A 111,817-nucleotide genomic window follows, 5' to 3' on the forward strand; every position below is an offset into this window, starting at 1 on the left:
TCGAATCCCTCTCTCTCCGCCACTATTTTAATAAGCAAGGCCCGTTGGTCAAGGGGTTAAGACACCTCCCTTTCACGGAGGTAACAGGGGTTCGAATCCCCTACGGGTCACCACTAACATTAAATGCTTCAGGGGATGAGAATCCCGTCGAAAAAATAGTTGCTTCTTATATCGGGTTTTGTTATGATAGAAGTCACTTTTACTCCGGAGGCTTAGCTCAGCTGGGAGAGCATCTGCCTTACAAGCAGAGGGTCAGCGGTTCGATCCCGTTAGCCTCCACCATAATTCATCCCCAAAAAGTGAAGCTCATGCTTCGCAGAAAATTCCGATTACTTTTCGGGGAACCCATACATGCAATCCTTTTAATGACGCGGGGTGGAGCAGTTCGGTAGCTCGTCGGGCTCATAACCCGAAGGTCGTAGGTTCAAATCCTGCCCCCGCAACCAATTACTATCGCTCATGCGATAATGCCTCGTGGAACTGTGGTGTAGAGGCCTAACATGCCTGCCTGTCACGCAGGAGATCGCGGGTTCGAATCCCGTCAGTTCCGCCATTTTTTACAAGCTTCAGGGATGAGATGAGTAACCGATTTGGGTGTTCGTCATAGTTCGCGAAGAGCTTTAAGGCTCGGTAGCTCAGTCGGTAGAGCAGAGGACTGAAAATCCTCGTGTCGGCGGTTCGATTCCGTCCCGAGCCACCATGTACGTTTTATAACTTTATATGCCGGTGTAGCTCAATTGGTAGAGCAACTGACTTGTAATCAGTAGGTTGGGGGTTCAAGTCCTCTCGCCGGCACCATTCTGGAGGATTAGTGAAGTGGCTAAACACGGCAGACTGTAAATCTGCTCTCTTCGAGTTCGGTGGTTCGAATCCATCATCCTCCACCAGTTTTTAGGGGCATAGTTTAAAGGTAGAACAGCGGTCTCCAAAACCGTTAGTGTGGGTTCAATTCCTGCTGCCCCTGCCAATCGATTCATAGGTATGAAATATGGCGGTCGTGGCGAAGTGGTTAACGCACCGGATTGTGGCTCCGGCACTCGGGGGTTCAATTCCCCTCGATCGCCCCATATTACAAAATCATATTGGGGATTAGCCAAGCGGTAAGGCAACGGACTTTGACTCCGTCATGCATAGGTTCGAATCCTATATCCCCAGCCATTGATTTTATGTTTGCGGACGTGGCTCAGCGGTAGAGCATCGCCTTGCCAAGGCGAGGGTCGCGGGTTCGATTCCCGTCGTCCGCTCCATTTTTATTTCTGGCGCCATAGCCAAGTGGTAAGGCACAGCTCTGCAAAAGCTTTATCCCCAGTTCGAATCTGGGTGGCGCCTCCATAACACAATTTTGTGCCCTTAGCTCAGCTGGATAGAGCGTTTGACTACGAATCAAAAGGTCAGGAGTTCGAATCTCTTAGGGCACGCCATAGTGTAAGCCGGTGTGGCGGAATTGGCAGACGCGCGCGACTCAAAATCGTGAGGGAAACCGTGGGGGTTCGAGTCCCTTCACCGGCATTATCAAAAGGAATGTAGACAGCTTATGTCTGCATTCCTTTTTCGTTATACCCATATCTTGAAACGCTGAATATCTTCGCAGCTGACTTCTATTCGCTATATAACCTCTCATGTTATTTTTCACACAACTCCTATATCGTGTATCTTACGTTGCTAGCCATTTGTTCATAAAACTCCTTCTTTTACCTCAGTAATCATTCACATCCTCAAACCTGAATCATTCAGAACCATTCAACTAGAGAGCCAGCGATTCAAGGCGTTAAGAATCTTGAGAGGGGAGGCGTTTATGCACTTGCAAAGAAGGTTGAGTAGGGTATCTAGGATAGAGTTAAGACGTAAGTCTGTAGGTTGCCCCGCCTTAGGTCTAGGTTGAAAAACCGTCCACAGGCCGTTTTGAGAAAACTCATTATTACCTAAAATAGAGTCATAAGGTTGAACAAACGAAACAACGATCAAACAATAGAAAGGCGGTGTATATATGAGGAATTCAAGAGGCAATGGAATGAGTATTTTGTTGATTGGTTTAGGGATCCTGGTTCTTCTGGGAGTGTTCGGTCCTCTGCTTGGCTGGTTATTCAGTCTTCTAATCCCAGTACTGATCATCGCGTTGGGGTACTATGGTATACGCAGAGGAAACACCTTGATGGGATGGGTCGTTCTTGGTATCGGTTTGGTCTGGTTGATGAGTAAGCTGTCCTGGGTGCTGGCTCCGATCCTTGGAATTATCTTAATCGTCTATGGGGTGTCCCGAATGAAGAATGGCAGACACCGCTACTAATAATGAACACAACCTAAACAACATACATGACAGCGAATCATGATAGATGAGGAGGGCTAAACCAATATGAGTGTTTTTCGACGGATAAGAGATATTACCGTAGCAACATTGAACGAAAAGCTTGAGCAGAGCCAGGATCCGGTTCGATTGATCGACCAGTTCCTGCATTCAACGAGACAAGACATCGCAGAAGCCGAGAAACTGCAGCAGCAATGCCAAGTACACTCCAGGCAGCTGAAACAGCAGGTGGATCAAGCAGAGAACATGCGAGATAAGCGTGAAGAGCAGGCTCTGCTTGCACTAAAAGCCGGCGAAGATCATCTTGCCAAGTTGGCTCTGCAGGAAAAGCTAATCTATGAGGAAAAGATTGAACAATACCAAGGTCTGTTAACCTCAAGCCTCGAGTCGCTAAAAGAGATTGAAGAGCAGCTCGGTGAGCTGCGGATGGAGTACCAGACAGTATACAGTAAGCGCCAGTATTACGTTGCCCGAGTGGAGACGCTTCGCCTTCAGCAAAAAATGAATGAGCGTACAGGCTCCTATGGTGGAGGTCCTGATGTACCTAAGATGTTCAATCGTCTTGAAGACCGCATCAGCGACTGGGAACTGGAAGCGAGAAGCCTTCGCGATCTACGCCGCATGGGGCAGGAATACATGGATCAGGCTGGAGAGTCTGTCTCCACCGTATTGGAAAAAGAACTTGCCCGTCTGAAGCAAAAGCTGAATAACAACAGCGGAAAGGAGTAACCATGACTAAATTGTACCGTTCCAACCGCGATAAGATGTTTACAGGATTGATCGGCGGTATATCCGATTATTTTGGAATCGAATCTACCCTGCTTCGAGTCATATTTGTAGTCAGTGTCTTTTTCTCAGGCGGTACATTGCTTTTGATCTATCTGATTGCATCCCTGGTGGTTCCCAAAGAACCGTATTATCACGATCCATATGCTCCAACAGGAAGACATGGCGGATATCGTCCCCACGATCATCGGGGTCCAGGACCAGGTTATAACAGCTACAACGATGGTTATGGACGTCAAAATTATTCGAACGACCAAGGACATTTTGGTCCGAAATATGACCGGCCGAATGAATCCAGAAGCAATGGGTCAGCGGACTCCGATCTGGATGCCATGATGAAGGATATCGAGAAGAAAGCAATGCAAAAAGAAATTGAAGAATTGAAGAAAAAACTTTCGAACTATGAGAAGGGAGATAAATAACATGGGAGTATTTAAAAGAATTAAAGATATGACGAAGGCATCGGTGAATGAGCTGTTGGATAAAGTAGAGGATCCTATCGTAATGCTGAACCAGTATCTGCGCGACATGGAGGCAGAAATTCATGAAGCAGAGGTAACGGTTGCGAAGCAAATGGCGAACGAGCGTCGTATGAAGCAGCGTGTTGATGAGGCTGTGAAAGTGGCTGCTCAACGTGAAGCACAAGCTGAATTGGCTTTGAAAAACGGTCAAGAAGAAGTAGCTCGCAAGCTGCTTGAGGAAAAAATCTATTTCGATCAGAAAGAAACCGAGTATGTGGAACTGCATATGCAATCCGAGGCTCAAGCCAAAGAACTCGTAGCTCAGCTGCATGAAATGAAAGACGAGTTCTACAAAATGCGCAACAAGCGTAATGAGCTTGTAGCTCGAGCTCAAATGGCCAAAGCGAAGAAGCAAATGTCTCAAGTGAGCAGCCTGCATACGATCGAGAGCGGCAGTGCTTCGATGGGCTTCCACCGCATGGAGGAAAAAATCATGCAAATGGAAGCGGAAGCTGATGTGCTCCGCGCTCCATACCGCCCTAACAGTGCCGTATACACAAGTCCGGTAGATGCTGAGAAGCAATTGAAGGTAGATGAGCAGCTGCAAGCGCTCAAGAACAAAATGGGGAATTCTTCGAAATCCGAGTAATTCCTGAACAAGTCAGCAAAATAAGCACAAACCGTATTCGAACACATGGTTCATATGATATGCTATACGAATGAGCTTGTCCGTATAGTGCAGGCAAAGCCATACAGTGGGAATCTCCCGCTGATATGGCTTTTCCGAGCTTTATCTAGGTCATCAAGGAGGTGCGACATGGACAGAAACCGCTGGATAGCAGTTGGTTTAATCAGCTTGGGTATTATTATGCTTTTCGGCCGTTGGTTTGGTTTCTTCACCATCGTCGCCCTGCTGCTTATGTTGGCAGGCGTTCTTCAGATCAGAGAAGGCCGTGTGAAGAAGGGATACATTTTACTCGCCGTTGGTGCCGTTCTGCTGCTGCTGGAGCATCTCATGTTGATTATCGGCATCAGCTTGATATCGCTAGGTATTTTCTATGGCAAATCTAAACGCGCTCATACCACGACAGGATATGTTCAGAAGCAGAATTTTATGTCCAATTTTGATTGGGATCGTGCACCATGGGTGATGCGCAGTTTGAGTGTATGGCATGTGCTTGGAGAGGCGGATATCGATCTGTCCCTTGCGCTTCCCGAGGAGCGCCAAACCGTTCTCATGTTCCATGGACTGCTTGGAGATCTTGATGTGATCGTCCCGGACTATTATGGAGTAGAGGTGGAAGCATCCATCTTGTTTGGCTCGATTCATATGGATGATCGGAAGGAAACTGGCGTATTAAACCGCATGCGGTATCAATCGCCCAATTATGAAACCAGTGAATATAAAGTGAAATTGATCGTCTCTTATTTAGGTGGAGATTTGAATATAAGAATGACATGATTTGTTCTGCTAAACCATTCAGGAGGGTTGCCCCGTGGAAACGGAAAAGAAAGCAAATATGATTACCCGAAGTATGCGTGAGGGGACCCTTCTGGGATTGGTTGTCATGCTAGTTGTCTTGTATTTATTATATACATATGGCTATCTTCAACCGTTCGAGACTTGGAAGAACCGAGTTGAAGCAGGCATTACCCTGGTGTTATTTCCTATCGGTTTAGGCGCGATCTATGGATTCTTCCAGGGATACCGGGTCAAACGCCGGGTGGACCTTGTAAGAGAGACCTTGGTGAACTGGGAAAAGGGCAGCCTTACTGATGTAATGCCGGATATCGGCGAGGATGAAGTGGGGCGGCTTGGAGAGCAGCTCGTAACCATCAGCAAACGTTGGGAAGAGCAGGTGTCTTCCTTGCAGCGTTTATCCACGAACAATGCCCAGCTTGCTGAGCAGGCCAGGGTCACAGCCATTGTGGAAGAGAGACAGAGGCTGGCCCGAGAGCTCCATGACGCGGTATCTCAGCAGCTGTTTGCGATCTCAATGACGGCAACGGCTGTAGGCAGGACGCTGGATAAGGATTTTGACAAAGCACAGCGCCAGGTAGCTCTGATTGAGGAAATGTCGGCTGTTGCGCAATCCGAGATGAGGGCGCTGCTTCTTCATCTGCGGCCGGTTTACTTGGAAGGAAAAGCGCTTGAACAGGGACTACGGGATTTAATTAAGGAATTGCGAATCAAAGTACCGATGGAAATCACGTTTGAGATGGATGATGACATCCATCTGCTTAAAGGGATCGAGAATCATTTGTTCCGTATCATCCAGGAGGCCATGTCGAATACCCTGCGGCATTCGAAGGCGGAGAAAATGGATATCCGTATTCATCGCAGGCAGAACACCGTTCGGGTAATGCTGCGGGATGATGGGGTCGGTTTTGAAATGGATGATAAAAAACAAACGTCCTATGGTCTTTCGACGATGCAGGAACGGGTAACGGAAATTGGTGGTTCGCTGCAGTTCATAACGGCCCCGGGCAAGGGAACGCGAATTGAGATTATCGTGCCGCTTATAAAAGAAGAACGCAAACGGGGGGATGGAGATGGAAACACCGATTAAGGTGCTGCTGGTCGATGATCACGAGATGGTGCGAATCGGGTTGGCAGCCGTGCTTGGTACAGAAGACGGTATTGAGGTCGTAGGGGAAGCGGGCAGCGGCGAGGAAGGCATACGCTTGGCACAGGAATATCATCCGGATGTGGTCCTGATGGACCTCGTGATGGATGGAATGGATGGCATTGAGACCACACGTCTGCTGATGAAACAATTCCCGAATCTTAAAGTGATTGTACTGACCAGTTATCTGGACGATGAGAAGATGTATCCGGTGATAGAAGCTGGGGCGTTCAGCTATTTGCTGAAGACATCCCGGGCTTCCGAAGTAGCAGATGCTATACGTGCAGCCGCACGCGGGCAATCGGTACTGGAATCTCAAGTAGCCTCCAAGATGATGAACCGTTTCCGTCATCCGCAAAATGAAGCACCGGCGCATAACGATTTGACTGACCGGGAGATGGAAGTACTGCGGCTCCTGGCCCAGGGCAAATCCAATCAAGACATTGCTGACGACTTAATTATTGGCATCAAAACTGTAAAGTTCCACGTGACCAATATATTAGGCAAGCTGGGTGTTGAGGATCGGACTCAAGCCGCGATATATGCATACAAGAATGGGCTGGCTGAATAGAAAAGGCTGGCTTCTTTTTTGTATGGAAGTGGCGTAACATTAAAGCATATATTGTGGCAGGTAAAGACTCCCGGTGCGGGAGCCTTTTTTATTTGCGAAACTGCTCTGGAGCCAACAAGGATTATTTGATATGAAGAGGTATAAATCGCGATAGATGAGGTCATCCTTTTACTAGATTGATAGATTCGGATGAGGGGGAGCCCATAATGCGGAACGTTCGTGTACAATTCATGGTGATGATGCTGCTACTGTGCGGGGCAGCGGGTATAATGGTGGGATTTGCCGGAGTAACCGAAAGTCATCGAGACGGTGGGAACGTTCCGCATCCCATGGAAGCATCAGCGGCTTCAGGAAGACTGGCCATCGAAGCGTTTGGAGGATTGGAAGCAGGAGAGGCAAACGAAAGCGATCTGGCCCTGCTTGCAGCGCTTGGATTGGAACATATGGAGTCTTCGGCACTCCTCACGGTAAAAATTCAAGGTGAATTGATAAGTTCTTTATCTAATGATCAAGCTAAGACTGCAGCGCAGCAGCTGGCTCATACAATAGGACTCTCCGGGGTTACAGCATCCCAGCTACAAGGTAATGAAGTTTTTCAAGCTGAGGGTAAACTCTCTGAGATATCGGTCCAATTCAATTGGGCGATCTCGAAGCGAGGAAATAGTTACGTTAGGGTCATGCTTGTGGGAGAAGCGGCCAGGAACACCGGGGAAATGACGAGCCTAAGAGAGAGCATTCAAAAACAAATGGAAGAAGCAGGCATAGCGAATACCTGGAATGCGTCCATTCAAGGTTATGCATCGACGTCAACAGATGTTCAGGCAACGATGACAGAGGTAGAGGAGAGCGCTGCCCAGATGCTTTCTCTTCGTATGGTGGAAAAATATGAAGATGTGGGGACACTAAGCCGATCTTATGAAGCTCCTTCATTAGGTACTTTTGTGAAGAGCGGCAATACACCTATTCATATGCAGATGGCTGTGCATGAAGATTCGGTGAAGAAAAGGAGTAGAATTACGATCGGATTTCCCGTCATTACAATAGAATATTGAAAATGATATTTGAAACTCCGATGAAAAAATATGAATTGAGATAGCATACTTGAAATGAATATGCTAAAATGTCATCACATCGAAGTAAGTTTGGATGCATAAAAATACACTATAATTTATAGAAAGAATGAGGAGCCATGGCTGAAAATCAAAATCTAGATACATTGAAAGCACCGGGCGCTGTATTTTTCATCTTTGGAGCGACTGGTGATTTGGCAAGACGTAAGTTGTTTCCGGCGATCTACAGTCTATATCGGGAAGGAAAACTGGATGAGGATTTTGCGGTAATCGGCGTGGCGCGACGTCCGCGTACCCAGGAAGAGTTTAGGGAGGACGTTTATCGTTCAATTCAGGAATTCTGCCGATATAGTTCGGAGCAGGATAGTGAATGGAATACATTTGCACAACATTTTGAATATAAATCTCTAGACATCAACAATATTGACGGATTCCGTGAGCTTCGTGAACAAACGGAACAATTGGAGTCGAAATTTAATATACCGGGTAACCGCTTGTTCTACCTTGCGCTGGCTCCGGAATTGTTCGGCAGCGTATCCTTTAACCTGATGAAGGGCGGTATGCTTGAGGGAGAAGGCTGGAACCGACTGGTGATCGAGAAGCCGTTCGGCTATGACCTTGAATCAGCTGCCAAGCTGAACGAAGAGATCCGCAAAGTGTTCAAGGAAGAGGAAATCTACCGGATCGACCATTATCTTGGTAAAGAAATGGTGCAGAACATCGAAGTCATCCGCTTTGCCAATGCTTTCTTTGAGCCGCTGTGGAATAACAAGCATATTGCGAACATTCAAATTACGCTTGGTGAGACGGTTGGTGTCGAGGAACGCGGAGGATACTATGATCATGCGGGCGCACTAAGAGATATGGGACAAAACCATATCCTGCAGCTGCTAACCATGATAGCGATGGAGCCGCCTAGCCGTTTGCTCGCAGAAGATATTCGCGACGAGAAGGTCAAAGTGCTTCGCTCCCTGCGTCCATATGCTTCCAATGAAGAAGTGAAGAACAACGTCGTTCGCGGCCAATATACAAAGGGTTCAGCGGGTGGAAAAGATCTGCCGGCGTATCGCGAAGAGGACAAGGTCAATCCGGAGTCCAATACGGAGACGTATTTTGCAGCAAGAGTGTTCGTGGATAATTTCCGCTGGGCGGGTGTACCATTCTATATCCGTACAGGGAAACGTCTTCCGGTTAAGACAACCGAGGTGGTTGTCGAGTTTAAGCGGATGCCAACCAATGTCTATTTGGGCCAAAAGCACTCTCTGGAACCTAACCTGCTCGTTATTCGCGTAAATCCGATGGAAGGCATTTATGTGAAGATTAACGCGAAGAAGCCAGGATCAGAGTCTGAGATCGCACCCGTAGCGATGGACTTCTGCCAAAGCTGCATCGTGGGCATTAACTCTCCGGAAGCTTATGAGCGCTTATTACATGATGCTGCACGCGGCGATTCCACTTACTTCACCCGCTGGGACGAAGTGGCATCGGCATGGTCCTTCGTGGATCGGATTGCAAATGCTTGGAAAGAAAACCAAGGCGAGCTGGAATCATATCCTGCTGGTTCTTGGGGACCAGACAAGGCAGATGAGCTTCTGAAAGAAGACGGATTCCACTGGTGGCCAGTAAACGGTCAGCTTGAGGATAATGTAGTCTGGTTGAAAAAATAACCTTAGAATCTAATAATTACATGACAAAAAATCATCCCCTTGCACACAGAGCCTGGGGATGATTTGCGTATAAATTGTGGTACAATGATATACATGACTTTAGTTACGAAGGGATTTGTGAAATGGCAAAGCTAATAGATGAACTGCAGCATGAAGTGGATAAGCGTCGTACGTTTGCGATTATTTCCCACCCTGACGCTGGTAAAACAACACTGACTGAGAAGCTGCTCTTGTTCGGGGGCGCCATTCGTCTGGCTGGATCGGTTAAAGCTCGTAAAGCGAGCAAGCATGCAACGAGTGACTGGATGGAGATTGAGAAGCAACGGGGAATCTCGGTTACCTCGTCGGTTATGCAATTTGATTATTTAGGGCATCGAATTAACATATTGGATACGCCTGGTCACCAAGACTTCAGTGAGGATACCTATCGAACATTAACGGCCGCTGACAGTGCCGTCATGTTGATTGACGTAGCCAAAGGGGTTGAGGCCCAGACCATTAAGCTGTTTCAGGTTTGTGCCAAGCGAGGCATTCCGATTTTTACTTTTATTAATAAACTCGACCGTGAAGGGCGCAGTCCGTTTGATCTTATGGAGGAGCTTGAGCAGGTTCTCGGTATTCGTTCCGTGCCGATGAATTGGCCAATCGGTTCCGGCCGTGACCTGTGCGGTGTATATGATCGGGTTAAGAATCAGGTTGAATTATTCCAAGGGGATGACCATTCCAAGATTAAAGTGCAGAAGGTCGAAGGCTATGAGGATCCAATCATTCGCGAGATGGCTGGAGAGTACCTGCATGATCAGTTGTGCCAGGACTTGGAGCTGCTGGACGTTGCCGGTGATCCATTCGATCTGGAAAAAGTACTGAAGGGGCAGTTAACGCCTGTATTCTTCGGCAGTGCAATCAATAACTTCGGTGTTCAAACCTTCCTGGAGAATTTCCTTCAGCTTGCGCCGAAGCCGGAGCCCCGTGTCAGTAAGGCTGGTATGGTGGAACCCACCAACGAGAAGTTTTCGGGGTATGTTTTTAAGATCCAAGCGAATATGAATCCGGCCCACCGGGACCGCATCGCTTTCTTGCGGATTGTATCGGGCAAGTTCGAACGCGGAATGAGCGTGAAGCATGTACGGGTAGGCAAGGAAATTAAGCTGTCGCAGCCGCAGCAGTTCTTGGCGCAGGACCGTGATATTGTACAGGAGGCTTATCCTGGCGATATTATCGGTCTGTTTGACCCGGGGATTTTCCGGATCGGAGACTCCCTGAGCCAGGGAGGCGAAGTTATATTCGACGAACTGCCTACTTTCTCTCCTGAGATCTTTGCCAAAGTGACAGTGAAGAACGCGCTCAAGCATAAACAGTATCAAAAAGGGATTGACCAATTGACAGAAGAAGGAACCATTCAGGTATTCCGTACGGTGAGCTTTGATGAGTCGATTCTGGGCGTTGTCGGTCAGCTCCAATTCGAAGTGTTTGAGTACCGGATGAAGGGGGAGTACGGGGTCGATGTCCAGCTTCAACGGATGCCGTATCAGTTTGCCCGCTGGATCGTGGACGATAATATTGACCCATCTAAGTTCCGGATTAACTCTACCCTGGTGAAAGACAAGAAGGATAATTATGTGGTTCTGTTCGAGAATGAGTATGCGATGAGAACGGCCATGGAGAAGAATCCGACCGCCAAGTTTCTGGAGACCGCTCCATAAGATACAGATATATAAGAGAACAATCCCCTAGCTGTAACAGCTTAGGGGATTGTTCTTGTTGACTGTGGGATTATCCCTGAAGGTTGCCTGGCGTAACGGTTTTCAAGTGAGAATGAAGGGATGAGACAAGGCTGGTCTGCTGAACAACATCCATGTCTTTCCACATCATTTCAAACATTACACCGAGTCCCGGCAGGGCGGCTTCAGGCCCGTCAACGGAACCCTCGATCATGGAGCGCAGCTCTTCCTCGTCCTGATTATGGACTTTATGAATGACGGCTTGCCTTAGATCTAACAATATGGACATCGAAATATTCCTCCTTGTTATGAAAGGGTCATTGTGTAATGTACCCGTTCAAGAGCAGTTACATTCAAGTATTCGGAGCAGTATGATATACTGTTATCATTCATATCAGGATAGACCTAGGCTCGTGGAGGGATATAAATATGGCTAAGAAGCAGTACGCAGTAATCGGTATGGGGCGTTTTGGCACCAGTGTTGCCAAGGAACTGAGCGGTATGGGATTTGACGTATTGGCTGTAGACGCGAGCGAACAGCGTGTTCAAGAAATTGCGAGTATGGTTACGCATGCCGTATCGGCAGATTCAACGGATGAAGAGGCCCTTCGCGCGCTCGGTATTCGGAATTTCGATGTGGTTGTCGTGGCGATCGGGGAAGACATCCAATCCAGCATTCTGACGACGCTGATTTTGAAGGATCTCGGAGTACCGGCTATTATTGTGAAGGCGAAGAATGAGCTGCACGGAAAAGTGCTTAATAAAATCGGTGCCGACAAGGTGATTTTTCCAGAACGCGACATGGGGCTGCGGGTTGCCCACCATCTGGTATCACCGAATATTTTGGATTATATCGATTTGTCGGATGACTACAGCATCATGGAGATGCTGGCTACTGGCGATTTGATCGGCCATAACCTGATAGAGCTTGATATTCGGGCGCGGTTTGGCTGTAACGTCATGGCGATTCGAAGCGACTCGGACATGAATATTTCGCCGAGCCCCGATGACCGTATTGAGGAAGGCGATGTTCTCATTATTGTGGGACATAAGAATGACTTAACGAAGCTGGAGCTTGCTTATCCAAAATAAGACTTTCGACCGTGAGCGCTTGCTATGGACGTAATCGGTTTTGTATATATGCTAAGAAACGGATGGGTTAACAGATGGAGATATTATCAACGCAGAATGCCAGAGTGAAGGGCTGGGCACAGCTGCAGGAGAAAAAACACCGGGACAAGCAGAACAAATACGTGGTAGAAGGTGTTCATCTCGTGCAGGAAGCCCTGTCGTCTGGAGCGGACATTGAGTGCGTAGCTTATGATGTAGAGAAGGGCATTCCCCAAGAGATCCGTCATATCTCGGATACAGGGCAAGGTGTCGAATGGATTGGCGTATCCCATGCCGTCATATCGAAGGTGAGCGATACACCGTCACCGCAGCAAGTGTTCGCCGTTGTCCGCAAGGAAGCACGGCAATGGCAGGATCTGATCCTGCGTGAGAGCGGCCTGGTGATTGTTCTGGACGGGCTTCAGGATCCAGGGAATGTTGGTACCATCATACGAAGTGCAGATGCCGTAGGCGCTGCTGGCGTCGTTCTGGGTCGCGGCTGCGCGGATTTGTACAACCCCAAAACGCTGCGCTCTACGATGGGCTCACTGTTTCATCTACCAGTGCTGGAAGGTGATTTGCTGAGCATTTTGCCGGAAGCCAGGGAACAGGGAGCGAGGTTGGTCACAACCTTGCTAGAAGGTAAACGTTCTTGCTTTGAGTATGATTTTACTGGGACAAGCTGGATCGTAATTGGCAGCGAAGGACGGGGAGTTTCACCCGAGGTAGCGCTACTTGTGGACGATGCGATCCGCATTCCTATGCCGGGACAGGCCGAATCACTGAACGCGGCCATGGCAGCTTCCGTGTTAATGTATGAGGCATTGCGGCAAAGAGAGTATGCCGATCGATAAAGATGTGTATGAATCTGCAAGGCAGGAAAAGATTAGCTCGGCTGATCCGATTCCGGCCTTTTTTATTTAGTTTTGTATCAGATTGGCCACAATATCAAGAGTGTTTGAAAGGAGTTCATCCCAAGTGTACGAGCCAAAAACAAAAGAAACAGATCAGAGCGTGATAGAGTTTATAGAGCAGGTGGATTCTCCAAAAAAGCGGGAGGACGCCTATCGATTGCTGGGGATTTTCGAAGAAACGAGCGGTTATGAAGCCAAGATGTGGGGACCGAGTATCATCGGATTTGGCACTTATCATTATCGCTACGCTTCCGGGCACGAAGGAGATGCCCCCTATGTAGGCTTTTCTCCGCGAAAGGCGAAAATCAGCCTGTATTTTGCACCTGGTGACGAGCAGCGTGCGAACCTGCTGCAGAATTTTGGCAAGCATACGGCTGGGAAGGGCTGCGTTTATATCAACAAAGTTGCGGATATTGATACTGAAGTGCTGAGGGAGCTGATTCGCGAATCGATCACTTTTTTGAAGGAGACTTATCCGGATCAGCCCTAAATATGGAATCAAGGAATAAACGGTAAGATGGCTATCTGCTTAGTAAAGACTTAGATGGTAAGCGGCACGTAGCATGTGGCTAATGGAAATGGGAAATATTGGCGTTTGACGTGTAATTGGACTGGCGTCTATAATTCAATATGAAACCAAATGGTTTCCTAATTTCAAACATAAGTGAGGTATGCTCTTAATATGAACAATCCATTGAGCGGCAAGCTGCCGGATATTCGTCATACAATTATGCTTAAAGCGCCCATCGAGAAGGTGTGGAAAGCCGTAGCAACAGCAGAAGGAATATCAGCCTGGTTCATGCCAAACAATTTTGAACCTGTGGAAGGCTTTGAATTCACCTTGAATGCAGGCCCTTTTGGGAATTCACCATGCAAGGTCACCTTGATTGACAAGCCTAACCGTTTATCCTTTAAATGGGGTAAGGATTGGAGCCTTACGTTCGAACTGGTGCAGCAGGGAAATGATACGGAATTCACACTTATACACAGCGGATGGACAGCGGATCAAGTGACCGAGTTCGGGGAAGCGCATGATATCGTAAGAGGCCATATGGACAACGGCTGGGCGGGCATCGTTCAGAAACTTGCCAGATACGTTGGAGAATAATTGATGTCGCAAGCCGTTCCGAAGCATGATGTGTATCAAGCTATTGCCGACCCCACACGCCGTAAGCTGCTTGGTTTGTTAAGTGATGGGGAAATGCCAGTGAAAGAAATTACGGGGCATTTTTCGATGACACGCACGGCCGTATCCAAACATCTCCGTATTCTGGAGGAAGCGGGACTTGTACGGGACCGCAAGGTTGGACGCGAGACCCGATATCGTCTGGATGCGGAACCGCTCAAGGAATTAAAGGATTGGCTAGCTTACTTCGACCGCTTCTGGGAGAATAAATTGTCGATGCTGCGATATTATGTGGAAGAACAACAAGAAGATCCTACAAGCAGCGACGAGTAAATACTTGATTGCAGCATGAGAGGATGAATACGAAAAAGAAGAACCAGGATGGGTCCCATTCTGGTTCTTCTTTTTTTCCATATGTCTGCATACGTTCTATACAGGAGAGCTTGTCATTCAAATCTGCTCCTCGGGGCAAAAATAGGAGGGACCAAGCATGAGGCGAAAGAGATGGGGAAGCAGACGTTTATCTTTTCCGTCCCTGTCATGGCCCAGACCAAGAAGAGCTTATAAGCCACCGTCACGCAGACACAGAGGATTCCGTCCCATACGGCCTGTAGCACACAGCCGGGGAAGCCCTAGAGCTGAGCAGCGGCGCAGTACGAAAAAATGGTGGCTGATTGGCGCTTTGCTGCTATTGTTCGGGATTTTTAAGTTTTTTACCTATATTGAACAGAATCTGCGTCCGCCGATCATGCATTTAGCTCAAATCAGAGTGAAGCAGATTGCTACCGAAGCCATTAATAACGCGATCACGTCGCAGGTAACGCAGGGGAAAGATTTTGATAACCTGGTTAATTGGAAGACGGATCGATCAGGCAAGGTAACGGGGTTCATGCTCAATTATGCCGAGCATTTGAAAATCACGTCCCATACAACGGAGGTTGTACAGAACACGCTCAATGATATTCATAAGCGCAAGGAGCATATCCCGCTTGGACAGGTGTTACAGAGCCCGATCATCGCTTCGTTCGGTCCGCAGATTCCGTTAAAGATCGAGCCACAGGGAGCTGTAAAGGTTCAGTTGGATACCAGACAGCAGGGTGCAGGCATTAACATGATTCTGGTAGAGGTATACGTTCACATTGTAACTGAGGTAGCGGTAGTCGTACCATTTGACATGGAACCACAGACTGTGGAAACCGATATTCCGATTTCATATCTGCTCGTGGTTGGCGATGTGCCGATGTACTATTATGATGGTCAGGGGAAAGCCGTAGGCGAGAATAAGGCAACTGCACCGAGCATAGCCATTCCGCCGCCTGCAACGAGTGAGAACCAACATAACATTCAGCCGGAAGATCCGTCAGGTTCAACTTCCCAGCCGAACCCTCCGGAGGGAACCATTCCTGTTGTCCCTTCACCTGGTGGTAATAACTTACCAGGAGGGCATGAGGGAACGGGTATAGTGGATTAACGATAAGAAAGCGCGCCTCTGACTAAAGAAGCGCGTTTATTTCTTTGCGCGTTTCTCTTCAATCTCCCAGTGCTTCAGCAGCGGAAAAGGGTCGAAGGCCCATTCGGTCAACCCGGTATCCCGGTAGATGCCGTAATGGAGATGCGGCGGGAACTTGCCTTGGGTTCCAGGCTTGCCGTAACCTGAACTGCCGACCCAGCCGAGGGTTTGGCCCGGCTTCACGACATCTCCGAGTGCGATCCCTTTGTCAAAGCCCTGCAGATGGGCGTAATAGTGGTAATGATTGTTCAGATCACGGATACCAATGCGCCATCCGCCGTATTTATTCCAGCCTTTAATTTCGACAACGCCGTAACAGGTGCTACGTACAGGGACGCCGTAAGGGGCAAACAAATCGGTTCCCTCGTGTACTCTTCTTCCTCCCCAGTTTCGACCCATCCCGAATGTGCTTCGGTATGAATAGTTGCTTTTGACCGGGAGAGGAAATGCATGGTCAAACAAGTCCAGCTTCCCAAATGTCTCGTACAGTTTGGCGTACTGCATGACCCTCTGTACGGCCCGAGTATTCTGATAGTAAGACCATAGCCCGATGCTGAAATCATCAGTCGCATGTCTATAGGGGGCAAGTCTTGTTGCGACGGTATAGAGCAGGTCGGTATCATTGTTAGAATCTGCCTTGCCATCTCCATCCCCATCCAAACCGATGCCGGAGAACACATTAATTGATGTAGGATCTGTATCTTCTTGATCGGGATTTAATGGGCCGGCCCATCTTGCCTTAGGAATGAAAATGCCCAGTATCCGTTCCGGGTGCTTGCGATCCTTGGGATGTACACGGGTGAGCGTTCGTTCATACTGATCAATCGCAGCCAGACGATACCATGGGATCTGGGTAAGGGTGGAAACTTGCTCGTACAGCGATTTTCGATTTGCAAAAATGGTATCAGGCTCAGCCGTTCCCGCTACACTAACCTCCTTGGTAACAGTGTCAGAGGCAGGAGGGACGGAGGCTGCCACCGGCCCGCACAGACCGAAGGCAGCGGTGATGCCAGCCGTCACTCCAGCAATCCAGCGATATATGGCGCTTCGATTCGATAGTCTGTTAATCTTCAAGCGTCCTTCTCCTCCTTCTAGATTGTCATATTTAAAGGATGGACAGTCATGCCTACACTGTAGGGTGATTCCAATGAAGGATTTTTATCCATGCCGCAACTAGATCAATCCCATATCGATGCGAAACAAGTAATATGATGGCTTTCATGATATAATATTGGACAGCAAATGATGGGTAATGTCTTGAGCTATATCAATACATTCGAAAGAAGGTTCGTACTTTGACTAAAACTAAACAGCCAAAACCAGACTGGATTCGAATCAAGCTGACTACGGGCGATAATTATAAAGAAATTAAAAGCATGATGCGATCCAAGACGCTTCATACGGTGTGTGAAGAGGCTCGCTGTCCCAATATTTATGAATGCTGGGCGAACCGAACAGCAACCTTTATGATTCTGGGCGATATTTGCACTCGCGCTTGCCGTTTCTGCGCAGTGAATACAGGGCTTCCAACGGAGCTTGATCTCCAGGAGCCGGAACGCGTAGCGGAAGCAGCGGAACAGATGAACCTGCGTCACTGTGTCGTAACAAGCGTGGCACGGGATGATCTTAAAGATGGTGGTGCCTACATATTCGCTGAGACCGTCAAAGCCATTCGCAGACGATTACCGCTCTGTTCGGTGGAGGTGTTGATTCCCGATTTCATGGGAAGCGAAGAATCGCTCCAAATCGTCATGGATGTGAAGCCGGATATTCTAAACCATAATATCGAAACCGTGGAAAGAATGTCGGATCGGGTACGTGCAAAAGCCAAGTATAGTCGCTCATTGCAGCTGCTGAAGAATGCGAAGGCCATGCAGCCTGACATTCCGACCAAGTCCAGCATCATGCTTGGCGTGGGTGAGCAGTGGGATGAAATATTGAAAACGATGGATGACTTGCGTGCGGTGGACTGCGATATTATGACGATCGGCCAATATTTACAGCCTTCGCCGAAACATCTGAATGTGGAAAAATACTATACACCGGAAGAATTTGCGCTCCTCAAAGAAGAAGGCATGAAGCGCGGATTCAGTCATGTGGAGTCCGGACCTCTCGTGCGCAGCTCCTATCATGCACACGAGCAAGTAAAATCAGCTGAACGTAACAAGGAAGAGACCGTAAAGTCTTAACCTACGAAAAAGGCAGGGGAAGCTTTCAATGATCATTATCGGGAACAAAAGTTATGAGTTGTTAAAGGACCATCGAGACGGCTGGAATCAGGAAGCTTTCCGGGAGCGGTACAGTGAAGTGCTGGATCGTTATGATTACATCGTGGGTGATTGGGGATATAGCCAGCTTCGCCTAAAGGGCTTCTATCGTGACAACCATCCGAAGGCTGCCAAGGATTCCACCTTCTCGAGCATGTCCGATTACATTAATGAATATTGCAATTTTGGTTGTGCCCATTTTGTTCTCCAAAAGATTAAGGAGCACAAAGACGCAAAAGAACGGGACCCTAAGGAATCAGCGGAAACGCGCGAAAGCTCATCCAAGGAAGAGCCGAAGGGGAATAAAGAGAAGGCTCCCGATGTTCCTAAGCCAGGCAAAGAACGTGAGCGGCGTGAGGCGAAGGAGACAAGACGCGAGCCTCGAGAGACTAAAGAACCCAAAGAGAAGGACGCAAAGCCTGCCAAGGAGGCTGAGGCTCCTTCTTCAGAGCCGACTCAATAAAAAAGAACGATCTCCTGCTACAGGAGATCGTTCTTTTTTATAGGAATTAGCCAAGGAATGCATCACGGACACGATTCCAGAAAGGGAACGGCCGATAACGTGCAAAACTGACCTGCTGCTCCGCCACTTGGCAGCGTACGGAAACGAGGTCATCAATTGAGATATTCACGTGATCGATCGTAAGGAGCAAGCGCTGTTCTTTACGAGAAAATATATCACAATGATGATGCTTGGGCAGAAGCAGCGGAGAGCCCAGCGTACGGAATATCCGGTTGTTAATGGAGGCGATTTCCGCGATCTGCAGAGCATCGATCGAAGGATGAACCATCGCCCCGCCAACACTCTTGTTATAGGCTGTGCTGCCTGACGGCGTCGACACACAAATGCCGTCTCCCCTAAACATCTCAAAGGTTACATCATTGATGTCAATTTGCGCGACCACAGTACCGTCAACGCCTTTAAGCGTAAATTCATTTAAGGCAATATAAGAGGACGTTCCTGATTTCTTATGGATTTCCAGTTGAACCAGGGGATACTTAACGAGTCGCGGCTTCATGCCGCCCTGTCCACTTTCTCCGCTCATATGATCGATAAGTTCCGTTAGTTCATCTGCCTTCCAGTCAGCATAGAATCCCAGGTGGCCCGTATGAACACCGACAAAAGCGAGATCAGGTATCCGATCGATAAAAGTGTGGAAGGCGTGCAGCATCGTACCGTCTCCCCCGATTGAGACCACAATCTCCGGAGATTCTGCATCCAGCACAAACCCTCGCTGTTCCGCCAGCTTGTGAAACTGCTGGGTCAGCTCGACAGACAATGGGTCACCGCGGTCCAGAACATAATATCTCAAGTTGATAAGCTCCTTTGTAAGGTTATATAAAGATGATAATCAATCTTGGAGAAGAACACAATGTTCACCTTGGGAATTTGCGGAATTTCTGCTGCAAACGTCTAATAAACGGAATGAATAATGCCATACCAATCATAAAACCGATCAGCATGCAGAAGACCGCCATAATATGGGTATACCCGTTAAGTGCGGATTTCGAAACAATCGATTGGGCCATGGTCGAAACTGATGATCCCATCGTGCTGTTCCACAGCAGTAATACCGCTGCAGCTGCAATAAAACCATGTATAAATCTAGCGATGAGAAAAGGAAAATACCTGAGATTGGTTGAGTTCAGAATACTAATGATTTGAGCATGGACCGATAATCCGCCCCAGGACAATATAAAAGCAGCCGCAGCTGTTTTGAATGGCAGCGGGATTTCTGATCCGGCTTCACCGGCATATTGCGCCCCAAGAGTTACTTCGAATAAGCCGCCCACGGTGGCAGTGGATAGGGATTCAGGCATCCCGAACAGGGATAATAACAAACGGATCGCTTCGGTCAGCGCTGGCATGACGCCGGCACGGGTCCAAAGTTCCAGAAAAACAGAGAAGAACACCACCAATCCGCCGACGACAATGATCAGCTGAAGTGATGAATGTATCGATTGTCTGAGCAGTGTGCCAAGGTCCCGCCCATCCTGTTCCCGGGCAGCATGCATAGCATGGAGAGCGGATTTGATCCGGCCTGCCTTGGTCTGGGACAGCTGAAGCATATCGGTTGATTGTTTGGAATCGCGTCCGCCATGAAATCGCATCAGCAGCCCCACAAGAAAGCCACCGCCATAATGAGCCAAAGCGAGTATCAATCCGATCCGGGGATCATGGAAAAAGCCGATGGAGACAGCGCCGATTAAAAATATGGGGTCAGAGGAGGTAGTAAAGGCAACAAGTCGCTCGCCTTCTTCCCGATTTACCATCTTTTGTTCCCACAACTTCGCGGTTAATTTGGCACCTACGGGGTAACCTGAAATATATCCCATCGCGGCAACGAACCCGCCTGCACCAGGGATACGGAATAGCGGTCTCATCAGCGGATCCAGAAGTGTACCGATAAGATGCACCACGCCAAATCCAAGCAGAATCTCGGAAATGACGAAGAACGGAAAAAGGGAAGGGAAGAGCACATCCCACCATATTGTCAGGCCGCGAAGCGCCGATTGCAGTGCCGCATCCGGAAATAGAGCCATCAATAGAATCACGCTGAGCAGAGCACTCACAAGCATGAGCCAGCCTATTTTGTTCATAAACATATAACGTAAACGCCTCCTGGCATTGTTGTGAATGATAGAAATCAATCCTTGCTATAAATCTATGCTGGATATAGGACAAACAGTATAAAAAACATTAGAAAGCGGTTACATTTTTACTTTATTTTCGGGGATATTGTGCTATAATAAAAAACATCAAAGCACATCTTTCGTATTATGTTTGGATGGAGTGATGATCATGAGCATTGTCGCAGGTATCCTTGTGTGCGCCTTCGTTTATGTCATACGTGCTTCCCTCGTCCAGAGTGAAGAGGACTGGCGCAGTTATTAATAGTTCTAAAAAGGTGCTAACATGAGCTTAGCGCCTTTTTTTGCTGTTTTTTGCTATAATGGATAGGTACATCGATCATACAAAACAGATGGGAGACTATACGGATATGAATCCGAAATTAAGCATCTATGATAACCTCGGAGGTGCCGAGGGTATACGTTCGCTCGTCGAAGCCTTTTATCCGCGGGTGCAGCAAAACGAACTGCTTTCCCCGTTGTTTCCGGAAGATATTATGCCTGTGATGGAAAAGCAATATATGTTCCTAAGTCAGTTTTTTGGGGGACCTGCCTTGTTCTCAGAAGCGTATGGACACCCGATGATGCGAGCAAGGCATATGAAGTTCCCGATTACGAATCTCCATGCTGAAGAATGGCTTGGATGTATGGCAGGTGCTCTGAGTGAGATCGGCGTGGAGGATGAACTACGTGATTTTGTGCTGCAGCGACTGTCCGGTCCCGCCCATCATTTCGTGAACACTCCTTAGTTCTCTAGATCTAGATTTAGACATGCAGTAGATGGAATGAAGGGAAGGCGAGTGGCTTGAAATTGGAACCATTGTATTCGATCAAGGTTGTATGCGCACATTGTGAGCATGAATACCTAACTTCCAGGGTGAGACCCAGCTTTAAAAAAGCATACCGAACAGACACTGACTTTTGCTCGTATTATAAATCGGAGAATCCGGATTTCTATGTCGTGCGGATTTGTCCCGAATGCGGATTTGCATCAACGGAGAATTCGACTTTGAAATTGAGTGAACGACAAAAAGCGCTGTTTTATGAGCAAATTGGATGCCGCTGGGTAAAAAGGGATATGGGCGGCGAACGCACTCTGGAGGATGCTCTGGAGAGTTATAAGCTGGCACTCCTCTGCGCGCAAGTGATTGGGGAACGTGATCGCATTATAGCCAGTCTCCTGCATCATATCGCGTGGCTGTATCGGTATCAGAACAACGAAGAGCAAGAGAAGCGGTTCTTGGGTTATAGTCTGGAGTCATATATCCGGGTATTTGAGCTGGAAGGGGTGGGAGCAAATGATGCCCGTCTGCTGTACCTCATCGGAGAAATACACCGGAGGCTTGGTCAGTTCCAAGAAGCCGTTCAATGGTTCTCCCGAGTCGTCCAGGACGAGAAGATCATGGATGCTGCGATGATCCGTGCTTCCAGAGAGCAATGGAAACTGATCTCCGAGCAGATTCGTGAACAGAAGAATCCGGCGCTTAAGGCGGAGTCCTAACGCAAAATAGCCCGCAGACAGGTCTGCAGGCTGTGGAAATTGCTCTAAGGCAAGGTATCGGAAGAAATCAACGTAGTCGTTGATCCGTGAGCAGGTAGTCGAGATCGCTATCCAATACGGTTACTTTGTTGTGGCAGCAGGGAAAGATCAGCAGCTTTTTCTTTCCTTCTCTTACACTGATCAGCTCCTTGGGTTTCATCGGTAATAGAACATTATCCGTTCCACAGAATGGACAACTTTGTACATAAACGTCGTTTCCAATGACATCATAAGGCCAGGTATTAGAAAAAGGGATCATGAGTTCTCCGAATCAGAGGCATCGTCACTCTTCGTTGCTGCTTCGGCTTCCTGATTTTTGGCTAGCTCGGCAATCTTCTGCATTAAGATATGCTGCGGCATATGCATCAGCTGTTCCAATGGAACGCCCAACTGCTTGGACAGTGTAATCGCCGTCTCGGGTGATATTTGCAAAGGTCTCATGGGCATTTAGCTCCTTCAGCAATAATTTTTGTTATATATAGTTATACACTTTTCTCTAGGTCCATACAAACAGGAGAAAACACAAACATAATTAATCTTGAAAGGTGATGAATGATCGATGGCACTTCAACAGACTTGGAATTTGGAATCGATATTTCCCGGAGGCTCCTCTTCACCGCAGCTCAAGACCTTTATTGAGACGCTGGAGAAAGATGTACAACAGCTTGAGCAAGACGTAAAAGCCCTGGACATTCCGCAAACAATCCAGGACGCATCCAGTCTTGAACAGTTTCTTGGGCATTTTCAGAGTGCGTATGCCCGAATTCGGGAAGTCTCCGCATTTGTAAGCTGTTTAACCGCGCAGAACGTAAACGACAAAAAGGCGGTTCAATGGTCAGGACGGGTCACTTCACTATCTGCGATCCTGCAGGCGGTCAAGAATCAATTTGATAATATCCTGCGGGGCATGAACGATGAGCTATGGGCTGCTTGGACTGCCTCGGATCAGGTATCCGACCTGGATTTCGTATTGAACGAAAGCCGTAATCTAGCGCAAGAAAAGATGAGTCCTGAACTCGAAAGCCTGGCCTTGTCACTGGGTGTGGATGGTTATCACGGATGGGGAAAAATGTACGACACGATCGTAAAAAACATCCAAATCCCTTATGAGGAAGAGGGGAAGACAACTCTGCTGTCCGCAGGACAAGCATTCAATAAAATGCATGATCCCCGCAGGGAAGTGCGCCAAGCGATGTTTGAAAAGTGGGAACAGGCTTGGGGCCATTCGGCCGATTATTGTGCGGACACGCTCAACCACTTATCAGGCTATCGCTTAAAGCTGTATGAGAACCGCGGGTGGGATGATGTACTGAAGGAACCGCTTGCGATCGGCCGGATGAGCCAGCAGACGCTGGATACTATGTGGGCTGTCATTCAGGATACCAAGCCGGTGCTTGTGGAATATCTGAACCGTAAAGCGAAGCTGCTTGGACTGGAGGGGCTTTCTTGGACCGATGTCGATGCACCGCTGAGCACTTCGGCAGCCAAAATCTCTTATGATGATGCAGCTGCTAACATTGTGGAGCAATTCCGTAAATTCAGTCCAAGGTTGGCTGACTTCTCACAGATGGCTTTTGACAAGGGCTGGATTGAAGTCGAGGATCGTCCCGGCAAGCGGCCTGGCGGTTTCTGTACATCCTTCCCGGCCAGTGATCAAACCCGGATCTTCATGACATTCGGCGGTACAGCATCCAACGTATCAACCTTGGCGCATGAGCTGGGTCATGCCTACCATCAGCATGTTATGAGGGGCATCCCTGTGCTGAATCAGAAGTACGCCATGAACGTTGCCGAAACGGCATCTACCTTTGCTGAAATGATTGTCTTTGATGCGATGGTTAAAGGCGCGGGCAGTGAGGATGAGAAGCTTGCTTTGCTGGAGGAGAAAATTCAGAACAGCGTGGCTTTCTTTATGAATATCCATGCCCGGTTCTTGTTTGAAACCCGCTTCTATGACAGACGGAAGAATGGGCTGCTCAGCAGTGATGAAATTTCAGAAATGATGGTAGAGGCGCAAAAAGAAGCGTACTGCGACACATTAACCTCCTATCACCCGCATTTCTGGGCATCCAAACTGCATTTTTATATCACGGGCACGCCATTCTATAATTTCCCTTACACCTTCGGCTATATGTTCAGTACAGGCTTGTACGTTCGAGCTCTGGAAGAGGGGCCTGCTTTTGCAGAAAAGTATGACGCTCTTCTTCGTGATACCGGTGTAATGTCGGTGGAAAATTTGGCGAAAAAACATTTGAATGTCGATCTGACGGAGCGCGATTTCTGGCAAAGTGCAGCTAATTCATGCGTCGACGATATTAAACAATTCCTGCAAATGACGGAACACCGAGTCTAAATATCTATCTTTAAGGAGGCCCTTTGGGCTTCCTTTTTTTGTCGCAAAAGAAAGAATACTGACGTAAAGAAGAAGAAGATTTGCTAATTAATTGTGCATTTTTAGTAATAAATACCCATTTATGTTGAATAATGTTGATCCATCGGTCCCTTTCCCCTATAATGAGTCATAAGCCCTAATAATAGGGAAGATTTACTAATAAAGGAGGGAGAAGGGATGGTTAAACTAGATCAATTATCACTGACTAGACAATTGGATATTGTATTTAAAGAGTTGCAGGAAGAGTTGGGAGGTCTAAGTTCAGGGACAGTATTTGTACAAATACGAAATAACGTAATTGGCAAGTTTGGGGTAAGGCATAATCCTTTGGCTGGGCGCAACGGAGTCATCACTCCATGTGGGGAAGGACTAAGTGAAGCCCAACAATTCTCTTTTCGTACGATGGCACTTGAAAGTCTGAAACATAAACGTCATTGGACACATGGTGAGATCAGTTATGAATTTATGCTGCGACACGGCATGGTCGTTGTTGATGCTATACTTGAATCCAACTATAACATGGCCAGTTTGATGATACGGTATCCACGTAATACATATGCCGAAGCTGCTTCGGAATCCATGAATTCATAATTATATAGCATATATAACGAAAGAGGCGATCTTTGGGGAGAAGATCGCCTCTTTCTATTTACGGCTGGAGGGAAGAGTTGCGATTTACAGGTTCGAACGACCCGATAATTGCTGCTCAGCCAATTGCACCAGACGTTTCGTGATGTAACCTCCCAAAGAACCGGTTTCACGGGAAGTGTAGTTTCCATAGTAACCGTCTTGTGGAATCGTTACACCCAATTCTTGTGCAGCTTCCATCTTCAGTTGTTGAAGAGCTGCAGTTGCTTGAGGTACGACAAGATTGTTAGAAGAACGACCTTGAGCCATGTCATGTCACCTCCTTTGATGTTGTATGAGGATATTATGACTGAATGATAGGAATCTCATTCGTTCCTAGAGCAGATTAGTTACTGGTAAAATTAGCCGCTCTGCCAATAAATCAGATCGACATAGAACAGGCCAAGAACGGGCCCTTGATCTCAAAGGGCTACTCTTGGCCTGGCAAGTCTTAAGTATAGGTTTCTCGAACTTGTAAATCGTCGATTTACTCTCGCTCAGAATTCAGTGGCGACTTCTGGATGCTGATCTTGGTGTCCAGATTTACGCTTTGGCCCGGCTCCAAACGGATCAATCCGGTCTCCTCGTCAGAGAGATTCAAATTGGGAGCGTTGGGAAGCCAGGTGTACGGTTCAATACAGAGAAACTGATCTGCAATCCCTTTGGTATAAAGTACCCAGTGCTTGAAATAGGAGCGATCAGCCGTGTAAAGAATTTCATAACCATCATCTCTTTGAAGCCTAGCTTCGGCGGGTTTACCTTCGGGAATTTTTAATATCGTATCCAGATCGGTATCCTTCAAATTGAGTCCGCTATTGAGAAGATCCAGATGGCCGAGGGGTGAAAACTCACCAGTCGGGATAAGCTCATTATTCAAGGTATAAATACCTTCTACAGGCACGTCAAGCGTCCAGCGATGCGGTTCACCATCGAGCAGAAACCACGTATGGTAACCCATACCGAACGGGACGGGACTTGAGCCCAGATTTGTTACACGAAGACTCTGCGACAATCGGGTCCCCTGAAGACGGAAGGTCATCTCAAGCTTTAACGGAACAGGGAATTGGGCAATCCACTTGGGATCATCCGCTGATAAAAATTCTGTTGAAATTGCGCACCCATCCTCATCTTCCTCTATGTCGCTAACACACCAGGCTTGCGATCGGTGAAGACCATGGATATGATTGTCGTTTGCAGTGTTTTGATCAAATTGGTACGAAGTTCCGCCATACTCAAACTGACCTTTAGAAATTCGACCCGGCGGAATGAGCATCGGAATGCCGAAGTGGTAAGGCTTCTGCAAATAGAATGCCAGCTCGCTTTCATCTGGTTTTCGCAGGATTTCACGCTGTTCTTCAGTGTCTTTAATTCCAATGACGTTGTTACCTAGACGAGGAAGGAGAGTCACTTCAAGACGGCCGCTGTTTAAAATATAAGTGTCGTAACCATTCCACTGGCCTTTGGTCACTTGATTCATATCGATGCTCCTTTACTAACAAAAATCATGGTCTGGACGATTAACCACATCATAACAGATTTTTATGGAAAGGGTAAAAGAAAAGCTTCAAAACTGGGTGAACACTTCATATGAATTGGAATTGACAAGGTCGAGCAAGAGTCTTATCATTGCATGTAATAGTGATCTAATATGATGAATTGAAACACGATGACAAGGACAAGTAAGCAAGTGCGGCCATCCTTCAGAAAGCCGGTGGTTGATGCGAACCGGTGGATCCGCTTTGCCGAATGGACCTTTGAGTGCCGTGCTGAACGGGAAATACTGCTATTTCCTTAATATGCCGGCCGGGTATTCTCCGTTACAAGAATGGAAGGCTGCAGCAAGTGATTTTCATGCAAGTTGCAGCGAATAAGGGTGGCACCACGGTCTCACGTCCCTTGCGGATGTGAGGCCTTTTTGTGTTTTGACAGAAACTCCCGCGGGCGGGACAGTAGTGAATTTGAATCATATCAAGGAATATGGAGGGTTAAGTATGAAAACAGTATTATCGGGAATCCAACCAAGCGGAAATTTGACACTTGGGAATTACATTGGAGCTATTAAAAATTTTGTTCAGCTACAAGAGGAACATAACTGTTACTTTATGGTGGTCGATCTGCATGCCATTACCGTACCCCAGGAGCCAAGCGCGCTGCGGGATCGTTCGGAATCGGTAGCAGCACTGTATGTTGCCGCAGGCATTGATCCGAGTCGGGCTCATATCTTCTTGCAGTCTCATGTTCCACAGCATGCCGAGCTAGGATGGATTATGACAACCTTGGTCAACATGGGCGAGCTGGAGCGGATGACACAATTCAAGGATAAGTCCGAAGGCAAGGAATCTGTAGGAGCGGGGCTGTTTGTCTATCCTGCGCTGATGGCCGCTGATATTTTGCTTTATAACGCCAATCTGGTACCGGTGGGAGATGACCAGAAGCAGCATTTGGAGATTACCCGCGATCTGGCGGCACGATTCAATCATCGTTTCGGTAACTATTTCAACATTCCCGAGCCGTTTATTCCCGAAGTAGGCGCTCGGATCATGTCACTGGATGATGCTTCTAAAAAAATGAGCAAGAGTAACCCAGTTGAGGGAAGTTATATAGCGATGCTGGATACGCCTGATCAAATTCGCAAGAAAATCAGCCGAGCGACAACAGACTCCGGGGCAGAGGTCCGTTATGATCCAGCTGCTAAACCAGAGGTAAGCAATCTCATGAGTATTTACTCTGAGTGCGCGGGACTTTCCTTGCAAGAGGTTCAAGCACGTTTTGAGGGGAAAATGTACGGAGCGTTCAAGAAGGAGCTTGGCGAAGTAGTCGTAGCAGCTCTGGAGCCAATACAAAATAGATACTACGAAATTCGCCAAACCGGTGAAATTCATGACATTTTAGCTAAGGGAGCCGAGCAGGCGCAGAAAAAAGCGACTCAGATACTAGATGGTGTGAAGGATAAGATGGGCTTCCTGGCACCTAAATAATCTTGCTCTTTTTATGAAGGTCTGCGTTTGGCTTTGATGATGAAGCCCCACCCGATGTTGAGGATGGAGAGCAGTCCCAGACCGACAGCTAGAAAACCATTGTAGCTTATAGAGATAGCTGAGGCGGCAAGAAGCACGATCGAGGAGACTGCGAACCATAGGGATAACGCTTTACTCATATGAAAAAAACCTCCAAAGATTGAATTGAAAAAATACGTATAACGTTTGAGGATAGAGCCATAATAAGTTTGCAAGCTTGCACTGGAATAACAGACATTCAGTGAAGGGAGAAATTTAATATGGCACGCAGCAGCAACAATCTGGTTGTACCTCAAGCTACGGCAGCATTGCAACGTTTGAAGCTCGAGGCTGCTCAAGAACTGGGCGTAACAATTCCTCAAGACGGTTACTATGGTAACTATACTTCCCGGGAGACAGGCTCCCTGGGCGGCTATATTACAAAACGTTTGGTACAGCAAGCAGAACAGGCTCTCTCGGGCTCTGGACGTACGCTGTAATCTTATTCTCATAATGTTGAAGAAAGCCCGGAGCGCTAGCAATAGCGCTCCGGTTTTGTTTACTTATTAAGATTTGATACAATGGCTAGTACATAGATAAATTGTGCCTTAAACAACGCCATAACGTCAAGATCGGAACCCATCAAATGTCACTGAATTGTCATATAGATGGAACTAATTCCGAAGGATTGCTAAACACTTTTTACTAATGATATGATAAACTTTATAGCGGAGGCAATACTTCCTCCATAATGACAGATATAAGGAGGAACGTTTACACGTGGATAATCACTTGAGATACCAAGCTCCTTCAGAATCCGCAGCATTGGCCTCGGCAGCGCCCGTGCCTCCCGATCAGGCAGGGACTTGGAAAGATTTTATCACGGTGACGAAACCTGGAATTATTCGGTCGAATGTGATAGCAGCTTTTGCCGGATTTTGGTTAGCTTCGCGTTGGGATATTCAATTTGGCTTGATGTTTATGACACTCCTCGGAACCGTGCTCGTCATGGCTTCGTCCTGTGTTTTCAATAACTATTTCGATCGCGAGCTCGATATGAAGATGGAACGTACTCGGGACCGCTCTCTCCCAACTGGACGGTTGACACCTAAGGTTGTTCTTTGGTATGCCGTTATTTTAGGAGTCGTGGGACTAGCCATGTTATTCCTGTTCTCGGGCGTGCTTGCAGGTGTGTTCGGAGTCGTAGGAATGTTCGTGTATGTTGTAGTTTACACCCTATGGCTTAAACGTTCTTCAACTTGGAGTACATCCGTAGGTGCAATTTCAGGAGCTATGCCGCCGGTGATCGGTTATGTAGCAGTCACTGGTAGCGTAGATATGGGAGCAATCTTGTTGTTCGCATTGCTGTTCCTCTGGCAACCGCCTCATTTCTGGGCACTGGGCATCCGTCGGGTCGAAGAATACCGTGCGGCCGGATTTCCGTTGCTGCCGGTGGTTAAGGGAATTAAACGCACAAAGATTCAAATGATTCCTTACTTGGTGCTTCTCATACCTATACCGATTCTAATGTACACATACGGGTATGCAGGTATATTCTTTTTGGTAATCGGACTCCTGTTGGCAATCGGATGGCTTTATATCGCGTTGCAGGGATTCTGGGCCAAGGACGATGAAGCGTGGTCCAAAAAGTTATTCATTTTCTCGATCAACTATTTGACCTTGAGCCTGATCGTTCTAATACTCAACACCACCTTCTGATAGGTGGCAGTGCTTTAGCACTATAAACAATTTGATAGTGTACAGGATTGCCTGAGAATGAAGGGAGAGTATGAAGGGTCATGCAAGCTTTTAAACGCTATAAATGGACATGGGCTCTGCTCGCAATCTGTGTAATTGCAGCCATTTATCTGGTATACAACTCGCTGGGATTCGGAAAGAGTAAGCTCCCTGTTATCCGAGAAGTCGCTGCCTATTCCATGGAGAACGTGGATGGGAAGACGATCACTTCGGAAGATACCAAAGGCAAGGTGAAGCTGATGTATTTCTATTTCACCAGTTGTCCGGATGTGTGCCCTGTTACGACATTGGTCCTCTCGCAAATACAAGAAGAACTGAAAAAAGAGGGGCTCTTCGGCAACGAAGTGAACTTTGTATCCATCTCGTTTGATCCAGAAACCGATACAAAGGATAAAATCAAGGAATTTGGGGACCGATTCTTCGCTGATTATAGCGGTTGGTATTTCCTTCGGGGCGACCAGGAGGAAACACGGAAGCTGATGCAGGATTCTTTCAAAATTCCTTTGCTCGGCAATAACTCTACAAACTTCACGCATGGTAATTCCATTTCCTTGGTTGACCGTGATAATAATATACGGAAGACCTACAACGCAGCGGATCCAGCACAAGTGAAGACAGAGGACATTGTCAAGGACATTAAAACCTTAATCAAGGAATAATCATAGATAAAACCAAAAGGCGTGCTCTATCGTTATAAGATGGAGTACGCCTTTTTTTTGATTTTGGAGTGAAGAGAGGCTATGGGCCATTGATCAAAAGGAGTCAGGAGGAGGGTAAATAATAAATTCTTCTAAACCAGCCTTCTCCAGCTGGGCTATTAAGTATTCGTCTGGAGTTCCTTCGACACCAGCATATCCTCGGCGTGTATAAATCTGCTGGGCATCAGGAAACACATCACGCAGGGCGCCGCGAATTTTCTTGCCGGAGCTGTCATTATCCATAAATAGATAGACTTCCTGGTCCTTGACCTGTTTATACAGGCTCTCAAGCTTGGTGGAGTTTAACGTTCCGAAGGTGCATAGGATGGTTATATCCGAAGTGAGCAAACGGCGAAGTCGGCTTCGGTCGTTCTTCCCTTCTACGATGAGAAATATCGGCATCTTTTTTCACCTCTGTCATGATACGGAAATCCCTGACGGTAATTCCCCGGGAAATGTTGATTTGGCCGTCGAATGATGTAAGTATAGTGTAACTTGTTTTTGGAGAATCATGCAAAGGAGAAATAACGGCCATCCATGCGGAAGGCCGTAAATGTTATATTTCCATGTATGGTCAGTAGAAGCAGCTCAGAATAATGACGAGCAGAATGTACAAAACCAGAATCATTCCTATATCATTTCCGAAACCTGCGGTATAACAAGGTTTATGATGTTGATGATGAACATGAGTCATGTTGCTTCACCCCTTGGTTAGATGTCCGTGGTCATTTGCCACACTGTATCTTATGTGGGTTTACCCATACGGATTGTGCATTGGCCCATCTGCATCTATTTAGGCGCTCGCCTGGTGCAGCTTTAGGAAGTGATAGGAGTTTCCGGGGTGATAGAAGTTGCTGGCACCTCATGATGGCGTTTAGGAAGCAGCAGCAGGACGGTCATCAGCATCAGAAACGCGATGAAATATGGAGATACAACGATCCGCAGCTGTCCTGCCGCAATGGGACCCACAAAGGAGCCCAGCGACATGGCAATGGATTGCAGGGAGAATACTTTACCGAGTCTTCCGCCGCCACTTAGTTCAATGAACAATGAGGAGAGCGCTGGAAAGAGCAGCCCCTTGGCAAGCCCGAGTGTGAACAGAATGATCGTAATGGGTATTTGTTCCGCAGCAGCCAAGGCATAGAAGCAAATGGCAAGCCCCAGCACACCGATGGCGACTCTGTAATGAGGGGCATAACGGTTGAGGAACAGCATGCTAAGCGTCACTAATGCTCCAAGGCTTATGACAGAGAATAAAAGTCCGGTGGACATAATGCTTGCTTGACCACTCTCTCGAAGCGGTATTTCGAAGAACAGAATTCCTTGAGAACATGCGATAGCAAAAGGTATTAAATATAAACGCAGGCTAAAAGGCAGCCTTGATGGCGTCTGTTGCGTGCGCTGCGATTGCTGTCCCTCATTCCGGGTTAGGGCAGGCATACGCTTGGGGAGGCTGAGAAATGCCATCAAGCCGGTGAATATCAATAGCCAGCCCAAGCTTTGGAACGTTCCGGAAAACCCGGCCTTGGCCACAATGAAGGCTCCTGCCGCCGGAGACAATACAGAGGCCAGCGTATGGATTACACCGTGACCGGACATGTATTTCCCTTGCGTTACGGGATCTCGGGATAGAGAGGCGAGCAGCGCCAAGCAGGCGGGTGATAAAAAGGCTAGTACAAAGCCGCTGATTGAGCGGAGGACGAGCAGCTGCCAGGGTAATTGTACATGTGCTTGAAGCAGCAAAATTACACCGGCGGCGGTTAGACTGAAAATAATGTAGCGTCTGCTCCCATGCCGATCAATGAGATTGGCTGCAAGCAGATTACCGGGCAGATGGGTTAAAGCATAGATACCCATCATCCACCCGATAAAGGTAGGAGCTGCACCGAGCGAGATCGCAAAGGGTGTCAGCACAGGATACTGAGCATGCAAATCAAAAAACGCCAGGAACAAAAACATATAGAGCCATAAAGCGGTTTTCAATAGGGCCCCCTCCAATCCGGCAATGGTCGATACGTCATTACTACTTGTACGTTCGAAAGGGCAAGCTTAGACCTTTTTATGAAAAGACAGGTTGGCTGACAGCTTTGCGGGGTATCATGTATAATTAATATAAGGGCCTAACCTGGCCGCTTTGAAACGATTGACGGGAGTGAAAAGAATTGGATATGCAGGTCTGGATTGAGTTCCTTAAACAAAATTGGCTAGTGATTGCGATTGCGTTAATTATTTTATTTATTGTGCTTAATGTGGTAAGAACCGTCATTAAGTGGGCACTTGTCGTGCTTATTGTGGGGGGATTGTTGATATACAGCGGGATCTCCTTGGACAAAATTCAGGAAGTCGTAACGACCGTAAAGGATGAAACGGTAGATACGATAAAAACAGAAGCGTTAAACATGATGATGAAGGAAGCAAAGGAAGCCAAATATACATCCAATGGAGACGGCACTTACTCCATCAAAGCTCCTAATCTGGAACTGACAGGAAGTGCCGGTTCAGATAAGGTTGACGTTACTTTCCGCGGTGTATCTGTCGGGAAATGGGAAATCAATGAGACGATTCGGAGTTTTATCGACGATGCCAAGAGCAGTGCGGCAGCTAAATAAATGCTGACAAAGCATAATCGGATACCTATGTAAGCGGGCTTAAGGTGTATTCATGCTGTCCCGCTTACAACGGTAGTCAAGACATCATGAGAGAGGAGGGGGTACCCGTTGATGTCAGCATGGAAAGAAAGCGTGCTGGATGGAAATGGAGTTACCATCTTGCTGCTTCTGATTGTAGCTTTTTCTTTATTACAAGGATGGAATCGGGGAGCCTCCCGCTCGGCAGGGAAGCTTGTTTTTTTTCTGGGGGATGCGGTGCTTCGTTTGGTTGGACTAGCGATCTCCATCCCTTTTACATTGTGGCTCTCACCGAAAGCAGGCGAGTGGTTGAGCAGTGCCTCTACGCTGCCAAATCGTGTGCTGCGCGTGTGGGAACAGATGTATTATACGGTCATTAAATCGCTGGCCGATTTTCCGTTATTGCGATTTGCTGTGTTATTCATGCTGAGTTATGCCCTTATTGTATTTATGCTTCGTCTCTTGGTATCCCTCATTATGGGGAAAAGACAAGGGCTATCTCGAACTGGAAAGGATAGATCTTCATCGTTGCCCAGCCGTTTGACCGGTGCCGGAATCGGCGTCATCATGGGTGCTGCGCGTGCTATTATCGTTATTGCTCTGTTATTCATCTATGTCAGCCTTAATCCCGATCAAAGCTTCAGCCGGTACGTTGAGGCATCTCCTGTTTACCAACAGGGAGCCCAAGCAGTCATAGAGCCGCTGTCGGGTAAGCTTGTCCGGGAAAAATTACCGGTATTCACCCAATCGGTCCAAGAGGAACTCAATGGGATTATCCAGCGGAAGTATGAGGTCATCGACCATAAAATCCCCGCAGGTATTGAGCAGACGGCGGTCCATGTCGTCAAAGGGGCGGAAACCGATGAAGAGAAGGCACGAAAACTCTATGATTGGGTGGGTACCCGAATTTCGTACGATTATGATAAGGTCACACTTTATGAAGAACAGCGGATATGGAAAGAACAAACCCCGCAGGATACGTATGATACCCGGTTAGGTGTCTGTATCGATTACGCGCGGCTGTATGCGATGATGGCCCGCTCTCAGGATCTTCAAGTCCGCGTAGTAACCGGCAGAGGGTACAATGGGCAGGGCGGTTACGGACCGCATGCGTGGAATGAGGTCTATTTGGCCGAAGAGAAGCGGTGGGTGCCGCTGGATCCGACATGGGCCCAGAGCGGAAACTGGTTTAACCCGCCACGCTTTAATGAAACGCATATTAAGGAACAGGTATTTTGAACGAGTATGAATGATGGAGAGGGGCGGACTTTCGAAAGCGGAAGTGCGCCTCTCCCATCTGGAAGGCCGGCCGGATGAAGTGGAGAGGGCGGATATGTTAATATGGTTTTATGGATTGTGGATAAAGGGGAGAAGCATACGTGAAAGGGTTTAGGCCGGATAAGCGCAAACAAGAAGAACAAACTGCCGGCAGTCAATTTAACTTGCGGGTAAACGTGTTTTTTTTCAGTACATTTATTATATTTTGTGTCATCATTATACGACTGGCTATATTGCAATTCGTGGAAGGGCCTGAGCTGAAAGAACTCGAAACCGGGGGGCAGGTTAAGAACTTCCCGCTGCAGCCGATCCGGGGCAGCATCATTGATGCTTCGGGAACACCGATTGCTTATTCGACGCCCTCCCAAGCACTGTATCTAACGCTGTTAAAGGATTACAGTTCATCTGAACGGGGGAAAAAGAATCGGCCGGAGATCCAGAAGCTGGCTGAGGAAATGGTCAAGGTCTTCGATAAATATGGTGACCCAAAAGCAGATAAGCTAACCGTGGATGATGTGATCAAAGCGATGGACCTGGAGTTTAACAAGCAGCCAGGTTATGAGCCTAGACGGATTAAAGCGGATTTGTCGACTAAGGAAGTAGCTTATTTTATGGAGCATAAGAGCGAGTATCCCGGGGTTGAGGTTGTGGAAGAGAGTGAGCGTCAATACAATCCGGACCGAATCGCCGTGCAAACCATCGGTTACCTGAAAGAGTTTAAAGGAATTAAGACGCTTGATAAGTATAAGGAGATCGATGAGCAGAATAAAACGCAAAAAGATCCGGGACTCATCTACACCGAACAGGAGAAGGTCGGCGTAGATGGACTCGAAATGATGTTCCAGGATGAACTGCGAGGCAAGAATGGATATATCGGTATTCCGATTAATCCGCAGAACATGGCAAGCGGGGTGCCGACTATGGTCGCTCCCGAGAAAGGCTATAATATTCATTCGACGATCCATAAAGATATTCAGAAGGTTGCCCAGCAAGCGATCGTGGATCAATTGAAATGGCTCCACACCAATACAGTATCTGGTAAGACACATCCGAATGCACAAACGGGTTATGCTGTAGCGATGGAGGTGGACACCGGTAATATTGTTGCCATGGCCAGCATGCCGGACTATGACCCCAATGTTTGGGAGAATGGAACCGACGATTGGGATACCGTTATGAAGTATTATGGCAATGGAACCATCTCTCCATACAGCTCAGGCCGATCCGGTAACAATTTGGAGTCGGTTGTACTGCTCGGCTCCACCATGAAGCCTTTGTCGGTATTGGTTGGGCTTAATGAAAAATTGTTCGGTCCCAATGACTATTACCCGGACAATGGGATAGCATACTTCGGTAAAGATAATACGCGAGTTCGGAACTCCGGCAGCAAGGCCTACGGGCTTCTCAATGCAAGGAAGGCGATCGAGCATTCCTCCAACACCTTCATGGTAGACTGGATCGGGGAACGGCTGTATAACAAATACGGCTCCGAATCCGTTAGAGTATGGGATGAATATATGAAGAAGTTTGGACTGGGTGTGTCCACGGAATCAGGTCTGCCGAAAGAACATAAAGGAATCATTGAATACACCAATATTGAACAGGCAGGAAGCTATCTGGCTGCCATGGCGTATGCTTCATTTGGGCAGTCAGGTAAATATACGACGCTGCAATTGGCGCAGTATACCAGCACGCTTGCCAACCGTGGGGAGCGAATTCGGCCGCAGCTCGCCAGCAGGATTGAAGACCAGGATGGTAATGTGATTAAGGAGTTCAAGCGTGATGTATTGAATAAAACGGAGTTCCCAGAACAGTACTGGAATGAGGTCATTGCGGGAATGAATACGCAGGGACTCCGGGCTTTTGAAGATTTTAAATATGACTTTGCACGGAAAACAGGTACATCAGAGCAGGATATTTATAAGAACGGGTCGAGAATCAGGGTGGAAAACGGGGTCTTTATCGCATTCGCACCACGCCAGAATCCTAAGCTTGCCGTGGCGGTTGTAATACCGGAAGCGGGATTTGGTTCCCAGAGTGCTGCGCCGGTCGCTCGTAAGATTTTTGATGCGTATGATGAAATTTATGGACTTGACGGTACGCCTCATCCTAAGCAAACGGATGATCAAGAATGAGGTAGGCTATAAGGGGGTAACACCATGAATAAGAAATATCGTTTACTAGCACTGGATATGGATGGTACGCTGCTTCAAGATGATCATGAAGTATCGGAAGAAACCAGGAAGTGGATCAAGGAAGCGGTTCGGAAGGGCATTCATGTCTGTCTTTCGACAGGCCGGTCGTTTCGGGATGCTTATCCGTATGCCAAACAGCTTGAACTGATGACGCCGATGGTAACAGTGAACGGCGGCGAGGTATGGCGCGCTCCTTATGAACTGCATCGCAGAGCGCTGCTGGATAGCAAGTTAGTGGAGCAAATGCATGCCTTGGCCGTTGAAACCGGATCATGGTATTGGGCGTATGCAGTAGATAGATTGTTTAATTATGAGAACTGGACAGATGATGTCGCGAATCAGGAATGGTTGAAGTTTGGTTATACCACGAACGATAATGAGGTGCGCCATAACATTTTGATGCGCCTGCAGGAGATGGGCGGACTGGAAATCACGAACTCTTCGCCGGATAACCTGGAAATCAATCCGCAGGGTGTTAACAAAGCGACCGGAATTAGACAGGTGTGCGAACTGCTTGGTATTCAAATGTCTGAGGTCGTAGCCGTGGGGGATAGCTTGAACGATCTCGCTGTGATTCAGCAGGCGGGTCTCGGGGTGGCTATGGGTAATGCCCAGCAGACGGTGAAGGATGAGGCGGATCTCGTGGTTTCAAGCAACAACGAGAACGGGATCGTGGAAGTCATCAGGGATCATATTCTGATCGAAGGGTGAGATGTCGATGGACATATTAGGCTGGATTATCGTCATCGCTTTGTTTATCATTGGGATGGCAGGGGCGATTTACCCTATTTTGCCGGGAGTTGTCGCTATTTACCTGGCGTTGTTTGTTTACGGCTGGTTCTTTACGCTTGAGCATTACAATATGTGGTTCTGGATCATTCAGACACTCATTCTCGTGGTGCTCTTTATTGCCGATTATGCTGTCAACGCATGGGGAGTTAAGAAGCTTGGTGGCTCCAAAGCTTCGATATGGGGCAGTACGATCGGACTGATTATCGGACCGTTCGTTATTCCCGCTTTTGGATTGATTATCGGACCGTTTCTAGGGGCATTTCTGGGTGAAATGCTCGCTGGCTCGGGTCCAAGCAAATCCATGAAGGTGGGCTTCGGTTCCGTCCTTGGATTGTTCAGCAGCATTGTGGTGAAGATTATCTTGCAGTTAGCAATGATTATCATTTTCTTCATCTGGATTTTCTAATCGACGCTTAGGAATCGCTGTAACAGGCGCTTTGGAGGAGAAAGAAGGGTACGGTTTTGTCTAAGAAGGAATCATTTATTAAAGGCACCATCATTTTGGCTGTCGCTGCGCTTGTAGCCCGTGTACTGGGCCTGGTTCAGCGGGTGCCGCTGGAGCATATGCTGAATGATATTGGGGATGCCTCATTCACGCTCGCAAATAATGTGTACTTAATGCTATTGACTGTAGCTACTGCGGGCATTCCCAGTACACTGAGCAAAATGGTATCGGAACGCCATGCATTGGATAAGCCAGCAGAAGCCAGACGTGTATATCATGCAGCTCTTATATTCGCTGGAGCAGCAGGACTTTTTATGACGCTTCTGCTCTTTTTTGGCGCTCCATTTTATGCTACCCATATTGCTAAACAGCCTGAGGCTGCCGCTGCTATACAGGCCCTGGCACCAGCGCTGCTGTTATTCCCGGCCATAGCCATGATGCGGGGCTACTTCCAAGGGCGTAATAACATGACTGCAGGCGGCATATCGCAGATTATCGAGCAAATTGCTAGGGTAGTGACGGCGATCGGCTTGGCTTATGTGCTGCTGCGGATGGGATACGACGATGCCTGGATTGCAGCCGGTGCCTCTTTTGGTGGAGTTCTCGGCAGTATCGGAGCGTTTGCGGTTATGCTGTATTTCACGATAAAGCTTCGCCAGAGTGATCGTGAGCTCAACATGCCAGCAGCGGATCGTTCGATTCCGCTTGGCGGCATATACCGAGATATATTCACGCTGTCTATACCGATTGTGCTGTCTTCGCTGGCCGTTCCGGCTGTTAACTTCATTGACGGTTCCATCGTGAAGCCGCTGCTGATGGGACAGATCGGTCTGGAACAGGCAACTTCGGCTCTAGGCATCTTGGGCAACCGGGCACAGAGTGTGGCAGGAATTCCGCCGATACTTGCGATTGCGCTCAGCACCTCGCTTATTCCAATTATTTCAGCAGCATTCGCCAGGAAAGATCAGGAGCATTTGAAGCAGCAGGTGACGCTGGCTATGCGTGTTGCTATTTTAACGGGCATGCCTGTGGTGATCGCCCTGTGCGTTGCATCCTATTCCATAAACGGCTTGCTGTTCAGTTCTCTGGGAGGAAGCGGAATCATCGGTCTTCTAACGTTCGGCACGATTTTCCAGATCACCATGATGACTACCAATTCCATTCTTCTTGGTATCGGTAAGGCCAAGCTGTCGATGGTCCATGTGATGATCGGAATTGCAGTTAAGCTCGCTGCCAGCTTCTTGCTATCTCAGTTCTTTGGCATTTATGGCATTATTGGCAGCACTGCCCTCTGTTTTCTTGTCATCACGCTGCTTAATTTGCGATCCATCAAAGCGATTGTCTCCTTCTCGATTCTGGGGGGACGCTGGACAGGTTTCTTATTGACCGTGGCGGTTGCCGGAGGCATCGGCTATGGTCTTAATCAGGCTGGTATTCAATTGGTGCACGTTATGCCAGCACGCGTAGCCTTCCTGATAACCTGTCTCGTGGTAGGCGCAGCCGTAGTTATTCTATACCTTGTACTGTTGGTGGTGCTTGGTGTGTTGCGTAAAGAGGAACTTAGCACCTACCCGCGCCCTTTACAGAAGGTGTTTCGTCCACTCATGAGATTACAGCCTTCCCGTATTCGTGAGCGGAGTTAAACCATTGAGATAAGGGAGCAAGAGCTTATATACAGATTATCAAAGAGACGATCCCGCAGTATCGGGATGGTCTCTTTTTGCTATGGTATTAATGGCGATGGGGTGGCAGCCGGGCGGCTGCATCATGAGCGATGGAGGTTTTCTCCAGGGCTGCGCGATGAGCATGAGTCATATCCGGCAGCAGCGGACGATGCGGTTTTCGAATATGCGTTAACATGGAATCGTCCTGATACCAGTCGTACCGGGGAATGGGTTCGGAAGATTCATCGTGCCAAACCTCTTCGAGACGTGGGCTGTACAGGCGTTGACCGGCCGGAAGCCATTCCGATTTGAGCAGATCATTGCTCACATGAGCATGATTCATGGCCTGATCAACCTTTGACGTAAACAAGGCAGGCCAATATTCGGCACGGGAGCCCTGATGCTTGGTGGAGTGAGCGAATCCAAGAACAGCACGATGTATTTCCTCATAACCGAACAATAAAGCATAAAGTGAACGTCCTGCCTTGATCCGAAGCGACAGGTTATCGAACTTGGGCAGGGTCAGACCCGCTAATGGCCGCGAGGGAAGGTTTTGGCCCATAGTGTTGTCCATATCGGAGTTGTTCACATATTCATAGCCAAGGGGAAACACGATTTGATTCAGCCTGACAAGCTCGTGCGTTCGGAAGAGTGCATGATGCAGAAGATGTCTTTGGTAAAAAGAATGTTTTGCCACTCGACCCTCAATGTAGTTCTGCTCATTAATGATAAGGGCTATCGTGAGCAGCGAGCTTCCTCCGTCCTGCCAAAATTGCTCCCAGAACGGTGTCATGAATGATGAAACATGAAAGTGCGGGAGTAAATGAAATAAAGGCTTTCCTTCTTTACGACTATGCATATAGAGTAGCAGCTGTGGATAGGCATCTTGAAAGATCAGGGCATTACAGCGTTCCAGAAAGAGGTATAGATTGTTCTTGAATTTAGGATTTGTGAGATCCGACATCAACCCGCCCTTCAGATCGCTCATATTCCAACCAGCATTACGTGAAACCATATGGGCCAACAGAGCCCAATGGATTTCAGGATGGGAGACATAACAGTCCCAGTATGCTTGAGTCCGGGTCACATTGCTGCGATTGGCATTGGTTGTTTCTTCATAAATAAGTTTTACAATCCGCTGCTCTTCTTCGGTAATAGGTTCGGCTTGATAAGCGTAATTCAGAGGAAGTCCTTGCTCCCGTTCACGGCCCGTAGTAAGAATTTCCTTCAGCTTCATCTGAATTGCCTTCACGGCTGCGCGGTCCCAGGGCAACTTCTGTTTTCGGGTTCGAAGCTTCACAGATATTCGTAATGAAGCGAATGCACCGTTCCATGACTCGGCCAAGGCATGGGATATGACGTTTGTCCAGGATCGATCAGTTTCTTGTTTTCTTCTGTTTTGTCCCTCGTGCGAGTGCATTTTGCTTATCACCTGCACTTTCCTATGTTCATCCAAATTGTCAATATTATGTTGTAAGTATGCTCTAAACATTTGACTTCCACTCCACATTTTGATTCACTAGAAGAGAAGCAAGGAATTCGACGTAAAGGGGAGATAATCAATGGAAAAAATCACTTCAGAAGCAGAATTTCAGGTTGCAATCCAGTCTCCGCGACTGACAGTTGCCGTTTTCAAAGCCGATTGGTGCGGTGATTGCAAGTTTATCGATCCATTCATGCCAGAGGTTGAGACTAAATTCTCCAATCAGCTCACTTTGGTAGAAGTTGACGTCGATGCCGTTGGTGACGTAAGCCAACAGCAGAATATTATGGGCATACCGAGCTTTGTTGCCTATTCCGATGGGCGCGAGCTGGTTCGCTACGTTAACAAACTCCGCAAATCGCGCCAAGAAATTGAGGATTTTCTACAGCGTGCCGTGGACGTGTATGGTACGATTCATAAGTGATAATAGCACCGCCGCCGCAGCTACTCGGGCGGCGGTGCTGTTTTTCGCCTTTCCGCTTGGTTAAATTGTCAAGTGCAGAATCACGGAAATCAAACTCATTTTTGAACATTTTGTCACAATCGCTCAAGTGACCGTAGCCGCAGAATCAGGTATAATGAAATGTGGATTGTGTAGTAATGGTATCCTGTAAAGGTTTTCAGATAGGAAATATAGTGAATGATTAAGAGCAGCAGGTGAGATGAGTGAATGATAAACAATTAAAGTGGCTGAGTTACATAACATGCTTGGTGATGTTTTTTGCGACTTTCGGAGGCATGGTTGTAACCAAGACAGATTCGGGTCTTGGCTGTGGTCAGGAATGGCCGTTATGTAATGGTAAGTTTGTCCCTGCTTATACGGTAGCTTCCATGATTGAATACTCGCACCGGGCAGTCAGTGGAATGGCAGGCTTGGCAGCCTTGGCTTCACTGCTTGCTTTTTGGAGATACAAGCGTGAGCGCAGGGATTTGATGGCTTATGTGATCGGAACTTCCGTGTTCGTTGTAGTACAAGCCATTATGGGCGCACTTGCAGTGGTGAAACCTCAGTCGGCTGCAATCATGGCGCTGCATTTTGGTTTCTCGCTGATTGCCTTTGCCTGCTCGGTTATGCTGGCACTGGGTATGCGGCGGCTGGAACAGGCGAAAGAACCGATTGGCCGGAAAGGGCTGCCTCGTGTAAGCAAGGGCTTTCGGAATTTCGTGTGGGGGACCACCATATATAGTTACGTCGTGGTCTATGTCGGCGCATTCGTCAGCCATACAGACTCCAGAGAAGGCTGCTCCGGATGGCCGCTGTGTAACGGGGAAGTGATTCCGGAGCTGAGCGGTGGAGTCGGTATTGCCTTTATGCACCGGGTAGCAGCTTTGCTGCTGCTGATCGTGGTTGCTGTAATGGGGCATTTCGCCTACTGGCGTAATCGGGATAACCGTGAGATTCAGATGCTAGGCCTGTCGGCAACACTTCTCTGTTTGCTGCAGGTAATCAGCGGTGCCATCATTATGGGAACGATGCATAATGAGGAGGTTTATATCTTCTCTGCACTGGGACATACGCTGCTTATCTCGGCCTTGTTCGGCGTACTGTGTTATTTGAGCGTCCGGGTATGGCAGCTTAGCAGGCCGCGCGAATCCGAGATGGTTCAGAATCACAGCATTCCCAGCGAAAAAGTAATCTAAGAGTAACCATCATGATCGTCAATGCGATTATTCGGATGTACAATCTAAATGTTAGCAAAGTCCCCGAGCTGTAAGCTCGAGGGCTTTGTTGTATAGGAGTGGGCATCCGCTAATCGATCTGCAGGCATTAGCACCCGACAGCCATTCGGGGATGCCTCGAATCACTCATTGTGAGCACAGGGAGTAGTGCGGACCTTGCTAAAAGTGTCAATGCATCAAGTTTGATTTTCCAATGGATTTGTTTATATAAATTAGATATCACCCTAAGCTCGCAGACATGAACGTCATCTCTGGAAGCCGCGCTGATGGGGATTGACAGTAAGGCTGCCGCTTGTTTCTATAATAGATAACAATCCTCCATGCCCTACATTTCCCGCTCGATATGGTGAGGGTTTGTCTTGTTCTTCGGGGGCATCCTAAGAGAACGAAACGAACGAACCGGAGTCAGAACGAACCTTTGGTGGAAAGAGCGAGATTACAGGCCAGGAGAGATCAGGAAGAAAACGCAGCAAGCGGACAAGCATAATCGGTAATTGTTATTGCATGCAATCGGTGATAATCCAAAGACGTAAGGGGGGACCGCTATGCTTCGCATGCTGCTTGGGGAAGAGCCCCGGCATAATAATGGCCTGCTGGAAGAGGCCATCGAATCGATGGTCAAGACATCCCAGCTGCTTCAGAAAGAAATAGATAAACATCAGGATCCGACGCATGATTTTCGCAAGCTTGAGATCTGGACCAAAGGGCTGATCGTATCCCTGGACGAGCTGGAGCAGAGCTGGAATGCAGCCAAACATTTCAGCCAATCCGTCCAGTCGGGTTATATCGATGATATGTCGATTCAGGAGCAGGGGGAATATCAGCGCTACGTATATTTTTACAAAAATGGGTTCATTCGCGTATTCTCGATCCTTGACAAGCTGGGTACGGTGTTGAATGATTTATATGACCTTAATACCTCCAAGGTAAAAGCGCACTTTTCTTATTTTACGGTGCTTAGGCAGTTCAGATTCCTCAAGTCACACGGGGAGCTGGCTGACGAGCTGGAGGAAATTAAAGATCGATACAAGAAACCTCTGAATGCTCTTCGGAAACGGCGAAATGCTGAGATTCATTACATGAATGCCGAAATGCAGGATGATCTATGGCAGCGGCACCAAGGACTAAAGGACAAGATTGAGCTTGAGGATATTGATCAGCATCTGGATGACCTGAAACAGGGGCTGGAGATGGTATGCCGGAGCTTGGTGGCGTGCTATAAATATACGAATAAGCTGTGGGCAAAGAATGGAATCAGGACAGAGGTCTGATATCGCCATGAAATACCTTTTGACAAAAACTCAAAAAGATTCTATACTAACAATTGCATTCATTAAGTTATTAAATCAGATCAAAATAATCGGAAAAACTATATATCGATGTTTTCTTATCGAGAGAGGCGGAGGGACAGGCCCGATGAAGCCCGGCAACCGACTCCAGCGTACCGCAGCATAACGCGATGACGCTTGGAGTGACATGGTGCTAATTCCTTCAAAGTTAAAGGGTGATCCTTTAGCTTTGACAGATGAGAAAAGGCGTTGACTTTTACGTAAAGAGGGCCCTTTTTGAATCTACAAAAAGAGGCTCTTTTCTATTGGGTAAATAGATATGAGGCTATCGAAAAAGGAGGACTATCGGATTGATTGAGCTTAAGCAATTGACGAAACGGTACGGAAAAGCCGGAAATCTAACAACTGCCTTGTCCGACTTGGATTTGTCGATTGAAAAAGGAGAAATCTTCGGAGTCATTGGACATTCCGGCGCAGGGAAGAGTACATTGATCCGTTGTATTAATTTGTTGGAACGTCCCACCTCAGGTGAGGTGTGGGTGAATGGCAAGAACTTAACATCGCTCGGCAAAAAGCAGCTCCAGACGGAACGCCGCAAAATCGGCATGATTTTTCAGCACTTTAACCTACTGTCTTCCGCAACCGTGTACGATAACATTGCATTTCCGCTGCGTTTGAACAAAACGCCGAAGGATGAAATAGAACGCAAAGTCAAAGAACTGCTGGCTTTGGTTGGACTGGAGGCTCATCGGGACAAGTACCCGTCCCAGCTGTCGGGCGGTCAGAAGCAGCGGGTCGGCATAGCCAGAGCGCTGGCGAGTGATCCAGAAGTGCTGCTGTGTGATGAGGCAACCTCCGCACTTGACCCTCAAACGACAGATTCGATCCTGCGTCTGCTGCTGGACATTAATAAAAGGTTTCATCTGACGATCGTGCTGATCACGCATGAGATGCATGTGATTCAAAGCATATGCGATAAAGTTGCGGTCATTCATCAGGGCGGCATCGTGGAGCAAGGGCCAGTAACGGAAGTATTCCTGAAGCCAAAGCATGAAGTGACGCGTGAATTTATTCGTCAGGAAATGGACAGTGGAGAGGCTTTGCGGCTGGCTATTCAAGGCCAGGGGAATGGTCAATCTCGGGCGGTCCAGATCACCTTCCTTGGATCGAAGACGTACGAATCTATTCTGTCCCAGACCGTTCATGAGACAGGCGTGAATTTTGCAATCCTTCAGGGAACGATATCCACAATCAAGGAGACGCCGTATGGGCAGCTTATCGTCCGTTTTGAAGGGATGGAGGGCGCTATCGAAACTACGATCGCCAAGCTGCTTGAACAGGGATTAGATGTGGAGGTGATTCAATAATGTTTGGGCTTGATTTTACCCAGATTGACTGGGCAGAAATATGGACGGCAACATGGGATACCCTGCGAATGCTGGGGGCTTCGGCTTTGTTCAGTTTTATTATTGGATTGCCGGTAGGCGTTCTGCTCTATATGGCCGCCAGATCCACATCCGGCTTGGTACGCTTTAGCTACTCGATCCTGTCGTTCATTGTGAACATCCTGCGTTCGATTCCATTCATCATTCTGATTGTGGCCATGCTTCCGATTACAAAATCGCTTGTGGGTGTTTCGTTTGGTGTGTTAGGAACCATCCCACCGCTAGTGGTAGGTGCTGCCCCTTTCTTTGCCAGACTTGTGGAAACCGCTTTGAATGAAGTGGACAAAGGTGTGATTGAAGCAGCTCATGCCATGGGCTCCTCGCCAAGCCAAGTCATATGGAGGGTCCTGCTGCCGGAGGCCCGCCCGGGTTTGCTGGCCGGGATGACGATCACGATTGTGACCCTGGTATCTTACACTGCCATGTCCGGCCAAGTCGGCGGGGGCGGATTGGGAGATTTGGCTATCAAGTACGGATACTACCGTTATGAGACTGAAATTATGATTCTGGCCGTTGTTTTAATGATCATACTGGTGCAGGTTCTGCAAATGGTTGGTGACCGCTTAGTACGACGTTACACAAGAAAATGACGGATAATTGAAGCATCAAGAAAGACAACATATAAATAATATATTTTTTGGAGGGAGAGGTTTTACATGAAAAAGTGGACATTAGCATTGATTAGTTTGGCATTGGTAACGGTGCTGGCTGCATGCGGCAGCAAGCCTGCGGATAACGCATCGGAGCCAGGGGGAACAACGGGAGGCGACAATCAGGAGACGGTAACCTTGAAAGTTGGGGCTTCGCCATCACCTCACGCCAAGATTCTGGAGCATGTCAAACCAGCACTTGAAAAAGAGGGCGTGAACCTGGAAATCGTGGAATTTACAGATTATGTTCTGCCGAATACGCAAGTAGACTCCAAAGAAATCGACGCGAATTTCTTCCAGCACAAGCCTTACTTGGATAACCAAATCAAAGAGCGTAAATTGAATCTTGAATCCGTGATCGCGGTGCATGTTGAGCCGCTGGGTGCCTATTCTAAAACGATTAAATCTGTGGATGAGCTGAAGGACGGAGCTGTTGTAGCTATCCCGAATGATCCTTCTAATGGGGGTCGTGCACTGTCCTTGCTGTCCAAAAATGGCATAATTAAGCTGGCGGATGAAAAGAAGCTTGAAGCTACTGCCAAGGATATCGTGGAAAATCCGAAGAACCTGAAGTTCAAGGAAGTTGAAGCTGCAATGCTGCCGCGTATGCTCGATGAGCTGGATCTGGCTGTCATTAATACGAACTACGCGCTGGAAGCGGGACTCGATCCAACGAAGGATGCACTCTTTATTGAAGACAAAGAGAATCCTTATGCCAACCTGCTGGTAGCTCGTCCGGACAACAAGGATTCCGATGCCATTCAGAAATTGGCGAAGGCGCTGACTTCCGAAGACGTGAAAACTTTTATTGAGCAAGAGTACAAAGGTGCTGTAATTCCGGCATTCTAATCGAGTTGTATTGAATAAGAAAGGGTATGCTCCATAAGACCTGTAGGTCTTTAAGGAGCATTCCTTTCTTTTTTTGTTGCCCTGTAGTATGCGGCCCTTAAGTTGTGAGGGCGTATGAAATCTTTTATACTGAAGGAAGGATAGCCATCTGAGGAGGGAAAGCCTTGAAGGGAAAAGTGGCGCTGATTACAGGCAGTGCGACAGGTTTAGGAAAAATGACGGCTCTGGCGTTAGCTCGTCAGGGGTGTGATCTTGTTATAAATTATGTGAATAGCAAGGATGAGGCAGAGGCGCTGTCCCGTGAAATAGAAGGGCTGGGTGTCAGATCCATTGCAATTAAAGCGGATATCGCCAGCGAGCGTGAGCTGTATTCATTGGTGGATCAGACGGAGGAGCAGCTGGGAAGCGTTGATATTCTGGTGAATAACGCTGGTCCGTTCATTCGGGAACGTCGTTTGTTTTCAGAGTACAGCCGCGATGAAATCGTACATATGGTTAATGGTAATTTAACCGGTGTGATGCTGCTGGACCATCGGGTTCTGCCTGCTATGCGGGATAAGAAATGGGGCCGCATTATCCACTTTGGCTTCGGTCATGCGGGAGAGGCCAGGGCATGGCCTCAGCGCGCAGCCTATGCAGCTGCCAAAGTAGGCTTGGTTTCGTTTACGAAGTCACTTGCCGTGGAAGAAGCGCCGTATGGCATCACTGTGAATATGATCTGTCCCGGGGATATCCGTGGGGTGAATAAAGAGAAGACTATTGCCGAAGTGTCAGGCATTATGGATGGGCTGACACCACGGGGAAGATCAGGCAGTGGAGAGGACATCGCTCGAGTGATTGAGTACTTATGCCTCGACAACTCCGATTTCATTACAGGCAATATTATGGATATATCCGGGGGACTCGATCCGATTCGCCCTCTGATTAAGAATGATTAACGCGCGGCACTATGTTTCCTTATCAAAAAAAGAGTCTTGGTTCCACAGGGGAAGCCAAGACTCTTTATAGTTTAAAGAATAATTTTAGAATACTTGTACTACTTCTTGAATGCCTTCTACTTCTTCAACCAGGGCACGTTCGATCCCGGCTTTCAAAGTAATGGTGGAGCTTGGACAGCTACCGCATGCACCCATCAATTTCAGCTTAACGATGCCGTCTTCAACGTCGACCAATTCCACGTCACCGCCGTCGCGCTGCAGGAACGGACGAAGTTTATCAAGAACTTCAGCCACTTCATCATATACAGTGGTTTGCGTGTTTTCACTCATCTTGTTCAACTCCTTTCCTCCCTATATTATAGTACATAAACCGGCAAAATAAAATGCCAATCTTAAGGCAGGTCTAATATCATGTCCATTATCATTGAGTTTTGTACAAATAATTCATACTTCGGTACTGATAAAGTACTGAGCACGCTTGAAGACCGATTCGATTGCCAGGTTGTTGAATATGGCTGCCTCACCAGTTGTGGGCAATGCTACCTGATGCCCTTCGCTTATGTTGACGGCGATTGGGTTGAAGCGCCAACAGCGGAAGAGCTTCTGGAAGTGATTGTACTGAAACTCGAAAGCTTTCAGGACGATGAAGAGAAAAGCTGACGATCTAATCCGCTCTGCGGTATCCTTAATCCTTCCATAGGAGGATTTATAAGCACCCAGCCCGTTAGACTAGTAATGACGCTTGGATTTCCAGAGCACGCCGCTCTTCAATATTCTTGGCACCCGGCCCATCACCGATGTGCTGCCCATGAGGCCAAAGCCTGCATGTTTGCCAAGGGAGCCGAGAGTACCCTTCAGCTTAAGAGGGGATACTCGGGGCGTATCCTCACGCCATAAGGCTTTCATGACATGTCCTACTTGCTCGGCTTGAGCACCGGCAGCTTGTGCGCTTGGAACGAACGGGAGGCTGGCACAGTCTCCGATCACATACACCTCCGGATGGGAAGGTACTTGATACCACTCGTTTAGCAGAATGCGTCCGCTGCGGTCTTTTGGCAGATCGAGATCCTGTACGACTTGTACAGGCTGGATCCCGGCTGTCCACACGGCCAAGTCTGTTGCAATGGGAACATCCATGTTATACACAGCGTTCTTCTCAACACGAGAAACGGAAACGCCGCTGTGGATATCAACATGATGCTCCTCAAACCAACGATGAATATATGCAGACAATCGGTTAGGAAAAGAGGAAAGTACCCGTTGTCCCCGGTCCAAAATGGCGATATTCAGATCTGGCCGGCTTTCACGCAGATCGGCAGCAAGCTCGATACCGCTTAAGCCTCCGCCAATGATATGAACAGACGCATACGGCCTCAGGTTGTTCAGGTTCAAATAGGTTTCCCGGGATGCGGAGAAAGATTGCAGGCTGAACGTAAATTCTTCAGCGCCGGGTACCCCATGATAGCGATCTGTACATCCGAGAGCAATAGCAAGCTGGTCGTATTCCACAGGATCATTGTTGTCCAGATTAATCAGCCTTTTGTCCAGATCAATGGATTTAACTTCGCCATAGACAATCTGGAGACGGTCATACACAGGAAATTTCACACGAACGGCGGTATCGGCCACGGTGCCTGCTGCCAGTGCATAGTATTCGGTTTTAAGTCCTTGATATGGCATGCGGTCGATGAGCACGACCTCCACGTCCGGAGGAAGATAGCTGCTGAATAATTCTTGAATTAGGGCAAGACCACCATAGCCTCCGCCGAGAATGACGAGCTTTTTCATAGATTTCTCCCTTTCTCAAGAAATAAGAAGGTGGGTGCCAGTCGCAAGAAAAACGCCGCTAAAAGCGGCTTAGGGTACCCACGCTATATTATCTCTTTAACCTGTTTTCCGTTTCTTGGAACGCTGCAGTAGATTCAACTCTGGTATTAGGACTTATTCGTAAACCTTAACCTCGTTATAGAACGTGTCACGTTCAACCGGAATGCGGCCAGCACCTTGGATGAGCCACACGAGCTCTTTGCGTGTCAGACCTTCCGGAGTTAAGGCGCCAGCGGCATGGCTGATGCGTTCTTTTAGGATCGTGCCATGAACATCGGAAGCACCAAAGCTGAGGGCAACCTGCGTTAATTGCGCACCGATATTAATGAAGTATGCTTTGATATGGTCGATATTATCAAGCATCAAACGACTGATCGCAATGGTTTTGAGATCTTCGTAAGCGGAGTTACGACGCATGATGCCTGCGTTCTTATTCTTCGGCTGCATGGAGAGAGGAATAAATACCATGAATCCACCTGTCTCATCCTGTAGATCCCGGATTTGCAGCATATGGCGAATACGGTCTTCATGGCTCTCGATCGATCCGTACAGCATAGTGGTGTGTGTTTTCATGCCAAGCTTATGTGCAGTACGGTGTACGTCCAGGTACTGATCCACATTGGCCTTGTCTACCTTCATTTTCTGACGGTATTGATCAGACAAAATCTCGGCACCGCCGCCTGTTAGGGATTGCAGACCTGCCTTTTGCAGCTCTTGCAGTACTTCCTTTGTGCTGAGTCCGCTAATGCGGGTGAAAAATTCAATCTCGGCAGCCGTATAAGCTTTAAGGGTTACTTCAGGGAAACGTTCTTTCAACGCCTTGAGGGAATCAACATAGTACTGGAATGGTACATGGTTATTATGTCCGCCAACGATATGGAATTCACGAATGCCCGGATGAATATGCTGTTCTACGTACTCAATCATCTCAGCACCGGAGAGGGTATAGGAGCCTTCCTCGCCTTGGTCTTTACGGAAATTGCAGAATGCGCAGCGGGATTCACATACGTTGGTAAAATAGAGACTCATATTTTCGATAAAAAAAACTTTTTTTCCGTTCTTGCGCAGATTGGCTTCATTCGCCAGCTGCCCAAGGGTAAGCAGATCGTCTGTTTGATACAAATACACACCGTCTTCGAGATTCAATCGTTCGCCGCTTTGGACTTTCGCAACGATCTCAGCCATTCTCTGGTCGGTATAAGGTGTCACAATTGTGGACATGTTCCATCCTCCTGTTCACACTTGAGCTGCCTAACAATGGAGCAGCATAAGTGATCATAAAGTGAATCACTCCCGTTAGGGAACGGTCCGTAAGTAGTAGTGGTTTAACAACGTCAGTAATGAATGGGCGAGCATAAATCATTTTTCAAAATAGGTTTGTGAAAAAATATACAACTGTAGACTAGCCATAACCTTTTTCCGATTTTTAGCCGGGGGATGTGACAATAATCCAACAGTTGCCGCCCATGTTCCTTCCCTATTATAAACCTGACCCTTCGGGGTAGCAATACATATAGAGGAATTGAAAATAGGTTATTCCTCTCATGGCAAGTGGCCGTCATAACCACCTTGAGCGAACACGTGAACAGGAGTATACTTAAAGAATGAACAAAAAGGAGGGTGACCTATGATAACAATCAGCGATACAGCTGCAGAACGTTTGAAAGAAATGCTTGCTGAACAGGAAACGCCCAATATGTTCCTTCGATTGGGTGTCGCTGCAGGCGGTTGCAGTGGTTTTTCATATGCCATGGGCTTTGACGATCAAGAATCTGAGGCTGATGTATATATGGACCTGAAGGATATGAAAGTCGTTGTTGAAAAGGACGATTTGAAATACCTGAACGGTCTTGAGATCGACTTCGAGGAATCCGGCATGACAGGCGGATTTACGATCCACAATCCGAACGCTACCGTTACTTGCGGCTGCGGTTCTTCCTTCCGTACAGCAACGGATGCAGGTAAACCTAACGAAGAGCCTTGTTAATCGGGCAACACGCTGTTTAAAGTCCGTTAACTGAATGGATCTGAAACAGAAGCACAACAGGGCTTCCGTCCTGGATTACGACCTCTATAGGGTGATAGCCTCGTGCTATCAAACCTATGGAGGTCTATTTGTTATCTGGATCGGGCATTTCGGGAAGGTAGTTATCTATATTATAAATAGGCTCGGGAAGGTAGTTATCTACTCTAATAATTTCAGCAATGACATCATCGATCTTTAGAACAACTTCATGATCGGCGGATTTTTCATCTTTGATTAATTTTGTTGCTAGTGGATCTGTGAGAGCTAGAGAAGGATGGAATTTTACGATCCCATCTTCCACAAGTGCCACGATCTCATCAGTGCCTACCAATGTATAGGGTTCTTCTGGGTCACCATATTTATCGAAAGTAGCCAAGAAAAACAAATAAGTTTTCCCTTCTTCTAATATAGGTTCGTAGGTGGGGTATTGTTTTCCATCGTATAATCCACCTAATTGTTCCATCATAAACATGTCTTGAGTGCCTTGATTAATCTCTCCAAAAATTATTTGCCCCACTTTAATATCAAGGTCAGTGTAGACAGCCTAAAATGGATCAGACTTATCTGCGCTTATATTCCTATTAGTCGCAGGATGTACTTTAGCTACCGTTCCGATAACAACAAGATCCGAGTAACGTACTGCCTCTTCTAAATTTTGTATGTGGCGTACATCGGATACTGGAGCCATATCACTTGCTTCATTTACTCTCTTTTCCTCCGAACATGCCGATAAAGCGATAACCCCTAACAGAAGACTTAACATTATAATGATGTTCCTCATGGTATATCTCCGTTTCTTTTGTTTAGAAAGCATTTATACCGTTGGTATCATCTTGTTGAAGAGTATCTAAATAAATATATTTCACTGTTATATATAACAACAAAAATAATGAAAGGTTGTTATGGCTTCAATACAATAAAATGAAATCATTTCAGCAGGTAGCGTGTTAATGTCGCGTTGAAATACCGCTGTTTGAGTCTCATTTAGAACGAAAAAATGCAGCTTCCCTCGCAATAACGAGGGAAGCTGCATTTTGTGCTCTTCTTGTCCGATTAGACGGGAAAGAAGAAGGTATCGTTGAGCATAACGACGATCATTCCGCCTGTAACAAGCGAGAATACGATACAGCCTATGCCGAGGCCTCGGCGTTTGTCTTTTATGAACTTGAAGCCCATGACAAAGATCAAGATCGTTATGGCTGCAAAGGCAACCGACATGGCGATAGTTGCAATCCAGTACAAAACTTCAAACAAGTCTGCCAAAGGGGAAGAAGCCTCCTTCATCATTATCCTGTGTGAGGGATTTAATACAGACAAATCTCTGTCCTAACTATACGATAGATCACAGCATTTGGAAAGGGAAGCCCGTATGCTGACACGATAATGCCAATTATTAGGCATGCGTTCAGGACAATCATCCAAGACAAATAGCGGATACGGGAATAGGATAACGTATGTCATGAATAAAAGGAGGGGAAAGCAGCATGGCGGGAAGACAATTGGCCAGCAAGTGGCTGAAAACGGAAACGTTGCTGACCGATCCGGAAGTTGCTCCCTACATTCCAGCTACCAAGCCGTATGGAGGGGATAATCTGGACTCCATGCTCACCGAATACGAAATGGTCGTGATCAAGCCGATTGTGGGCACCGGTGGCAATGGAGTCATCCGAATACAAAAAGACGACACAGGATATTTAATAACCCACAAAAAGCGTTCAGTCCATGTAAATACATTGAATTCCCTGTTATCTACAATAAGAAGAATTAAACTGAGACGACGATATTTGATACAACAGGGTATTCATTTGGCCAAAATTAAAGGACGTCCGCTGGATTACCGGGTGAAGGTAGTCAAGGAACGAGGAAGATGGGGGTTCCGGGCCATGCTTGGGCGACTAGCGAGTCCTGGACTTTTCGTAACGAATGTTTGCAAAGGGGGAGCACTGCTTCGTTGCCGTCATGCGCTCCGATTATCGTTGCCCGATATCAACGCCGTAGAAAAACGAACCGAAATGCGTCAGCTCACAAGGCAATGTATCTCGTTACTCGAATCCCGCTTTCCTGGAATCGGGGAGCTCGGTTTTGATTATGGAGTGGATACGGAAGGTAAAATATGGATTTTGGAAGTTAATACAAGACCAAGTTAATTATTTGTTTAATTATACCAAAATAGGATTGTTTATATGAATTTTTAATAGGGTAATAAAAAAGTAAGCGAGAAATACCGATATAATAATTGATCAATTTTTTTTATAGTAGATTTCCACATATCCTGTGTATAACATTTATCCCCATAATCCACTTTGATATGACCTGGTTTTTTACACTTACCAACAAATTATACACAGGATTTCCACAAGAGGTTGTGGATAAGCGAACAGTTGTTCCGTTTTCTGATGTCTGATATGATAGATTTAGGAAATTTGAGGAAGGGGTGTGAGAGGATGGCTATGTTAACGGATGAAATGCTTCTCGATTCCTATCATATGGCTGTTGAATTGAAGCTGGAGCGAGAGTTCATCACTCTACTGTTGGCTGAAATTCATAAACGGAACTTGGACACCGATTCCAGTAGCATCCTGCATTAACTCGATTTTTCGTATATAGAATAGATAAATTTACGACATGCACGTATATATTGTGGGAGCTTCAACCAAGTTCTACATATGACGGGTAGAAATAGAAAAGGTATCTTCGATCTCTAAAGCGGCGCCTGGCCTCTTGGAACGAAGATACCTTTTTTTCTATAGTATTAAGTATTCAGATGAAGGAGCTATTACAGCTTCATATTACTGCTGTGACCAGGAGCTAAGCGGGCATCCGGGTCGAAGTATACCTTAGCGTTATTTACAGCAGTAGGTGCTTCACCGAATCCGACAGCAATCAGTTTAACCTTGCCCGGATAGGTTGTGATGTCGCCAGCGGCAAAAATACCAGGAATGCTTGTTTCCATGCGGGAATCTACGACAATGGAGTTATTCTCGATGGCAATTCCCCACTCGGAAATCGGTCCAAGAGAAGAGACAAATCCGAAATTGACGATGACATCGTCCACTTCGATCTCTTGTGTTTCCTTGGTTTTGATATGCGAAAGCGTAACCTTGGTAATGGAACCTTCACCATGCAATTCGGAAATTTCGGTTGGTGTGATGATATTCACCTTCGATGCCATTAGCTGCTCAACACTATGCTCATGGGCACGGAATTTATCACGACGGTGAACCAGGGTTACCTGTTCCGCGATCGGTTCGATCATAAGCGCCCAGTCTACTGCGGAGTCGCCGCCGCCGCTGATCAGCACTTTTTTACCTTTGAAGCGGCTGAGATCGTTGACGAAATAATGAAGGTTGTTTTTTTCGTATTTCTCGCATCCTTCAACCTCCAATCGCCGAGGTTGGAATGCTCCTACGCCTGCTGTAATAATCACAGCCTTGGCATGGTGCTCGCCCAGATTCGTTTTTACAACGAAATGGCGTTCATCAAGCTTTTCCACAGATTGGACTTTTTCTTCAAGACGAATATCTGTATTAAACAAATCCATCTGCGCGGAGAGGTTGTTCACTAGCTCTTGAGCGGTTACTTTGGGGAAGCCTGCAACGTCGTAAATATATTTCTCGGGATACAGCGCAGCCAATTGGCCTCCAAGCTGAGGCATGCTCTCGATAAGTTTTACCGAAGCTTGGCGCATTCCGCCGTAAAAAGCAGCAAACATGCCAGCAGGTCCGCCACCGATAATCAAAAGATCCGTCATATTGTTGTCTTGTGGCATCGTTGTCATGCGGTAAGCACCTCCATAAAATGAGTTTATATTCGAATCAGACAGACGTACTTGTCCGGAATAAGCTGATTCAGGAATTCTTACTTATTATAAGCTTCCCGAACCAGCATGAAAAGACGAGAATTGAGTTAAAACGCATAACAATGGATTGGTTGCGCTTACTTTCGATAATAGGCGATATAAATGGAAGAATTTGCACATAAAATGGCAAAAAAATTCTTGATATTTGCAAGGATTATGCATATGATTAACGTGATAACTTGCGTTTATTGCGGGTTTGCTATATCTATTGGTGAGCATATACCATCATAATGATACCGCGGTATTTAGGCTTTTATTGATTTATAAGTAACCATCAGAACAAATGCTGGAACGGGCTCTGATTAGGGCTCTTCTCTTTTTTTGGATGTCATTTCACAGAATGTTAACATCTACACCATACTGTATATATAAAAGAAGTAAGTTGGAAGGAGCAGTAGAATGAGCAGCATACCGAAGATCGTAATCCTTGGCGCGGGTTACGGGGGCATATTGACAGCGCAGCGGCTGCAAAAAGAGCTGAATTATAATGAGGCCGATGTTACATTGGTGAATCGCCATGACTATCATTATATTACAACGCATTTGCATATGCCGGCAGCAGGAACAGACAGCATTGAGAACACTCGGGTATCCATATCCAAACTGATCGATGAGTTCAAGATCGACCTGGTAAAATCCTCGGTTCAGGAAATCCGGCTTCACGATAAGAAAGTCATTCTTGAAGATGGTACCTTGTCGTATGACTATCTCGTCATTGGACTCGGTGGAGAGCCGGAAACCTTTGGTATTCCAGGACTCGCTGAGCATGCAATGACCATTCGAAGCATCAACTCGGTTCGATTGATTCGAGAGCATATCGGATATCAATTTGCATTATATAAGAATGAGCGCAGACCGCAAGAACGGATTAACTTTGTGGTAGGCGGTGCCGGCTTTAGCGGTATCGAATTTGTAGCCGAGCTGGCGGACCGCATCCCAAGGCTGTGCAAGGAATATGATGTAGATCCGGCCTTGGTTAATATTTATAATGTAGAAGCTGCTCCCGCTGCCCTTCCGGGTTTTGCACCGGAACTGGTAGAGTACGCGATGAATGTGCTTGAGAAGAAGGGCGTTACCTTCAAAATGGGCATTGCCATCAAGGAATGTCTACCGGGCGGAGTTATTCTGAGCAATGGGGAAGAGATTCGAGCCGCGACCGTAGTATGGACCGGCGGGATCCGCGGAAATCGCCTAATCGAAGCAGCAGGCTTCGAAACGATGAGAGGCCGCGTGAAAGTAGATGAGTATTTACGCGCCCCAGGGTACGAGAATATCTATATTATCGGTGATAATTCCTTGATTTTTAATGAGGAAGGCCGGCCTTACCCGCCTACTGCCCAAATGGCGATGCAGCAGGGCGTATGCTGCGCACAAAATATCGTTGCAGCGATTCGGGACAAGTCGATGCGCAAGTTCGAGTTCCATAACAAAGGCACCGTCGCATCCCTTGGTCGGGGTGAAGGCATTGCAGTGGTTGGAGATAAGAAATATCAAGGATGGAAAGCGGCCCAGTTGAAAAAACTGGTAGATTTGCGTTACCTCTTCATCATTGGAGGCATTCCGCTTGTCCTGAAAAAAGGCAGGTTTCTATAAATGAGACATTGCAGCGTTCAAGTACGGGGGCTGCTCACGAGAGACGAGCTGGATCGTTACAACGCGTTGATGGAGGTCGGCTCCTATCTGGAGTCGCAAGAGCGGTATGATCTTGCATACACCATTCAAAAGGAAGTTGACATTCTTATTCTTCCTGCCATTGAGCGGCTCAAGGATAAAGGACGAGCCCGAGATCTTGCAACGGCTGAGTATCTTGAATCCTTGCGTAAGGCGGAACAAGACGAAGACGATGATGAATAATAAATACAAAAGGATGCTCCCCTCAGGGAAGCATCCTTTTTAATGTAAGTTTATTTTATGTTCAGAAGGCTCTTATACCTTCATCAGATCTGTAAACGAAGCCTGATCAAGCAGATTGCCAACGTAGAAAGGACCGAATTCGCCGAATCGTGCGCTCACTTCGTCAAATCTCATTTCATATACGAGTTTTTTGAATTGAAGCGCATCATCGCTGAACAAGGTTACGCCCCATTCCCAATCATCAAATCCAACGGAACCGGTGATGATCTGCTTCACTTTGCCGGCATAGCCCCGGCCAATCATACCATGGCTTCTCATCATGGATTTGCGCTCATCCATGCTCAGCATGTACCAGTTGTCTGACAGGTCCCGCTTCTTGTTCATCGGGTAGAAGCAGATGTGCTTCGATTTCGGCAGGGTCGGCTTCAGACGGGCAATGATATGCGGATTCTGCATTGGATCCTCATCGGAAGAGCCAGCCAGATAGTTGCTCAGCTCTACAATGCTCACATAGGAATAGGCCTTGGTGGTGAACTGGGCAAACGTTGTTTTGTTAAAGGCGTTCTCGATTGCGTTCAGCTCTTCCAGCGTCTCGCGCAGATGCATGAAGACAAAATCAGCCTTCTGCCCCACGATGGTATATACAGCCGTACTGCCTTGCTTGGCAGTCTCGATAGCATCCCATTCCGCGAGGAATGCAGTCAGCTCGTCCAGTGCAAATGCACGCATTTCTTCATCTGCAGCTTTCCAGGCTGGCCAATTGATGGTGCGAAAATCATGCAGCGCATACCAGCCTTCCAGCGTCATAGCAGCTTCGTTCATGTGATCACTCCTAAACGTTATGTTCGTTATCATGGAAGCGGATGACCGCTTGCGTTAACTCACTACATTGTACTGTAAGCGCGGGCGTAAGGGCAAACGCTGACACAATGTATTCATGATTGTTCATTGATCTGTGACATTTTTTTTAGTAAACTAGCTATTAGCTAAAGCTTGGTGTGCTGTTTCTTGCTGCAATTAAGTAGGATAGCTGCTATGCGTAGGTGATAAAGAAGAGGTGAAAACAGCGATCATGCTTCAATTTATTCCTGTGCTCGTGCTGATGATTTTGTTTTTTGTCATGATGTTCGGTATCGGTTTTATCCTAAATATGTTGATGAAGACGACCTGGTTTCCATGTTTTCTGTTCGTGATTGTCATTTTACCGGTCGTTGTATACAGCTTGTGGGATCGGGGCCAGATGTCGTTCTGGACCCATGTTGGATCGTTCCAACTGGTGGATTACTTAACGGGAGTAGCAGGTCTGATTGGTGCTTATATGAGCGGATGGACCATTAAGACATTGCGGATTAAGGGCTTTAGAATGTTTTAATAGGCATGTTGCGAATTGAATGTAGTAGTAATGACGGCTCTCCAATTATTGAGGGCCGTCATTTATATTTATGGGCTCAACTGCTTCCATTAAAAGAATGAATTCCAGAATTTCAATGCAAAAGAACCGACTTCGAAACTTCAGTTTTATGATAGAATAGAGGAAGTCTATTTTTGGGCGACAGGGGGAGCATAAACGATGCGCATGACCAATTTTTTACATTTTACAGAGAATCACCGTTACTGCGTATACCGTGACTTCTGTTTAAGCGGCCTGGATGACAAAATGCTTGGTTCGATTTATCAACCGATGGTTGGTGCATTTGCGGTCAGTTTGTACCGTCTTCTCGTATCGCATGTGCCGATGGAGAAGGTGGGGTATTCATCGATCGAGCAGCAGCGGCGATTGTTCTTGACACTGGGCCTTGAGCCGAGTGAAAAAGGACGCCGCTATCTCATCGAGCAGACCTCCAAGCTGGAGGCGGTCGGGTTATTGCAGACCAGCCGGATGTTCGTTCCGGAAACGGACGACCATGTTTATGAATATGAGCTGCAGGCACCGCTAAGCCCTGCAGAATTCTTTAATACACAGCATCTGACGCTGCTGCTTCGCGACATGGTGGGGAAATTCGCAGTTCTGTCACTGCGGGAAGAGCTGTGGAGCAAGGAACCCCTTGAATGGTCTGGTATTTCTTTGAACAAGGAGAACATTTCAGTTCCCTTCTATGATATTTTTGAATTGAATACGCATGTAATCGACTATGAGCTCGAGCAAGCACTGGAAGAGGTGGCAGTCTCGCGCAAGCCCATCGTGCCGCCGAGTCCCCAAGGCGAGGGATTGAACTATGCGGACATTATTCTTCGATTCCCGCGTGAGTCCCGCAATCGGGTCTTTGTTGAGCGACTGCGCTATGATCACGAACAGATGGGCATCGTCAATTACGTTGTGCGAAAATACGATCTGAGCATACAGGATTTATGTCGTCTGCTTGATGAAGACGGGATCTTTACAGAGCACGGAGAGGTCGTGCTGGATGATTTGCAGCATAAGGCAAGCCTTCATTTCCGGCAGGGCATGAAGATGCAGGAGCAGCGGCAGATTACGGCTGGCAAAGTGGTTGCTCTGCATCAGGAATTGATGGCTGATCCGGATGAGCCGGTGCAGGAGCATGCGGTTCAGATGGAATATTATGTAGAGGTTCCAGCTCAATTCCAATCCAAATGTGATATTCATCAATATAATATGATGCTGCGCAACGAACCTTATACCCGGCTGCTGCAGACATTTTTCCCGGGTTCGGTTCCAGCGCAATTTCTCGATATTTTCGAAAAAATTGATCTGAGCTATAAGCTGCCGGGTGAAGTCATAAATGTGCTTATTCATTATCTGATGTCCTTAATGGCCGCAGGTGGTGAGCAGCGAATTAACCGCAATTTCGTGGAGGCCATTGCCTCCAATATGCTGCTGAAACAGGTGAACAGTTACGAGAAAGCCGTGCAATATATTAGGGATCAAGCCAAGATGAAAGGCAAGCAGAAGGCAGGCACACAGCGTACGCGTACATACGCTGCAGGTGGAAAGGTCAAGCCGGAAATTCCAGTGGCACTGGAGACTGACCAGGGTGAGGCCGTATCGGATGAAGAATTCGAAGCCATGATGCGATTTGCAGCGGAAATGCAGGCTGGCAATCATAAAGGCGGATAACTACAGATGTTTATGAGAGGAGGGAATTGGAAATGGAGTCCCTTGGCGAATTGCTGCAAAGTATGAAAAGCCCCGCCCTCCGTCAAAGAGCCGAGCGGATCACGGAGGATTTACTGCGGAATCCGCTGATTCAAGCTTTGCGGAGTGAATATCCGGAGATCGATGACCGAGTTATACGACTGAATTTAAGTAAATTATATCAATATGCCGGAGACCAGGCCCACTGCCGGGAATGTCCGGGGTTGGAGCGTTGTCCGAATGACTTCCAGGGACACTTCAGCAAGCTCGATATCCAGCGGATGAATGGGACAGTGGAGATTTATGAGCGGAAGACGCCTTGTTCCCTGCAGGTTGCAAAAACCAATGAAGATCAAATCAAGAAGCGGATCCGCAGCTTCTATGTTGATGAACATGCCTTGAACGAAGGTTATGACAACATGGAGATTATGGCAAAAGACCGATTGCGGGCGCCAGCAGTGCATCAGGTCTTCAAGTATATCAAGGATACGAAGGAGAAGGGCTTGTCCCCGCGGGGCTTGTATCTAACGGGTTCGTTCGGTACCGGAAAGACCTATCTGATGGGGTATTTGATGCATGAGCTTGCAAAAGTGGGTCACTCAGGTGTCATCGTATATATGCCGGATTTCGTGGAAGATTTGAAAACGATGATGCAGGACGGTCAGAAGCTCAAGGAAATGGTCGAGACGATGAAGCATTGCGATCTGCTTATTTTTGACGACATAGGCGCCGAGAATCTGAATCCTTGGGTTCGGGACCATGTCCTTGGTTCCATTCTGAATTTCCGGATGAACCGGCTCCCGACCTTCTATACGTCGAACTATCCGCTTGACGGACTTGAACAGCATCTTAGCTTCACGAGCAAGGATGGCGAGGAGATCCATAAAGGCCAGCGATTGATGAACCGGATTGCGCCTTTTGTGGATGTCGTTCATTTATTCGGAGAGAACCAGAGAGGGAAGTTTTAATCCCATTACAGCACAACTCCACCTGTTGGAGGGGAGTCCCCTTAGGGGGGAAACGTTAAAAAGTCTGATCCCGTTAGCGTAAAGAACACTATAGGATCAGACTTTTTATGTGGCACAAGGAGTCATCCGTAATTAGCCAACCAAGAACTTGATGATGACAAATCCGAAAAAGATGACGGTCATAAAACCGAACATACCAATAAAGCCCATCATCAAATCACCAAAGTCATTACGCGGCTCTTCATTGATATGCTCCCGTGGATCATTAAGACGTACGTTTACATCCATGGTGCTTGCCTCCTCCATAGGTGAACATGTCGCATGAACAAGAAAAAAATTGACATTTCCCCGACTTGTTACTAGTAGTATACCCAAAGGTCAAATCATTTGTAAAGATTGTGTGAAAAACCTCATTGCAGCTCTTTCTTAAGGTGAGTATATTTCACTTTTTCTGGTCCGTTGTGGTATACTAAATTCGTCGACTCATTCGACAAATATGCATCGCACTATACCTGATCTTATCCTGTGAGGAGGAGAATACAATGGCTATCGTCAATGTTACCGATCAAACCTTCGTGAATGAAGTTGAAGGCCAAGGAACGGTTGTAGTTGATTTCTGGGCGCCATGGTGCGGCCCTTGTAAAATGCTTGCTCCGATTCTGGACGAATTGTCTTCGGAACTCGGTGATGATGTAAAGATCGCAAAAGTAAACGTGGATGAGAATCCTGAATCTGCGGCACGCTTTGGCGTGATGAGCATTCCGACCATGATCTTCTTTAAAGACGGCCAGCCTGTCGATAAAGTAGTAGGTCTGAACTCCAAAGAAGCCCTGAAGGGCATCATTGCAAAACATCAATAAGCAGGACGCTTCATCAACTGCTTTCATACAGCGCCTTCGGTGTAACCCGGAGGCGCTTTGTGTGGTTACTATAGTATACAATCTCCTTGGAGAGGAGGATGAGTATGGATGACTTTGCCAACCTGCTTCAGGAGCAGGAGAAGGCCTTGGAGAATATCCGCCATAAGCTGGCATTGCTTCCGGACCAGCCGGGCTGTTACCTGATGAAGAATCGGGAAGGAACGATTATTTATGTGGGAAAGGCCAAGGTGCTGAAGAACCGGGTTCGCTCTTATTTTACCGGGAGCCATAATGGAAAAACCCAGATGCTTGTTTCGGAAATCCGTGATTTCGAATATATCGTAACAGGCAGCAACATGGAAGCTCTGATTCTGGAGTGTAACTTAATCAAGACCCATCAACCGAGATTCAATGTACTGCTGAAGGATGATAAAACCTATCCATACCTTAAAATAACGAATGAAGAGCATCCCCGCCTGGAAGTGACCAGAAGGGTGCTTAAAGATAAAGCAAAGTATTTTGGTCCTTACCCAAACGCTTATGCGGCACAGCAGACCAAAAAACTGCTCGACCGGATGTATCCCTTGCGCAAATGCGGTGTTATGCCCAAAGAAGTCTGCCTGTACTATCATATGGGGCAGTGCTTGGCACCATGCGAGAAGGAAGTACCGGAGAATGCATATGAAGAGATTACGGGAGAGATCACTTCTTTCTTGAGCGGCGGTCATGAAGAGATTAAGAAGGAACTGCAGCGAAAGATGCAGGAGGCCGCGGAAGAGCTGTATTTTGAACGGGCGAAGGAGCTTCGGGACCAGATCATACACATCGATACCTTAATGGAGAAGCAGAAGATAACGACAACGGATACCCGGGATCGCGATGTATTCGGTTATGCTGTGGATAAAGGCTGGATGTGTGTTCAAATTCTGTACATGCGTCAGGGAAAAATGGTGCAGCGGAACAAGTCGGTCTTTCCATTCTATGGTGATGCGCACAGCGACTTTATGTCATTCGTTGCCCAGTATTACAGTGACAATCCTGCACTGCCGCAGGAGATTCTGCTGCCGGGCCCGTTGCTACTGGAGGAAGCTGATTCAGGCGAGGCCATAGAAACCACTGCCGATGCTGAAGGTGAACGCAGCGCAGAGCATATAAAGGAATTGGGAACACAGGCTCCCTCGGTCTCATCCGAAGAGCATGAAGCGCTTGTTGAAGCCCAAGAGAAGAAAGCGGAGGCAGCAGGCATCGTGGATGCTGCTGGAGGCGCTGACGCCTTGCAGGAATGGCTCGGTGTGAAGGTGCATGTGCCGCAGCGCGGCTTGAAGAAACAGATGGTAGGCATGGCAACGGATAATGCGAAGGTGTCTTTGGATGAGAAATTCCGTTTAATTGAACGTGATGAAGAACGGACCTCCGTCGCGGCAGCCAATCTGGGTGAAGTGATCGGACTTGAATCATTGAACCGGATTGAGGCATTCGATAACTCCAATATTCAGGGAACCAATCCAGTATCGGCCATGGTTGTATTCACGAACGGGAAACCGGATAAGAAGGAATATCGTAAATATAAGATTCGCTCTGTCATTGGACCAGATGATTATGATACGATGCGGGAAGTAATCCGGCGGCGGTACGAACGCGTGTTGAAAGAGAATTTGCCGCTTCCCGATCTCATCGTAGTCGATGGAGGGAAGGGACAAATCTCTGCAGCCATCGATGTATTGGAGAATGAGCTGGGGCTGTTCATTCCCGTGTGTGGACTTGTAAAGGATGCCAAGCATAAAACTGCTCAGCTGATGGTTGGAGATCCGCCGGAGCCGGTTAATCTGCCCCGGGACAGCCAGGAGTTCTATTTACTTCAGCGGATTCAGGATGAGGTTCACCGTTTTGCGATTTCCTTCCACCGCGAACAGCGGGGGAAATCGATGGTGTCCTCCAAGCTGGATTCCATACCGGGCATTGGGGAAAAACGCCGTAAAATGCTGCTGAAGCATTTTGGCTCCATCAAAAAAATAAAAGAGGCTTCAGTCGAAGACTTCAAGCCCCTTTCAATCGGTGAGAAATTAGCAACGGAAATTCTTAATACACTTCGTGAGGAGGAGTCGTGATATACGGCTTCTCTTTTTTTGTTGGATTAAATCGGTAGATCGCATACGCGACAATGGCCGGAAGCACCATATAGAAAGCTCCTGTCAGAATGTTAGCGGTGTCCTTGAGCATAATCAGGCTGATGCCCATCAAGATGCTGTTGAAGATGACATGGGAGAACATAGCCGCCAAATAACCGTATTTCAGGAAAATGTAGCTGAACAGCAAGCCGATAATGACCAGCTCAATGGGCCTGGAAATGACCGGGTAGATAGGATATAGCGTGTGTCCCAGCGCCCAGATGAGCGATGTAATCAAGCTCGCCACAAAGGTATTGCGGACGATTTTCTTCACCATTCTGATACCAAACAGCCGGTAGACGGCCTCCTCGGATATACCGGCCAGCCAGGCCATCAATGGGAACATCCAAGGGTAGAGCATATTATAAGGCGATTGCGTCGCATCGGTGGTGGACCATGTATTCAAGGTGAGGCTCAAGACGATAAAGATAATGGATTGGATGCCAAGCAGGATAAAAGCCCATACATATCCCAGCTTCATACTGTTTAGTACATAATGTCCGTATCCGGGTTCTTTGGCACGCGGCCAAGGATTGAGTCCATCTTTTTTCCACAGTCCGTTGCCGCCGACAAGGGAGAAATAGAGCAGAGCCGAGAAAATGAGCGAATAGATCGCATAGAAAATCATCATCCCGATCAAGCCGGTTTGGGACATGCCTTGGGCTTTGAAAACTGGCATCAGATTATACGTATTCAACATCTGTATGACGAACAGCAGTGCTGACAGAAACAGTCCTCGCTTAAATGATGTATGGGTCCTCGTCTTCACGCTGTACACGATCGCAAGAATGCCAAGGATGAGGGTGAACAGGCCATACCCTGCGAGTGTCAACCATGTTGCATTCTTGGTCTGCTTGTTGACATAAGCCGAATGGGATGCAGGAACGGAGAAAAGCGGCTCATAGGAGCGCAGCTTTCCATCTTCGAAGGTAAATCGGAGCTCCAGCACGGAATCACCGATTTTGGATTCCCGGTCTGCATACCGGAGCCTGGGTTCCCCTTCCTTCGTCACCCGTTCAAGATGCTGCAGATCGTAACCCGCACGCTGAAGCCAAGGCTCTGCAAGTGCCTCTTTTTCGGCCAGGGTCAGGCCATCTTCAGCAATAAGCAGCATCTGCTTCTGTACATCTCCCGTGTTCAGCTCAATCCGGTCATAGCTGGAGCGGGCGTAATCATAGGAGAAGCCGACGATACCTGAATTCTGCATATGCACGTCCACGTTCAGCGCATCGCCTCCCGGCTCACTCAGACGAACGCGATATACGTCATAAGGATATTTGGCTTCATAGGTCTTGTTATAATCCTGAAGCTTCTTAACCTTAGCTAAATAGCCGTAAAGCTCGGATTTCGATTGATATGTAACCAAGGCTTCATCCGGGTTCGCAGCCGAAAATTGCAGCTGCTCAGAAGCAAATCTTGAGGCTGCCTGCCGAGCCTGATCCTTGGATATAATATCCGGCGATGCCATCTCGGCAGATTCGGGACTGAAGGTTGGAAAAACCTGAAATAACAGGAACAGGATCAGGCCGATTGCGGCAGGCACAAAAAGCTGTTTGAGATTGGGTTCCAGCTTCAAGGGCTCTCTTGCACGATTCATGAAATTCCTCCTCTAAAGAAAGTTGATATTCTACATATTCGAGTGGCCTGATTTCAGGTACACATCAACACATAAAGTCAATATAACATAGTTATGAATGTCATAAGCAGCTTATCCCAGTTTCAGAAATATTGAAATAAAACGATGAAAATGAATGAAAGATTTCGAAAACGTTAGAGAACCCTATGCTTGTATTCTTGAATATGCCCAATTCGCGTCCTTTTAAAGATTTTTTGGGTGAAAAAGGGCGTTGGGTTACGTTTCAGATTGCGTTATAATCACATCATGCTTTACGGAAAGTACAAGGAACTGAATATGCCAGCCGAATTTCGTATTGAAAATGGGGGAACCATGTAATTGGGGTGAATTTCATGATTCATAAGAATCATGAATAGGGCGACCTGTGGATATGCCCGAATCCGTCAGCTAACCTCGTAGGCTGCAGCACAGGAACCAGACCTTAGGGGCACTGCGTTTTCCAGTGTCTTTTTTCGTTGATTTTTTTTAAGAAGGTGACCGATTGAACGAGAAAATAAAATGGCTCACATTATCTCCTCCGCGCATTCTCGTGCTTGGCTTTGCAGCGATTATCCTGCTTGGGACTGTGCTGTTAATGCTGCCGATTTCAACGCGAACGGGGGAGTCTCTAGGATTCATAGATGCATTGTTCACATCGACATCAGCAACATGTGTGACGGGTCTGGTTGTGGTAGATACAGCGACGACATTCAGTTACTTCGGAGAATTTGTGATTATGCTGCTGATTCAGATCGGCGGCCTTGGATTTATGACGATGGCGACTCTGTTTGCACTGGCGTTCAAGAGACGCATCTCCCTCAAGGACCGGCTTATTCTGCAAGAAGCAATGAATCAGTCCTCTATGGAAGGAATTGTAAGACTCATTCGCAGGGTATTGTTGTATTCGCTAATTATCGAGGCTTGCAGCGCAGTTATCCTGACGATTCGCTGGGCGTTTGACATGCCGCTTGGGCAGGCGATTTATTACGGTATTTTTCATGCAGTTGCGATGTTTAACAATGCCGGATTTGATCTGTTCGGCGATTATCGGAGTTTGACTGGGTATGTATATGATCCGGTGGTTAATATAGTAGTCATGTTTTTGATAGTATCCGGCGGCATCGGTTTTATTGTGCTGTCCGATTTGATCGATTTCCGGAAGCAGCGGAAGCTGTCCCTGCATTCCAAAGTCGTGCTTACCACGACGGCTGCATTGCTGCTGGTCGGATTTATCATCATTTTTATCTTTGAATTTACGAATCCAAGAACGCTTGGTTCTCTGAACTGGGGCGGGAAATTCTTGGGTGCGATGTTCCAATCCGTAACACCGCGAACAGCTGGCGCGAATACGATAGATATAACCGGTCTTAGACAGGCCACGCAATTTTTTATCGTTATCCTAATGTTTATCGGAGCATCACCGGGATCGACGGGCGGCGGCATTAAGACAACCACCTTTACCATTATGGTTGGAGCGGTTATCGCCATGATGCGGGGACGTGAGGACATCGTCATGTTCCGCTACCGCTTGGCCCAGGAACGGGTGTTAAAGGCGCTGACTATTGTATTATTGGCCATTCTGCTTATTCTTACGGTATCGATGATTCTGTCTACGACAGAAGAAGGGGATTTTTTGAAGATATTATTTGAAACCACATCTGCTTTTGGAACGGTGGGTCTCTCCATGGGCTTAACGCCTGATTTGACCGTGTTTGGCAAGATCATGATCAGCCTCACCATGTTTGTAGGGCGATTGGGGCCATTGACGCTTGCTTATGCACTTGGGCGTAGAAAGGGTAAAGAATTGTATCGTCATCCGGAAGGTAAAATGATTATTGGATAAGGAGCATGGAGAGACATGAAACCAAAGCAATTTGCAATCATCGGTTTGGGACGCTTTGGCGCAAGCCTTGGACTCGAACTGATGGAACAGGGCTATGAGGTGCTCGGCATTGACCGGAACGAAGAGGTCGTCGAAGATATGAGCGAGCTGCTGACACATACGGTGGTAGCGGATGCTACAGATGAAGAGGTGCTTAAATCGCTTGGCATCCGTAACTTCGACTGCGGGATCGTTGCCATCGGCAACGATATCCAGATGAGCATCCTGTCGGCCATCCTGCTGAAAGAGCTGGGTGTAGGCATGGTTGTGGCCAAGGCGATATCTGTGCTCCACGGCCGGGCGCTGGAGAGACTAGGTGTGGACCGGGTTATCTTTCCAGAGCGGGACATGGGCATTCGGGTAGCTCACCAGCTTGTAACGCCCAATCTGCTTGATTATATCGAGCTGTCAAAGGATTATCTGATCGTGGAGATGACGGTCACGGATTGTATGGACGGGAAAACACTGAGCGAGCTGAATACAAGAGTACGCTATGGCGTCAGTGTAGTGGCTTTAAACAAAGCTTCCGGTATTATCGTGGCCCCAACAGCCATGGATGTAGTGAACTCGGGCGATATTATGGTTGTGATTGGATCCAACGATAATGTGGAACGTTTTGAGTCTGAAGTCGTGAATATGCTGGAAAAATAGATAAGTCATAACTAACAAAGTGAGCATGCAATTATATATAGTAGGAAAAAACCTGGCGGACATGAGTATACCGTCAGGTTTTTTGCTATTTTTTCTCCTCCAAATGTCGAAAAAGACCTTTGGTTTCTTCAATCCAGCGGCTCGCCGCTTTGCTCAGTTCAGAAGCTTGGCCGTAGATCAGTGAGGTCGTTCGTCGTGTCTCGATAAGTGCAGGAATATGCACATCGACGAGCCCATTGTCTGATAACAGCTGGGGCCTTAAATAGGATTTGGGCAGAAGAGCGGCTGCCTTGCAGGTCGGAATAAGCCGGACAATGGCTTCAAAGGAATCGATTTCCATCCGAATATCGGGCATGATGCCCCAGCGATGGAACAGATCATCCGTCAATTTGCGGTACCAAGTGCCCGTAGAGAAGATAATCATCGGCAAGCCTTGAAGTTGTTCAATTCCGACATCCTCGATTTCAGTTAATGGATGTGAGGACGGAATGACAAGCTCCAGGTGGTCATCAAACAGAGGAATGCAGTTTAACCCCGGCTGGTTGATGGAGGAAGCAACGATGCCAACGTCGACCCGTTTATCTTTGACATAGGATACGATCTCATGCGTCTTGCCGGTAATCAGTTTGATTTCAGCAGCGGGATGACGTTCCATGAAAGCATTAACTAAAGGGGGCAAGGTAGTCTGCAGCGTAGTCAGACTTGCACCCAGATTTATCGAAATTTGCTCTCCCTCGCGGTAATGGGCCAGCGTCTGCATGAACTTGAGCTGCTGCTGGCGCTGCTCCAAGGCGAAGGTGTACACAAGCTGTCCAATGGAGGTAAGCTCCAGCCGTTTGCCGCGCCGGTTAAACAGCTGCAGTCCCAGCTGGCCCTCCAGCTTGGCAATCTTCCTGGAAAGGGCAGGCTGAGATAAGTTAAGTAGTTTGGACGCCTGGTTTATGCTGGATTGCTCTACAACGACGGCGAACACGTCCAGTTCTTCAAACATGGAACTCCTCCTATATAAAATAAAGATGTGTAGAAAGATTGCTTATGCATAAAGATTATAACGTTTAATAATTATATTGCAATTCCATTATAAGATAAAAAGGAGTAACATGAGATATGACACAAGTTGTTCACACTATTGCCGAAATAGGCAGCTTTTTGTCGTTGCAACGGTTTTAAGCAGGACAGGTAAGTGTATTGTTCTGAGAATAGGAAAAGATTGAAAATGAAAACGCTGCACATTGGAAAGGGGAACGTCAACTGATGAAAGGGTATTATTCCAGAAAGCTTCATTCTTTACTCGGCATCATACCGCTTGGGGCATTCTTGCTCAGCCATATGATTTCCAACTTTAAAGCTTTCGAGGGTGGAAAGGAAGGCTTTGCAAGCGCGGTGAATTTCCTGAACAGCATGCCGCTGATTTTTTTCCTCGAGCTGTTCCTGATTTGGCTGCCACTTCTATATCATGGCGTCTACGGGTTGTACATTGCTTATCAAGCGAATAATAACGTAGGCAACTACAACTATGAAAGAAACATCCGCTTCACGATTCAGCGGATTACCGGCGTTATTACATTTGTCTTCATCATCTGGCATATGTACGATACACGCTTCCAGATCATGATCGGTAAAATTACACATGACGATCTGGGCGCAACGATGCACGGCATCATGAACAATCCGGTATTGTTTGCGCTGTATGTCATCGGTGTAGTATCGGCAACCTTCCACTTCGCAAACGGATTATGGGCTTTCCTCGTAAGCTGGGGGATCACAGTTGGTCCGCGTGCGCAGAAGGTATCCACATACATCTGCATGGGCTTGTTCGTATTGATGAGCGTGCTGTTTGTTCTTGCTATGACAGCATTCCGCGGTTCAGAATTTCAGGCTGCTACAGCAGCTTTCGATGTAGTTAAGACAGTCTTAAGTTAAGGGGAGTGAACCAATAATGGCATCATCTAATATTATCGTAGTGGGCGGCGGTCTTGCCGGTTTGATGGCAACCATCAAGGCAGCAGAAGCCGGAGCTCATGTTCATTTATTCTCACTTGTACCAGTTAAACGTTCTCACTCCGTGTGTGCGCAAGGCGGTATCAACGGAGCTGTTAATACGAAGGGTGAGGGGGACTCTCCTTGGGAGCACTTTGACGACACGGTATACGGAGGTGACTTCCTCGCGAATCAGCCACCGGTAAAAGCGATGTGTGAAGCGGCCCCGGGTATTATCCACTTGATGGACCGTATGGGCGTTATGTTTAACCGTACGCCGGAAGGCTTGCTCGATTTCCGTCGTTTCGGCGGAACGAAGCGCCACCGGACGGCATTTGCCGGAGCAACCACCGGTCAGCAGCTATTGTATGCGCTGGATGAGCAGGTTCGCCGCTGGGAAACTGCAGGTCTTGTGACCAAGTACGAGAACTGGGAGTTCCTGAATGCCATCATTGATGATGAAGGCGTATGCCGCGGGATTGCTGCCCAGGATCTGCGCACGATGGAGATCAAGGCATTCAAAGCCGAGGCCGTCATTCTTGCAAGCGGTGGCCCTGGTATTATCTTCGGAAAAACAACCAACTCGGTTATCAACACAGGAACCGCAGCCAGTGCCGTATATCAACAAGGCGTTCATTATGCTAACGGTGAGTTTATCCAGATTCACCCGACAGCCATTCCAGGCGATGACAAGCTCCGCTTGATGTCGGAATCGGCACGCGGTGAAGGTGGACGGATCTGGACCTATAAAGACGGCAAGCCATGGTACTTCCTTGAGGAGAAATATCCTGCTTACGGAAACCTGGTGCCGCGCGATATTGCAACGCGCGAAATCTTCTCCGTCTGCGTCGATATGGGACTGGGTATTAACGGGGAGAACATGGTTTACCTTGACCTGTCACATAAGGATCCTAAAGAACTTGATGTTAAACTCGGCGGTATCATTGAAATCTATGAGAAGTTCATGGGCGACGATCCGCGTAAAATCCCGATGAAAATCTTCCCTGCAGTCCACTATTCCATGGGCGGCATGTGGGTTGACTATAATCAAATGACTAACATACCTGGTTTGTTTGCAGCTGGAGAATGTGAGTATCAATATCACGGCGCGAACCGTTTGGGCGCCAACTCCCTGGTCTCCGCCATTTACGGCGGTATGGTGGCCGGACCGAAGGCCATTGAATATGTCAAAGGTCTGAAGAAGTCTTCCGAGGATGTTTCCTCTACAGTATTTGATCGTGCAGCGAAAGAGCAAACGAACAAATACGAGGGACTGCTCAAGATGGAAGGAACCGAGAATGCTTACGTGATCCATAAAGAGCTCGGGGAATGGATGACCAATAATATGACGGTTGTTCGCTATAACGACAAGCTGGAAGCTACCATCAACAAAATCAAGGAATTGAAACAGCGTTACCGCAATATCAATATGACGGATACTTCCCGCTGGAATAACCAAGGCGTGGCATTCACCCGTCAGTTGTGGAACATGCTGGAGCTGTCCGAAGCTATGACACTGGGAGCTCTTCTGCGGAATGAAAGCCGCGGTGCTCACTACAAGCCGGATTTCCCTGATCGTAACGATGAGGAGTTCCTCAAAACAACCAAAGCAACCTGGACGCCTGATGGCCCGCAGATTTCATATGAAGAAGTAGATGTTTCCTTAATCCCGCCGCGTGTTCGCGACTATTCGAAAGACAAGTAAGAAGAAAGGGGGATTTACGATGTCACAAACAGCAGCCGCTTCAAAAACTGTTAAGTTTATCATTACACGTCAGGACAATCAGGAGACGAAACCCTATACCGAGGAATTCGAAATCCCGTACCGTCCCGGTATGAACGTCATTAGTGCGCTGATGGAGATTCAGCGTAATCCCAAAAATGCGCAGGGTAAAGATACCGCACCCGTATGCTGGGACTCGAACTGTCTCGAAGAAGTGTGCGGAGCTTGCTCCATGGTCATTAACGGTAAGCCGCGTCAAGCCTGTGCGGCATTGATCGACAAGCTGGAGCAGCCGATTCGGATCCAGCCGATGAAGACATTCCCGGTTGTAAGAGACTTGGTGATCGACCGCAGCCGCATGTTTACTGCGCTCAAGCGTGTGAAGGCGTGGATTCCAATCGACGGCACCTACGATCTGGGACCTGGACCGAAAATGGCCGAGAAGAAGCGCCAGTGGGCTTATGAGCTCTCTAAGTGCATGACTTGCGGCGTATGTCTCGAAGCTTGTCCGAATGTCAACGAAAAAACAGACTTTATCGGACCAGCAGCCATATCCCAAGTTCGCTTGTTCAATGCTCACCCGACAGGTGAAATGAACAAGGAAGAGCGTCTGGAAGCGCTGATGCAGGATGGAGGCATTGAGGGCTGCGGTAACTCGCAGAACTGTGTGCGTTCTTGTCCGAAGGGCATTCCGTTGACGACGTCCATTGCGGAAATGAATAAAGATACAACCAAACAGCTGTTTAAACGCTGGCTGAGCGTTTAATCGCTTTTAGCTTCATCACAAGGCGTCTGACCGGAGCAACAACTTCGGTACAGGCGCTTTTTTTTCATTGTGTGTTAACATTTCATAGATTCTACAGGATATTAGATTGAGGTGAGTCATTTGATCATAGAAAGACCGATTACGATAAGAGATATTTGTGATGACCTGGCGGAACTGGGAGTACAGAAGGGAATGACGCTACTGGTCCATTCCTCGCTTAAAAGCCTGGGTGGATGGATCGTTGGCGGTGCGGAAGCTGTCATTCTCGCACTCGAAGAGGTTCTGGGTGAAGAGGGAACGCTGGTAATGCCGACGCAATCTGCAAACCTGACGAATCCAGAGACTTGGAGGTATCCTCCGGCGGACCCGAGGTGGTGGGAGCTGATTCGCGATGAAATGCCGCCATACGATCCGAATTTGATGGTCAGTACGGGGATGGGGATTATTCCGGAAACATTCCGCAAACAAGCAGGTGTCATTCGCAGTATGCATCCGCATGTCTCGTTTGCAGCGCGCGGGAGGCTTGCAGAAGCATTCATGCAAACTCATGCGCTGGACTATAGCTTGGGCGAAGCCTCGCCTCTAGCACGCCTGTATGATGCAGGAGCTTATGTATTGTTGCTCGGTACGGGCTATGACAACAATACTACTTTTCATCTTGGTGAGTACCGTGCAGATTGGGTGGGAAAAAAGGTAGTTACCGCTGATGCCCCGGTTCGTAGAGTGCAGGGAAAAACAGAATGGGAGGCCTTTCAGGATATCAACTATCATTCTGATGATTTTGAGGAGTTGGGCACCGCATTTGAAGCTCAATGTCCCAATGCATATAAGCACGGCCTTGTTGGCAAGGCTGATTGCGTTCTGGCAGACCAAAGATCAATGGTAGACTACGCAGTGCAGTGGTTGGAGGCTAACCGTTAATTTCCTGGCTCAACTGCGAGTTTAAGGTAACAGTTATCGGTGAGGTCGACAGCCGTCCAAGCATGCCCCTAACCATGCATCATGCGCACAAGGAGAAGTGCACACGATGTACAGGCTGGGGATGACGGTTCCAGGCTATAGGATGCTTACAAAGGACTTGAGATCTGTTGAAGCAGAATGCCAGTGACCTTCAGGTGTAAATATCCTAGGTTCAGGTTAATAGGGGGTAATGGTACAGCCCAGAGTTCTGGGATCGAGCTAAAGGAGGGGGCCTGAACATGTCTTGGTGGATGTGGCTGCTCAATATGATAGGACTTCTACTGTTGATCTATCTGTTCTACAGCATGGATAAAAAGTGGTCCAGCAGGCCTTTACTGCTTGCTCCACTGCTTATATACGTGCTGGTGTCCGTCGAGGATTTGCTTGGCTGGATCGATCTTATGAAAGTCGTGCCAGGCGAAGGCGGCATGCGCGCCCTGATCCTGCTGTTTGCATTAGGCTCCGTTATCTTTTATGTGCTGTATATATTCGGTCAGATAGCAGACTCTGTACATCAGCATGTAGACATGAAAACCACCTTGATCCGGATCAGCGTGGCGGCGGGGATGTGCATCTTGTTCTTCACGATGGTATATATGTCGATCTACAAGCTGTTTGGAGGGGTTTCCTTTGAAGGCAAAAATCTCGGTGAGGATATGGTAAGTCAGTTCATCACCTTTCTGTATTTCAGCATGGCGACATTTGTCACGGTGGGATACGGCGACGTTGCGCCAGTTGATAACACTTCCCGGCTGGTTGTGGTCATGGAGATTGCTTTTAGCTTCACAACCGTGGCTTATGCCTTGTCCATGCTGGGAACGCTGCGTCAGATGTTTAAACCTGGCGGCGAAGGTTTTGAACTGGAAGGATTGGAGGAGGGAAAGAAAGCGGTCATTCCACCGCACCGCAGAAAGCACAAAACGTTTTAAACAGGCGCACCCAGCGGGTGCGCCTTTAGTAATGACCGGGCCAACAGTCATCGATGTATTCCCCGAACCAGATATCGTGCGCATACCGAGCAGTGTGCATGAAGTAAAAAATCTCATGTAAAGCAAGCGAATTTAGCGGAAGTTAGGGTTTCATCAATTTTTTAAGAATGGCAAGTCCGTTCTTGGAAGGGTATCGGAATTTAAAATCAAATCGGTTGGTTTGCTTGAGCACGCTCTTCCTGTGGGAGAAGGTATGAAAGCTGTGTTCTCCATGGTAGGAACCCATCCCACTTTCGCCGACACCTCCGAATGGAAGGTAGGGAGTTGCGAGATGCATCAGAGTATCGTTCACACATCCTCCGCCAAAAGAAACCGAAGAAAGTACATAGTCCTGCACATCCTCATTCTCGGTGAAGAGATATAACGCCAGCGGCTTGGGACGGGCGTTAATGGCCTGAACCGCTTCGTGTATATTATCGTACGTGAGGATCGGACATAGCGGGCCAAAGATCTCTTCTTCCATGACAGGCATTTCCCAAGTGATGTCATCCATGATGGTGGGTTCAATAAGCAATCCTTCTCGGGAAGTATTCCCGCCATGACGCAGGGTGCCGTTGTTTAGAAATCCGGTCAGTCGTTCAAAATGCTTCTCTGACACGATCCGTCCATAGTCAGGATTGATCAGCGGATTCTCGCCATAGAAGGAAGTAATGGCTGTTTTCAAATGTGCGATGAACCTTTCTTTAACCTTGCTATGCACAAGAATATAATCTGGCGCCACGCAGGTTTGACCTGCGTTCGTATATTTGCCGAAAGCGATGCGGGAAGCTGCCAGGGCCAAAGGAGCATCTTCATGAACGATGCAGGGGCTTTTCCCTCCCAGCTCCAGTGTTACCGGAGTCAATTGTTTGGAAGCAGCCTCCATGACGATTCTGCCCACCTTGGTGCTCCCGGTGAAAAAGATATAATCCATCGGCTGCTTCAGCAGGCTTTCACTGACTTCAGGCCCTCCCTCAACAGAGGCCACATATTGAGGCTCGAATGTCTCTTCAATGATAGCGGTAATCAGTTTGGATACGCTGGGTGTCAGCTCGGAAGGTTTTACAATGGCTGTGTTCCCAGCAGCCAAGGCTCCGATCAATGGAGAAATGGCAAGCTGCCAAGGGTAATTCCATGGCACAATAATCAGTACATTCCCATAGGGCTCGGTATATACCATACTTTGGCTGCCGATATGTGTCAGTGCAGTTCTGACACGTCTCGGCTTGGCCCAGCGCTTCAGATTTTTTATGATAAAGGAAAGCTCCTTGTAGACCATCCCGATCTCGGTAGTGTAGGCCTCCTGCTCGCTTTTATTCAGATCTCTGCGCAGGGCTTCCACGATTTCGGACTCTTTGGCTATCAGGACTTGCCGCAGCTTTCTCAGCTGCTGAAGACGAAAATCCACCTCCCGCGTGATGTCTTGGCGAAAATAACGCTGTTGTGCTGAAACTATGGCGGCGATAGAATCGTTAACATTCATAGATAAGCCCCTTTCTCTTGCTATTCTATACATAGAAATAGCTGCAAGACCGTCAACTCTCATTCTTTATTATATAGGAGGCTGCCTGCATATGAGAAATCCAACCTCAAAAGTGGTTCCTGGCTCTGGACGAGAGAGGACAAAGGGAGCAGCGCGGCAAAAAAAGATGACGCGTCGTCAATTTCTAAAGTCAGGGGCAGCGATCATCTTGGGTAGCGGGGTTGCTGGCGGAGCTTACGCTTCCCTATGGGAACCGCATCAGCTCGACATAACGAGGCTGACGTTGACGATTCCTTCACTCCCGAGCGCTTTTGATGGTTTGAAGCTAGTACAGTTCAGTGATTTGCACTTGGGCTTTCAGGCTGGAGCGAAGGATGTGAAACGGGTAGTCCAAGCTATACAGGGTGAGAAACCGGATTTGATCTGTTTCACAGGCGATATGGTGGATAGGGATGCAGAGGAGATGAGGGCTGCGATTGAACCGTTTGCAGAGCTTACTGTACCTTTTGGAATGTACTCTATTCTGGGCAACCATGATTATAAGGACGTGAAGATGCTGGTAAGCTTGGAAGAGGAAGCAGGCTTTCAGGTGCTTCGGAATTCCGCCATCAAGTTGAGGCGAGGGAGTGCGGTCATCGCAGTGGTTGGGCTGGAGGATGGACTACGTGGTCTTCCAGATCCGGCTGCAGCCATCCAGGGGCTGCCCCAAGGGATGTTCAAGCTGCTCTTGATGCATGAGCCGGATTATGCGGATACGGCGTCAGCCCACTCATTCCAGCTTCAGCTCTCGGGACATAGTCACGGAGGTCAGGTACGCTTGCCCTGGGTGGGGGAGGTGCTTACGCCGCCAGGCGCGAGACGCTATGTGAAAGGCCTATATCATATCGGTTCTCATAGAATGCCGCTTTATGTAAACCGGGGGATCGGAACGACACAGCTGCCTATCCGTTTCTTGTGCAAACCCGAGCTTACTGTTCTTACACTGCGTTCCAAGCCGTAGCGAATACAGATAATTGAAGTGAATATTACAAGATGAAAATGATCATCGTAATTTGTTACACAAATGAAATATACCTGTTATCAAACCATAACAGCCACAGGTTAAACTTATCACATGACCCCCTTTTGAGAATATATAATGTTTTGGGACCCGGTAAACGGGTCCACTTTTTTTGGTCTTTTATAGTATATCCCATATAGAAACAACAAAAAAACAGAAGGAGTACCCCATCAAAGAGGTACAGTTACCTTCTGTTTTTGTTCGTAATAAACCCATTCTGTATATCCGATTTCTTTGAGCACCTTGGCCACTTCATCAAATTCGTCTCCGACACGGGACGGCTTATGAGCATCGGAACCAAATGTAATATCGACGCCATGATGATACGCAACTTCCAAAATAGCATTGGAAGGATACCAGCCGCCAGATAATTTGGTTTTGCCCGATGTGTTTACCTCGATTGCCAGGCCGCATTCGGCTATGACCCTTAAAGTCTCGTCAATGGCGGCATCCGTCATGATCTCGGAGAATGGCGGGTAATTGCCCTTCATGGCATCCATATGGGCAATGATTTGGAACATGCCGCTTCGGGCGGATTGGCGAATCAGGTTAAAGTACTCCTCTTTATCAGCAACCTGCTGCTCGGGAGTGAGCTTTTTCCAGCGATTCTTATTAAAGATGCTTATATCCCTGACATGATGAATGGAGCCGATAATGTAGTCAAAGGGGTGAGCGGATAATGCCTTTCGATATACCTCTGCATGTTTCGGGAAATAATCGGATTCGATCCCCAGCAAAACCTTGATTTTTCCTTCATACTCCTTCTTTAAAGCTAAAACTTCCTCAACATAGCCGGCAAGATCTGCTTTTGCCATGGAGATAGCCGGAAAAGGTTGTTCTTCAGGACTTCCGAAATAGGGAGTATGGTCTGAGATTCCAATAACTTGCAGATCTGCTGCGATGGCAGCCTCGATATAATCGCGAATATTGCCATCTGCATGTCCGCAGCGAAAATGATGGGTGTGCAGGTCAAATTTCATAGGTGCCTCCTTCAGTTTGCATACTTGCTTATTAGTTTATAGGAATGGATGCCGTGTTATTCACTGCTGATAAACTGTGTCTCCGGCATGCCTTTGAGATCACTGATGAATTGCCGCATGGCAGAGCTGACATAACGTCCGCTCTTATAAATTACCCCAACAGGGTGACTGACTTCCAGCTCACGCAGCGGAACGATCTGCAGCGTACCATTTCGCAGTTCCGTTGCGACGGATTGTTTGGAGATAATCGCAGCGCCCAAATTGATTTCGACCAACCGTTTAATTTCCTCGCTGCTTGATAGTTCCATGACAACCTGGGGAAGGATACCATGCTTCTTCATGACGTCATCGGCAAATCGGCGACCGACCGTGTCGCGTGTCAATAGAATAAGTGGGATTCCGCCCAATACCTCCATGTCTGCCGTAGACAGTTTGGCTAATGGATGCTGAGGAGATACAACGAGTTCAAAGGTATCGTAATACAGTACGGATGTGCTCAAGTTCGGATTCCGTTCGATCAAGTAACCGATTCCAATATCGATGAGGCCATTCTCTACACTATGATAGATTTGCGAAGATGCCATGGATTGAATGGTTGTTTTGATATGGGGGAATTGATCCTGGAAGTAGGAAAGTACACGCGGCAGGATCTGAATGGCTATGGAAGTCGTGGTGCCAAGCTGAATATGACCCTGAGGAGTTTGATCGAGATCGGATAATCGCTGTTTAAGCTCATCCACAATGCCGAGAATCTGTTCTGCGTGTTCCACGAAAACCTGTCCCCGATCCGTGAGTGTTACGGGCTGGCTGCGATCCACCAGCACAGTCTTGAATTCTTCCTCCAGGCTTTTGATCTGGGCGGACACCGCCGGTTGTGTCAGATTAAGAAGCTCTCCCGCTTTGCGGAAGCTCATCGTTTTGGAGATGGTAATTAGCGTTTCCAATTGGCTGATGTTCATAGCCTTCCTCCTTACTTGATTATGTTTTTCCGCTCATCTAGTTTGCTATCTGTATTTTAAATTATAGGTTATTCTCCCCGGGGGAGCAATGAAACGTGAAAATCAGCGGCCTAACCTTCGAAAAAAGGCGAACATCATGATAAATTCCATTCATTTGTTATTAAAAGATAAGGAAACCTTCCGATAATAGTAAAGTAGACATGAAAAAACGTGAGACCAAAGACCCGTTTGAGCGAAAGGAATATTTTCGTTAAGAGATATATTCATCGCATGTCAGCATGAAGAGACAGTTGTTGGAATAAGGGATACGCTATTTTGTGATGATTTAGTACGAGGTATCCATTATAATGATTAAATAAATAGGTGGGACTTTGGGACCCTGACCAACAACCCAGTGAAAGGGGAGTCACAAGGAATGAAAGCGGAAGTTATTAATCCTTTTTTAGAGTCCGCACGGCACGTTATCGAACAAGTCATACAGGTTTCACCCTCCACGGGGAATCTTGGGGTCAAAGAGATTGGATACATAGAGAATCATATCTGGATCCAAATCGGCATGACAGGTCAAATGAATGGTGACATCCTATTTGGAATTCAGGAGCAGGTAGCCCTGCAGATGGTATCGGTGATGATGGGCGGTTTTGTTATTACCGAAATGGATGAGATGGGACAGAGTGCGATTTCGGAGCTAGGTAACATGATCAGTGGCAATGCCAGCACGATTTTATCAAACCAGGGTGTAAGTGTGGATATTACTCCACCCAAAGTGATGAAGGCAGACAGCACCTCTATTCTTATTCAAAAGAAGGCACTTTGTATTCCGCTGAGGATGGAAGGCATCGGAGAACTGGATATTCAAGTCATGATTTCATAAAATAGGAGTAATGAACCCATAGCCGTGCATTCAGACAGCTCTAATCTGTTGTACTTGGGAATTAGAGAAATGTACAGGTGAAGAAAGGGATAATGAAATCATGCTGAAAAATAAAGTTGTCGTTGTTACGGGAGCCTCCAGCGGGATCGGCGCCTTGATCGCTGAGAAGTTGTCTGCGGAAGGGGCATATGTCGTTCTGTGCGCCCGTTCGGCAGATCGTCTGCAGGAAGTGGGTGCACGTATCTTGGGTCCTCACGAGCTGGCAACCATGGATGTTCAGCGCCCTGAGCAGGTGCAGACAGTCATGGAGGGACTTCTTAGGGAGCATGGCAGAATCGATGTGCTCATTAATAATGCCGGTTACGGCAAATTTGAAGCATTTATGGACATGCCCCAGGAAGAGTTTCAGGACATGATGGACGTCAACTATATGGGCATTGTACGCTGCACACAAGCGGTGCTGCCAGGGATGTTGGAGCGGGGCGAAGGCCAAATCGTTAATATAGCATCCATGGCGGGCAAGATTGGAACAGCCAAATCGACCGCTTATACAGCAACCAAGCATGCCGTGCTTGGATTGAGCAATTCACTCCGGCAGGAGCTCCGGCACACAGGCATTACCGTTTCTACTGTAAACCCGGGACCGATTGACACTCCGTTTTTTTCACTGGCTGATCCGACAGGCGGTTATGTGAAGAATGTAAGCTGGTTCATGATGAAGCCCGAGTATGTAGCGGATCAGGTTGTAAAGCTGGTGAAGAAGCGCAAGGAAGAGCTCAATCTTCCGAGAATTGCTTCACTCGGGATCAGGCTGTACCAGCTGTTTCCGAGGTTCGCAGACCGCGTGTCGTATAAATGGATGAATAAGAAATGAGGGCTGAACGGCACTACATAGCTTCCGTTTCGGTTATAAGGTCCTGAAGCAGCGCAGTGGCTTGTTTTGTTTTTTCTGTATCCGATGAGAGCAGCGTGATCACTTGGTCCAGACGTTCCTTGTAATTCACCGGCTTGAGAGGGAAGGTCTCGATCATGGCCACCGCACGCTTCTCATTGATACAGTACAATTCATTTTTGGCAAAGAGCACTTGGTTCAAGCACGAAATGCAGCGGAAGCAGTGACCTGTAACATACGTGATGTCATCGCTGGCAGCCGTTTTATTCGCCAACATCAAAGAGAAAGATGCCTCGAAAGTAAAATAGCCGATCATAGCATCCTGTAGTGCCCTCGGATAGGGAGCTGTTTTGGCTTTCAGAGTCATTATGCGGTTATCCGAGTCCCACAGTATGCGGCAGATCGCAATTTCCCCCATATACATCACATTCAGATAGGCGTGCGGATGTCCGGTTTGGTAATGCGCGGACACCTTACCTGCCGAACAGTCGTCGATGATGCCGGACACGCGGTGCACATCACGGAATAAGAAATCCACATGATACCCCTCGATCACTAACCATCCGCCCCCGTTAACCCAGGCCCCCCATTCGCCCAATGAAGTGATAATCCCGTCTCGATGCTCATCATCTAGTCTCTTCGCAATCTTGGCGATGTTCTCCACCTTGAATCCTTGGGTTTCATCATAATAAATGCCGATATCGATATCGGAATCCGGTTTGGCGGTTCCTTTGGCCCTGGATCCCCCGAGTACGACTCCTGTAACGCCAGGTACCCCGCGAAGCTCTTCCGTTATCCGTTCAATTATGTGATCCACTTGTGAAGTCATGCAAATCCTCTCCTTCTTTTCTCCCAAACGGGATTGAGTTGTCCTTATGTATACCTTAGGCTCATGGCTTCAATTTTCTCCCGGGTCCATTGAACCGCTTCGGCTGGCGAGGTGATAACAGCCTCTTCTCCGAGACGCCATACATAGTCCGAATAAAAATTGACATCGGTTGCCGGTATTTCAAGCCGAACGACGCCGCTGCCGTCTGTGTTCCTATGGATATGGGAACCAAGCCGTGTATCCGTTTCGAGCAGCCAGACCCCTTTGGAAGTTAATTCTACCTCAAAAAACTTCATTTCTACATCCCCGCTGCCGGGCATGTCCTGCAGCGTTTGGCTCGCGATATCTTCACGGATCGATAAGGATTCATTGAGGCTGGCCGCCGTCATCCGGTCCACCCTGAATTGCCTGACGTCCTCTTGCGTAAAGCAGTAGGCGGGACAATACCAGTACCCCGAGCTTGCGTACAGCCCGATTGGCTGAATATGCCGCTGGCTGCTTCCGGCGGATGAACGATAGGAGATCGTGACTGCTTGCCGAACCATGACGGCTTCCATTAACGTTTGTAAAATATCGGCCGACATCGGACGGAACGGGCTATGGATCATGACGCGATCCTTGAGACGGTCAATCTGCTCCTTTATATCTGCCGGCAAGTAATGATAGAACTTATGGAGTGCGGTGGCGGCTCCGTCACCGAAGGGCAGCGTGCTGAAGTAGCCCAAGGATTGGCAGGCAAAAAAGATGGCAATTGCTTCGCTTTCCGTGAAACTGATCGGTGGCAGCATCCGTTCCTGCAGCAATCTGTAGCCGCCGCCTCGTCCTTGCACAGAGTAAATGGGGACGCCGAGCCCGCTCAGCTCATCCAGATCTCTTGATATCGTTCGGACGGAAAGTCCGAATTCGTCGGCCAGCTCTCTAACGGTAAACGACTTTTTTGCATTGATCATCATCATTAATTGAATCAGGCGCTGTGATTTCTGCATGATTAACCCCCAAGTCTCTTCATTATTTATTTTATCTTATTCTCTAAATAAGACAATATTTGTCTTATTTAACGGCTATGATGTTCTCAAACAGCAAGGATTCACGATGAATCCTTGGAACAGAGGTTCATAATGGGAGGAGAATATAGAATGAGACAAGACATGTACAAAGAAGAGCTGGGATTTGTTTTTATATACGGAGCAGGGATGAACGGAAGCGTATGGGATATTGTAGCGGAAGGGCTGGACTATCCGTGTTTGAAGGTTGATTACCCTTTGCGAGACGGGGATGCTGATACGCCTGGACGTCATCTGGCGCTGGAGGATTATGTAACCCATATGACGGAGCAGGTGAGAAGATGGGATACGCACAAGTTCGTCCTTGTGGCGCATTCCCTGGGCGGGGTGTTGGCCATGGAGATGGCCGCCAGGTTAGCCGAACGGGTAGCCGGATTCGTTGCCATCGGTGCAGCTATTCCTAAGCGCGGCGGTTCGTTTGTTTCGGCGCTTCCGTTTCCCCAGAGGATCATCATGCCGGTTTTATTAAAAACGGCCGGAACGAAGCCGCCTGAATCCGTGATTCGCAAGGGGCTGTGCAGCGATTTGCTGGAGGAGCAGGCCTCCCGCATCGCAGCAGAGTTCATTCCGGAATCCCGAAGGGTCTATACGGATCGCGTTCAAGCATCCGTACCCCAAGTGCCAAAGCTTTACGTGAAGCTCACCCAAGACAAGGAGTTCGGAGAATCCGTTCAGAAGCGCATGGCAGCCAATCTGTCAGCGGACAGGGTGGAGAGCCTCAGCACCGGCCATCTGCCGATGCTGAGCGATCCCCTTGGCGTCCAGCGGATTCTGGAAGGCTTCGCTGGCCAAGTGAAAGCAAGCCATAAATCAGCTATCTCATCATAATCTGATTCCGTCTCGGGCCGACGGAGATCGTCTTGACGGGTACGCCAATGGACGATCAAGAAACTGCAACGACGAATTGCAAACAGGCCAGCTGATCGAGGTGCCGCTCTATCCGCTTATTCCCGAGCGGAGCATTGGAGTTGTATCGCTACGAAGGCATTCCGCTATCTGCATCGGCCAAGTCGTTTCTCACTTTACTGCCTTAGGGATGTCATCAAGCGTAGGGAAAATAACCTGCATGAATCGAAGAGTTTAGCCGTTTATCATGTTTGATTTGGTGGCGACTCCTGTTTTGGCATATAATGAGAAAGAGTGAAGAAGACTCAATTCGAAAAAACGCCTGCTGTATCTTGAAGAAAGCAAACAAACTGCATATAACGGAAGTTTCTTTAGCGATATCAGGCAGACGCGCTTTGGAATCATAGACTTCTAATATCTTAAAAAAAGGATGGACTAACATATGACTTCAACGACTTTTCATACATTGGGAATAAGCGAGGATTTGATTTCCCGTTTGACGGAGTTTGGCATCGTAATGCCTTCTCCCGTTCAAGCAGAAGCGATTCCTCCCATACTGGAAGGCAAGGACGTGCTTGCGACCTCTCAGACAGGCACGGGCAAAACGCTAGCTTATCTGCTTCCTATTCTTCAGAGCATTGATCCAGACATGAAGGGAGCTCAGAAATTAATTCTGGCACCCACGCAAGAGCTTGCTGTTCAGATTGTAAGAGAGAGCGAGCGTTACGGGGAAGCCCGTGGAATCGGCGTGCTGGGTCTAATCGGCGGCGCTGCAGCCAAGCGGCAGATTGAGAAGTTGAGGCTGCATCCCCAGTTGATTGTAGGAACGCCGGGACGCGTACGCGAAATGATCGAAATTCGGAAACTCAAAATGCATCAAGTAAGCACGATTGTCGTGGATGAAGTGGACCAGGTATTTAATCTGGGAGGAGCAGGCGATGTCGATCGCATTCTGCGCAGTGCGCTTCGTGATCGTCAATTGGTGTTCTTATCCGCTACGGTGAGCCCTGAGACGGCAGAGGTCGTCAAGAAGGAAATGGATCAGCCTGTTGAGATCGGGATCGATCCAGAGCAGCGGACCCCGTCATCGCTCGAGCATTATTATTTTGTGACGGAAGAACGGGACAAGATGGACATGCTGCGCCGCGTGGTTCGTCACTACAACCCGGAGCGCGCGATCGTATTCGTCAATGCCACCGAGAATTTGGCAGAGGTGGAGGCGAAGCTGAACTACCTTGGATTAAGTGCAGCTGCGCTTTACGGGGATGCCGACAAGTTGACCAGAAGCCGAGTTCTGAACGCGTTCAGAGAAGGACGTACCCAGCTTCTGATCGCGAGCGATGTCGCTGCACGTGGACTCGATATTGAGGGACTTGGTATGGTAATCAATTACGACCCGCCAATCGATGCCGAGCATTATACCCACCGGGCTGGCCGCACGGGACGCATGGGACGGAGCGGTATGGCGATCACACTCGTCACCGACCGCCAAACGTTTATCATGCGCAAGTTCAATCGTGAACTGGGCATAACCATTGAAGAGCGGGCGCTCTATGGAGGTAAAGTAAGATCGCCGCGTTCGGCGACGCCTGTCGACCGTGGACAAGATGCCCGAGTACAGGGGGCAGGGGCTGCTTCGAAAGGGAAACCAGCACGCAATCCCGCATATACCGGTGCTCAAGGGAAACCGGCTCGCAAGCCAACATCCACTAGTGCTCATGGGAAGCCGGCCAACGGTAAGGCATCCGGTGAACGCCCGAGTGAGAGGGAACGGGACCGCAAGAATAAGGGTGCTCCGAAATGGCTGAAGAATAAACCGCCACGGAGCTGACATTTAAGCATCCAAGCATACTGCTTGTTTGCGTGTGTTATTTACGAGTCCAATACAGCGCATTGGCTGTGATTCGCTAGGGACTGGACTCTTAAGAATAAGAGGTGATTGACGATGAGTGAGCAGCCTGTATTGTCCGTTCAAGGATTAAGCGGCGGGTATAGCATCAACCGACCGGTACTGCATGATATCACCTTTCAGGTGGAGCCGGGTGAGATGGTAGGTTTGATCGGTTTGAACGGAGCTGGCAAGAGTACTACCATGAAGCATATTCTAGGGCTGATGAATCCGCAAAAAGGGAATATTCAGGTTCAGGGGAAGAACCGTGCAGAACATTCGGAAGCGTATCACAGCGCTTTGGCCTTTGTGCCGGAATCCCCGCTCCTGTATGAGGAGATGACGGTACGCGAGCATCTGGAATTTACGGCGCGTTCTTATGGAGTTTCCCGTGAAGACTATGAAACACGTTCGGCTCAGCTATCGAAGATGTTCCGCATGGAAGAGAAGATGGACAGCTTGTCCACGCATCTGTCCAAGGGTATGCGCCAAAAAGTGATGATTATGTGCGCATTCGTAGCCAGACCGTCCTTGTATATTATTGATGAGCCCTTTCTTGGGCTTGATCCGCTCGGGATCCGCTCGCTGCTTGATTTTATGTTGGAGTTGAAAGCTTCTGGCGCTTCGGTACTGCTAAGTTCTCATATTCTCTCTACGATTGAGAATTATTGCGACCGATTTATCGTGCTGCACCGCGGCAGCATTATTGCCCAGGGGACGTTGAAGGACATCCAGGAGCAAGCTGGAAAGCCGGGTATGTCGCTGGAGGAGCTGTTTAATGTGCTGATTCAGGATGGTAACGACGAATGAATCTGCGCGAGCTGTATGTCAAACGACGCGGACAGTTCTGGGGTGAAGTTCTTCCCTATCTCGGTTATGTCATACAGAGCGGTGTAGCCGTTGTATTTCTATTCCTGCTGATTGCGTTTGCTGCCTGGTACACCGCCCTTCTGCAGCAAGTTCCGCCTGATCTGCCTATTCGGTGGATCATGCTGATCATCCTTGTACCGCTTATGATCAATAGCAGCATCCGCACCTATTTGCGTACAGCCGATACGGTGTTCCTCATTCCGCAGGAATCTCGAATGAAGGAATATTTCAAATTGGCCTGGTTCAGCGGAGTCGTATATAAAATCATCGGTTTAGCCCTCGTGCAGTTAATCCTATGGCCTCTGTACATACGCAGCGATGTTTCACCAAAATGGCTGCTGGCTACCTTTGCTGTCCTGGTCGTGTTTAAGCTATTGTCTAGCTACGGCAGCTGGAAGGAGCAGCTCATGGTGTCAAGGAACGCGGCAGCAGCCTATCGGGCACTGCGGTGGGTCGTTACAGCGTTGAGTTTAGCTGCCTGGTTATGGCATCCGGCGAGCCACGCTCTTATATTTATGGCGCTGCTCGGTCTTACGTATGTCGCTGCGTTGTCCGTACCTGTCAAGCATCGGGTAGCTTGGGAACGATTAATTGCCGTCGAGCAGAGACAGGCGAGCCGGGTAATGATGGTGCTGAGCTGGTTCGTGAACGTGCCTCAACGCGAGCAGCGCGTGCATGCACGCAAGTGGCTCGCCGGATGGGGGAAAGGATTGGCATGGAATAAAGAGAGTGCTTACCGCTTTCTGCTCATTAAAAGTCTGACACGCAGTGATATTCTGGGCATACTGATTCGGGTCGGACTGCTGGGCGCTTTCCTTGTGTGGGCGACCCGGGACAGTCTGGCATCGGCGATGGTATATCTGATCAGTTTGATGATCATTGGACTTCAGCTGTCGGCTTTGCGAAAGCTCCATCCAGAATCCTTCTGGCTGCATGTCTACCCGCTTCCGCAAGGAACGCGCCGGGACAATGAAGGAAAGCTGATCTTCCAGGTTCAGTTGTTCTGGGCCGTGCTGTTGTGGCTTCCGCTCATTTCGGAGATCCTCAGTGCTCCGGGGCGGATATTTGGCACAATGGCTGCAGGTGTCGTGCTTGTATTCTTGTTCCGAAGCACCGCCGCCCGGAAAAGTAGACGTGAAGAAGATGATGAATAATACGGGAAGAGGCTTGGACGTTAAGCGTCCAGGCCTTCTTCTATCGGTAATTATTGTATAGGTAGTCGGGGCCGCAGAAATCGCAGTGCGTGGTGAATGACGACCTGCGATTTCTGTTCAGGCTGTCTATCTAGATGTCATTACACCCAGAAAGAACGAGTGATGATAACGAGCAGGATATACAGTACCAGGATTGCTCCGATTCCGTATCCACCGCCGTATCCACCACCGTATCCGCCACATCTTGCATCTTCAACTGCACCCATGTTCATTCCCCTTTCGGTTTGTTGATTTGTAGTACACGGTATTGTATGTAGGGATGAGTCTAAGTGTATGGGCGAGCGTTTATTTGTGGCAGAGAAAAAAACAGACCGGGGAGAAGATCCCCCCGGTCTGTTTTATGTTTCGTTTTATTGCGGTCTTCTTCCGTTGCAATTCTAATGAAACGTCCGCTCATTTCGTTTACATGGTCAGGTGTTACCGTAGCATTAAGCATTCTGCAGATCTTGAATCCCTTTGTAGATCAGGTCGAACAGATCTTCCAAATGCTGCTCATCAATACATGAGAAAGCAATTCGGAGATCATGCTCTCCAAGAGCGATGGTTCCTACCCCATACTCATGAATCAGATGGGAACGGAGCTCTTCAGCGGATACCGTGTTCAGCTTCAGGCACATGAAGTAGCCGGAATTAAACGGATAGTACTCCCATACATCATCATATTTGCCGCTGTCGAGGATGGATTTTACTTTGTTGGCACGGCCCTTCATGATGACAAATTTCTCTTCTTTTTGTTGATGGAATTCAGGTGCTTTCAGCGCTTCAAGAACAAATGTCTGCGAAGGATGGGAGGCACTGGAGATCGTGGCACGGATAATGCCAAGCGTCTTCTGTTCCAACGCGTCCAGCACGTCATTGTTCTCTGCTGCAAATGTGATAAAGCCGACACGGAATCCCCATACGAACTCTTCCTTAGTCGCGCCATCGACTTTCACAGGAAGCACGCGAGGATGAAGACCTGCCAGACGCCCGAAGAGCGATTCTTTCAGCGAATTCTCAAAGAACAATCCGAAATAAGCATCATCCGTAACAACGACCACGTTAATGTCAGCCTCCGCGGCTTCCTTAATCGCGGCAACGATGGAGGCCCCTTCCTGGGCACCCGGCGTATAACCTGTCGGGTTGTTCGGGAAGTTGAGCAGAACGACAGCCTTTCCCTTGTCCTTCTGGCTGAGCAGGGCCTGACGAAGTCCTTCGGCGTTAAATTTCATATCTTCTGTAAAGAGAGGATAGGTTACATGATTGCCATGGCGGCGAATGCCAAATGTCAGCTCGTAATTCTCCCAGTTCTTGTCGGGATATATAACGGCATCCCCTTCGTCTACGAACAGATCGGCTACGATACTAAGTCCGTGCGTCAGCGCATTCGTCACAATAGGGTTGCTGAAATTCTTACCTTCGAGCGATGGATTCTCCTGAATCATCTTGCTTCGCCATACAGAGCGCAGCTCCGGCTTTCCTGCAGGTGGAGCATACGGATACAGATCTTTTGGCTGGTAGGCCGAAAGGTTGTCTTGAATGACGCCAAGATGCATCGGGACTCCGGATTCGGTTGCAATACCAATCGTAGCGTTATATTTTTTCGCATGGCTCGTTGCTTCCGCAGATTGGCTCAAGATACCTTCTTTCGGGAAGTAGATTTCTCTGCCGAGTGTGGAGAGCATATCGTAAACATGCGGATTGCCGGCTTGCAATTTTCCATTCAACTGACCAACCAATGGGTTCATGAACTGATTCCTTCCTTCCGAGTACTATAGGTTAAGGTGAGAGCAGGTGACATGTTGCATTTATGTTTTCATTGCCTAACATTATACCACCTACCCCAGGAACCGTCACGGTTAAATGTAATGCTTCAGCGTGGTCCAGGATGATACTTGCAAATCATCTCTGCCGTCTCTTCATCCCGAGTCTGGGCGCGGCATTCGAGGCCTTCGAGCACGGCGTGGAGCCGATCCGGCTTCAGGTTCTGACCGAATTTGAATTTAGCGCTCATTTGCTGTGGAGCCAGCTTGATCACGGCCACACCCTTCAGCCGGGAAGCGTAAGCACGGTCATTCGCGTCAATGGTGCGGTATCCACCTTCGGGCTGCAGCTTCTGCATCATAGCTTCCATTGCCTGAGCCTTCTCATCCATATCATCCACGATGACGGCCTCGCCGGTTGCTGTCACGCTTTTGAAAAAGGCCGTTGCCGGACATGCCATCTCCGGATCGGAGAAATAGGAAGGAATCAGAGCGTATTCATCAGCTACGGTAAAGCACACTGTCGGCGCCAAACGCAGATGATCCATTTTCTCGCCCATTCGGCTTCCATGAAAATAGAACGCTCCGTTGACATAAGCGAAGTTCAGAGGCGTTACACGTGGAGTTCCCTCTTCATTTGTTGTCCCTAGAAAACCAAAGCTCATACCGCTGAGGAAGTTCTCAATCTCTTTCTGATCCTCCATCGAAAATTCGTTTCTTCTCATGATTAAGCTCTCCCCCATCCATTTTGAATAACAGCATACAATCATTATTGACAAGGAAAAAGCGCCACTTTAGAGTAGTTTGTATAGTCCAATTTTCAAGAGTAAATAGAGGAGTCGTTACCATGGAGTTGGGATTGCCGTTCGAGACTTATCTGGAGCAATATCGATATAAGTACTTGGCTCTATATCATGCGATACGCACCGCAATTCATAGCGGTAAGCTCCCGGAGGGAACCCGGCTTCCCGCTACCCGCAAACTGGCCAGGCTGTATGGGATGTCCCGGGGCTCAGCTGCGCAGAGCTATGACATGCTGATAGCTGAAGGTTATGTGGTGTCCAGACCGGGCAGCGGAACTTATGTAGCCGAGGGCATTATCAGGACGGATCAGCCGCCCGTAGCTGAGCAATCGCCGACACTCTCAGCGTGGGGGCAGCGGCTTATGAGTCATCGCGAAGAATATCAGGAGCAGGCATCGGCCATGCTGCTGCTGGAGCAGACTCCCCCAGATACCATTTCCTTTGCGAGCGCGAGGATGCCGATTGAAGATTTTCCATATGCGGAGTGGAGGAGCGCGCTATCCTATGCAGGCGGACGTGGAGGAATCGGATTGCAGAACGGAGCTCCACCGGAGGGAGATATCGAACTGCGCCGGGCTATCGCCGGACATTTGCGTTTCACCCGCGGAATACCGGCCGATCCCGAGCATATCGTGATCTTCAGCGGATCCATGCAGGGGCTAGTTCTGCTGTTTCAACTGCTGGTAGATCCCGGCGACCAGGTCATCATGGAGGACCCGGGATATCAAGGGATTTATCGGGGGATAAAGCTGAGCGGCGGGAATCCGCTGCCTTCTCCTGTGGATGATGCTGGTCTGATTCCGCACGATTGGGAAGCAGGCCTTCTTGTCGTTAGTCCCAGCCGTCAATACCCGACAGGAGCGGTGCTGCCGCTGGAACGAAGAAGAGCGCTGCTCAATTGGGCCCGGAAACGCCAAGCCTTTATCATCGAGGATGATTATGACAGTGAGTTCCGCTGGGGAGGCAAACCAATTGAACCCTTGAAAATGCTGGATGACGAGGGGCGTGTCATCTTCGTCGGCTCCTTCTCCAAAACGATGTTTACCGGACTGCGGATCGGTTACGCTGTCCTTCCCCCCAGCCTGGTGGAGGCGGTCATGCAGGCCAAGGCACTGTATGAACCGATATCGCCGGCACAGTTGGAGCAGCGTGCGCTCGCACGCTTTATTGTGCGAGGGGGCTATGGGCGGCATCTTCGCAGAATGACCCGGTTGTACGGCAACCGGTATGAAACGCTTCATCAAACGATGGCTGCGCATGCCTCTGACCTGTTTCGTCTACATTCCGGCGATGCTGGCCTGCACGTATATGCAAACTGGCTGCGCTCCCCGGAAGAATATGCTGCATTCCAGGATGCAGCACGGAGGCGCGGCGTGATGTTTCGTGATGCATCGGTGTATCATCGTACGCCCGGACCGCCTGCCGCTTGCTTCGGCTTCTCGCATCTGGACGTAGCCCATATAACAGAGGGAGTTAACCGGATCGCAGAGGCTTGGCAAGACATGCAAAATTCCTGAAAAACGGGTATGATGGGGAGAGATTAATTTTATTATTTTTGAATGAGATGAGGGGGTTATGACGAGATGCTGAATGCATCGCCGTCTTCTTTTGTAATCATGCCTGCGCTTGCCAAAATCGTCTGTGAGCCGGGCTGGAAATGGCAGAAACGTGAAAGACCCATGCAGAACTATGATTTGTTCTATGTATGGAGCGGCGAAGGTACGTTGGAGCTTAATGACGAGCCCTTTGCTATAGGCAAGGGAAGCTGCTTCCTATTCCGACCAGGAGATCATACGAGTGCAACGCATAATCCGCAGAAGCCGCTTGTGTTGACATATATCCATTTTGATGTGACCGATCCTCTGCAACATATTCCCTCATCTTATCGAAAGCTGACGGAAACGATGGATTTTGAATATTTGCTGGCCCGTTATGTACGTTTATATCTGGACAAGCCCTACGGTTTTTTGGAAGAAGGACAGCTTATTCTGAAGCAGCTGATGATTCATTTGCTGCGAAGTGATCTTAATGAACCGGTAGTTAAAAAGGCGAGCAATCAATTGTCACAGGCGATCCATGAAATTGCGAATTACGTCCGTCAGCACCCCGGCGTTCCGCATCGAGTAGAAGATTTAGCGGCGAGAGCAGGTTTATCCTCCCGTTACTTCTCGATCAAATTCAAGGAATTGATTGGGACGCCGGTGCAGTCCTACATTATCCAGATGCGAATCGAGCGGGCTCAGCATCTGCTGCTGCATCAAGGGATGAATGTGACCGAGGTGGCCGATGCGCTCGGGTATCGGGATATTTTCTTTTTTAGCCGGCAATTTAAGCAGTATACGGGCAAAAGTCCATCCGAAATCCGCTGATTTCTTCGTTCACCAGCATGCCATGGGTTTCATGGCAAGCGTCATAGGGTAATGATGGTGTACATGTTCATTACATATATGAAGGGGGGAGAGGAGAATGAACCCAAGAAGATGGGGATGTAGACGTTTTGTTAGACTCAGCGGCAACGGGGTCTCCAGAAACCGCTTGATGAGACGCAGACGAAGAATGCATCAGGTTCAACAGAATATATGGTTTTAAGAAGAACCGAGCCTTTATACGGGTGAACGTCCATCCGATATCATATACCGCTTGTCGAATAGCAGAAAGAGAGCTAACTGGCTCTCTTTTTTTATGGGTTCCATCGGGAAAAGAGTCTGTTTGCAGTGCAAACTTCTGATATATTGGGATTATACATAAGCAACTATTGGCCAGTTAAGTCATCCAGCGAAAAAGAGATCGAGGGTTATATCGGCATGCTTTTAGATGGACGGAAGGGTGAGGTTCTGATGAAGAGAATTGAAGGGGCAAAGCATGGGGTGAACCGCTCATGAGGGGAGCAGAAAAAACGGCATTGGTGACAGGGGCTTCTAGTGGATTTGGACTGCTCATCAGTCTGGAGCTGGCTTTGGCAGGTTATCAGGTGGCAGCTGGTTTCCGCAGGCCTGAGGCGGCTGCTGAGTTGCTGGCCAAGGCGGAAGAGGCAGACATCGCCGAGCGCATTCATCTGTTTCAATTGGACATATGCTATGAAGAGCAAGTAAAGGTCGCTGCTGTGGATATAGGACAGCGATTTGGCCGATTGGATGTGCTGGTGAACAATGCTGGAGAGGCCGTAGGCGGAATGGTAGAGGAGGTGCCGCTCAGCGGCTGGAGAAGGCAGATGGAAACGAATTTCTTCGGGACGGTATCTGTGACACAGCATATGCTGCCGCTCTTAAGACAGACCGAAAAATCCAAGATCATTCTCATGAGCAGCATAAGCGGTGTGATCGGGTTTCCAGGTTACGGTCCTTATGCAGCATCCAAATTCGCGATAGAAGGATTCGGTGAAAGCTTGTCTATGGAGCTGATGCCTTTTGGTATAAACGTTGTGCTGATTCAACCCGGTGCCTATGGCACGCCCATCTGGGACAAGAGTTTTGGAGGTTTGGAGATCGCGGAAAACTCACCCTACAGTGGCTTGCTGAAAGGCGTGCTCGACTATTCCAGACGGACAGCCAAGAATAGCGGGGACCCGCAGGAGGTAGCCCGTCTTGTGGCAAGCATTGCATCCATGTCCAAACCCAAGTTCCGTTACACACTGCCCCGAGGCACGCGGCTAACTGCGTGGATCAAAGGGGTGCTGCCGAACCGGCTGTTTCAGCGGATCATCTACCGCATGCTCGGCAAGCAGTAAACCTTCCTGTTCATATGACCGACAGCCATCCGAGTATGCCCCGAACCACGCATCGTGCGCACGATGTACGAGAATTTACAGTGGCTATAACCCTTAATCCTGGGTGTGATGGGAATGCGGCTGCTGTCCCTTGTCCGTACGCGGATGAAGTAAGCCCAGCAATTCTCCCATTTTTACTTTGGAACCGGGCTTTAGGTCTCCACGCGGCGTAAATGTGTCATTCTCCGTCAGGAGCACAACGGTTGAGCCAAACTCAAAATATGCGAGCTCACCGCCGATCTGGTACTCTTTTACGCTCTCATCAGCATAACGTATGCTGCTTACATTCATGGCTCCGACCTTTACGACTGCGACTTCTCCAAACTCATGGGCAATATACGTAATGAGCCGCTCATTACGGCTTAGTACATTTCGGATATGGGTCATCGCAAAATCGTTCACGGGATATACCCGGCCCTTTAGATGTTCGCTCTCTGTTTGAACACCGGTTACAGGGGAATGAATGCGATGGTAGTCTGTCGGGCTTAAATATAATACAAACGCATAACCGTTTAAATAATTCTCCATTCTGGGCGAATTGGCGAGCAGCTCGCTCAGGGTATAATCCTGCCCCTTGACACTCAAAATGGTGCCGGCATGGATCGTACCCGTAAACGATACCGTTGCATCGACAGGGCTTACCATGGCATCCGCAGTGTCATCAATGGTACGCAGGCCTATTTTTAACCGGCGGGAGAAGAACTCGTTCAATGATCGGTATTCGTGGATTTCTTTCTCCGCTTCCTGGGCCGGAATTTGATAGATTCGTATAAATGCAGGTATTAGATGACGGCTCAGCCGGCTGTGGGAGAAGCGCCCCATAATTTGGGACAGCCACTTTCGGGAGGAAAGCTCGGTCATCAGACGCAGCAGTTGTTTAGCCATGTCAGTCTCCTTTTGTGCATACGTGTTAACAATAGAAATGATGGTCGAAAAGACAACCACTTTGATATTGACATAGAATGGGCCGGAAATCAATAAATAGCCATTTTTGAAAAAAAGGTCCTTGCTTATTCTGGAATGTATGTGTATTTTAAGATTAACATAAAACCGAATAGGGAATACGGGGGCTTGAGTGAATCAGGCTGAGATTGCAGCTGCTATCCGCTGTTGACCGTTAATCTGAACTGGGTAATGCCAGCGTAGAGAATATCCGACCCTGCCACCGACAGGGCCTATTTTTCCGTCTGCGCGTTTACCAGGCGGTTTTTTGTTGTGTTTTACAAAAAAATAGTGGTGGAGAGGGGAATGAATGGTATGGGAACGTCAATGCAGGAGAAGATTGGGGTACAGCCCCGAAAAGGGCTGAGGTTAAGCGATATACTGGTAACGGTATTGGTATCGCTTGTGCTGGGTGTAATCTATCACTTCTGGGGCTCGGTCTACAATCTGTTAAAACCGCTGTTCTTTGAAGCGGATGAGCTGTTGTATGGCATGTGGTTTGCTGCGGCTACGCTTGCCTATCTGCTGATCCGCAAGCCGGGAGTCGCGATTATTGCCGAAGTAGCGGCAGCCCATGTGGAAGTGTTGTTTGGGAGTGGCTGGGGATTGACGTTGCTGCTGTATGGTGTCATTCAAGGGCTGGGTGCCGAATTGGTATTCGCGGCTTTCCGTTATCGGAGCACCTCGGCGTGGACTTTGGCATTTGCAGGAGCTGGTGCTGCCGTTGGCTCGATGATCATGGACTTCTATTACAGCTATACGGATGATCTACAGGCATGGATGTTCTTCGCCAAATATGGCATGCGAATATTCAGCGGGGCTGTCATCGCAGGCCTTCTGATGCTGCTGTTAGCTAAAGCATTGGATCGAACAGGCGTGACTTCACTGCTGCGGCCTGCATCGAGGAAGGATTACGAAGCACTGGAAGATCCGAGACATGTCTAATGCCATTGTTGGCCTGGCCCCGGCTCAGTCTACTGAGACTTCGCTTGAGCAGGCTGTGTGTGTAGAGGGATTGCGCCTGAAGTATCCGGGTGAGGATCGATTGATGTTTAAGGATCTCTCCTTCTCGGTAGTTCGTGGAGAGAAGGTGCTGCTGCTTGGTCCAAGCGGATGCGGCAAATCGACGCTGCTCCAGGTGCTTAGCGGGATGATTCCCCGGGCAACGGAAGTGCCGATGAAATGTGAAGTACAGAGGGTGCCAGATTCCTGGGGGTATGTATTTCAAGACCCGGATACCCAATTCTGCATGCCTTATGTGGATGAAGAGCTTGCCTTTGTGCTGGAGAATCTAAGTGTCCCTCTCGAAGAGATGAGGGAGCGAATGCAAGCGGCTCTGGAGGAGGTTGGTCTTGAGCTGGATGAGCTTCATATGCCAATCACTCATTTGTCTCAAGGGATGAAGCAAAGACTGGCATTGGCATCTGCTCTACTGCTGGAGCCTGAGGTATTGTTCCTTGATGAACCGTCAGCACTGCTTGATCCCGAAGGTCGGGAGCAAATCTGGTCGGCGGTGAAAGCCGTATCAGAAGGGCGTACGCTGATTATTGTTGAGCATCGAATTGAGGAAATGGCCCAATACGTGGACCGTGTCGTTCTATTCAGCCCAGATGGCGAGATCCTGGGTGATGGCCCGCCAGCTGTTATATTCGCTGATTATGAACAGGAGCTTAAAGCGTATGGCATCTGGTACCCTGGCGTGTGGGAAGATTATGCGCAGTCCCCAGCAGGCACGGAGTTATTCGCTCCGCTTGATGGCAAGGGTCAAGTGGCCGGGAATCGGCTGCCTGAGGTTGGACTTGGGGCAGGGGATACCTTGCCGGATGTGTTACATAGGGAACCTGTTATACGCTTGGACGCGTTCAGCGGAATGAGATGGAACCAGCCGGTGATCTCCCTTCCTTCGGCTGAGGTGTATCCTGGTGATTTTATTGCGGTGATCGGGCCGAACGGCGCTGGCAAAAGCTCGCTGCTGCTAAGCTTGATGGGACTGCTGCGGGCCGAAGGGACCTATGAGCTGTGCGGAGAGAATGTCATCCAGGGCAAGCGCAGGAAAGTGCGGAAGGAGAGAGAGCGGCAGCTGCGGCAGATCGGATTCGTGTTTCAGAATCCGGAGCTTCAATTCCTGACGGAGCGCATTGGCGATGAAGTGGTCTATTCACTGCTGGTGGATCAAATGCCCCCAGAGGAAGCACAAGCGCAGGCCGCTCGCTGCCTTGAGCGCTTCGGGCTGAAGGGGATGGACAGCAGGCATCCGTACCAGCTGTCCACAGGGCAGAAACGCCGACTGAGCGTAGCTACGGCTATGGCAAGGCAGCCGGCGGTTCTGCTGCTGGATGAACCGACGTTCGGACAGGATGCCCGAAATACATTCGCGATTCTGGAGATGTGCGAGCAGCTGCGCCGGGCGGGAACTGCTATTCTGATGGTGACCCATGAGATGGAGATTGCACAGCGGGCAGCGACACATATATGGGAAATTCGGGAGGGGCTGTTGACCTCGAGCACACCTTCCCCGCGTTGGTCAGGCGGGACGGAATCCAAACGTCATGCGGCTGCAGGAGTGAACGGCGCTGCCGATACTCGCAGTGTCATATCCGCAGCCGACCATCACCATGCGGGGGTGAGTTCATGAATATATGGAATCCTGTGCGGATCACTTGGCTGCACCGGGCGAATCCGGTTGTGAAGCTGGGCCTGATCATTGCATTGTTCTTCATGACGGTGCTTACCCATAACCTCGATTTTGTCATGTACCAGGCTGTTGTGTTCATGGGCTGTCTCTTGGTGCTGAGCGGGGTAAAGCCGTGGAAGATGCTGCTGTTCTTCATTCCTTTTCTACTTGCCTTCATATCGTCTTCCTCTTCCATGATGCTGTTCGGTAAGGGAGATACGATCTGGTGGGAGTGGGGGCTGTTTCGGGTGTCGGAAGAAAGCTTCTATCGCGGCCTGCATTTGGGGTTTAAAGGGATTGCCTTTGCTTCCGAGGGGCTGCTGCTTGTCACGACAACCTCCTCGGTGGATCTATTCTACAGTCTTATGCAGAAGCTGAGGCTTGCGCCCAAGTATGCCTACAGCTTTATGGCTTCCATCCGGCTGCTGCCCATGGTGTGGGAAGAATATGTGATTCGCCGCCAAGCGTTGAAGGTACGGGGTGTCCTCCCGATTCGAGGCATCCGTGGAATCGTGAGCCGGGCAGGTCTGTATGTGGTACCGCTGCTCGCGCAGAGCATTCGCCGAGCCCATCGGGTGGCTGCGGCGATGGAGGCCAAGCAATTTGACGGAGATGGGGCGAAGAGCCGTACGTATTATTATCCATCCCGTTATTCGCGTTATGACCTGTTAATCATCGGGTTATTGGCGGCTGCCGCCAGTTGTGCTTATATCGCTGCCGGATATTTTCCCTGGTTTGGCATCGGAGATGTGCGATTTGATTAGAAAAGAATAGATTAGATGCTTGTTTTGTCTTCATTGATGAGAGCCTGCTTACGGCTTGTAAGCAGGCTCCTTTATTTTTGGGAATGTGTTTTTTCGGTGAGTAATCAAATTGCAAATTTGTTGCTGCATTGCCATCATGGCTGGACTCATACGCAATAAAGGATTACAATACTATTGGTACTATAAAAGTATTTCTGGTACCAGAAGGAGAGTGTTGGTCCCTTGCGCGAGCGAATATTGAATGAAACGATACGATTAATTCAGCAGCAGGGTTTTACGTTTACAGTGAGTGATCTGGCCCGTGGCCTTGCTATTAGCAAACGGACGATTTATGAGCATTTTTCATCCAAGGAAGAGATTGTTGAACATATCATTGATGGCATGATCCAGCACATCCAGCAGCGTGAGCGTGAAATTGCAGCAGATGAGTCGCTTACCACCTTGGATAAAATTCATCGGATACTGATATGTCTGCCTCAGGAAATGGAGAAGATGGATTTGGGCATGCTGCCGGATCTGAAACGGTCGCACTATGCGCAGTGGGAGAAGCTGGACACTTTTTTCAGAGAGGAATGGGGCATCGTTACAGGATTAATGGAACAGGGCATGGCCGAGGGAAGCATCAAACGCATTCACATGCCGCTGTTCATCGATCTGTACCTTGGATCGCTCCATCAGATTTACGACTCGAGAGCGACGGTGAAGCATCAACTGCCGCTGGGAGAGCTGCTGCAATCGATTATGGACATCTTGCTGTTCGGGATTGCCGCCAAGAAACGGGAGGAGCTGTAAGATTATGCATTGGGTCTATTTATGTTTGGCTATCTTGTTTGAAGTGGCGGGTACGCTGAGTATGAAAATGTCGGAAGGATTCAGCAAGCTGCTGCCGAGCATACTGCTGGTGGTGTTTTATATTTGCAGCTTGAGCTTCCTGACATTGAGTCTGAAGCAGATTGAAATCTCCGTGGCCTATGCGATTTGGTCAGGTCTTGGCATTATGATCATTACACTGATCGGTTATATGTTCTTTGCAGAGCAGATTAACGGGCTGAAAATTATCTCGATCTTGCTGATTATCGCCGGTGTGGTTCTACTGAATTTATCGGGCAGTGCGCATGCGCAGGAACAGCCGAAGACTTACCAATCGGGCAACTAAACTCGATAATTGATCATTGGATTTTGCGAAGAGCTGTACGAGGTACGGCTCTTTTTTGCTGCAATAATGTACTATGCCCCGCGCTGAATCGGGTTCTATAATGGCAAAGGAAAAACCTTTGTCAGGAGCTATCATCATGAACCTTTCTTCGTTTTTGATTTATTGTTTTATCGTCACTTTCTCGCCGGGGCCGTCCAATATCGTCATTCTGTCGTCGGTCCAGCACTCGGGCATGAAGAAGACCTTGCGATATATAGCCGGAGCTTCCGTCGCTTTTTTCTTATTAATCGCCGCTTCGGTTGTATTAGGCCAGCTGCTGTCCTCCGGCATGCCGATCATTCTGTGGATTTTGCGGATCGTGGGCTGCCTGTTCATGTTATACCTTACATATCAAGTGTATACGATGGACGTATCCCGGTCCGGTTCTAATCAAACGGCGTCTTTCGCGTCCGGCTTTCTGATGCAGTTTCTCAATCCGAAGGTTGTATTGTTCACACTGACGGTCATTCCCAGCTACGTGATGCCGTATTATACGGCAGGGTCCGTCATTTCGGTATTCGTTATTGTGGTATCGTTAATTGGACTGTCCGCTTATATGACCTGGGCCGTGTGTGGTAGTCTTTTTCAAGGAATTATGCAAAAATATCGGAGGACGACCAACACGATCCTGGCTTTGTTTCTGCTGTACTCGGCAATCGTTGTATCCGGCATACCGGAGCTCATAAAGGGGTGATGGAAGATGGAGCAGTTTATATATAAAAAAGCAGTAGGCATTACGGCGTTATCCGCAAGCCTGATGGATTTCAAATATAAAAAGCACAACCATGAGGAGTATGCCCTCGGCGTCACGCTGCGCGGGATTCAAAAGTACTCGCTTGACGGCAGCCAGCAGGCTTCTTACCAAAGCGGGGTCATGCTGTTCCATCCGGAGCAGAATCATGATGGCTGGTCCCAGGAACGAACAGGGATCGATTATGTGATGATTTACATCCATCCCAAGCTATTCCTGGAATTGATTCAGAAAAAGGATATTGTCCGGTTTCAATCCCCGATTGTGTATCATGCGGGACTGCGGCAGAGCATCCTGAATGTGACGAGATCGATCTTCACTGGTCAGCCGGAAGCAAGAAGCAGCGAGCTGCTGCTGGGTCTGGCGGATCATTTCAATCATGATATTCTGAATCCGGGTGGCAGGAAGGACAGTTATTTTACCCGGAAGGCCAAAGAATTGATGCAGGACCGTCTGGATCATGTTCTTCGCCTTGACGAATTAAGCGGGGAGTTCGGGATGTCGAAGTATCAATTTATCCGTACCTTTAAAGCAAATACGGGACTGTCGCCGTACCAATATTATCTCAACTGCAAATTGGAGCGCGCCAAGCATCTGATCGAGGACAGCCGGGATGTATATCAGGCCGTGACCCAATGCGGCTTCACGGATCTTGCCCATCTGAATCGGCACTTCAAGAATGTATACGGCACCACGGCGTTTGATTATTTGTCCCATCTGCATAAATAAACAGCCAAAGCATAGGTGTATTTGAAGTCATGCTTGGCAATAGTGAATAAACTCCGTTATAATGTGTATAGAATGTAAAAGGGACCGTGCGCGAACACGATCCCCGGGTACAATCGTACCGCTATAAGAGCGGCCTTACTATAGGAAATTCGATCGGAAATAGACCGTTATCCTGACCAAGGGCGGTCTATTTCTTATTGTGGAACGAAAGTATTAACACAACCAGCGTCGCGAATGAAATCATAAGCGTCAATGTTTGGTATACTTCCATGGCATCACCTCCCATCTTCGGGAGATTAGCCGACCGCCCTTACTAGCCGATAGATTGTACTTCCCAAATTATAGCATACAAGCCATGCATTCAGGGGCTTATTATGGGCTGATTGAGAGAGGTTTTGGAGCTTTATTCAGCTTTGTTATCTTCAACTTAAATGGATAAAAAGTTTGACGATAAGACATTACTTAGGCATGAGCCGGATGGAAGGAATCATTCGAATGGAATATATCTATGAATCAGCCCAGCGCAGCTATGAGGATTTTGCCAGTGGCCGGGTACTGTACAATGCAAAGGGGACAACCTCGTTTCCTGTCAGACTTGCCAGTGAGATTGTGCAGCGATGCTTTCATATATTAGAGGAAAAAGGGACACAAGGGCCCTATACCTTATATGATCCCTGCTGTGGCGGGGGTTATCTACTGACGGTGACTGGCTTGCTGCATGGTCAGCGTATTCGCCGCGTAGTTGGCTCCGATATTGATGCAGAAGTGCTGAACATTGCCGGGAAAAACTTGTCGCTGCTTCGTGAAGAAGGATTAGAACAGCGTGCTGAACAGCTGAAGGAACTGTTGGAGTTGTATCATAAGCCCTCTCATCAGGAGGCACTGCAGAGCGTTGCACGGTTCAGAGAGCTGAACCGTCAATCATCTGTGGAAGAGACGGTATGTTTTCAGGGCGATATTACCGATCCCGATGTAAGCCTGGATTCCTGTAAAGGAACCCATATCGTCATCACCGATCTTCCTTATGGCGACTTGGTAAGCTGGGGCGGTGAGAGCAAGGAGCCGGTGCAGGCTTTGCTGGATGCGATACATCCGATTCTGGATCCCACCCGTTCGGTTGTTGCTCTTATCTCCGACAAAGGTCAGAAATTGAAACATGACCAGTTTAAAAGAGTACAGCATTTCAAAGTGGGCAAACGGCAGGTTGCACTCTTTGAACCGCTATAAGCAGGAGAACCCACCCCTGGTGAATGCCGGCAGGTGGGTACTTTTTACGGTTAAACAAGAACATATGTTCGTTTAAAATTCAAAAAAATATAGCATTTCTTGCGGAATGCCAGCTCTAAGGTAAAACTCATGCAAGGACTCTCCCTGCCCTGGAGTAAGGCCTGCCGTCAATAGAGCAATGGCAAAGCGGTTCGCTTGCCGTTCCAGTTTACCTGGGCTGAAATAGGAATGCTCCTCCAGAAAAAAACGGCTGATTCCCTTATGGAGTCGATCATGCCCAAGCTCATGGGCACACACGAAGCGCTGCCATGGCGGTGGCAGCTGATTATGGATGACGATAAATCTCCGCCGTAGTTTGCGGAAATATAGCCCTTTGGTGGTTTGACCTAAATCTGCAAATCGAATATGTATGCCTAGGGATGCTGCAATTTCAAAAGGGCAGCTGGTATGATGTTTTTTGATCAGCTGACGAATTAAAGATTGTAGAGAATCATCCATGCCAGTTCACCTGCAATATGAATTTTGGTTGAATCGTTATAATCGGTATGTATCTCCTTATCGTGTAAGTATTGTTTGTATCTTGCTTTTACTTCTTGCGCTTGTTCATCTGCTTAGCTTCCCAGAAGAGCCCTGTAAGCACATCCTTAATGCGCTGTTTGTCTTCTTCATTTAGAGGAATCCCGTCAAACATGAGCTCACCATCATCCTCGAGCATTTTTTTGAAGTCCCGCTTATCTCTGGAGGTTGCCCAAGCGGGCACCGAGATGTCCTCATGCTTCGCAGCATCCTGCTGCAAGTAACCTGCTTTATTCATCAACTCTTCATATGGAACGTCAAGTGCCTCTGCGATTTTGCGAAGCGTTTGCGGCTTGGGAATGCCTCTCAGACCATTCTCGATCCGAGAAATCTGTGAACCGCTAATATCGGCAGCTTGTGCCAACTGATTGATACTCCAGCCTTTATTCTCCCTAATCTCTTTTAAGTATGATCCAAATATGTGATCCACGCTACGGCCACTCCTCACCATATTCCATCTACTTCATATAAAACACTTATATATAGTATAAACACATCCGCATTCTTTGCCAACAGGTAAAACAAAATAGAGTATTGTTGCCAAAAGGTATGAAAACGAGAGAAATAATCCCTATTCTAGTGAATAGTAGATCATTTTGCGGGTTTACGCTGGTCTCCAAATAGTGGTATATTAATTAAAAATACGAACAAAACACGAACGCGAGATGAAAGAGCCCTCTGCCAAATGGCAAATTGTACCCGAACATGACATTTAACTAAGGGAGTGTATCAGAATGAATCCATTGTTACCAGAGCTGGATCGCAGAAAGACCCAAGGTGCTGTTGAAGCGATATTCGAGAAATATCGTATTTATAAAACTATCACATTCGAAATTAAGGAGGTGAGCGTGACCGCTTCCTACACGGAACGTTTCCACGGACCGACCAACGTAACCTCAGATCAAACGGCAAAGGTTGCCATATATAATGTAGATATGCCCGCAGCGCGAAAGCAGTATTGCGAGACGATCGAATCGATTGTGGAGCGGCTTGGCGAGCGGGAGCAGACTCTAATCCGGGAACGATATATGAAGCAGGACGACGTATTTGATTACAAGGTGTACAACCATATACTGGAGCCGCCGGTCAGTAAGGACACGTATACGAAGATCCGCAGCCGGGCTTTCTATAAACTGGCCTTGGCCTTTGCCGATCGGGGGCTGCTGAAGCTGCAGGAATTGGAGAAGGCGGCAAAAAGAATATAATGCAGATAAGCTTGGATGTGTATTCTAATCAAGCTTGGGACCGGGAGTTCTCTCAGTAGAGAACTCCCGGTTTTTTTGTTTTCTGTTACGGACGAGGTACAGCCGGTGAGAGACTAGGGGAACAGCCAGCATTATTACAGTAAATACGAACATGGGTTCGTACTATTTTCCGCCGACATTCCACTTAAAGTTCCGCGATATCCATCCCATAAGACGTCAGCGTATCCGATTTAGGGGTGTAAGATTGTATTATCGGAAATGAAGGAAAACAAAAGCTACCGAACACCCATAGTGGATATGCGAGCCGGCCTTGAGAAGGACCGGTTTTTTGCTGCGGCTAAGGCTTCGATTTCTTCGTTTCCGAACCTTATATAACAGAAAGGAGGGGGCCGTGTTGGACAAGCATGTGACCGCCTTTCATCTCCCGTCTTATGGAAGATCGGAAGCCACTCGGCTGTCTGAAGAATGAGAAGCGCGGTTAAGCAGGCCATTGCTGACATCGTTCCAGAACTTGTAGAAAGGAGCTTCTATGCCCATCGAAAAAATACAAATTGCGCTGGTAAACAAACTAATTAGCTCTTTCACAGCTGTTTCCCTCATCTCCAAAGAGAATGCTGACGCACTACCACCGCCCCCATACTTCCAAACTGAACTTACCCTAGCCGAACTCGAGCCGATATCGACCAATCGATATGCGGCTCGTTTTCGTTTCCGCATCTCTTACGTGCCAGTAGAAGGGAAGCCAGTAGCAACGATCATGGACGAGATGCTTGAATCGTTGACTTCACTAGATGTTGGCGGTCGACCATGTCGCGCATCATCCGTGGCGTGGGAGCGGCCAACGGGGAGTGAAGGGGAAGCAGGAGAGGGATATTTTCGCGCAGAGTATGTTATTCAGATGACAACGGATCAGGAAGAAACAGATATCAAGATGCAAACATTGAAACAGGGAGGCGAATTGAAATGAGTAAAAAAGAAACAGCACCGGCGTTCAACAAGCAACAGCTGGCACAATCCAATCAATTCAGTAATCGTGAGAAGGATGTGCTGAGCGCCATTCTCGAAGAGGGCAAAACGTACACCGTTCAACAAGCGAAAGAGCAACTCACCATATTTTTGAAAAAGGAGGTCATCTAAAATGGCCGGAGGAACATGGACAACACCTAATAAAGTAAGACCAGGCGTATACACCCAAATCTCATCGCTGGAGCAGCTGATCGGGCGCGTGGGTGAAAGGGGGACTGCGGCGCTGGGCTTATCCCTTCCATGGGGCGAACCGAATAAAATTCTGACGATCAAACCAGGCACCAATCTGGTTGAGGTGCTGGGTTATGATGTCACATCGCCACAACTGCTCGCAGTAAAAGAAGTACTCAAGCGTGCAGGCACACTACTGCTGTATCGCTTAAATAGCGGCACGCAAGCTGTAGGTTCTGTTGCCGGACTGAAAGTAACGGCTCGTTACGGCGGCGAACGTGGTAACGATCTCCAGATCGTTGTTGAGAACGCGGTGGATGATCCCGGTAAATTCGTGGTCAGCACCCTGCTGGGCGGCAAAGCTGTGGACAAACAGCTTGTAGCAAGTGCAGCAGAACTGGAACCGAATCTGTACGTGACCTTTGCACCGGATACCGGTGATTTAGCAGCAACAGCAGGATTCGCTCTGACAGGCGGTGCCAATGGCACGGTAACGAACCAAGAACATGTGGATTTCCTTGCTGCGCTTGAAGTTCAGGACTTCCAGACCGTAGGTCTGTTGTCGGCTGACCCAACGCTTAAGTCCCTATATACAGCATTCGTCAAGCGCCTTCGTGAGCAAGAAGGTAAGAAAGTCCAAACTGTGCTGTCTGATTATTCCGCTGCGGATTATGAAGGAGTTATTAGTGTGAAAAATGGCGTCGTTCTCACCAACGGCACCGTTGTGGACAAGGTGAAGGCAGTTGCTTGGGTAACTGGCGCTACGGCTGCGGCCGCTGTTAACGAATCTCTTACGTATGCGGCTTACGATGAAGCGGTGGATACCGATGTTCGCTTGAGCCACACCGAGATTGAAGAGGCGCTCACGAAAGGCGAGTTTCTGTTCAACTACAGCGGAGGCAAGGCGGTGGTGGAGCAGGATATTAACAGCTTCACCTCGATTGAGCCGGCTAAAGCGCGACATTTTTCCAAAAACCGTGTGGTTCGCGTCCTGGATGGCATTGCCAATGATTTGAAGCTGATTTTTGAGAAGTCCTACATCGGTAAGGTAGATAACAATGTGGATGGCCGGACGTTATTCTGGGCAGAGTGTGCGGCGTATTTTGCATCTCTGCAGAACATTGGGGCGATTCAAAACTTCGATGCGAACGGAGATATTGTGGTGACGCCGGGTACAGAAGGCGATGTGCTGTTTGTGGACATCAAGGTACAGCCAGTGGATGCAATTGAAAAAGTATATATGAAAGTGAAGGTGGTCTAAGATGGCATTTTTGCGGGCAAATGACACGATTTCCGGACAAGAGGGTAAGGCATTCGTCAAGATTGGTGACCGTATGGAGGAAATGTTCTACATTAAAACACTGGAAGCCACGGTGGAAAAAGAAAAAGCAGAGCTGAAAACGATGGGCCAACGTGCTGTACAGCATAAGGCGATTGGCTGGAAGGGCAGCGGTACGATGACCATTTACTATGTAACTACTCTCTTCCGCGAGTTGATGATGGAATATATTCAGACCGGTAAAGACGTCTACTTCATGATCGAGGTGCGCAATGAGGATCCGGGTTCGGCCACGGGACGTCAGACGGTAATTTTGGAAGGGGTCAATTTGGATAGTGTGATCATGGCTTCACTCGACACCGAAGCAGAGGCGCTGGAGGAAGAAGTCGCCTTCACGTTTGAGAATGTGCGGATTGAGACACCGTTTACCCCATTGGCCTAGTACTTAACATATATGAGGAGGAAGGAATATGAGCGATTTTAGTATGTTTTTTGCTGGACAGTCATCTGCGGAGATCACGGAGGAATTCGTGGTTTCTGTTCGTTTTAAGGATGCTGATGGAAGGCCTGTGCCTTGGAAGCTGCGCAGCATCACGGAGGAGGAGAACCAGGAATGCCGCAAAGCGGCTACCCGTAAGGTCAAGGGTAAAAACGGCGTATTCACGCCAGAAATTGACCCGAATGACTATATGGCGAAGCTGATGGTATCGAGTGTTATCTTCCCAGATTTGAAAAATAGCGAGCTGCAAAAATCCTACAGCGTACTGGGTGCAGAATCTCTGCTCCGCAAAATGCTGCTGCCCGGTGAGTTCGCCGCACTTGGTGAGCAGGTGCAAGCCCTTAACGGTTTTGACCGGGATATGAACGAGCTGGTGGATGAAGTAAAAAACTAATCAAAGAGGGCGATGGTGACGCGAACTATGCGTACTATGCCCTCCACGAATTGCACATCCTTCCTCACCAACTTATGGCGATGGCGGCCCGGGAACGGGCCGCCATCTATGCCATGATCTCGATGCGGGTGGAGAAGGAGAAGCGTGAGCGAGTCAGGAAGCGGAGATAGGTTGTAGAAGAAGGGGGTGAAGGAATGGCGAATACTCCAGTCCCACCAGGAATAATGAAGGCAATAAATAACTGGGATAAACTTGTTTTTGAGCAGACGTTTATATTTGGTTTGAGCTTTGCGCATGCGACAAAAAAAATAAAAGAAACCGAGGCAAAAATTAAAGAAGCTGATGCTAAATTAAAAGATGCTGCGGCAACTCAACAAAATCTGAATGCTGAAGTAAAAAAGGGAGAAAAGGAAACAAGCAAATTAAGCAAGGCGCTTAGTGCAATGAAGACTGCGTATAAGGGAATGAAGTTCATTGCAGATGTTTCCATTATACCGGCGGCAAAACAAAAGAACTTGGAAACTGTAATCCAGAGCAAAATAGGAGATCCACAGGTTGGTTCTGCTATGTTTGAAAAATTCAAACAAGATGCATTGAAGTCAGGAGCAGATGTCAACAAAGCCTTAGAAAATTCAATATCTTTTCTGAACATGACCAAAAATTCCGATGAAATTGCCACTCTAAATGGTTTTTCAGAACGTTTAAGTAAGCTTTCGACTACTGGGAAAAGCTCGGGTGATGCCACTGCTGCGATTATGAGCGCTATGCAAGGTGATACTAGTTCGCTGGCAAAAGAGTTTCAGATACCGGAAACCAATATTCAACAATTTTCTAAAGAAGTTGCCGCATCTAAAGGGAATTTTTCAGCATTTTTGGTATCAATGGACGAACTGCTGCAGAAATCGGGAATGACGGAAGAGGCTCTTCAAATGATGATGGACTCCCCTGGGAGCAAGTGGCAAAAGATATTGGGTTACGTCAATAATTCATTTGCTCAAATTGGAAGCGGAGCGTTAGAAGCTTTAGTGCCAATACTGGATCTAATCTCCTCTGGGTTTGAATCAGGGGCATTTGAGCCATTTATTAGCTTATTGACCTCAGGGTTATCGTTGGTGGGGCAAGGCTTCTTATGGGTTGCAGAGATGATCCCTCCAGCCTGGGAATTCATTAAAGCTACGATTGCTGGTGTCGGTAACACCATATGGAATCTGGTCACAATATTTATGGGGTTGCTTCCTGTTATTGCTTTAGTAGGTGCTTTTTTTGCCATGTTAAATGCAGGGATGATCATGGGAAGAATATCGGCTTACGCTTTTGCAGCAGCTCAGTCCGTGATGGCCACGATTACGAACATAGCTGCAGGAGCGATGAGAATATTTAATATGGTTATCAAAGCTAACCCTCTTATGTTATTAATTTCATTAATTATTGCTGTTATGGCTGCATTCGGGGCTTGGAAAGTAGTGACTATGGGCCTTAAGCAGATATTTAGCAACGTATTTGGTTTCATCGTCGATCTGGCGCAAAACACGGTTAACACGGTCATTTCAGTTATTAATGGGATCATTAAGGGTGTTAACGCGGTAGCGGGCTTTTTCGGCAAGATTCTTGGCGTGGATACCAAGCAAATTGCGGAGATTGAATATAAGGCGGATTTTACGAATATCAAGGATACAGGGCAAGATTATATTGAAAATTTCTCCGTAGATAAGTTCAAAAATCAATTCATGCCAGATAAGAATTTGGGTAAGAACAACGAGGATCTTTTAGAACAGTACAATATGGGCAAAACCGGATACGATGTTACCTATCCAACAACACCCTCAACCCCACCAGTGTCCACAATGCCAACAGCTCCAATTCCGGTAGCCCCTGCGGGCGGCAGCATCGATTCCATTGGTAAAGTGGACAACTCGGTGGACGTGGCGAGCGAGGATTTGAAGGTTATGCGCGACTTGGCGGAAGTGAATGCGATTAGCAATATGATCACCTTAACGCCGACCGTGCAGATGACGACAGGAGATATAAATTCCGGGGCTGATCTGGATACGATCATGTCGAGAATTAACCGAACGCTGGAGGAACAGTTTGTGTCCAGTGCCGAGGGGGTGTATCTGTAGCATGAGTGATTATGGATTTTTTCTGAGCTTCAATAACCAGGAGGAGGTCTTTCGATTTCCGGTGAACCCTGAGCGTATTGACGTCAAGGATAGCGGGGATGGCAAATCCTATACGGTAGCGGGGCTTGGCGAAGTGAATGCGATTCTGCATCCAAAGCTGACGGAGATCTCGTTTGAGAGCTTTTTCCCAGGCAGGGTATATCCATTTGTGCATCTAGGCTCGGATGGGGAGTTGAAGCTGCCGATTGATTATGTAAATACCATTAAAGGCTGGATGGAGACCCGGAGACCTGTGCGTTTTGTGATGACGGGGCTAGTTCCCGATCCGATGAGCGGTACAGATGGTCAAAATGGAGCAGAATCTGTGAAGTCTTTTGGGATCAATATGGCGGCCTCCATTGAAAGCTTCAATTGGAACACGATGCCGGGATCGCCAGAGGATATCGAGTTCTCGATCACACTTAAACGCTATGTGTTCTACGGAGCACGAAAGGTAGTGCCAGTTAAGGACGAAAAGGCCGCTGCGGTAAAATCCAAAGACAGGCCGGATGACCGAAAAAAGCCAACCTCCTATACGATTGCCAAAGGTGATACCCTGTGGAGCATTGCTCAAAAGCTGCTCGGAAACGGTTCGCGTCATACAGAGATCCAAAAACTGAATGGAATCAAGGACCATGAGGTCCGAAAGCTGGCCGTCGGCCGGGTTCTCAAGATTCCTTAAAGAGGTGGAACCATGATCGAACTGATGATTGATCGCAAGAACGGAAGTGTATGGGATCTGGGACAGATTGTCACCGACATCACGTGGAAAACAAGCCGTCAGGCGAAGCCGGCAAGTCTTGATATCAACTACGTTAATGATGGTCTCGCGCAGAGCAAGGAATTCGAAGTGGAAAATGGTGACATTGTGCGCTTTCGCAAGGATGATAAGGACCTGTTTTATGGCTATGTTTTCTCCAAAGAGTGGGGTATGGACGCCCAAGTCAAGGTAATGGCTTATGATCAGCTGCGCTACCTGTCCAGCAACGATACTTACCGGTTCACGAATGCCAAGGTGGAGGATATCATCCAGAAGATTGCCAAGGACTTCAATCTGAAAACCGGGACGCTGGCCAATACCGGCCATACCATCCCTGCCATGCTGGAAGCAGACAAGAAGCTGATCGATATTATTTGCAAGGCCTTGGATTCTACGCTGATCGCGGCCAAGCAGTACTATATGTTTTATGACCATTTCGGTGAGTTGAGATTAACCAACATCAATGACATGCTGCTTAAGCTCGCGGTAGGAGAAGACAGCCTCATGACGGATTTTTCTTATAAAAAAAGCATCGACAACGAGACGTACAACCGCGTCAAAGTCGTGCGGGACAACAAGGAAACGGGGAAGAGAGACGTCTACTTATACCAGCATGGGGAGAACATCGCCCAGTGGGGGCTGCTCCAGCTGTATGAGGTCGCTGACGAGAACATGAATCCAGCTCAATTGAAGCAATTAGCGCAGAACTTGCTGGAGCTGAATAACAGGGAGCAGAAGACGTTGTCAATTGATGCAATCGGGGATTTGCGGGTTCGTGCCGGAAATACAATCTATGTAAATCTTCCCGAAGAAGGCTTGAAGCCGTATCTCATCGATGAGTGCACGCATAAATTTTCGGACGGTACGCATACGATGTCGCTGA

Annotated in this window: 118 protein-coding genes, 14 tRNA genes, 2 riboswitches and 1 other annotated feature (1 of these 135 cut by a window edge); of the genes, 98 read left to right on the plus strand and 34 right to left on the minus strand. The window is 48.1% G+C overall.

Going from position 1 to position 111,817, the window contains the following annotated elements; translation table 11 throughout:
• Positions 1-38 precede the first annotated feature (38 nt).
• The 24 genes from ABEQ74_RS14730 to ABEQ74_RS14845 all read left to right on the plus strand — a co-directional run bounded on the left by ABEQ74_RS14730 (position 39) and on the right by ABEQ74_RS14845 (position 11,190).
• Positions 39-113, plus strand: a tRNA-Glu gene (locus ABEQ74_RS14730).
• A 93-nt stretch (positions 114-206) separates the two neighbouring features.
• Positions 207-282, plus strand: a tRNA-Val gene (locus tag ABEQ74_RS14735).
• A gap of 87 nt (positions 283-369) precedes the next feature.
• Positions 370-446 (plus strand) — tRNA-Met (locus tag ABEQ74_RS14740).
• 30 nt (positions 447-476) lie between these two features.
• Positions 477-553: transfer RNA gene (locus ABEQ74_RS14745), tRNA-Asp, on the plus strand.
• A 71-nt stretch (positions 554-624) separates the two neighbouring features.
• Positions 625-700 (plus strand) — tRNA-Phe (locus tag ABEQ74_RS14750).
• Positions 701-722: 22 nt separating this feature from the next.
• A tRNA-Thr gene (locus ABEQ74_RS14755) sits at positions 723-798 on the plus strand.
• Positions 799-802: 4 nt separating this feature from the next.
• Positions 803-887 (plus strand) — tRNA-Tyr (locus ABEQ74_RS14760).
• A gap of 6 nt (positions 888-893) precedes the next feature.
• Positions 894-967, plus strand: a tRNA-Trp gene (locus ABEQ74_RS14765).
• Between the two features lie 24 nt (positions 968-991).
• A tRNA-His gene (locus tag ABEQ74_RS14770) sits at positions 992-1,067 on the plus strand.
• Positions 1,068-1,083: 16 nt separating this feature from the next.
• Positions 1,084-1,158: transfer RNA gene (locus ABEQ74_RS14775), tRNA-Gln, on the plus strand.
• A gap of 14 nt (positions 1,159-1,172) precedes the next feature.
• Positions 1,173-1,247: transfer RNA gene (locus ABEQ74_RS14780), tRNA-Gly, on the plus strand.
• An 11-nt stretch (positions 1,248-1,258) separates the two neighbouring features.
• Positions 1,259-1,332 (plus strand) — tRNA-Cys (locus tag ABEQ74_RS14785).
• A gap of 12 nt (positions 1,333-1,344) precedes the next feature.
• Positions 1,345-1,421 (plus strand) — tRNA-Arg (locus ABEQ74_RS14790).
• 8 nt (positions 1,422-1,429) lie between these two features.
• Positions 1,430-1,509 (plus strand) — tRNA-Leu (locus ABEQ74_RS14795).
• Positions 1,510-1,987: 478 nt separating this feature from the next.
• A complete protein-coding gene (locus tag ABEQ74_RS14800; protein ID WP_053491515.1) occupies positions 1,988-2,287 on the plus strand; it encodes a LiaF transmembrane domain-containing protein in 300 nt (99 codons plus the stop codon).
• Positions 2,288-2,353: 66 nt separating this feature from the next.
• Positions 2,354-3,034 carry a PspA/IM30 family protein gene (locus ABEQ74_RS14805; protein WP_430122929.1) on the plus strand — a complete coding sequence of 227 codons (681 nt, stop codon included), beginning with the start codon at positions 2,354-2,356 and terminating at the stop codon, positions 3,032-3,034.
• Between the two features lie 2 nt (positions 3,035-3,036).
• A complete protein-coding gene (locus tag ABEQ74_RS14810) occupies positions 3,037-3,513 on the plus strand; it encodes a PspC domain-containing protein (protein WP_430122930.1) in 477 nt (158 codons plus the stop codon).
• A 1-nt stretch (position 3,514) separates the two neighbouring features.
• Positions 3,515-4,201 (plus strand): PspA/IM30 family protein, encoded by a 687-nt coding sequence (locus tag ABEQ74_RS14815; protein ID WP_430122931.1) that lies wholly within the window; start codon positions 3,515-3,517, stop codon positions 4,199-4,201.
• 168 nt (positions 4,202-4,369) lie between these two features.
• Positions 4,370-5,014, plus strand: a complete 645-nt coding sequence (gene liaF / locus ABEQ74_RS14820; protein WP_430122932.1) for a cell wall-active antibiotics response protein LiaF — start codon at positions 4,370-4,372, stop codon at positions 5,012-5,014.
• A 34-nt stretch (positions 5,015-5,048) separates the two neighbouring features.
• Positions 5,049-6,122, plus strand: a complete 1,074-nt coding sequence (locus tag ABEQ74_RS14825) for a sensor histidine kinase (protein WP_430122933.1) — start codon at positions 5,049-5,051, stop codon at positions 6,120-6,122.
• Complete coding sequence (locus ABEQ74_RS14830) at positions 6,100-6,750, plus strand: response regulator (protein ID WP_430122934.1); 651 nt, start codon at positions 6,100-6,102, stop codon at positions 6,748-6,750. Before ABEQ74_RS14825 ends, ABEQ74_RS14830 begins: the two co-directional genes overlap by 23 nt.
• Positions 6,751-6,956: 206 nt before the next feature.
• Positions 6,957-7,802, plus strand: coding sequence for a YwmB family TATA-box binding protein (locus ABEQ74_RS14835; RefSeq protein WP_430122935.1), 846 nt, complete (start codon positions 6,957-6,959; stop codon positions 7,800-7,802).
• Between the two features lie 137 nt (positions 7,803-7,939).
• Positions 7,940-9,487 (plus strand): glucose-6-phosphate dehydrogenase, encoded by a 1,548-nt coding sequence (zwf, locus tag ABEQ74_RS14840; RefSeq protein ID WP_430122936.1) that lies wholly within the window; start codon positions 7,940-7,942, stop codon positions 9,485-9,487.
• 122 nt (positions 9,488-9,609) lie between these two features.
• Entirely contained in the window at positions 9,610-11,190 is a 1,581-nt protein-coding gene (locus ABEQ74_RS14845; RefSeq protein WP_430122938.1) for a peptide chain release factor 3, read from the plus strand.
• A gap of 70 nt (positions 11,191-11,260) precedes the next feature.
• Here ABEQ74_RS14845 and sspI read toward each other — a convergent pair whose 3' ends face one another.
• The gene (gene sspI, locus ABEQ74_RS14850; protein ID WP_053491525.1) at positions 11,261-11,497 is read right to left on the minus strand and encodes a small acid-soluble spore protein SspI; all 237 of its coding nucleotides are present in this window, start codon (positions 11,495-11,497) and stop codon (positions 11,261-11,263) included.
• 140 nt (positions 11,498-11,637) lie between these two features.
• On the opposite strand from sspI, the gene ABEQ74_RS14855 reads away from it, so the two are divergent.
• The 6 genes from ABEQ74_RS14855 (at position 11,638) to yunB (ending at position 15,829) form a co-directional block, all read left to right on the plus strand.
• Positions 11,638-12,300 carry a potassium channel family protein gene (locus tag ABEQ74_RS14855; RefSeq protein WP_430122939.1) on the plus strand — a complete coding sequence of 221 codons (663 nt, stop codon included), beginning with the start codon at positions 11,638-11,640 and terminating at the stop codon, positions 12,298-12,300.
• 74 nt (positions 12,301-12,374) lie between these two features.
• Positions 12,375-13,172 carry a TrmH family RNA methyltransferase gene (locus ABEQ74_RS14860; protein WP_430122940.1) on the plus strand — a complete coding sequence of 266 codons (798 nt, stop codon included), beginning with the start codon at positions 12,375-12,377 and terminating at the stop codon, positions 13,170-13,172.
• A gap of 124 nt (positions 13,173-13,296) precedes the next feature.
• A complete protein-coding gene (locus tag ABEQ74_RS14865) occupies positions 13,297-13,722 on the plus strand; it encodes a DUF1801 domain-containing protein (protein WP_430122941.1) in 426 nt (141 codons plus the stop codon).
• Positions 13,723-13,914: 192 nt separating this feature from the next.
• A complete protein-coding gene (locus tag ABEQ74_RS14870) occupies positions 13,915-14,340 on the plus strand; it encodes an SRPBCC family protein (RefSeq protein WP_430122942.1) in 426 nt (141 codons plus the stop codon).
• 3 nt (positions 14,341-14,343) lie between these two features.
• Entirely contained in the window at positions 14,344-14,691 is a 348-nt protein-coding gene (locus tag ABEQ74_RS14875) for an ArsR/SmtB family transcription factor (protein WP_430122943.1), read from the plus strand.
• 157 nt (positions 14,692-14,848) lie between these two features.
• A complete protein-coding gene (yunB, locus tag ABEQ74_RS14880) occupies positions 14,849-15,829 on the plus strand; it encodes a sporulation protein YunB (protein WP_430122945.1) in 981 nt (326 codons plus the stop codon).
• A 36-nt stretch (positions 15,830-15,865) separates the two neighbouring features.
• Here the strand turns inward: yunB and ABEQ74_RS14885 are convergent, their stop codons facing one another.
• Positions 15,866-16,909: a M23 family metallopeptidase gene (locus ABEQ74_RS14885; RefSeq protein ID WP_430123585.1), complete on the minus strand. Its 1,044-nt coding sequence runs from the start codon at positions 16,907-16,909 to the stop codon at positions 15,866-15,868.
• 233 nt (positions 16,910-17,142) lie between these two features.
• Between ABEQ74_RS14885 and lipA the strand changes: the two genes are divergently transcribed.
• Both lipA and ABEQ74_RS14895 read left to right on the plus strand, forming a co-directional pair.
• Positions 17,143-18,057, plus strand: coding sequence for a lipoyl synthase (gene lipA / locus ABEQ74_RS14890; protein ID WP_430123586.1), 915 nt, complete (start codon positions 17,143-17,145; stop codon positions 18,055-18,057).
• Positions 18,058-18,085: 28 nt separating this feature from the next.
• The gene (locus ABEQ74_RS14895) at positions 18,086-18,598 is read left to right on the plus strand and encodes a YutD-like domain-containing protein (RefSeq protein ID WP_430122946.1); all 513 of its coding nucleotides are present in this window, start codon (positions 18,086-18,088) and stop codon (positions 18,596-18,598) included.
• A 46-nt stretch (positions 18,599-18,644) separates the two neighbouring features.
• Here the strand turns inward: ABEQ74_RS14895 and ABEQ74_RS14900 are convergent, their stop codons facing one another.
• Together ABEQ74_RS14900 and ylbJ are read right to left on the minus strand one after the other, a co-directional pair.
• The gene (locus ABEQ74_RS14900; RefSeq protein ID WP_053491535.1) at positions 18,645-19,448 is read right to left on the minus strand and encodes an NAD kinase; all 804 of its coding nucleotides are present in this window, start codon (positions 19,446-19,448) and stop codon (positions 18,645-18,647) included.
• Positions 19,449-19,512: 64 nt separating this feature from the next.
• Positions 19,513-20,742, minus strand: coding sequence for a sporulation integral membrane protein YlbJ (ylbJ, locus tag ABEQ74_RS14905; protein ID WP_430122947.1), 1,230 nt, complete (start codon positions 20,740-20,742; stop codon positions 19,513-19,515).
• Between the two features lie 395 nt (positions 20,743-21,137).
• Between ylbJ and ABEQ74_RS14910 the strand changes: the two genes are divergently transcribed.
• Both ABEQ74_RS14910 and ABEQ74_RS14915 read left to right on the plus strand, forming a co-directional pair.
• On the plus strand, positions 21,138-21,515 hold the full coding sequence (locus ABEQ74_RS14910) for a globin (protein WP_430122948.1): 378 nt from the start codon (positions 21,138-21,140) through the stop codon (positions 21,513-21,515).
• Between the two features lie 56 nt (positions 21,516-21,571).
• Positions 21,572-22,267, plus strand: coding sequence for a DUF2225 domain-containing protein (locus ABEQ74_RS14915; RefSeq protein ID WP_430122949.1), 696 nt, complete (start codon positions 21,572-21,574; stop codon positions 22,265-22,267).
• Positions 22,268-22,334: 67 nt separating this feature from the next.
• On the opposite strand, the gene ABEQ74_RS14920 is transcribed toward ABEQ74_RS14915, so the two are convergent.
• Both ABEQ74_RS14920 and ABEQ74_RS14925 read right to left on the minus strand, forming a co-directional pair.
• Positions 22,335-22,565, minus strand: a complete 231-nt coding sequence (locus ABEQ74_RS14920) for a hypothetical protein (protein ID WP_430122950.1) — start codon at positions 22,563-22,565, stop codon at positions 22,335-22,337.
• Positions 22,562-22,747 carry a YycC family protein gene (locus ABEQ74_RS14925; protein WP_430122951.1) on the minus strand — a complete coding sequence of 62 codons (186 nt, stop codon included), beginning with the start codon at positions 22,745-22,747 and terminating at the stop codon, positions 22,562-22,564. Before ABEQ74_RS14925 ends, ABEQ74_RS14920 begins: the two co-directional genes overlap by 4 nt.
• A gap of 118 nt (positions 22,748-22,865) precedes the next feature.
• Here ABEQ74_RS14925 and ABEQ74_RS14930 point away from each other — a divergent pair, with 118 nt between their 5' ends.
• Both ABEQ74_RS14930 and ABEQ74_RS14935 read left to right on the plus strand, forming a co-directional pair.
• Positions 22,866-24,659: a M3 family oligoendopeptidase gene (locus tag ABEQ74_RS14930; protein WP_430122952.1), complete on the plus strand. Its 1,794-nt coding sequence runs from the start codon at positions 22,866-22,868 to the stop codon at positions 24,657-24,659.
• 216 nt (positions 24,660-24,875) lie between these two features.
• Positions 24,876-25,289 carry an O-methyltransferase gene (locus ABEQ74_RS14935; RefSeq protein ID WP_430122953.1) on the plus strand — a complete coding sequence of 138 codons (414 nt, stop codon included), beginning with the start codon at positions 24,876-24,878 and terminating at the stop codon, positions 25,287-25,289.
• Positions 25,290-25,373: 84 nt separating this feature from the next.
• Here the strand turns inward: ABEQ74_RS14935 and ABEQ74_RS14940 are convergent, their stop codons facing one another.
• Both ABEQ74_RS14940 and ABEQ74_RS14945 read right to left on the minus strand, forming a co-directional pair.
• Positions 25,374-25,595 (minus strand): alpha/beta-type small acid-soluble spore protein, encoded by a 222-nt coding sequence (locus ABEQ74_RS14940; protein WP_006212633.1) that lies wholly within the window; start codon positions 25,593-25,595, stop codon positions 25,374-25,376.
• A gap of 217 nt (positions 25,596-25,812) precedes the next feature.
• Positions 25,813-26,802 carry an aldose 1-epimerase gene (locus tag ABEQ74_RS14945; RefSeq protein WP_430122954.1) on the minus strand — a complete coding sequence of 330 codons (990 nt, stop codon included), beginning with the start codon at positions 26,800-26,802 and terminating at the stop codon, positions 25,813-25,815.
• Between the two features lie 180 nt (positions 26,803-26,982).
• Positions 26,983-27,225 (plus strand) — a binding site (T-box leader).
• Between the two features lie 91 nt (positions 27,226-27,316).
• On the opposite strand from ABEQ74_RS14945, the gene trpS reads away from it, so the two are divergent.
• Entirely contained in the window at positions 27,317-28,303 is a 987-nt protein-coding gene (gene trpS, locus ABEQ74_RS14950) for a tryptophan--tRNA ligase (RefSeq protein ID WP_430122955.1), read from the plus strand.
• An 11-nt stretch (positions 28,304-28,314) separates the two neighbouring features.
• On the opposite strand, the gene ABEQ74_RS14955 is transcribed toward trpS, so the two are convergent.
• Positions 28,315-28,482, minus strand: coding sequence for a hypothetical protein (locus ABEQ74_RS14955; protein WP_430122956.1), 168 nt, complete (start codon positions 28,480-28,482; stop codon positions 28,315-28,317).
• A 120-nt stretch (positions 28,483-28,602) separates the two neighbouring features.
• Here ABEQ74_RS14955 and ABEQ74_RS14960 point away from each other — a divergent pair, with 120 nt between their 5' ends.
• From ABEQ74_RS14960 to ABEQ74_RS14970, 3 genes are all read left to right on the plus strand, one after another.
• Positions 28,603-28,821 carry an alpha/beta-type small acid-soluble spore protein gene (locus ABEQ74_RS14960; RefSeq protein ID WP_006212629.1) on the plus strand — a complete coding sequence of 73 codons (219 nt, stop codon included), beginning with the start codon at positions 28,603-28,605 and terminating at the stop codon, positions 28,819-28,821.
• A gap of 280 nt (positions 28,822-29,101) precedes the next feature.
• Positions 29,102-30,040 carry a heme o synthase gene (gene cyoE / locus ABEQ74_RS14965; protein WP_430122957.1) on the plus strand — a complete coding sequence of 313 codons (939 nt, stop codon included), beginning with the start codon at positions 29,102-29,104 and terminating at the stop codon, positions 30,038-30,040.
• Positions 30,041-30,120: 80 nt separating this feature from the next.
• Positions 30,121-30,738: an SCO family protein gene (locus ABEQ74_RS14970; protein ID WP_430122958.1), complete on the plus strand. Its 618-nt coding sequence runs from the start codon at positions 30,121-30,123 to the stop codon at positions 30,736-30,738.
• A gap of 93 nt (positions 30,739-30,831) precedes the next feature.
• Here the strand turns inward: ABEQ74_RS14970 and ABEQ74_RS14975 are convergent, their stop codons facing one another.
• Both ABEQ74_RS14975 and ABEQ74_RS14980 read right to left on the minus strand, forming a co-directional pair.
• Positions 30,832-31,179 carry a toprim domain-containing protein gene (locus ABEQ74_RS14975; RefSeq protein WP_430122959.1) on the minus strand — a complete coding sequence of 116 codons (348 nt, stop codon included), beginning with the start codon at positions 31,177-31,179 and terminating at the stop codon, positions 30,832-30,834.
• Between the two features lie 414 nt (positions 31,180-31,593).
• Complete coding sequence (locus tag ABEQ74_RS14980) at positions 31,594-32,760, minus strand: MFS transporter (RefSeq protein WP_430122960.1); 1,167 nt, start codon at positions 32,758-32,760, stop codon at positions 31,594-31,596.
• Positions 32,761-32,939: 179 nt separating this feature from the next.
• Between ABEQ74_RS14980 and ABEQ74_RS14985 the strand changes: the two genes are divergently transcribed.
• The 6 genes from ABEQ74_RS14985 to ABEQ74_RS15010 all read left to right on the plus strand — a co-directional run bounded on the left by ABEQ74_RS14985 (position 32,940) and on the right by ABEQ74_RS15010 (position 39,757).
• A complete protein-coding gene (locus ABEQ74_RS14985; RefSeq protein WP_430122961.1) occupies positions 32,940-33,386 on the plus strand; it encodes a hypothetical protein in 447 nt (148 codons plus the stop codon).
• A gap of 108 nt (positions 33,387-33,494) precedes the next feature.
• Positions 33,495-34,643 (plus strand): transglutaminase domain-containing protein, encoded by a 1,149-nt coding sequence (locus ABEQ74_RS14990; RefSeq protein ID WP_430122963.1) that lies wholly within the window; start codon positions 33,495-33,497, stop codon positions 34,641-34,643.
• Positions 34,644-34,783: 140 nt separating this feature from the next.
• Positions 34,784-36,817 carry a peptidoglycan D,D-transpeptidase FtsI family protein gene (locus tag ABEQ74_RS14995; RefSeq protein ID WP_430122965.1) on the plus strand — a complete coding sequence of 678 codons (2,034 nt, stop codon included), beginning with the start codon at positions 34,784-34,786 and terminating at the stop codon, positions 36,815-36,817.
• 24 nt (positions 36,818-36,841) lie between these two features.
• Positions 36,842-37,588, plus strand: a complete 747-nt coding sequence (locus tag ABEQ74_RS15000; protein ID WP_430122967.1) for a Cof-type HAD-IIB family hydrolase — start codon at positions 36,842-36,844, stop codon at positions 37,586-37,588.
• Between the two features lie 7 nt (positions 37,589-37,595).
• Positions 37,596-38,075: a DUF456 domain-containing protein gene (locus ABEQ74_RS15005; RefSeq protein WP_430122969.1), complete on the plus strand. Its 480-nt coding sequence runs from the start codon at positions 37,596-37,598 to the stop codon at positions 38,073-38,075.
• A 56-nt stretch (positions 38,076-38,131) separates the two neighbouring features.
• The gene (locus ABEQ74_RS15010; RefSeq protein WP_430122971.1) at positions 38,132-39,757 is read left to right on the plus strand and encodes a putative polysaccharide biosynthesis protein; all 1,626 of its coding nucleotides are present in this window, start codon (positions 38,132-38,134) and stop codon (positions 39,755-39,757) included.
• Between the two features lie 88 nt (positions 39,758-39,845).
• Here ABEQ74_RS15010 and ABEQ74_RS15015 read toward each other — a convergent pair whose 3' ends face one another.
• A complete protein-coding gene (locus ABEQ74_RS15015; RefSeq protein ID WP_430122972.1) occupies positions 39,846-41,198 on the minus strand; it encodes a DUF2515 family protein in 1,353 nt (450 codons plus the stop codon).
• A gap of 142 nt (positions 41,199-41,340) precedes the next feature.
• Here ABEQ74_RS15015 and ABEQ74_RS15020 point away from each other — a divergent pair, with 142 nt between their 5' ends.
• The 7 genes from ABEQ74_RS15020 (at position 41,341) to ABEQ74_RS15050 (ending at position 48,112) form a co-directional block, all read left to right on the plus strand.
• Positions 41,341-41,685: a thioredoxin family protein gene (locus tag ABEQ74_RS15020; protein ID WP_053491556.1), complete on the plus strand. Its 345-nt coding sequence runs from the start codon at positions 41,341-41,343 to the stop codon at positions 41,683-41,685.
• A gap of 242 nt (positions 41,686-41,927) precedes the next feature.
• Positions 41,928-42,902: a COX15/CtaA family protein gene (locus ABEQ74_RS15025; protein ID WP_430122973.1), complete on the plus strand. Its 975-nt coding sequence runs from the start codon at positions 41,928-41,930 to the stop codon at positions 42,900-42,902.
• Between the two features lie 584 nt (positions 42,903-43,486).
• The gene (locus tag ABEQ74_RS15030) at positions 43,487-44,212 is read left to right on the plus strand and encodes a Cthe_2314 family HEPN domain-containing protein (RefSeq protein ID WP_430122974.1); all 726 of its coding nucleotides are present in this window, start codon (positions 43,487-43,489) and stop codon (positions 44,210-44,212) included.
• Positions 44,213-44,325: 113 nt separating this feature from the next.
• Positions 44,326-44,473, plus strand: a riboswitch (SAM riboswitch).
• 107 nt (positions 44,474-44,580) lie between these two features.
• Positions 44,581-45,597, plus strand: coding sequence for a methionine ABC transporter ATP-binding protein (locus ABEQ74_RS15035; RefSeq protein ID WP_430122975.1), 1,017 nt, complete (start codon positions 44,581-44,583; stop codon positions 45,595-45,597).
• Positions 45,597-46,265, plus strand: coding sequence for a methionine ABC transporter permease (locus ABEQ74_RS15040; protein ID WP_430122976.1), 669 nt, complete (start codon positions 45,597-45,599; stop codon positions 46,263-46,265). The genes ABEQ74_RS15035 and ABEQ74_RS15040 overlap by 1 nt, the downstream gene beginning before the upstream one ends.
• Positions 46,266-46,331: 66 nt before the next feature.
• The gene (locus tag ABEQ74_RS15045) at positions 46,332-47,174 is read left to right on the plus strand and encodes a MetQ/NlpA family ABC transporter substrate-binding protein (protein WP_430122977.1); all 843 of its coding nucleotides are present in this window, start codon (positions 46,332-46,334) and stop codon (positions 47,172-47,174) included.
• Between the two features lie 164 nt (positions 47,175-47,338).
• On the plus strand, positions 47,339-48,112 hold the full coding sequence (locus ABEQ74_RS15050) for an SDR family oxidoreductase (protein WP_430122978.1): 774 nt from the start codon (positions 47,339-47,341) through the stop codon (positions 48,110-48,112).
• 84 nt (positions 48,113-48,196) lie between these two features.
• Here ABEQ74_RS15050 and ABEQ74_RS15055 read toward each other — a convergent pair whose 3' ends face one another.
• A complete protein-coding gene (locus ABEQ74_RS15055; protein ID WP_006212609.1) occupies positions 48,197-48,442 on the minus strand; it encodes a NifU family protein in 246 nt (81 codons plus the stop codon).
• An 81-nt stretch (positions 48,443-48,523) separates the two neighbouring features.
• Here ABEQ74_RS15055 and ABEQ74_RS15060 point away from each other — a divergent pair, with 81 nt between their 5' ends.
• Positions 48,524-48,772, plus strand: coding sequence for a YuzB family protein (locus tag ABEQ74_RS15060; RefSeq protein ID WP_430122979.1), 249 nt, complete (start codon positions 48,524-48,526; stop codon positions 48,770-48,772).
• A 69-nt stretch (positions 48,773-48,841) separates the two neighbouring features.
• Here ABEQ74_RS15060 and ABEQ74_RS15065 read toward each other — a convergent pair whose 3' ends face one another.
• Positions 48,842-49,900, minus strand: a complete 1,059-nt coding sequence (locus tag ABEQ74_RS15065) for an NAD(P)/FAD-dependent oxidoreductase (RefSeq protein ID WP_430122980.1) — start codon at positions 49,898-49,900, stop codon at positions 48,842-48,844.
• Between the two features lie 153 nt (positions 49,901-50,053).
• Positions 50,054-51,160: an aminofutalosine synthase MqnE gene (gene mqnE, locus ABEQ74_RS15070; protein ID WP_430122981.1), complete on the minus strand. Its 1,107-nt coding sequence runs from the start codon at positions 51,158-51,160 to the stop codon at positions 50,054-50,056.
• Between the two features lie 406 nt (positions 51,161-51,566).
• Between mqnE and ABEQ74_RS15075 the strand changes: the two genes are divergently transcribed.
• Positions 51,567-51,926 carry a HesB/IscA family protein gene (locus tag ABEQ74_RS15075; RefSeq protein ID WP_053491566.1) on the plus strand — a complete coding sequence of 120 codons (360 nt, stop codon included), beginning with the start codon at positions 51,567-51,569 and terminating at the stop codon, positions 51,924-51,926.
• Positions 51,927-52,050: 124 nt separating this feature from the next.
• Here the strand turns inward: ABEQ74_RS15075 and ABEQ74_RS15080 are convergent, their stop codons facing one another.
• Both ABEQ74_RS15080 and ABEQ74_RS15085 read right to left on the minus strand, forming a co-directional pair.
• Entirely contained in the window at positions 52,051-52,437 is a 387-nt protein-coding gene (locus ABEQ74_RS15080) for a hypothetical protein (protein ID WP_430122982.1), read from the minus strand.
• A 581-nt stretch (positions 52,438-53,018) separates the two neighbouring features.
• Complete coding sequence (locus ABEQ74_RS15085) at positions 53,019-53,228, minus strand: hypothetical protein (RefSeq protein ID WP_430122983.1); 210 nt, start codon at positions 53,226-53,228, stop codon at positions 53,019-53,021.
• A 221-nt stretch (positions 53,229-53,449) separates the two neighbouring features.
• On the opposite strand from ABEQ74_RS15085, the gene ABEQ74_RS15090 reads away from it, so the two are divergent.
• Together ABEQ74_RS15090 and ABEQ74_RS15095 are read left to right on the plus strand one after the other, a co-directional pair.
• Positions 53,450-54,112: a YheC/YheD family protein gene (locus ABEQ74_RS15090; RefSeq protein WP_430122984.1), complete on the plus strand. Its 663-nt coding sequence runs from the start codon at positions 53,450-53,452 to the stop codon at positions 54,110-54,112.
• Positions 54,113-54,409: 297 nt separating this feature from the next.
• The gene (locus ABEQ74_RS15095) at positions 54,410-54,553 is read left to right on the plus strand and encodes a sporulation histidine kinase inhibitor Sda (protein ID WP_106406105.1); all 144 of its coding nucleotides are present in this window, start codon (positions 54,410-54,412) and stop codon (positions 54,551-54,553) included.
• Between the two features lie 188 nt (positions 54,554-54,741).
• Here ABEQ74_RS15095 and ABEQ74_RS15100 read toward each other — a convergent pair whose 3' ends face one another.
• Entirely contained in the window at positions 54,742-55,743 is a 1,002-nt protein-coding gene (locus tag ABEQ74_RS15100; RefSeq protein WP_430122985.1) for an NAD(P)/FAD-dependent oxidoreductase, read from the minus strand.
• Between the two features lie 480 nt (positions 55,744-56,223).
• Between ABEQ74_RS15100 and ABEQ74_RS15105 the strand changes: the two genes are divergently transcribed.
• Positions 56,224-57,417: an NAD(P)/FAD-dependent oxidoreductase gene (locus ABEQ74_RS15105; RefSeq protein ID WP_053491571.1), complete on the plus strand. Its 1,194-nt coding sequence runs from the start codon at positions 56,224-56,226 to the stop codon at positions 57,415-57,417.
• Positions 57,418-57,678 carry a hypothetical protein gene (locus ABEQ74_RS15110; protein WP_430122986.1) on the plus strand — a complete coding sequence of 87 codons (261 nt, stop codon included), beginning with the start codon at positions 57,418-57,420 and terminating at the stop codon, positions 57,676-57,678.
• A 72-nt stretch (positions 57,679-57,750) separates the two neighbouring features.
• On the opposite strand, the gene hemQ is transcribed toward ABEQ74_RS15110, so the two are convergent.
• Positions 57,751-58,500, minus strand: coding sequence for a hydrogen peroxide-dependent heme synthase (gene hemQ, locus ABEQ74_RS15115; RefSeq protein WP_430122987.1), 750 nt, complete (start codon positions 58,498-58,500; stop codon positions 57,751-57,753).
• Positions 58,501-58,750: 250 nt separating this feature from the next.
• On the opposite strand from hemQ, the gene ABEQ74_RS15120 reads away from it, so the two are divergent.
• From ABEQ74_RS15120 to dnaI, 3 genes are all read left to right on the plus strand, one after another.
• Complete coding sequence (locus tag ABEQ74_RS15120) at positions 58,751-59,050, plus strand: YuiB family protein (RefSeq protein WP_015737411.1); 300 nt, start codon at positions 58,751-58,753, stop codon at positions 59,048-59,050.
• 198 nt (positions 59,051-59,248) lie between these two features.
• Positions 59,249-60,754, plus strand: coding sequence for a helicase DnaB (locus tag ABEQ74_RS15125; RefSeq protein ID WP_430122988.1), 1,506 nt, complete (start codon positions 59,249-59,251; stop codon positions 60,752-60,754).
• Positions 60,755-60,786: 32 nt separating this feature from the next.
• Positions 60,787-61,740, plus strand: coding sequence for a primosomal protein DnaI (gene dnaI / locus ABEQ74_RS15130; protein WP_430122989.1), 954 nt, complete (start codon positions 60,787-60,789; stop codon positions 61,738-61,740).
• A gap of 132 nt (positions 61,741-61,872) precedes the next feature.
• Here the strand turns inward: dnaI and ABEQ74_RS15135 are convergent, their stop codons facing one another.
• Positions 61,873-62,028 carry a YqzM family protein gene (locus tag ABEQ74_RS15135; protein ID WP_430122990.1) on the minus strand — a complete coding sequence of 52 codons (156 nt, stop codon included), beginning with the start codon at positions 62,026-62,028 and terminating at the stop codon, positions 61,873-61,875.
• 254 nt (positions 62,029-62,282) lie between these two features.
• Here ABEQ74_RS15135 and trxA point away from each other — a divergent pair, with 254 nt between their 5' ends.
• The gene (gene trxA, locus ABEQ74_RS15140) at positions 62,283-62,600 is read left to right on the plus strand and encodes a thioredoxin (protein WP_009592891.1); all 318 of its coding nucleotides are present in this window, start codon (positions 62,283-62,285) and stop codon (positions 62,598-62,600) included.
• Between the two features lie 104 nt (positions 62,601-62,704).
• Complete coding sequence (gene uvrC, locus ABEQ74_RS15145) at positions 62,705-64,708, plus strand: excinuclease ABC subunit UvrC (RefSeq protein ID WP_430123587.1); 2,004 nt, start codon at positions 62,705-62,707, stop codon at positions 64,706-64,708.
• Here the strand turns inward: uvrC and ABEQ74_RS15150 are convergent.
• Complete coding sequence (locus ABEQ74_RS15150; RefSeq protein WP_430122991.1) at positions 64,680-66,365, minus strand: CPBP family intramembrane glutamic endopeptidase; 1,686 nt, start codon at positions 66,363-66,365, stop codon at positions 64,680-64,682. The genes uvrC and ABEQ74_RS15150 overlap by 29 nt on opposite strands.
• Positions 66,366-66,675: 310 nt before the next feature.
• A riboswitch (cyclic di-AMP (ydaO/yuaA leader) is annotated at positions 66,676-66,821 on the plus strand.
• A gap of 64 nt (positions 66,822-66,885) precedes the next feature.
• Between ABEQ74_RS15150 and ABEQ74_RS15155 the strand changes: the two genes are divergently transcribed.
• Together ABEQ74_RS15155 and ABEQ74_RS15160 are read left to right on the plus strand one after the other, a co-directional pair.
• Positions 66,886-68,226 (plus strand): TrkH family potassium uptake protein, encoded by a 1,341-nt coding sequence (locus ABEQ74_RS15155; protein ID WP_430122992.1) that lies wholly within the window; start codon positions 66,886-66,888, stop codon positions 68,224-68,226.
• A gap of 15 nt (positions 68,227-68,241) precedes the next feature.
• On the plus strand, positions 68,242-68,916 hold the full coding sequence (locus ABEQ74_RS15160) for a potassium channel family protein (protein ID WP_430122993.1): 675 nt from the start codon (positions 68,242-68,244) through the stop codon (positions 68,914-68,916).
• Positions 68,917-69,001: 85 nt separating this feature from the next.
• Here the strand turns inward: ABEQ74_RS15160 and ABEQ74_RS15165 are convergent, their stop codons facing one another.
• Positions 69,002-69,907: a LysR family transcriptional regulator gene (locus tag ABEQ74_RS15165; protein WP_430122994.1), complete on the minus strand. Its 906-nt coding sequence runs from the start codon at positions 69,905-69,907 to the stop codon at positions 69,002-69,004.
• 263 nt (positions 69,908-70,170) lie between these two features.
• Here ABEQ74_RS15165 and ABEQ74_RS15170 point away from each other — a divergent pair, with 263 nt between their 5' ends.
• The 5 genes from ABEQ74_RS15170 (at position 70,171) to ABEQ74_RS15190 (ending at position 75,274) form a co-directional block, all read left to right on the plus strand.
• Complete coding sequence (locus ABEQ74_RS15170) at positions 70,171-70,839, plus strand: succinate dehydrogenase cytochrome b558 subunit (protein ID WP_054404199.1); 669 nt, start codon at positions 70,171-70,173, stop codon at positions 70,837-70,839.
• Between the two features lie 16 nt (positions 70,840-70,855).
• Positions 70,856-72,601 carry a succinate dehydrogenase flavoprotein subunit gene (gene sdhA / locus ABEQ74_RS15175; protein ID WP_053491590.1) on the plus strand — a complete coding sequence of 582 codons (1,746 nt, stop codon included), beginning with the start codon at positions 70,856-70,858 and terminating at the stop codon, positions 72,599-72,601.
• A gap of 19 nt (positions 72,602-72,620) precedes the next feature.
• Positions 72,621-73,385, plus strand: a complete 765-nt coding sequence (sdhB, locus tag ABEQ74_RS15180) for a succinate dehydrogenase iron-sulfur subunit (protein WP_054404197.1) — start codon at positions 72,621-72,623, stop codon at positions 73,383-73,385.
• A gap of 120 nt (positions 73,386-73,505) precedes the next feature.
• Positions 73,506-74,306 carry an aminoglycoside N(3)-acetyltransferase gene (locus ABEQ74_RS15185; RefSeq protein ID WP_430123588.1) on the plus strand — a complete coding sequence of 267 codons (801 nt, stop codon included), beginning with the start codon at positions 73,506-73,508 and terminating at the stop codon, positions 74,304-74,306.
• Between the two features lie 278 nt (positions 74,307-74,584).
• A complete protein-coding gene (locus tag ABEQ74_RS15190) occupies positions 74,585-75,274 on the plus strand; it encodes a potassium channel family protein (RefSeq protein WP_430122995.1) in 690 nt (229 codons plus the stop codon).
• A 142-nt stretch (positions 75,275-75,416) separates the two neighbouring features.
• Here the strand turns inward: ABEQ74_RS15190 and ABEQ74_RS15195 are convergent, their stop codons facing one another.
• Positions 75,417-76,796, minus strand: coding sequence for an aldehyde dehydrogenase (locus ABEQ74_RS15195; protein WP_430122996.1), 1,380 nt, complete (start codon positions 76,794-76,796; stop codon positions 75,417-75,419).
• A gap of 91 nt (positions 76,797-76,887) precedes the next feature.
• On the opposite strand from ABEQ74_RS15195, the gene ABEQ74_RS15200 reads away from it, so the two are divergent.
• Complete coding sequence (locus tag ABEQ74_RS15200; protein ID WP_430122997.1) at positions 76,888-77,796, plus strand: metallophosphoesterase; 909 nt, start codon at positions 76,888-76,890, stop codon at positions 77,794-77,796.
• 230 nt (positions 77,797-78,026) lie between these two features.
• Here the strand turns inward: ABEQ74_RS15200 and ABEQ74_RS15205 are convergent, their stop codons facing one another.
• Together ABEQ74_RS15205 and ABEQ74_RS15210 are read right to left on the minus strand one after the other, a co-directional pair.
• Entirely contained in the window at positions 78,027-78,836 is an 810-nt protein-coding gene (locus ABEQ74_RS15205; RefSeq protein WP_430122998.1) for a histidinol-phosphatase, read from the minus strand.
• A gap of 56 nt (positions 78,837-78,892) precedes the next feature.
• Positions 78,893-79,795: a LysR family transcriptional regulator gene (locus ABEQ74_RS15210; protein ID WP_430122999.1), complete on the minus strand. Its 903-nt coding sequence runs from the start codon at positions 79,793-79,795 to the stop codon at positions 78,893-78,895.
• A 415-nt stretch (positions 79,796-80,210) separates the two neighbouring features.
• Here ABEQ74_RS15210 and ABEQ74_RS15215 point away from each other — a divergent pair, with 415 nt between their 5' ends.
• Complete coding sequence (locus tag ABEQ74_RS15215) at positions 80,211-80,669, plus strand: chemotaxis protein CheX (RefSeq protein WP_430123000.1); 459 nt, start codon at positions 80,211-80,213, stop codon at positions 80,667-80,669.
• 100 nt (positions 80,670-80,769) lie between these two features.
• Positions 80,770-81,543: an SDR family NAD(P)-dependent oxidoreductase gene (locus tag ABEQ74_RS15220; RefSeq protein WP_430123001.1), complete on the plus strand. Its 774-nt coding sequence runs from the start codon at positions 80,770-80,772 to the stop codon at positions 81,541-81,543.
• Between the two features lie 13 nt (positions 81,544-81,556).
• On the opposite strand, the gene ABEQ74_RS15225 is transcribed toward ABEQ74_RS15220, so the two are convergent.
• Together ABEQ74_RS15225 and ABEQ74_RS15230 are read right to left on the minus strand one after the other, a co-directional pair.
• On the minus strand, positions 81,557-82,390 hold the full coding sequence (locus ABEQ74_RS15225; RefSeq protein WP_430123002.1) for a nucleotidyltransferase domain-containing protein: 834 nt from the start codon (positions 82,388-82,390) through the stop codon (positions 81,557-81,559).
• A gap of 44 nt (positions 82,391-82,434) precedes the next feature.
• Positions 82,435-83,376: a helix-turn-helix transcriptional regulator gene (locus tag ABEQ74_RS15230; RefSeq protein WP_430123003.1), complete on the minus strand. Its 942-nt coding sequence runs from the start codon at positions 83,374-83,376 to the stop codon at positions 82,435-82,437.
• 150 nt (positions 83,377-83,526) lie between these two features.
• Here ABEQ74_RS15230 and ABEQ74_RS15235 point away from each other — a divergent pair, with 150 nt between their 5' ends.
• The 4 genes from ABEQ74_RS15235 (at position 83,527) to ABEQ74_RS15250 (ending at position 88,212) form a co-directional block, all read left to right on the plus strand.
• Complete coding sequence (locus tag ABEQ74_RS15235) at positions 83,527-84,282, plus strand: alpha/beta fold hydrolase (RefSeq protein WP_430123004.1); 756 nt, start codon at positions 83,527-83,529, stop codon at positions 84,280-84,282.
• Between the two features lie 460 nt (positions 84,283-84,742).
• Positions 84,743-86,131 carry a DEAD/DEAH box helicase gene (locus tag ABEQ74_RS15240; RefSeq protein WP_430123005.1) on the plus strand — a complete coding sequence of 463 codons (1,389 nt, stop codon included), beginning with the start codon at positions 84,743-84,745 and terminating at the stop codon, positions 86,129-86,131.
• 114 nt (positions 86,132-86,245) lie between these two features.
• On the plus strand, positions 86,246-86,998 hold the full coding sequence (locus tag ABEQ74_RS15245) for an ABC transporter ATP-binding protein (protein ID WP_430123006.1): 753 nt from the start codon (positions 86,246-86,248) through the stop codon (positions 86,996-86,998).
• Positions 86,995-88,212, plus strand: a complete 1,218-nt coding sequence (locus tag ABEQ74_RS15250; RefSeq protein WP_430123007.1) for an ABC transporter permease — start codon at positions 86,995-86,997, stop codon at positions 88,210-88,212. Before ABEQ74_RS15245 ends, ABEQ74_RS15250 begins: the two co-directional genes overlap by 4 nt.
• A gap of 140 nt (positions 88,213-88,352) precedes the next feature.
• On the opposite strand, the gene ABEQ74_RS15255 is transcribed toward ABEQ74_RS15250, so the two are convergent.
• The 3 genes from ABEQ74_RS15255 to ABEQ74_RS15265 all read right to left on the minus strand — a co-directional run bounded on the left by ABEQ74_RS15255 (position 88,353) and on the right by ABEQ74_RS15265 (position 90,739).
• On the minus strand, positions 88,353-88,478 hold the full coding sequence (locus tag ABEQ74_RS15255; RefSeq protein ID WP_082341753.1) for a sporulation protein YjcZ: 126 nt from the start codon (positions 88,476-88,478) through the stop codon (positions 88,353-88,355).
• A gap of 222 nt (positions 88,479-88,700) precedes the next feature.
• Positions 88,701-89,999, minus strand: a complete 1,299-nt coding sequence (locus ABEQ74_RS15260) for an aminotransferase class I/II-fold pyridoxal phosphate-dependent enzyme (RefSeq protein WP_430123008.1) — start codon at positions 89,997-89,999, stop codon at positions 88,701-88,703.
• A gap of 125 nt (positions 90,000-90,124) precedes the next feature.
• The gene (locus ABEQ74_RS15265) at positions 90,125-90,739 is read right to left on the minus strand and encodes a pyridoxamine 5'-phosphate oxidase family protein (protein WP_430123009.1); all 615 of its coding nucleotides are present in this window, start codon (positions 90,737-90,739) and stop codon (positions 90,125-90,127) included.
• Positions 90,740-90,861: 122 nt separating this feature from the next.
• Here ABEQ74_RS15265 and ABEQ74_RS15270 point away from each other — a divergent pair, with 122 nt between their 5' ends.
• The 3 genes from ABEQ74_RS15270 to ABEQ74_RS15280 all read left to right on the plus strand — a co-directional run bounded on the left by ABEQ74_RS15270 (position 90,862) and on the right by ABEQ74_RS15280 (position 94,544).
• On the plus strand, positions 90,862-92,334 hold the full coding sequence (locus tag ABEQ74_RS15270; RefSeq protein WP_430123010.1) for a PLP-dependent aminotransferase family protein: 1,473 nt from the start codon (positions 90,862-90,864) through the stop codon (positions 92,332-92,334).
• Between the two features lie 66 nt (positions 92,335-92,400).
• Positions 92,401-93,186, plus strand: a complete 786-nt coding sequence (locus tag ABEQ74_RS15275) for an AraC family transcriptional regulator (protein WP_054404173.1) — start codon at positions 92,401-92,403, stop codon at positions 93,184-93,186.
• Positions 93,187-93,695: 509 nt separating this feature from the next.
• Positions 93,696-94,544 (plus strand): SDR family oxidoreductase, encoded by an 849-nt coding sequence (locus tag ABEQ74_RS15280; protein WP_430123011.1) that lies wholly within the window; start codon positions 93,696-93,698, stop codon positions 94,542-94,544.
• A 93-nt stretch (positions 94,545-94,637) separates the two neighbouring features.
• Here ABEQ74_RS15280 and asd read toward each other — a convergent pair whose 3' ends face one another.
• The gene (gene asd / locus ABEQ74_RS15285) at positions 94,638-95,468 is read right to left on the minus strand and encodes an archaetidylserine decarboxylase (protein ID WP_430123012.1); all 831 of its coding nucleotides are present in this window, start codon (positions 95,466-95,468) and stop codon (positions 94,638-94,640) included.
• A gap of 372 nt (positions 95,469-95,840) precedes the next feature.
• On the opposite strand from asd, the gene ABEQ74_RS15290 reads away from it, so the two are divergent.
• The 7 genes from ABEQ74_RS15290 to ABEQ74_RS15320 all read left to right on the plus strand — a co-directional run bounded on the left by ABEQ74_RS15290 (position 95,841) and on the right by ABEQ74_RS15320 (position 101,638).
• On the plus strand, positions 95,841-96,470 hold the full coding sequence (locus tag ABEQ74_RS15290; protein WP_430123013.1) for an ECF transporter S component: 630 nt from the start codon (positions 95,841-95,843) through the stop codon (positions 96,468-96,470).
• On the plus strand, positions 96,463-98,160 hold the full coding sequence (locus tag ABEQ74_RS15295; protein WP_430123014.1) for an ABC transporter ATP-binding protein: 1,698 nt from the start codon (positions 96,463-96,465) through the stop codon (positions 98,158-98,160). Before ABEQ74_RS15290 ends, ABEQ74_RS15295 begins: the two co-directional genes overlap by 8 nt.
• On the plus strand, positions 98,157-98,963 hold the full coding sequence (locus tag ABEQ74_RS15300) for an energy-coupling factor transporter transmembrane component T family protein (protein WP_430123015.1): 807 nt from the start codon (positions 98,157-98,159) through the stop codon (positions 98,961-98,963). The genes ABEQ74_RS15295 and ABEQ74_RS15300 overlap by 4 nt, the downstream gene beginning before the upstream one ends.
• Before the next feature lie 222 nt (positions 98,964-99,185).
• A complete protein-coding gene (locus ABEQ74_RS15305) occupies positions 99,186-99,755 on the plus strand; it encodes a TetR/AcrR family transcriptional regulator (protein ID WP_430123016.1) in 570 nt (189 codons plus the stop codon).
• Between the two features lie 4 nt (positions 99,756-99,759).
• Positions 99,760-100,119, plus strand: coding sequence for a DMT family transporter (locus tag ABEQ74_RS15310; RefSeq protein ID WP_430123017.1), 360 nt, complete (start codon positions 99,760-99,762; stop codon positions 100,117-100,119).
• Between the two features lie 136 nt (positions 100,120-100,255).
• A complete protein-coding gene (locus tag ABEQ74_RS15315) occupies positions 100,256-100,852 on the plus strand; it encodes a LysE family transporter (RefSeq protein WP_430123018.1) in 597 nt (198 codons plus the stop codon).
• A 6-nt stretch (positions 100,853-100,858) separates the two neighbouring features.
• Positions 100,859-101,638: a helix-turn-helix domain-containing protein gene (locus ABEQ74_RS15320; protein ID WP_430123019.1), complete on the plus strand. Its 780-nt coding sequence runs from the start codon at positions 100,859-100,861 to the stop codon at positions 101,636-101,638.
• Between the two features lie 187 nt (positions 101,639-101,825).
• On the opposite strand, the gene ABEQ74_RS15325 is transcribed toward ABEQ74_RS15320, so the two are convergent.
• Positions 101,826-101,924, minus strand: a complete 99-nt coding sequence (locus ABEQ74_RS15325) for a putative holin-like toxin (RefSeq protein ID WP_430123020.1) — start codon at positions 101,922-101,924, stop codon at positions 101,826-101,828.
• A 209-nt stretch (positions 101,925-102,133) separates the two neighbouring features.
• On the opposite strand from ABEQ74_RS15325, the gene ABEQ74_RS15330 reads away from it, so the two are divergent.
• A complete protein-coding gene (locus tag ABEQ74_RS15330) occupies positions 102,134-102,865 on the plus strand; it encodes a hypothetical protein (protein ID WP_430123021.1) in 732 nt (243 codons plus the stop codon).
• A gap of 72 nt (positions 102,866-102,937) precedes the next feature.
• Here the strand turns inward: ABEQ74_RS15330 and ABEQ74_RS15335 are convergent, their stop codons facing one another.
• Together ABEQ74_RS15335 and ABEQ74_RS15340 are read right to left on the minus strand one after the other, a co-directional pair.
• Positions 102,938-103,363, minus strand: a complete 426-nt coding sequence (locus ABEQ74_RS15335) for an ImmA/IrrE family metallo-endopeptidase (RefSeq protein ID WP_430123022.1) — start codon at positions 103,361-103,363, stop codon at positions 102,938-102,940.
• 88 nt (positions 103,364-103,451) lie between these two features.
• A complete protein-coding gene (locus ABEQ74_RS15340) occupies positions 103,452-103,871 on the minus strand; it encodes a helix-turn-helix domain-containing protein (protein WP_430123023.1) in 420 nt (139 codons plus the stop codon).
• Between the two features lie 304 nt (positions 103,872-104,175).
• Between ABEQ74_RS15340 and ABEQ74_RS15345 the strand changes: the two genes are divergently transcribed.
• From ABEQ74_RS15345 to ABEQ74_RS15385, 9 genes are all read left to right on the plus strand, one after another.
• Entirely contained in the window at positions 104,176-104,646 is a 471-nt protein-coding gene (locus tag ABEQ74_RS15345; RefSeq protein ID WP_054404154.1) for an ArpU family phage packaging/lysis transcriptional regulator, read from the plus strand.
• A gap of 529 nt (positions 104,647-105,175) precedes the next feature.
• On the plus strand, positions 105,176-105,613 hold the full coding sequence (locus ABEQ74_RS15350; protein WP_430123024.1) for a phage tail terminator family protein: 438 nt from the start codon (positions 105,176-105,178) through the stop codon (positions 105,611-105,613).
• Positions 105,610-105,783, plus strand: a complete 174-nt coding sequence (locus ABEQ74_RS15355; RefSeq protein WP_430123025.1) for a hypothetical protein — start codon at positions 105,610-105,612, stop codon at positions 105,781-105,783. The genes ABEQ74_RS15350 and ABEQ74_RS15355 overlap by 4 nt, the downstream gene beginning before the upstream one ends.
• 1 nt (position 105,784) lies before the next feature.
• A complete protein-coding gene (locus ABEQ74_RS15360; RefSeq protein WP_430123026.1) occupies positions 105,785-107,104 on the plus strand; it encodes a phage tail sheath family protein in 1,320 nt (439 codons plus the stop codon).
• Between the two features lies 1 nt (position 107,105).
• Positions 107,106-107,564, plus strand: coding sequence for a phage tail tube protein (locus tag ABEQ74_RS15365; protein WP_430123027.1), 459 nt, complete (start codon positions 107,106-107,108; stop codon positions 107,562-107,564).
• Positions 107,565-107,592: 28 nt separating this feature from the next.
• Positions 107,593-108,015: a phage tail assembly chaperone gene (locus ABEQ74_RS15370; RefSeq protein ID WP_430123028.1), complete on the plus strand. Its 423-nt coding sequence runs from the start codon at positions 107,593-107,595 to the stop codon at positions 108,013-108,015.
• Positions 108,016-108,209: 194 nt separating this feature from the next.
• A complete protein-coding gene (locus ABEQ74_RS15375) occupies positions 108,210-110,135 on the plus strand; it encodes a hypothetical protein (RefSeq protein WP_430123029.1) in 1,926 nt (641 codons plus the stop codon).
• A gap of 1 nt (position 110,136) precedes the next feature.
• Positions 110,137-110,856 carry a LysM peptidoglycan-binding domain-containing protein gene (locus tag ABEQ74_RS15380; RefSeq protein WP_430123030.1) on the plus strand — a complete coding sequence of 240 codons (720 nt, stop codon included), beginning with the start codon at positions 110,137-110,139 and terminating at the stop codon, positions 110,854-110,856.
• A 12-nt stretch (positions 110,857-110,868) separates the two neighbouring features.
• A protein-coding gene (locus ABEQ74_RS15385; RefSeq protein WP_430123031.1) for an XkdQ/YqbQ family protein crosses the window boundary here: on the plus strand, positions 110,869-111,817 show its 5' portion. The gene runs 17 nt beyond the window's last position; the window shows 949 of its 966 coding nt (coding positions 1-949); the start codon lies at positions 110,869-110,871; its stop codon lies beyond the right edge, outside the window.

This window comes from Paenibacillus solani, assembly GCF_050475945.1.
Taxonomy (GTDB): Bacteria; Bacillota; Bacilli; order Paenibacillales; family Paenibacillaceae; genus Paenibacillus_AQ; species Paenibacillus_AQ solani_A.

Excerpts from the sequence above, each read along its gene's own strand:
- ABEQ74_RS15200 (WP_430122997.1), top strand. The coding sequence starts at position 76,888 with ATGAGAAATCCAACCTCAAAAGTGGTTCCTGGCTCTGGACGAGAGAGG.
- ABEQ74_RS14830 (WP_430122934.1), top strand. The coding sequence starts at position 6,100 with ATGGAGATGGAAACACCGATTAAGGTGCTGCTGGTCGATGATCACGAG.
- ABEQ74_RS15030 (WP_430122974.1), top strand. The coding sequence starts at position 43,487 with ATGCTTCGCATGCTGCTTGGGGAAGAGCCCCGGCATAATAATGGCCTG.
- ABEQ74_RS15335 (WP_430123022.1), bottom strand. The coding sequence starts at position 103,363 with ATGGATGATTCTCTACAATCTTTAATTCGTCAGCTGATCAAAAAACAT.
- ABEQ74_RS15100 (WP_430122985.1), bottom strand. The coding sequence starts at position 55,743 with ATGACAACGATGCCACAAGACAACAATATGACGGATCTTTTGATTATC.
- zwf (WP_430122936.1), top strand. The coding sequence starts at position 7,940 with ATGGCTGAAAATCAAAATCTAGATACATTGAAAGCACCGGGCGCTGTA.
- ABEQ74_RS14870 (WP_430122942.1), top strand. The coding sequence starts at position 13,915 with ATGAACAATCCATTGAGCGGCAAGCTGCCGGATATTCGTCATACAATT.
- ABEQ74_RS15135 (WP_430122990.1), bottom strand. The coding sequence starts at position 62,028 with ATGGATGTAAACGTACGTCTTAATGATCCACGGGAGCATATCAATGAA.
- ABEQ74_RS14920 (WP_430122950.1), bottom strand. The coding sequence starts at position 22,565 with ATGATCCCTTTTTCTAATACCTGGCCTTATGATGTCATTGGAAACGAC.
- ABEQ74_RS15365 (WP_430123027.1), top strand. The coding sequence starts at position 107,106 with ATGGCATTTTTGCGGGCAAATGACACGATTTCCGGACAAGAGGGTAAG.
- ABEQ74_RS15125 (WP_430122988.1), top strand. The coding sequence starts at position 59,249 with ATGCGCATGACCAATTTTTTACATTTTACAGAGAATCACCGTTACTGC.
- ABEQ74_RS14960 (WP_006212629.1), top strand. The coding sequence starts at position 28,603 with ATGGCACGCAGCAGCAACAATCTGGTTGTACCTCAAGCTACGGCAGCA.
- ABEQ74_RS15055 (WP_006212609.1), bottom strand. The coding sequence starts at position 48,442 with ATGAGTGAAAACACGCAAACCACTGTATATGATGAAGTGGCTGAAGTT.
- ABEQ74_RS14925 (WP_430122951.1), bottom strand. The coding sequence starts at position 22,747 with ATGAGACCTTTGCAAATATCACCCGAGACGGCGATTACACTGTCCAAG.
- sdhA (WP_053491590.1), top strand. The coding sequence starts at position 70,856 with ATGGCATCATCTAATATTATCGTAGTGGGCGGCGGTCTTGCCGGTTTG.
- ABEQ74_RS15315 (WP_430123018.1), top strand. The coding sequence starts at position 100,256 with ATGAACCTTTCTTCGTTTTTGATTTATTGTTTTATCGTCACTTTCTCG.
- ABEQ74_RS15270 (WP_430123010.1), top strand. The coding sequence starts at position 90,862 with ATGGAGTTGGGATTGCCGTTCGAGACTTATCTGGAGCAATATCGATAT.
- yunB (WP_430122945.1), top strand. The coding sequence starts at position 14,849 with ATGAGGCGAAAGAGATGGGGAAGCAGACGTTTATCTTTTCCGTCCCTG.
- ABEQ74_RS15250 (WP_430123007.1), top strand. The coding sequence starts at position 86,995 with ATGAATCTGCGCGAGCTGTATGTCAAACGACGCGGACAGTTCTGGGGT.
- trpS (WP_430122955.1), top strand. The coding sequence starts at position 27,317 with ATGAAAACAGTATTATCGGGAATCCAACCAAGCGGAAATTTGACACTT.
- ABEQ74_RS15240 (WP_430123005.1), top strand. The coding sequence starts at position 84,743 with ATGACTTCAACGACTTTTCATACATTGGGAATAAGCGAGGATTTGATT.
- ABEQ74_RS15310 (WP_430123017.1), top strand. The coding sequence starts at position 99,760 with ATGCATTGGGTCTATTTATGTTTGGCTATCTTGTTTGAAGTGGCGGGT.
- ABEQ74_RS14895 (WP_430122946.1), top strand. The coding sequence starts at position 18,086 with ATGATCATTATCGGGAACAAAAGTTATGAGTTGTTAAAGGACCATCGA.
- ABEQ74_RS15355 (WP_430123025.1), top strand. The coding sequence starts at position 105,610 with ATGAGTAAAAAAGAAACAGCACCGGCGTTCAACAAGCAACAGCTGGCA.
- ABEQ74_RS15350 (WP_430123024.1), top strand. The coding sequence starts at position 105,176 with ATGCCCATCGAAAAAATACAAATTGCGCTGGTAAACAAACTAATTAGC.
- ABEQ74_RS15360 (WP_430123026.1), top strand. The coding sequence starts at position 105,785 with ATGGCCGGAGGAACATGGACAACACCTAATAAAGTAAGACCAGGCGTA.
- ABEQ74_RS15210 (WP_430122999.1), bottom strand. The coding sequence starts at position 79,795 with ATGAACATCAGCCAATTGGAAACGCTAATTACCATCTCCAAAACGATG.
- ABEQ74_RS14835 (WP_430122935.1), top strand. The coding sequence starts at position 6,957 with ATGCGGAACGTTCGTGTACAATTCATGGTGATGATGCTGCTACTGTGC.
- ABEQ74_RS14910 (WP_430122948.1), top strand. The coding sequence starts at position 21,138 with ATGAATCCGAAATTAAGCATCTATGATAACCTCGGAGGTGCCGAGGGT.
- ABEQ74_RS15280 (WP_430123011.1), top strand. The coding sequence starts at position 93,696 with ATGAGGGGAGCAGAAAAAACGGCATTGGTGACAGGGGCTTCTAGTGGA.
- ABEQ74_RS14810 (WP_430122930.1), top strand. The coding sequence starts at position 3,037 with ATGACTAAATTGTACCGTTCCAACCGCGATAAGATGTTTACAGGATTG.
- ABEQ74_RS15160 (WP_430122993.1), top strand. The coding sequence starts at position 68,242 with ATGAAACCAAAGCAATTTGCAATCATCGGTTTGGGACGCTTTGGCGCA.
- ABEQ74_RS15380 (WP_430123030.1), top strand. The coding sequence starts at position 110,137 with ATGAGTGATTATGGATTTTTTCTGAGCTTCAATAACCAGGAGGAGGTC.
- ABEQ74_RS15105 (WP_053491571.1), top strand. The coding sequence starts at position 56,224 with ATGAGCAGCATACCGAAGATCGTAATCCTTGGCGCGGGTTACGGGGGC.
- ABEQ74_RS15295 (WP_430123014.1), top strand. The coding sequence starts at position 96,463 with ATGTCTAATGCCATTGTTGGCCTGGCCCCGGCTCAGTCTACTGAGACT.
- ABEQ74_RS14860 (WP_430122940.1), top strand. The coding sequence starts at position 12,375 with ATGGAGATATTATCAACGCAGAATGCCAGAGTGAAGGGCTGGGCACAG.
- ABEQ74_RS14955 (WP_430122956.1), bottom strand. The coding sequence starts at position 28,482 with ATGAGTAAAGCGTTATCCCTATGGTTCGCAGTCTCCTCGATCGTGCTT.
- ABEQ74_RS14975 (WP_430122959.1), bottom strand. The coding sequence starts at position 31,179 with ATGCCGATATTTCTCATCGTAGAAGGGAAGAACGACCGAAGCCGACTT.
- ABEQ74_RS14940 (WP_006212633.1), bottom strand. The coding sequence starts at position 25,595 with ATGGCTCAAGGTCGTTCTTCTAACAATCTTGTCGTACCTCAAGCAACT.
- ABEQ74_RS14935 (WP_430122953.1), top strand. The coding sequence starts at position 24,876 with ATGGTTAAACTAGATCAATTATCACTGACTAGACAATTGGATATTGTA.
- ABEQ74_RS15060 (WP_430122979.1), top strand. The coding sequence starts at position 48,524 with ATGTCCATTATCATTGAGTTTTGTACAAATAATTCATACTTCGGTACT.
- hemQ (WP_430122987.1), bottom strand. The coding sequence starts at position 58,500 with ATGAACGAAGCTGCTATGACGCTGGAAGGCTGGTATGCGCTGCATGAT.
- ABEQ74_RS15330 (WP_430123021.1), top strand. The coding sequence starts at position 102,134 with ATGGAATATATCTATGAATCAGCCCAGCGCAGCTATGAGGATTTTGCC.
- ABEQ74_RS15375 (WP_430123029.1), top strand. The coding sequence starts at position 108,210 with ATGGCGAATACTCCAGTCCCACCAGGAATAATGAAGGCAATAAATAAC.
- ABEQ74_RS15260 (WP_430123008.1), bottom strand. The coding sequence starts at position 89,999 with ATGAACCCATTGGTTGGTCAGTTGAATGGAAAATTGCAAGCCGGCAAT.
- ABEQ74_RS15255 (WP_082341753.1), bottom strand. The coding sequence starts at position 88,478 with ATGGGTGCAGTTGAAGATGCAAGATGTGGCGGATACGGTGGTGGATAC.
- ABEQ74_RS15075 (WP_053491566.1), top strand. The coding sequence starts at position 51,567 with ATGATAACAATCAGCGATACAGCTGCAGAACGTTTGAAAGAAATGCTT.
- asd (WP_430123012.1), bottom strand. The coding sequence starts at position 95,468 with ATGGCTAAACAACTGCTGCGTCTGATGACCGAGCTTTCCTCCCGAAAG.
- ABEQ74_RS15195 (WP_430122996.1), bottom strand. The coding sequence starts at position 76,796 with ATGAATGTTAACGATTCTATCGCCGCCATAGTTTCAGCACAACAGCGT.
- ABEQ74_RS14815 (WP_430122931.1), top strand. The coding sequence starts at position 3,515 with ATGGGAGTATTTAAAAGAATTAAAGATATGACGAAGGCATCGGTGAAT.
- ABEQ74_RS15080 (WP_430122982.1), bottom strand. The coding sequence starts at position 52,437 with ATGTTTATGATGGAACAATTAGGTGGATTATACGATGGAAAACAATAC.
- ABEQ74_RS15020 (WP_053491556.1), top strand. The coding sequence starts at position 41,341 with ATGGAAAAAATCACTTCAGAAGCAGAATTTCAGGTTGCAATCCAGTCT.
- uvrC (WP_430123587.1), top strand. The coding sequence starts at position 62,705 with ATGGATGACTTTGCCAACCTGCTTCAGGAGCAGGAGAAGGCCTTGGAG.
- ABEQ74_RS15320 (WP_430123019.1), top strand. The coding sequence starts at position 100,859 with ATGGAGCAGTTTATATATAAAAAAGCAGTAGGCATTACGGCGTTATCC.
- ABEQ74_RS15045 (WP_430122977.1), top strand. The coding sequence starts at position 46,332 with ATGAAAAAGTGGACATTAGCATTGATTAGTTTGGCATTGGTAACGGTG.
- ABEQ74_RS15345 (WP_054404154.1), top strand. The coding sequence starts at position 104,176 with ATGAATCCATTGTTACCAGAGCTGGATCGCAGAAAGACCCAAGGTGCT.
- ABEQ74_RS14800 (WP_053491515.1), top strand. The coding sequence starts at position 1,988 with ATGAGGAATTCAAGAGGCAATGGAATGAGTATTTTGTTGATTGGTTTA.
- ABEQ74_RS14875 (WP_430122943.1), top strand. The coding sequence starts at position 14,344 with ATGTCGCAAGCCGTTCCGAAGCATGATGTGTATCAAGCTATTGCCGAC.
- ABEQ74_RS15015 (WP_430122972.1), bottom strand. The coding sequence starts at position 41,198 with ATGCACTCGCACGAGGGACAAAACAGAAGAAAACAAGAAACTGATCGA.
- ABEQ74_RS14855 (WP_430122939.1), top strand. The coding sequence starts at position 11,638 with ATGGCTAAGAAGCAGTACGCAGTAATCGGTATGGGGCGTTTTGGCACC.
- sspI (WP_053491525.1), bottom strand. The coding sequence starts at position 11,497 with ATGTCCATATTGTTAGATCTAAGGCAAGCCGTCATTCATAAAGTCCAT.
- ABEQ74_RS15190 (WP_430122995.1), top strand. The coding sequence starts at position 74,585 with ATGTCTTGGTGGATGTGGCTGCTCAATATGATAGGACTTCTACTGTTG.
- ABEQ74_RS15110 (WP_430122986.1), top strand. The coding sequence starts at position 57,418 with ATGAGACATTGCAGCGTTCAAGTACGGGGGCTGCTCACGAGAGACGAG.
- ABEQ74_RS15005 (WP_430122969.1), top strand. The coding sequence starts at position 37,596 with ATGGACATATTAGGCTGGATTATCGTCATCGCTTTGTTTATCATTGGG.
- ABEQ74_RS15290 (WP_430123013.1), top strand. The coding sequence starts at position 95,841 with ATGGGAACGTCAATGCAGGAGAAGATTGGGGTACAGCCCCGAAAAGGG.
- ABEQ74_RS14945 (WP_430122954.1), bottom strand. The coding sequence starts at position 26,802 with ATGAATCAAGTGACCAAAGGCCAGTGGAATGGTTACGACACTTATATT.
- ABEQ74_RS15095 (WP_106406105.1), top strand. The coding sequence starts at position 54,410 with ATGGCTATGTTAACGGATGAAATGCTTCTCGATTCCTATCATATGGCT.
- ABEQ74_RS15300 (WP_430123015.1), top strand. The coding sequence starts at position 98,157 with ATGAATATATGGAATCCTGTGCGGATCACTTGGCTGCACCGGGCGAAT.
- ABEQ74_RS15120 (WP_015737411.1), top strand. The coding sequence starts at position 58,751 with ATGCTTCAATTTATTCCTGTGCTCGTGCTGATGATTTTGTTTTTTGTC.
- trxA (WP_009592891.1), top strand. The coding sequence starts at position 62,283 with ATGGCTATCGTCAATGTTACCGATCAAACCTTCGTGAATGAAGTTGAA.
- dnaI (WP_430122989.1), top strand. The coding sequence starts at position 60,787 with ATGGAGTCCCTTGGCGAATTGCTGCAAAGTATGAAAAGCCCCGCCCTC.
- ABEQ74_RS15170 (WP_054404199.1), top strand. The coding sequence starts at position 70,171 with ATGAAAGGGTATTATTCCAGAAAGCTTCATTCTTTACTCGGCATCATA.
- ABEQ74_RS14845 (WP_430122938.1), top strand. The coding sequence starts at position 9,610 with ATGGCAAAGCTAATAGATGAACTGCAGCATGAAGTGGATAAGCGTCGT.
- ABEQ74_RS15090 (WP_430122984.1), top strand. The coding sequence starts at position 53,450 with ATGGCGGGAAGACAATTGGCCAGCAAGTGGCTGAAAACGGAAACGTTG.
- ABEQ74_RS15325 (WP_430123020.1), bottom strand. The coding sequence starts at position 101,924 with ATGGGAGGTGATGCCATGGAAGTATACCAAACATTGACGCTTATGATT.
- ABEQ74_RS15150 (WP_430122991.1), bottom strand. The coding sequence starts at position 66,365 with ATGAATCGTGCAAGAGAGCCCTTGAAGCTGGAACCCAATCTCAAACAG.
- liaF (WP_430122932.1), top strand. The coding sequence starts at position 4,370 with ATGGACAGAAACCGCTGGATAGCAGTTGGTTTAATCAGCTTGGGTATT.
- ABEQ74_RS15245 (WP_430123006.1), top strand. The coding sequence starts at position 86,246 with ATGAGTGAGCAGCCTGTATTGTCCGTTCAAGGATTAAGCGGCGGGTAT.
- mqnE (WP_430122981.1), bottom strand. The coding sequence starts at position 51,160 with ATGTCCACAATTGTGACACCTTATACCGACCAGAGAATGGCTGAGATC.
- ABEQ74_RS15230 (WP_430123003.1), bottom strand. The coding sequence starts at position 83,376 with ATGCAGAAATCACAGCGCCTGATTCAATTAATGATGATGATCAATGCA.
- ABEQ74_RS15205 (WP_430122998.1), bottom strand. The coding sequence starts at position 78,836 with ATGAAATTTGACCTGCACACCCATCATTTTCGCTGCGGACATGCAGAT.
- ABEQ74_RS15040 (WP_430122976.1), top strand. The coding sequence starts at position 45,597 with ATGTTTGGGCTTGATTTTACCCAGATTGACTGGGCAGAAATATGGACG.
- ABEQ74_RS15220 (WP_430123001.1), top strand. The coding sequence starts at position 80,770 with ATGCTGAAAAATAAAGTTGTCGTTGTTACGGGAGCCTCCAGCGGGATC.
- ABEQ74_RS14930 (WP_430122952.1), top strand. The coding sequence starts at position 22,866 with ATGGCACTTCAACAGACTTGGAATTTGGAATCGATATTTCCCGGAGGC.
- ABEQ74_RS14970 (WP_430122958.1), top strand. The coding sequence starts at position 30,121 with ATGCAAGCTTTTAAACGCTATAAATGGACATGGGCTCTGCTCGCAATC.
- ABEQ74_RS15065 (WP_430122980.1), bottom strand. The coding sequence starts at position 49,900 with ATGAAAAAGCTCGTCATTCTCGGCGGAGGCTATGGTGGTCTTGCCCTA.
- ylbJ (WP_430122947.1), bottom strand. The coding sequence starts at position 20,742 with ATGTTTATGAACAAAATAGGCTGGCTCATGCTTGTGAGTGCTCTGCTC.
- ABEQ74_RS15370 (WP_430123028.1), top strand. The coding sequence starts at position 107,593 with ATGAGCGATTTTAGTATGTTTTTTGCTGGACAGTCATCTGCGGAGATC.
- ABEQ74_RS15165 (WP_430122994.1), bottom strand. The coding sequence starts at position 69,907 with ATGTTTGAAGAACTGGACGTGTTCGCCGTCGTTGTAGAGCAATCCAGC.
- ABEQ74_RS15215 (WP_430123000.1), top strand. The coding sequence starts at position 80,211 with ATGAAAGCGGAAGTTATTAATCCTTTTTTAGAGTCCGCACGGCACGTT.
- ABEQ74_RS14805 (WP_430122929.1), top strand. The coding sequence starts at position 2,354 with ATGAGTGTTTTTCGACGGATAAGAGATATTACCGTAGCAACATTGAAC.
- ABEQ74_RS15000 (WP_430122967.1), top strand. The coding sequence starts at position 36,842 with ATGAATAAGAAATATCGTTTACTAGCACTGGATATGGATGGTACGCTG.
- ABEQ74_RS15265 (WP_430123009.1), bottom strand. The coding sequence starts at position 90,739 with ATGAGAAGAAACGAATTTTCGATGGAGGATCAGAAAGAGATTGAGAAC.
- ABEQ74_RS15235 (WP_430123004.1), top strand. The coding sequence starts at position 83,527 with ATGAGACAAGACATGTACAAAGAAGAGCTGGGATTTGTTTTTATATAC.
- ABEQ74_RS15275 (WP_054404173.1), top strand. The coding sequence starts at position 92,401 with ATGCTGAATGCATCGCCGTCTTCTTTTGTAATCATGCCTGCGCTTGCC.
- ABEQ74_RS15225 (WP_430123002.1), bottom strand. The coding sequence starts at position 82,390 with ATGACTTCACAAGTGGATCACATAATTGAACGGATAACGGAAGAGCTT.
- sdhB (WP_054404197.1), top strand. The coding sequence starts at position 72,621 with ATGTCACAAACAGCAGCCGCTTCAAAAACTGTTAAGTTTATCATTACA.